The sequence below is a fragment of the Thermosporothrix hazakensis genome (assembly GCF_003253565.1).
Taxonomy (GTDB): domain Bacteria; phylum Chloroflexota; class Ktedonobacteria; order Ktedonobacterales; family Ktedonobacteraceae; genus Thermosporothrix; species Thermosporothrix hazakensis.
In genome coordinates this window covers 1-90,760 of the sequence record NZ_QKUF01000024.1, presented here as the reverse complement: position 1 = coordinate 90,760, position 90,760 = coordinate 1, and the positions used below count along the sequence as shown (strand labels likewise).

The following is a 90,760-nucleotide window of genomic DNA, read 5'->3' as shown; positions in this document are numbered from 1 at the left end:
ATTAAAGACTTCATTGCTACCCCCAAACTCAACGGCTATCAATCCCTCCATACAACCGTCTTTTGTTTGCACGATCGCCTGGCTGAAATTCAGATCCGCACCCATGATATGCAGCGAACCGCCAACTATGGAATTGCCAGTTACTGGTATCTGAAAGATCGCATGGGCAAAGAAGGCTCGCCCAATAGCTGGAAGCTCTCCTATAAGGAGATGGTGGCCTGGATTGAGCAGCTTCGCCAATGGCAGCAGGAGCTTCCTGAGAGCGCTGACGAGTTTGTCGAGGCGTTTAAAGGGGATGTCTTCCAGGATCAGATCTTCGTCTTTACGCCAAAGGGTGAGGTCAAGGATCTGCCTCGGGGCTCCACACCGCTCGATATGGCCTATCGCATCCATACCGATCTGGGTGATCACTGTGCCGGTGCTCGCATTATCACCAACATGGATGAGAGCGGACGCCTGGTCACGCGCCTGGTTCCGCTGGATTATGAGCTCAAGGGCGGCGAGATTGTTGATATTATGACCAATGTGGCTGTACATCCCACCCGCGATTGGCTTCACTTTGCCCGCACGAATGCGGCCCGCAACAAAATTCGACGGTACCTCAAAACCTATGAACGCGAGATCAACCTCCAACTAGGACGTGAACGCCTGGATCTGGCCCTCAAGACAATGGGTGCGACCGGGATCAATGAGCATATCGAACAGCTCTTGCAGCGTGTACGGGCAGAGGGGAGCGGAAACGCGCTTGCCCGCTATGCCACACTCGATGATCTCTATGTTGCAATGGGACGCGAGGATCTCAGCGTTGAGGAGGTCAAGAAGCTGCTACTTCCGCTGTTGCAGCGCGAAGGCGAGATACGCGAGCCAGTGTGTACCGAGACTCCGGCTGTGGAATCTGGCTATCAGGAGAATGAGGCGGCTGACCTTGTCAAATTGGCTGAGTGTTGTTGTCCCATTCCAGGTGATACAATAATAGGTGTCCTGAGTCCGAATCAGGGAATGTATGTTCACCGTACGGATTGTTTACGTTTGAACGCTGTACGCGAGAAGAATCCGGGTTCGCTGGTAGAGGTTCACTGGCGGCAGCTTGCACCGGAGGCATACCTTGCACCTATTACGATTGTGGCGCATGATCGCTCTGGATTGTTGCGTGACGTTGCCGCGGTTGTGGCAGACGCCAGTATCAACATGACGACAGTCACTTCGACGACCAATGCTTCTTCACAAAAAGCGGTGATTACCGCCACGCTGGAAATAAGCGCTGAAGGGGTTCTGGATCAGTTGGAGCGTATTCTGCGGCGCCTGCGTCAGGTAAAGAACGTTGTGAGTGTTGACCGCTGCTTGACAAGCCATTAAAACCGATTTTCCTCGATAGCCCTCCTTCTTGTTTGGTAGAAGTAATGTGTTAGGGCTAGTCAAAATGTACCATGCTGTTTGCGTAAAGAAATGTTTTTCTGAGGGCAGCGTGTTAGTACTAAGAGAGGACCATCAAGTGTTTACTCGATGTACCTGGTAGTACTGTCAGTTGCCACGAAGTATGAGCAAAGCCCTTGCTGCTGGTATGGTGTTGAGGCTGGCTCACTCAAAACTGCGCTTAACCACTGTCTGCTGTCGTGTACAAAACAGGATGCTTGTTGCTGTCCCGAAACCAGCCCGCTGGTTGTAGTGAAACATTGTTTGTGACGAAAGCTGTAGGTACGGATTTTACTGAGTATTCTGGAGAGCTTACCTAGCATATGTATGGTCATGGTTAATATGTCTCTAGATCAACAAGTTGTGGCACGCGATCACTCAGAAGAAGAGAGAAGACTGCTTGCCCTGGTACGCCAATATGTGGCACCCCCAGACGACATTACAAAAATTGAACAGGCGCTCACGCTGGCAGTGCACAGCTATCAAGATCTTGTCGATGAACGTGGAATCCTTCTGATCGAGCATGCTCTTGAGGTTGCCCTGATTCTGGCGCAGATGCATATAGATGCGATCGGCGTCATGGCTGGATTGCTCTTTGAGGCTGTAGATGCGGATCTTCTCCCTCTTGAACAGGTAGAAGAGATAGTTGGTAGCGCGACTGCCCATGTCATCTATAGCATGGAGCGATTTAACATCCTTGAACGGCGGAAACAGAGCGCGCTCAGCGCCCAGAAGAGCAGTGAAGAGGATGCCAGTAGTCCAGGTGTTGCCAGTAGCACAGAGAATAAAGAGAGCAAGAAGCCGCGTGTTCGTGAGGCGATGCGTCGGCAGCAGGCCGAAACGGTGCGCAAGATGTTTGTCGCGATGGCTGAGGACCCCCGCGTTGTCGCTCTCAAGCTGGCATACCGGCTACATACAATGCGCTATATGTGTAAACCTGACTATCAGGGGGATCAGCAGGAATTGCTGAACCTCGCCCAGGAGACGCGTGAGATTTATGCGCCTCTGGCCGGGCGTCTGGGTATGTCGCGCATTGAGAGTGAGCTAGAAGACCTCGCCTTTAAGATCCTTGAGCCAGAAAAGTATGAATGGGTTCGTGGTATTGTTGAAGCCGAGAGCAAACAGTGGCGCTCGTATGTGGACCGCATCTGCGATGTCTTACGCAAAGAAATGAAGGCTATTGGCGTGAAGGCTGAGGTGTCCGGGCGTGTCAAGCATCTCTGGAGCTTTTATAAGAAGCTGGAACGGAATGCCGGGGATGTCGGAGGGGATCTGGAGGCTCTGAAGGCCGCAGCCGATGTGAGCCAGATTCATGACCTGATAGCGTTTCGGATACTGGTTGATTCTACTACAGATTGTTATGTCGCCCTCGGCCATGTTCATAGCCTCTGGAAGCCGAAGGAAGGACGCATCAAGGACTTTATCGCAAATCCCAAGCCGAACGGCTATCGCGCGCTGCATACCACAGTCTTCTGTCTGGATGATCAGCTTGTCGAGATCCAGATCCGCACACATGAGATGCACGAGATGGCCGAATATGGTGTCGCGATGCACTGGCATTATAAGGATGTCGGTGACACGGCCTCATCTTCTGCGAAGGAGCTCCTCACCTGGATTCATCAGCTTGCCGAGTGGCAGCAGGAGCTACGCGCCTCTGGCAATACCGATAGCGAGTTTGTGCAGGCGGTGAAGGATGACTTCTTCGAGGAGCAGATCTTTGTCTTTACGCCAAAGGGCGAGGTAAAAGATCTGCCGGTTGGCTCGACGCCGCTGGATTTTGCCTATCGTATTCATACCAAGATTGGCGATAAGTGCGCGGGAGCGCGCATCATTACCCATGTGGAAGGGGCGGACGGTGATCGCCTGGTATCGCGGATGGTCCCGCTGAATTATGAGCTGCAAAGTGGCGAGATCGTCGATATTGTGACCAATCGAAGCGCCCATCCTACCCGGGACTGGTTGAACTTTGCACGAACGGCTGCTGCTCGCAATAAGATCCGTCGCTATCTGAAGACGCACGAGCGTGACATCAACATTCAGATCGGGCGTGAGCGCATTGAGCATACCCTCAAAACGATGAACCTGCGGGGCGTTGATCTCATCAATGAAGAGATTGAGAATATGCTGTGCAGTGAACTGAAGATGCAGTCGTTTGATGATATTCTGGCTGCTGTCGGCGCTGATGATCTTCGGGCACATACTGTGTGTGCGAAGGTGCAGGAACATCTCCAGGCCCGCGAACCGAAGGAGAGCAAAGAGCCAGAAGGAAAGGTGACGCCACCGTCTTCCACACGTCAGGCGCCTGCGAATTTACAGGTAGCGGGCGTTGAAGGCCTGCTGACGAGGCTGGCCAACTGCTGCTATCCTCTGCCCGGTGATGAAATTGTTGGCTTTATTAGCCGGGGCAAAGGTGTCATTGTGCACCGTGCTGACTGTCAGAATATTGCTCGTTTAAAGGGAGGGGAGAAAGATCGCCTGATTGCCGTGAACTGGACGGGCATGAGCCAGACGCGCTATCACGCCCCGATCATTATCCTGGCGCGTGATCGCCCTGATCTGATCCGGGATATCGCGACCGTCATTTCTGAGTACGGGATTAACCTGAACGCCTTCCATACGCGTCAGGGGCTGAGTCGCGAGCAGATCATTGTGAGCGCGACGCTGGAAATCAATAACCTTGAGATTCTGCCTCGCATCTTTCAGCGGCTTGAGAAGATCAAGGATGTGCTCTCGGTTGAGCGCGATACGGGGAAGAAGATCAAGAAAGAGGAGTAGCAAGGCAAGAAGGGGATGCCCTGGTCCGCTTACTCGTTGTGGATAACACGATGAAGTTGGTAGAAAGAGTGTATGAAGGGCTACCACCCAGGGCATGCTTTATTATAAGCGGTACGTGTAAATCTGTGAATTGCAAGATATGTTACCGCAAAAAATGCCCTGACGCTATGCCCAGAAGAGTTACCATGTTCTCAGAAATGAGTAAAGTCCCCACGGGAGGATGGATCGAAAAAGATACCGCCCTCCTGTGGGGACTCACCCAGCAGGTGTTTCTTTTTTTGAGAGGATATATTTTTTAGCCGCGCAGGCGTTCCAGCACGGGAGGCTGGCGAAGCTTTGCCAGTGCGCCCGCCTCAATCTGGCGTACACGCTCACGGGTGATACCCAGTTCGCGGCCTACTTGCTCCAACGGATGCGCCTGACCATTGCCCAGACCGAAGCGAAGCTGCAAGACCAGTTGCTCACGTGGTGTCAGCACGGATTCCAGGACGCGTTGGACCTCATCCTTAAGGGTCTGGGTCGTAGCCAGTTCCTCCGGCGAGGCCGACTCGGTATCTGGCAGGACGTCTCCGAGTTCCTGGTCATCGTCTTCACCAACAGGTAGTTCAAGCGAGACCGGTGCGCCTGGTGCTGCCTGGAGCTCCATCATGCGGACAGGGTCCAGTCCAGTAGCCTCGGCTAGTTCCTGCTCGGAAGGCTCGCGACCGAGCTCCTGAAGAAGGCGTTGACGCTCGCGGCGAATTCGGTTAAGCGCAGTATTGACATAGACTGGAAGGCGAATGGTACGGCCTTTATCTGCAACAGCTCGACTGATGGCCTGTCGAATCCACCAGGTCGCGTGTGTGGAGAAACGGTGACCGCGGCGCCAATCGTAGCGCTGAACGGCGCGAATAAGCCCGATATTTCCTTCCTGGATCAGATCAAGCAGAGTCAAACCACGACCGACATAGCGCTTGGCAATACTGACGACAAGACGCAGGTTTGCCAGAATAAACTGTTTCATTGCGTCGCGATCGCCCGCCTCAATGCGCTTGGCTAACTCAATCTCGCGCTCGTGGGTAATCATCGGCACACGGCCAATCTCGCGTAGATAAGTCATCACTGCATCGGATTCACCGGCGTCGGCGGCATTGACCATATTTTCGTCATGATCTTCTGAACGACGACGTCGGGTACCGGAGCGGCGCATATTACTGGCCTCTCCTGTCTCAATAGATGGAATGGCAAGGATGGGCTCATCTAAATCGTGGGAATCAGCGGAGGTGACATCATCGTGCTCATCTTCTATGACAAGCGAGGCAGAATCATCAGCAAGGTCAAGAGAACCAGCCTCCAGATCGTTTAAAGCTTCATCCTCATCCAACTCAAGGTCATCATCTTTAAAGTTCTCTGGAAGATCATCCGCCGCTGTATAGTCAAGATCCTGTGCAAGCAGATCTTCGACAGGGTCAAACCGCTTGTTCGGATCTGAGGTTTTCTGAGATTTATGGAAATTAAGCGTAGATCCTGTCGCACGCTTTATGTCTATCATTGTGCGCCCTCCATGAAAAATTGTATATCCTAAGCAGCAAGATATAGGTCTGTCGGTCTGGTCCTACACTCAACTCAGGAAAGCGAGCCTTCTCCGGACCATTCTGTCCGAGCGCCGAGTGGGAGGAATGCAAAGACGTGCAAATTAACTCCGTTGGTTGTTTGTCTGCTTAATATTGGTTTATTGCTACACTTAACAGCCCAGAAAGAGCTGCTGCTACATTAAGAAAACACAGTCAGGCCGGAATTTATTCCTACTCCAATTATAACGCATGCTTCCCTCTCATTCTAGTCCTTCTGACTCATTTTTGAGCTATACTCTGGTGAAAATGTACAAAACCGTATAAAATTTATCCTTTTTAGTGTATACGTTAGACATCATTCCAGAGTGGCATTTAGGCTCCCCTGGACGAGCAAACGCTTCAATGAGAAGTTCATGGCGGAGAAAGAGGATGCATGTTTCATACTCCATTGTATCGGCATAAGAAAATGTTTCTATACTTCCCTCTATTATCCAGAGCGTGTCAATATGCTTTGCCTCTGATAATGGATGTCTGTTGTTGTGACATACAAAAGGATGTACAGGTGAGCGTGAAATGTTTTGTATTGAATGAGGAGCTTTAAGGGTAAAGTGATTGCTCTGTCGAAGAGAGAACGATTATAAAGTGAGAAATAGACTCATGATAGATGAAATATAGATGTATCAAATGCTAAATGAGAGAATAGATCGACCTTTGGCATGCTTGAAGCCTCTGTACAGAAATGATAGAGTGGCATCTTTCTGATCAGGTTGGGACGCGTCTGATACCGCTTTCCTGTGCCAGAGCCCTCATACTTGACGCCTCTGTATCTATTCTCTAGAATAGCAATATGAGTGATATTGAGAATGGCTTTCAAGTAGCTATTAAGCGAGTTGATCCAACTCTGCCCTTGCCAACCTATGCGACCGCCGGTTCAGTCGGCTTTGATCTGTTCTGTCGTGAAACGATGACTGTTGGTCCTCGGGAACTGGCGTTGATTCCTGCCAATGTGATTGTGCAGACGCCGCCGGGCTATATGCTGATGCTGACTATGCGCAGTAGCACGGCGAAACGAAAAGGCCTGCTAATGCCCAATGGTGTGGGGGTGATCGACCAGGATTATTGTGGAGAGGGGGATGAGCTGCGTATTTCCGTGTATAACTTCCGGGATGAAGCAGTGATTGTTGAACGAGGTGAACGAATCGCGCAAGGCATCTTTGTTTCGGTAGCGCAAGCACAGTGGCGTGAGATCGACGAAGTTGGCACAGGGCGAGGTGGTTTCGGTAGTACAGGTGTGTGATGGCGCTCAAAGACTTCTATGCTATTCTGGGTGTACCACGAACTGCCACGCAGGAGGAAATCAGGCTGCGATATCGCACCCTTGTGCGGCAGTATCACCCGGATCTAAACAAAGAGGCGTCGGATAACCGTATCAAAGAGCTCAATGAGGCCTATGATACGCTTGGAAATGAGGCGAAGCGCGCTCGCTATGATATCGAGTTTCTCGAAGAGATGCGCTATCGCTTGCTCCGCGAGGAGATCCGACGCCGGAAAGAAGCTGCACGGAACAAGCAGAAGATGACCTGGAAACAGGGGTTCTCCGGCTTTTTCCGTGAGCTGAAAAAAGAAATGCGGTAGATCTCTCAGGCTATCAGGCGCGTTGCGCCATCAGTGCTTCGATCTCCTCAATGGTCTTCGGTGCATCGAGGGTGATGTTTTCACAGCCATCTTCGGTGACGATCACGTTGTCTTCGATGCGAATGCCAATGTTGTAGTAGGCCGGATCGACGCCCTCTGTTCCTTCTGCGAAGTAGAGGCCCGGTTCGATGGTGAAGACCATGCCCGGTTCAAGCCTGACGTCCTCATCCCACAGACCGGAGCGTTTGTAGGGTCCTTTGTCATGCACGTCAATACCGAGCCAGTGGCAGGTAGCGTACATGTAGAAGGGGGCATAGGCTTTATCCGCGATCAGTTGCTGGACCTCTCCCTTCAGAACTCCCAGTTCAATCAGGCCCTCAACCAGAATCTCAACCGTGCGGTTATGAATATCGGTCAGAGTGATGCCGGGTTTGACCATCGCGATGGCGCTTTCCAGCGCGTTCAACACAATTGAGTAGACCTTCCGCTGTGTCTCGGAGAAGCGCCCATTGACGGGATAGGTACGGGTGATATCAGCACTATAGTATTGATATTCACAACCGGAGTCAATCAGCACAAGGTCACCATCCTGCATCTGGCGGCGGTTCGTATCATAATGCAGAATAGTGCTATTGGCTCCTGAGCCAACGATAGGCGCATAACCGTGCCGGGGTGACCCGTGTTTCTGATAGACATACGAGAGAATGGCTTGCACCTCGTATTCATGCATTCCCGGTTTCAAGGCCTTTAAGACCTCGCGATAGGCTTCCGCGCTGATTTTGGCCGCCTGACGAAGGATATCCAGTTCCTCGGGTGACTTGCGGACGCGCATTTCGCTGAGAATGAACTGCGGATCGATGATCGCCCGGGGGGCCAGTCCCTTGCGTCGGAAGCGCTGAAGCAGTTCAAGCAGGCTGGTATCGTAGTTGGAGGCTGTTCCGCTGCTATAATAGAGATTTTTGCATCCTTTGATATATTCGGGGAGCTTCTCATCAAGCTGATCAAGCGAATAAGCCACATCCGCGCCATAGTCTTTGACGGCACCTTCGGGGCCTGCACGGCGTCCCGTCCAGGTCTCCATTTTGGGATCACGAGGAGGAACAAAAAGGATAAAGTGGTGCTCCGGGTGTTCGGGGGCCAGCACACAAATAGACTCCGGTTCCTCAAAGCCGGTTAAATAATAGAAGTTGCTGTCCTGACGATAGGCAAACTCCAGGCTATCGCCGCTCCGTTGATAGGGGGGACAGCTTCGGAAGATGGCAACGCCACCATCCATCCGCTGCATAAAGGTGTTTCGACGAGCTGCAAATGACATTTGGGTTTTATCCTCCACATTTCAAGAATGAATAGGGATGCATGCGCTCAGGAGATGGCCCATCCTTTCCCATCAGGGCCTGCTGTAAGCACTTGTGGGCCTTTCCTGGTAATAGCAACAGTATGCTCGAAATGGGCGCTGGGAGAGCCATCGGCGGTCGCCAGCGTCCAGTGGTCGGGAAGTGTCTGGAAGGATCGGCTACTATAGCTGACCATTGGCTCAATCGCGATCACGAGACCAGGCTGTAGCGGGAAATCCCCATTGATCTGATACTGACGAGTATAATAGTTTGGCACCTGGGGCGGCTCCCACATCTCTGAGCCGATACCGTGACCAACCAGCCCTTCGAGGACCTCAAAGCCCGCCTTGTGGACAAAATCTTCGATTCGCTGGGCTACCTGGCTCCACATCCGACAGCGAGGAATGGCTTCAATCGCGATTTTCAGGGCCTTTTCCGTGACCTCAAGGAGTTTCTGTTTCTTCTCATCGACCTGTCCGACGACGTAGGTAGTTGCGGCGTCCCCACACCAGCCATTGAGTTTTGCGCCAATATCGATACTGACAATGTCGCCTTCTTGCAGGCGACGGGACCCGGGAATCCCGTGTACGATTTGCTCGTTCACTGAAATACAGGTTGCGGCGGGGAAGGGAACTTTTCCGGGAACACCTTTGAAGAGTGGAGTCGCGTTCTGTTCACGAATGCTGCGTTCGACGGCTTCATTAATCTCAGCAGTGGTAATGCCCGGCTGGATCAAGGCGGCGGCGGCCTGATGCGCATGCCAGACGACCAGGCCTGCCTTGCGCATTGCGGCTATTTCCTGGTCACTTTTCAGATACAACATAGACTGGCTCCTGAGACTCTAGCGTTGAATCATGAAACGGTTCTGCAATGAATACAATAGACTCTAGAAGCGGCCTCATCTGCTTTCATGGAATTTGCTGCCCTGTGAAGCTATCCATGAAGCTGAAGCCTGCCCTTCTCTCTCATCTCCCGTCGAGGAGGAGATGTGCAGCAGTTCTTTGAGAGACTGCCGGGGATTGAAACTACGTTCATGATGAAGGGAAACAGATAGATAAAAACGAAATACTGAGGTGTATCATATCTCAGTATGGGTGAACTTGCAAATAGATAGATATAGCTGTAGCGGGCAGCAAGGTGGGAAAACGAAAGGGCAATCAAGAGCAAAATAGCCGTGGAGGAAATTCTATGATTGCCCTTTTTCGTTCGTTCTCAGGGTTGTAGTAGATTGTGCAAGGTTCGTTCAAAGATTGCATAGGCTCGCTGATCGAACAGAACAAACTGCACATGTTCCAGGCTGGTTGGTTGCTGTAATTGTTCAATCGTTGTGCGCAGCGCGATCAACGCCGCTTCTGGCAGCGGATAGCGGTATGCTCCCGTGCTCAGTGACGGGAAGGCAATACTTTTCACGTGATATTGCTTCGCCAGAGCAAAACAGGCCTGATAGGCGCTTTTCAGCAAGGCCTCAGGGTTGGGGTGATGGCCGTAGACAGGGCCGACGGCATGAAAAATATAGCGAGCCCTCATGTACCCTGCCGAGGTAGCAACCGCACTTCCAGTCGGGCAGCCTCCGATTCTCTGGCATTCCTGTTTGAGCGCTGGACCTGCTGCACGGTGGATTGCTCCATCGACACCGCCACCACCGGTGAGCCCCGAATTGGCCGCGTTGACAATCGCTTCGGCTTCTACCTCAACAATATTGCCTTGAAGGAGAGTAAGCGCTGTTTTGTTGATCGTTTTTGTGAGCATACGCAATCGCTTTTCTCGCCACTGATGGAGTCGCTCTATCAGCGGGCTGACGTTTCAAAAAGGAACCATGCAATTATGAAGAAGATTTGACCCCCTGGCAAGTGGAAAAGTGAGCACTCTTCCGCTTGCCTCCGAGTATCTTGCCAGGGGTTTTTGCTGCTGGCAGTGAGCATGGTTGATTGTTTGTTTGTTCTTTTGCTTGTTTGTTTGTTCCAACCCTCAGCAATGCTAAACACTGCTGCAAGGCTCACCCTGAGAGGTGAGGGAGGAATGCAGGCTTTCACTCTCGTTCATGGAATCAAAGGCCTCAAGAGATTCCTCGCCACAAGGCGAGGAGTCCCTGACGGAGGTTTGTTTGTGACCCGGTCTGTGTCTTCCATGAAAGCGAGTAAAGTCGCCTACAAAACCTCCTTATTTCTTTCCTGAAACCGTTTTGTCCTCTGGGAAAGTATGCGTTATTTTTTGAGAACAGCTTCTGACAGTTCTTTTCCGGGAGAGAAGCGCACACGCTCTTTTGCCGGAACGATGATCTCTTTTCCGTCGCGTGGATTGACCCCTTTGCGCTCCGCGCTGGTGCGTACCTTGAAGGAGCCAAAGCCGACCAGACGAACCTCGTCGCCGTTTTCAAGCGCTTCGCGGATTGCGTCTAAGGTCGCTTCCAGCACTTCTGCGGCTTGCTTCTGTGAGAGTTTTGCCTGTTTGGCGATACGCCGTGAAAGTTCTTGACGACCAATAGTCTGAGATGTTGTGGTTTTTCCTTCGGCCATAGGTACTTAATCCTCCTTGCAACTATCATTTCTGTCGCTCTTTTTGTAGTTTCAGTGGAATAAGGCTGAGCTTTCCTTATCCCCGATATTACCGGGCTTCTAGAGCGACACTACAACCTCACTGCCGATAGGCAGTATAACACGCGAATTTGAGAAATACAAGCGTGTCACTATGGATAGAGATTTGAATATATATAGTAAATCCGCTCCAGAAGCGGGATCATATATGTTGGAGCGGACGAAAAATGGCTTGAAAAGCGGGTTGTTTCCTGCTCATTTTTTGAGCGATTTTTGCTCGATTATATTGCTGTGTATTGCAGAAAATCCTCGCTCGATTGCTGTAGATGTACCTGTTGCTGTGCACGTAAATATTCCAGATGGGCGACTACCTCTGCTACTGCCATGCGCCGCGTCTCATCGTCTTTCAGGCGGTCGCCGAAAATTCGATCTGTAATAGTAGCTGCCTGCGCAGGACCATCTGTAAGCAGATGTAGAATTTGGTTGCAGCGCTTCTCGTGATGACGGATAAGGTCGGCTATTCGTGCCTCAGGATGGGCGAACGGTTCTCCATGTCCGGGGTAGACGGTGTGGATGGGGAAGGTTGCAACCTTTTGCAGAGAGTTGAGATAGTCACCCAGTGGGTTTGGTCGATCCTCTTCTGTGTAAAGGCCGATATTTGGCGAAATTCGGGGCAGAATATGGTCAGCCGCAAGAAACACCCCATCTGTCTCTCGAAACAGGCAAATTTGCCCATCTGAGTGCCCTGGCGTCCAGATCACACGATAGGAGGTGCCCGCCAGACTGATCTGCTGTCCATCTTCAACCGGGGTGATCTGTTCAACGCGCGGGACACGAATCAACTGACGCATGATACGCGGCTCAACCTTTGTGTACCAGAGCTCGGTTCGCGGGAGCCCGTGACGTGCGAGGAAGTGGGAGGTCTTTGCAAACCGTTCCGCCATATGCTCCATCTGAAAATAGTGAAGTGCAGATCTATCGATGGAGTGCATATAGACGGTGGCCCCGCTTGCCTCCTGAAGCTCCGCCGAGAGGCCGACATGATCCGGGTGATGATGAGTCAGCACTATGGCGTGCAGGTTGCTCAGGGAGAGTCCCGCCCGCTTTAGGCCCTCTGCCAGCGCTTCACGGGCCGGCGGGGTGCCCATGCCGGTATCAATCATAGCCCATCCATGCTCACCAACGATCGCATAGATATTAACTGTGCCGAGTGGGAATGGGATCGGGATCTCAAACCTGATGATAGTATCGTTATTTCTGCTTGTCATGCCTTTTAGTATAGCATATCATCTTCTCAATTAACTGTTTGCCAGGGAACAACTTTTCTCCTGCCCTTAGAAACAGGAAGAGCAAGCATGAAACAATGGATCCCGGGCAGCGGAGCAATGGTAGTGCTTGCTTCTGTTTTTTGCTGAGATGTGCCTGAGAATCCAGTATTTAGAGGAGGGAAATACAGGAATACTGCATCCAAATCTTCCGTTGATTCTGCTATAGGTGTAATCTCAAAAAGGGGTATAGCAGGAAGATTCTAGTGCAGACATAGTTTACGCTGAAAGATTTGGGCGGCCCGCTGTCAGAGAAGCATGAGCACTTTATGTTCACATGTGGAACAAGCAAGAGCAGGAAAAAGAGCGCAACCTGAGCTTCCTGTCAGGTGAACCGAGGCGGTTTGCCAGAGATACACACAATATTCTATATGATATCTAATTGTATATATGCATTCGCCTAAAATAGGTATTTCTCTATCGTGTTGTTACTACTGAACAGAGAGTTTTCCACAAGTTATCTATGACTGAGCCGAAAATTCATTGTTAAGACTCTTTTCTGAAGTGCTCTCTGGTGTTACAATAAACTGGAGGAAAGAGGGAATTTTTCTGGTGAGCCTGGCCCGGCTATGCTTGATGGGTGGCGCGAGACGCCTGTTTCTGCTAGAGTGTCAGAAACATGGCGGAGGCTTCTGCTATTTGTAAAGGCATGAGGACATGTCTATCTATCTACGCGTCAGGAAGCCCGATGGGTACTGCCCGACAAGTAAGCGTGCGCTCCGGGCACTACCAGCAGCAAGTACAGGAAAAACGATACAGGGGAAAGGGTATTTCCCTTTGCAATACACTAGAGAACAACAGATGATTATGAAACAAACGCAGCATGTGCCGGTGATGATGGATGAGGTGCTGACCTATTTGCAGCCTACAGCGGGAGGAATCTATATAGATGGGACACTGGGTGGTGGCGGACATACCAGAGCCATTCTTGAGCGCAGTTCCCCTGATGGACGCGTGCTCGGCATTGATACTGATTGTCAGGCTATCGCCCGGGTGCGTGAGCAACTCGCTGATTATGTTGAACAGGGTCGCCTGCTTCTTGCGCATGGCAACTTTGCCGATATGCACCGGTTTGCCGAGGAGGCACAGCTTCCCTTTGTGCAGGGAATCCTGCTCGACTTGGGCTTCTCTTCCCATCAGATGGATAGCCCAGAAAGAGGCTTCTCGTTCAACGCCGAGGGCCCGCTTGATATGCGTCTGAACCGTGAGCAAAGTATTACTGCTGCCGATCTGGTGAATACGGCCAGCGAGGAAGAACTGGCAGATATCTTCTGGCGCTATGGTGAAGAGCGACGCTCGCGTCAGGTTGCGCGGCGTATTGTACGCGAAAGGGCGAAGCAGGCTCTCACGACCACGGCCCAACTGGCGCGACTGGTTGCGGCTGAGGTGCATGCAAAACCGGGAGCAATTCATCCGGCGACCCGCGTGTTTCAGGCGCTGCGGATCGCGGTTAACCAGGAACTGGAACGCCTGACAGAGGCGCTGCCGCATATGCTTGACCTCCTCAGTGCGGGGAAGGCCGAGGGGCCCGCGCCCCGGATGGTGATTATCTCGTTCCATTCGCTAGAGGATCGCATTGTCAAAGATTTTATGCGGCGCGAGGCTACAGACTGTATCTGTCCGCCTCGAATGCCGGTCTGCGTGTGCGGACATAAAGCTCGTTTGCGTATTGTGACGTCGCGGCCTGTTGTGCCCGGAGAACAGGAGGTAAGCGCCAACCCGCGTGCACGGAGCGCGAAATTGCGTGCAGCAGAAGTGATCATCCAGTCGTAGTCTGTTTCTTTGATCCTTGTAGAAGAGATGTCTCCGAACCGGCAGCTCGAAGGAACAAAAGGCGTTATGAGTAAAGAGCATAGAGAATCGACAAAGCGAGCTCCTACAACACCTGTTCTGGCGACGAGGCGGCGTCGCCAGCTCCATCCATTCTTCTTTCGGATCGGGCCTGTTACTCTCTGTATTATCAGCCTTCTTCTCATTGGCCTGATGGCTGTCCTCTATTTGAGCCAGCAGGGACGTGCTGTGGCTGCCAATCAACAGATACAGAATCTGCGTCTGGCACAGAAGGAGCTGGAAAGAAAGAACCAGGACCTTCAGGAGCAGCTCGCGAAGGAGCGTTCGCCCTCTCATATTGTTGAGCAAGCGCAAAAAATGGGCATGAAACAGGCGGACCCCAACTCGGTTGAGGTGATTGTTGTCCCTCATCTACGTCCGATACCGGAGCCGGGGAAGTAGCCATAACTCGGTGGTCTGTCGGAAGGAGTGAGAGCGGATGAGTGCAAAATTACAGCGCGCGCGTAGCCGGCAAATGGTCCTTTTTCTGCTGGTTTGCCTCATCATGCTTTCATTGCTTGGTCGTCTCTATTACTGGCAGATTATCCGTCATGATGATCTGGCGCGTCTGGCGGAGGAGGAGCATCGTCAGAACCTTGTGGTCAATGCGCCCCGGGGCCTGATTTTTGATCGCAATGGGCATCTCCTCGCCTCGAATGTCATTCGTGACGATGTGTATATCGAGCCGTATCAGCTTGCGCTTGATATACCAGATGCAGAGAAGGCGCAGCACAAGCAGGCCGAACTGATCCGCATGTTACGCAAGGTCTTGCCGGATATTCCCGAAGAGAAGCTATCACGTTCCTTTGCTTCTGGTCTCAGCACAGTGCGGATCGCCACGCTGATCGAGCCGGAGCAGAGCGAGCAACTGCGTCAGCTCCATCTGCAATATGTCTTTCTGGAACCGCGCCCGGTGCGGGTGTACCCCAATGGTGACCTTGCGGCACAACTGCTCGGATATGTGCAGCCGGACAAGGGCGGATTGTATGGCATTGAGGGAGCATATAATACGATGCTGGCAGGAAAGCCGGGCAGCTTAACGGCTGAAACCGATCTGAACGGCAATCCGTTGATTGTGGGGGCCAGCTCTCAGCAACCGGCAGTCAAGGGGGCAAACATTACCCTCACGATTGATAGCACGATGCAGTATATTGTTCAGACGGCGCTGGCGCAGCGTGTGAAAGAGGTAGATGCGCAGGGCGGAAGTGCCATTGTGGTCGATGTCAAGACAGGTGCCATTGTGGCTATGGCAAGTGTGCCGTCCTTTGATCCAAATCACTATAGCGATTATTATAACAAACTGGGGTGTTTACATTCCGTCAGTGTGTATTTTAATCCGGCAATGTATTGTACCTATGAGCCAGGCTCGACAATGAAGGCCGTGACGCTGGCTATGGCACTGGATCAGGGCCTGATTACACCCGGGCAAACATTTGTTGATCCCGGTATAGTCTATTTTAAGGATGCCGCACCTGTACGCAACTGGCAGGGGAAAGCATACGGAAAAAGTACCATGACCGATATTCTGACGAACTCGTCGAATGTGGGGGCGGCAAAGATCGCGCATGACCTGCTGACGGCTCGGCTCTTCTACCCGTATCTGGAAAAATTCGGGTTCGGGCAGGTGACCGGGATTGGTGGGGCTGAACAGGCGGGGACCTATCGCACTGAGAAGAGTGTGGGATGGACGCCGACCGATCTCACACGCCAGTCATTCGGGCAGGCGATTACCGCGACGCCATTGCAGGTTGTCATGGCCTATGCGACGATCGCCAATCAGGGCCGGATGATGCAGCCGTATCTGGTGGCTTCCACTGAAATGGATGGGAAGATACAGCAAACACAGCCGCATGTCCTGCGCACGGTGTTGCAGGAGAAGGCGGCAAAACAACTTCAGGAGATGTTGGTCAGCGCTGCTGATCACAACAGGCAGGGAACAATTCCGGGATATAGTGTCGCGGTGAAGAGTGGCACGGCAACCACGCAGGGCATTTCTGATGATCAGACGGTTGCCTCAATGGCTGGCTTTTTACCGGCCTCGAATCCTCAGTTCGCGCTTCTGGTGAAGCTGGATCATCCCCAGAAGACGATTTACGGAGGAACCGCGGCTGCCCCGTTGTGGGGCGAGATCGGGCGACAATTGATGTGGTATTACCATATAGAGCCGGATCGGTCTGTATCGTAGGGATTGTTCCGGGTTGAGATAGCTTGAGGGATAGGCTATGCAGCAAGAGAATCAAGAACCGAAGTACGATGAACCTGAATTGAGCGCTACCTGGAAAGAATTGCTAGGGCAATCGGTCGGGCCGAACTCGCAGCAAGCGGAGCAAATTCCGGAACTGAAGAGTGATCCCTGGACCTCGCTTGCCCATGCAAAAGGGGTTGAGGAGGTTGACCTGCAGGAAGTGTGTCTTCAGATGAGCGCTCAGGAGGTAGAGCGCATGCTTGAGATAATGCCAGAGGAAGAACAAGACCAGGAGAAGAAAGAAGGCAAAAAGCAGAAGCAAGGGGAATAGGCCGGGTTGGGCCCGTCCACTCGGTTCATTGCTACACAGGAAAACTCCTCAGGATGACTGTAATTGAATATCTGTTCCAGTAAAGCGAGAGCATGTCACAAAAGAAGGCAAAGTCTGTGAAAGGGCGTCAGAGCGAGCGTGCAGCAGCGGGAAGGCCACGCAAGGAACGAGCCTTCCCTATCGGGCGTTCTCCGGCTCTGGAAGCTGCGCGACAGAGGGTGGGCCAGCAGTCTGAGAAGGCTCGAGGCCAGACAACAAGGCGGCAGCAGCGGATGAGCAATGCTGCTGAGGCGTCGGCCTTTCGATATGCTCCTGCGGCGAAGAAGCGCTTGCCTCCAATGCAAGACCGTTTGAATGCTCCGGGTGTTTTCTCTCAACTGACAGAGATGAGTGAGGGGCTGTTTTCCAGCCGGAAGGGTGGGTCTGCGGTTCAAGATATAGAGAGCGTAGATGAAGATGAGCTTGAAAAGCTACGTGAGCTTGATCTTGAACTGCGTTTACCTCGGGTTCCTGGGAAGTTTGACTCTGTCTTGCTGGTCGTGGTGCTGCTGCTTTTGATGATTGGCCTGATTATGGTCTATAGCGCCAGCTCGTTTATTTCGGCGCGAGCCTATGGAAGCCCATCCTACTTTTTCCAGCGACAGTTAATCTCGGCGCTGCTTGGTGTCATTGCCATGCTGGTGACGATGCGGATCGATTATCGAATCTGGCGCCGCTTTTCATTGGTGGGGATGGCGATTGTGCTCCCCTTGCTGGTACTGGTGCTGGTGTTCGGAACGAATGCCTATGGCGCGTCCCGCTGGTTTACTCTGGGTCCCCTCTCATTTCAGCCAAGCGAGTTGACCAAGCTGGCGCTTTCCCTGTATATTGCTGACTGGTTAGCCCGAAAAGGGAATCAGGTCAGGAGTTTTCTGTATGGCCTGACGCCGTTTGTGCTCCTGGTCGGCTTGATTCTCGGGCTGGTATTACTTGAAAACGATATGGGAACGGCGATTGTGATTGCCGGGCTGGCGACGGCGATGTTTTTCACTGCCGGGGCAAATATTGCGCAATTCCTGCTGGCGGTTGGTTGTGGGCTGCTGGTCTTTGTGCCGCTTGCTTTTCGCGGCTACCGCTTCTATCGCATTCTTGGCTTTCTCAATCCGTTGAAACCTGAATTTATTACTAATATTAACTTACAACTGTATCAGTCTCTGCTTGCTCTGGGCTCGGGTGGCTTTTTCGGCCTATCTTTGGGAGCAAGTAGACAAAAAACGGGGTATCTTCCGTTTCCACATATAGACTCAATTTTTGCGATTTTGGGCGAGGAGTTAGGTTTTGTGGGTGGTGCGATCGTTATTGTGCTTTTTCTGGCTCTGGCCTTTCGAGGGTTTCGTCTGGCACGGCGGACACAGGACGTCTACGGGGCTCTGCTGGCAACAGGATTGACTACCTGGCTGGTCTTGCAGGCGGCGGTCAATATCGGCGCTTCGACGGCCTCTGTCCCCTATACAGGGGTGCCTTTGCCATTTATTAGCTATGGCGGCACCTCGCTGATTGTGTCCCTGGCGGCAGTTGGAGTGCTGCTGAATATTTCGCGCTATATCCAGGAACCGGAAATTCCGTTACTCTCGCGGCGCACCATCACCGAAACCTTCCGTCTGAAGCGTAGAAAAAGCGATCTGTAGCTTTTTGAAAATGAACGTCTGCTATCTTTAAAGAGCGTGTATGAAGGAATGCTTGTATGAAAGTATTGATCTCTGGAGGTGGCACCGGAGGCCATATTTATCCGGCGCTTGCGGTTGCCATGCAATTGAAAGAAAAATATGATGCGGATATCCTATTTCTGGGGAGTGATGATGGCCTGGAGACGCAACTTGTCCCGGCGGCAGGCTTGCGGTTGGTAACGGTGAAAGCCGGGAAATTGCAGCGCTATGTCTCCTGGGGAACGATCAAGAAAGCGGCGCGTGTTCCGGTCGGGATGATGCAGGCGATCGGGATTGTGCGGCGCTTTCATCCTGATGTAGCGTTTACCAGTGGTGGCTATGTGGCCGTTCCGGCTGGCCTGGGAGCGCGGTTGAGTGGCGTTCCCCTGTTAATGCATCAGCAAGATGTTCCCCCCAATCTATCGAATAAGCTCCTGATGCGGTTGGCATCGCATATCTCGGTTGCCTTTGCCGACTCCCTGCGCTTTTTCCCTTCGCAGAAGACCTCACTGGTTGGTAACCCTATACGCCAGGAAATTCTCGATGTGCGCTCAAAGACACCACAGGAGGCACGAACGGCTCTGGGCTTTGATCCCGCTGTCCCGCTCTTGCTGGTGACTGGAGGGAGTCAGGGGGCGCGGCATCTCAATCAGGTGGTCTGTAAGGCGTTGCCTGAACTGCTCAACCATTGTCAGGTCTTGCAGATCAGCGGGAAGAAACTATTTGAAGAAACGCGCTCTCTGTCCGATGAAATACTGAAGGGGAGCAGCGAAGAGGTACGAAAACGCTATCATCTGGTACCCTATATGTCAGAAGAAATGCCGCTGGCATTGCAGGCCGCAGAACTGGTTGTCTGTCGGGCGGGAGCATCAACCCTGAGCGAGCTGGCGGTACTGGGCAAACCAAGTATTCTTGTGCCATTGCCTCCCGGAATTGGTGCATCACCGCAAGAAGCGAACGCCGCAATGTTTGGGCGTCAGGGCGCGGCGGAGGTGGTTATCAATGATCAATTCACGGTTGAGGCACTGCTTGAGCGGACAAACCGTCTCTTTACTGAGCAGAGCGCGCTACAGATGATGGCGGAGGCCGTCAGCAAACTATCTCTCCCGGATGCCACCGCAACGATTGCCGACAAGATCGCGCAGATGGCACATGTATCGGGTGTAACAACAGCAAAGAATGAGGTACTGAGCATTTGAAACAGTCGCATTTTCATTTTATGGGTATAGGCGGGCATGGCATCTCGTCAGTGGCGCAGATGGCCTTTCAGCAGGGTGCAAAGGTCACTGGTTGCGATCGAAGCGAGTCCGCCAACACTCGCGCCCTGCGTGAGGCCGGAATCTCTGTCTCGATTGGCCATAGCGCGGAGCATCTGGAGGGCATAGACGCCCTGATTATCAGTCCGGCGGTGACTGCACTCGACCCGGAGAACCCGGAGCTGTTGGAGGCGCAGCAGCGGGGAATTCGCGTCATGACCTGGCAGGAGCTCTTAGGCCAGTTGATGCAGGGGAAATGTGTGCTCTCGGTCTGTGGCGTGCATGGCAAGAGTACCACGACAACCATGCTTTCGCTGATGCTGGTTGATGCCGGACTCGATCCAACCTGTGAGATTGGCGCGGTGGTGCCGCGTTTTGGTGCGAATTACCGCCTGGGACAGAGCCAGTATTTTGTGAACGAAGCCGATGAGTTCAACCATAACTTCTGGCATTATCATCCGCGTCTTGCAGTGATCAACGCAATCGAGTACGAGCATCCAGAGTTTTTCCCGGATTATGAGGCGTTCCTGACCGCATTTGAGCGCTTTGTTCGGGGCATGGACCTGACGGGCGATTGGCCACTAGAGCCGACGATTGTCGTGAATGCGGACAGCCAGGGATGCCGCGATCTTTGTGAACGGCTCGTCGATTGGCCGGGCAGAACCGTGTTTTACAGTATAGCGGGAGAGAAAAATCTGGCTGATTGGGAACTACCGCGAAAGAGCCTGCTTTTTGAGGCATATGATATAGAGCTGGAAGGACAAACCAGTTTCCGTGTGCGAGTGCGCAATGCGGAGGCGCATGGTGTGGCCGCGTTCCCGGAAGAGCGCATCACCTTGCAGTTACCGGGGCTGCACTATGTGCAGAATGCCCTGGCAGCGCTTTCGGCTGCCTATCTGCTCGGTATTGATGCCGCCTCGCTGGCGCGGACGCTGGCGGGCTTTACCGGAACGCGCCGCCGCTTCGAGATTCGCCATCAGGGCGCGTTGCAGGTGCAGGGTAAGCAACTGGCTGATATCACGCTGGTGGATGATTACGCCCATCATCCGACGGCGATTGCACTGACGATTGAGGCGACCCGGAAACGCTATCCCGGAAGCCGGGTACTTGCCGTCTATCAGCCGCATATGTATAGCCGGACAAAGACCTTCTTTGAGCAGTTCCTATCAGCATTCGATGCTGCGGATGTCGCGATTATCTCCGATATCTACCCGGCGCGTGAGGTTGATACGGGATTGATTCACTCGCGGGATCTGGTGAACGAGATTGCACAACGGCCTCGTTTCGCGGGGCAGGAGGCCCGGATTCTCTATGGCGGCACGGTGCGGGAGACCGTGCAGTTGCTTCGCGAGATGTTACAACCCGGCGATTTTGTCGTTATTATGGGAGCCGGTGATATCTATATGGTGACAGAGCTGCTTTTGCAGGACAGAGCATATCAGGTATAGAGGGAAGAACATGACATTCGATATTGACACAGCTTTGCCAATTTTGCAGGAACGTTTCGGCGAGCGCATCCGCCGCAATGAGTTGCTTTCTCGACACTGCACTTTTGGCGTCGGGGGACCGGCTGATATCTGGATGAAGGTTGAAAAGCGGCAGGACCTGATAGATCTGGTAACGCTCTGTTCCAAGCATCGCTGGCCTATCCTGTTTACGGGCAACGGAACCAATGTATTGTATGCTGATGCAGGCGTGCGTGGTATTGTGGCCCAGATCGCTCTAACGAGCTATACCATTGAAGAGCAGACAGATGGAACTGCCTTATTGCAGGCTGGAGCGGGTGTGAGCTGGCCCAGCCTGTTGAACGACCTTGCTGCAAAAGGATGGGGCGGGCTGGAATTTGGCCCCGGTATTCCCGGAACGCTTGGCGGTGCGGTCATTAGCAATGCGGGAGCGCATAAGGGCGAACTGGGACAGGTCCTTGAATGGGTGGATGTCCTGGACGCGCGGCTGTGTGAAGAGACACCAATTGAGCCGGAAGTGGTGCGCTATCCGCATGCTGACCTCGCTTTGAGCTATCGCCATAGCCGCTTTCGTGCCCATCGTCGCGTTCAATTTGATGAGGATGGGTATCCGGTTGCGGCTCCACGCAGGTTAATTGAGCCGGCAGAAGTGATTATGGAGGTTGGCGTGCGGCTCCATCGCGATGATCCGCAGACGCTGAAGGCAAAAATCAGCGAGTACAAGCATCATCGTAAGGTCACGCAGCCGCCCCAGAAGAGCGCCGGTTCGGTCTTTAAGAATCCACCTGGAGATTTCTCGGCTCGCCTGATTGAGATGGCGGGGATCAAAGGCCTACAGATAGGAAAGGCGCAGATTTCGGAGCGGCATGCCAACTTTATTGTCAATCTTGGTGGTGCTCAAGCTGCCGATGTCGCGGCCTTAATTCGTGAGGCCCATAATCGCGTGCTCGAACAGTTCGGGGTCAATTTGGAACTGGAAGTCGAGCTTCGCGGCGAATGGAAGGTTGCTCCATTGTCATGACCGACAGAAGGCGACTACCGGAGCACAAAGCGACGAAGGGCAGTCGTGGGAAAGGAACCGAGCTCCGTCGAGTGCAGGCGCGGGAACAGCAGAATGTGGCTGCTCCCATTGTCCGGCGTCCCCGCAAGCAAGCGGATGAACCGTATGCAGGGGGGGCAGTGGGACGAAGCACAGTTCTGGACGGGCTGGCCGGGAGTCGTGTGGTACGTCGCCTTCCTGCTGGACAAAGCGCAGATACCCCGGCACGAGCTGGACGCCGTGGGGGCATTACCTGGAAACCGTTTCTCTTTTTGGTCGGTATCATTGTACTTCTTCTGGCGCTCTTTTTTGCGTTTACCAGTAATGCCTTTCAGATCAAACGCCTGGCTGTTGTAGGGACGCGGAATCCTGCCTTGATCCGTTCAATCGAGAATAGTGGCGTGAGGGGTCGAAATATATTTCTCGTCAATATTCCCGGAGTGAAGGAGCAAATAGAGGCGCTCCCAGCAGTCGCGTCAGCGGACATAAGCAAACAATGGCCCGATCAACTGGTTATTCATGTGGTTGAGCGCAGGCCGGTCCTGCTCTGGCAGACGCCGGAGGGGGCATGGAGCATTGATCGTGAAGGGGTGGTTGTGGCGCCGCTTGCTGATACAGAGGGCGCTGAGAAGCTGCCGGTTGTTCTGGCGGCCTCGGGTGTACTGCAAGCGGGCAAGAACGCCACTATCCGCCCGGGAATGCGGCTGAATCGTGCTGAAATCCAATTCGCGCGCGATGTTTTTGCGTCTCTACAGAAAATGACCGGTATTGGACGGTTTCAATTACGCTATGATGGTACAATGTATGCTAATACCACGAGTGGGCCGGGAGCGCAACGTAGATGGGGCTCGTTTAGAGTAGAAAGCGCTGAGGGGTGGATTGCCTATCTGGGCAGCGCGGACGATCTGAACCCGGTGGAGAACAAGCTTCAGGCGCTGGAACGTATACTCGCTCTGGCTCAGAGAAAGCATCTCTCGCTGGCAACTATTGATCTCCGCTACGGGTATCGTCCGATTTATACTGTAAAACAAGAGGAAAAACGGTAAAGGAAAGATGGGTGTGGTGACGCAGTGGTACGCCGAGTCCCGGCGGAGGTGGCTACCTCCTGTCGTCTTCGTAGCGCGTCTCTCATTTGTACCGCCCAATAGGAGCGTCTATCGTGCAAGAGCGGGTGATTGTCGGTATCGACGTTGGAACAACAAAAGTGTGTGTCCTGGTTGGTGAGCTTGATCGTGATGGCAAGTTGAGCATTGTGGGTGTCGGCACCTGTCCTTCACAAGGGTTACGCCGTGGAGTGGTGGTAAACATTGACGAGACTGTTTCATCCATTACTGCGGCATTGGATCGAGCTGAGCGGCTCTCTGGTAAGAAGATCGCTTCAGCATATGTCGGCATCGCGGGCAGCCACATTGAATCGGAGAATAGCAAGGGATTTGTCGCTATCTCGCCTAAACATCGCGAGATTGTGCCGAATGATATCAACCGGGCGATCGAGATTGCGCAGGCAATTTCTTTGCCGGCGAACAGGGAAGTGATTCATGTCATCCCTCGGGGATATGTAGTCGATGGGCAAGAGGGGATTAAGAATCCCATTGGCATGTCTGGATTTCGTCTGGAAGTAGAGACGCATATTATTACCGGGGCCTCTTCTTCTATCCACAACCTGATGAAGTGTGTGGATCGGGCACATGTTGAGATAGAAGATCTGGTGCTGGAGCCTCTGGCTTCGAGTGAGGCCGTGCTGGCCGAAGGAGAAACGGACCTGGGAGTTGCGCTGGTCGATGTGGGGGGTGGCACAACCGATATTGCTATTTTTGCGGATGGGGCAATCTGGCAAACTGTTGTACTGGGAATCGGGGGCAACCATATTACCAACGATATTGCGATCGGTCTGCGCCTGCCGCCAGCGGTTGCCGAGGAACTCAAGGTGACATATGGGCACTGCGACCCGGAGGCGATCAAGCCAGATGATATGATAGATCTATCGCAGTTTATGCCCGATTGTAATGATCTGGTTCCGCGCAGGTTACTGGCAGAAATCATTCAAGCCCGCGTGGAAGAGATGTTTAGCATGGTTCACGAAGAGATCAAGAAGTCTGGTTACGATGGGCTACTGCCTGCGGGAATTGTGATTACCGGCGGGTGCGCTGAGTTGCCAGGAATTGTAGAGGTGGCGAATCGAACGCTTGACCTCCCCGCCCGGATTGGTATGCCACTGGGATTACATGGACTGGCTGACTCGATTAATCGGCCCGCCTATGCGACCGCAGTTGGTCTTCTGATGTGGGGCCTGCGCAATGGCTCTCTGGTCGAAGAAGAGGAATATGATCCTCCAGGAGCTCCCGGCGATTTCAAGTCTCGTTTTGGCCTCTTGGGCCGTTTAGTACGTGCGTTTTTTCCATAAGCGAGGTTTCTATTATGGTTGTTGAGAGAAATGTGATATTGTACGTTCTACATAATAGAAACTCGAAAGGGGGCCGCGATTAATGTTACCTTTGGATAATCAACAACTTGAAGGCTTCGCTCAGATTCGCGTAATTGGCGTCGGCGGGGGCGGGAGCAATGCCGTGAATCGCATGATTCAGGCGAATATGACAGGTATTGAGTTTATTGCCATCAATACGGATGCTCAGGCATTGTTGCTGACGGAGGCTCCTCAGCGTATCCATATCGGTGAGAAGCTGACTCGTGGCCTCGGTGCGGGCGGTAATCCCAGCGTTGGCTCGAAGGCTGCTGAAGAGAATGCTGAGGATATCTATGAGGCCTTGAAGGGCTCGGATATGGTCTTCATCACTGCTGGCATGGGGGGCGGAACTGGTACCGGTGCAAGTCCGGTCGTTGCCCAGATTGCTCGCGAGCTCGGTGCCTTGACGGTGGGTGTGGTGACCAAGCCGTTTACCTTTGAGGGGAAGAAGCGTCAGCTCGCTGCTGAAGAGGGCATCGCTAATCTGAAGCAGCATGTCGATACACTGATAACTGTTCCCAATGATCGCCTGTTGCATATTGCTGATAAACGGACGCCGCTTTCTGAGGCGTTTAAACTGGCAGATGATGTGCTGCGCCAGGGTATTCAAGGCATCAGTGATCTGATCACGGTGCCCGGGTTGATCAATCTGGACTTCGCTGATGTGAAGACGATCATGTCTTCGGCTGGCTCTGCTCTGATGGCAATCGGCGAGGCCAGTGGAGATACACGGGCGATTGATGCGGCGCAACTGGCAATTGCCAGCCCTCTACTGGATATCGATATTAGCGGGGCTCGTGGTGTACTTTTCAATATCACTGGTGGCATGGATATGACGCTCTTTGAGGTCAACGAGGCTGCCGATATTATCAGCCAGGCGGCGCATCCCGATGCCAATATTATCTTTGGTGCGGTTCAGGACCCTACCTATGATGGGAAAGTCAAGATCACGGTGATCGCGACCGGGTTTGACACCACCGGGGCGCGAACGAATCATACCAGCTCGTTTGTGATGCCGCAGTCTCCCTCTCGCACTGAAGGGAAGTCGTCCTATCAACAGCAGCTAGCCGGAAGCGCAAGCGGCAATTCAGGCGTGAACCATAATGCAGGCTCTTCGTCCAGCCCGAACCTGTATCGGACGCCGGGATACGCTGGCTCAACGCCGATGACGCCGCCTCCAATGAACGCGGCCAATCATCCAACCGGTCCGTTGCCCACGCCGAACTCGCTGCAAACGCCGGTGCCATCGTTCTCAGATACCGGACGACATCGCGCCATTTCGCCAATGGTGCCATCGCCCCATGATCCGGACGATTTTGTCAATGATGATTATGACCATGAGGATGAGATCCCCGGGCCGAACCCGACCGCTGAAGAGGTGCCTGCACCCAATCCGGTCGCGCGTCCCGTGCAGCAACGAGGCATGCAGCGCAAAATCCGTGGCCTCAATCCCGATCTCTCGCATACCAGCCGCAACACTCCTTCGGGAGATGTGATTGATATTCCGGCTTTTTTGCGCAAACGCTAACGCAAGCCAAAAAAAGAGACAGCCCCCGTTGTCTGGAAAAAGTGGGGGCGTCTCTTTTGAAAAAATGGAGATTGTGCGGCTAGGCGTTGCGGGTTTTCCCCAGATTACCAGGGATATCCTTGTTCAAACCGATGTGGTTCACCACCACCTTGACGCCTGTAATACCAACCATCTCGCGCTCAAGAGCATATTTCATATCGCGATTTGGTACATCGCCATAGAGATGCAAGATATAGTTTTCAACCAGAATGGAGATATTGGAAGCGCCGTCAAGTTTTCCTTTTGCGCGTAGCGCATCCAGTTTCGCGTATGCCTGCCGCAGAATGGCATCTTCAGCGATCATAAAGTTGTGGACTGCTTTGACGCCGGGCAGTTCTCGAATTGCTGCTTCGATCTCGCTACGCTGAGCCTCAAGTTCAACCTTGCCGTAGAGAGCCAGGGTCACACCATCTTCGCTCTCGCCCTCAAGTTCGACCTTTGCCAGGTGTGTGCTATAGGCGGTGCTGCTCACAGTGACCATGTGCTGTGCGATCTCACGGGCGTGTTTGAGAATCTCGCGTGCCTCTTTACTGGTAATCGGCGCTTGCTGGACAGCAGGCGCAGCGTGTGATCCTCCCATAGGATCTTCTAAAGCCCAGCCCAGGATACCAACAAGGATAAGCGGAGCGCCAATGTAGGTCAGCAAGGCACTATCCGGGAAACCAAGCATACCGCCTACAGTGACCATGATCGCTGCACTCAGAATCAGCGGCCACAGACTGGGTTTCGGAAGGTGGATATGTTTCTCGGCCTCTAATGTTTCCTGTTGTTCCTGCACTTCAAGGCTTTGTTGTCGCTCGTCCAGTGTGAGATTCGCACCTTGAAGGGAAGTATCCATAATTTTGTGTTCTCCTCTGAGAATGATACAAGCCGCGAGGACGCTCTATTTCTTATATTTGTCCTTAAACTAAGCATACCAAATATACTCATTTCGTGCAAGCAACCCGGGTTTGGCGCCCTCTGGTTATTCTTTCCACGGTTGATAAAGGAGCTGCTCTTCAATCTCTTTCCATGCCAGAAACTCTGCCTCTTGCCGCGAAAAGAGCTGCCCTTCCTGCTGCGCCTGGCGCATACGCCGGGTGACTCGCTGCTGAAAACTGACAAGCAGAGGATGCTGCTGGGTATAGGGAGGCATGATGCCCAGATCAAGATCTGTCAACTGGTAAAACTCATCTTCCGCAAAGGCCAGAGTCAGCAGTTCAATATATTTTTGGGCGATGTCGATTGTCATTTGTGTGAATGACTCGGGGCGCGAACTACAGATGCAGAGACAGCCTGCGACCCGATCAACGCGGAGAATCGGGCTGACGAGCATGCTCCCACCGGGGGCGCTACGAGCCGCGGACTCTCGCAGCAGCGCATCAGTGACGTTGCGTGGAACAGGTTCAAGTGGATTGGTATGAGTTTGAATGAGAATGTAGTGTCCTGTGATGGTGGCGTTTCCGGCTGGTGATTCTGCCCCATAGAAGCAGGTATGTGGCTCCTGCATGGGCTGGAACGGAGTACTTCTCTCGTACGTTTTGCGCAGACTCCGCACTTTTTGCTGTGGGAATGGCGGTACGCATTGGACCAGAAAGACGGTCATCCCCTGCTGCTCCGGGTCAAGGTGCAATAATAGCTGCTGTAGAATCAACTGGCTCAGGGTGGATGAACGACGAATGGCCGGACTGCTGCTATGGGTATGAAGAACCTGCGCATAGAAGGAGGAGGGAATTTCCAGGTCCGGGGCCTTCGGTGCAGATTTCTCTCGCTGCAATTGTGGATACTCTTTTATAATCCACTCCGCAAGTTTCTGATGTCGTGAGGGTAAGATGTCTAGTAGCTGACGTAGGCTCTCTAGCCGAGGGGTCGTTTTATTCGTGACCCATCGGGTGAGTGTAATGGGGTGAAGCTGTAGGGCGTCTGCTATCTGTTGTCTTTCCTGGGGATTACTGATGATCTTGCCTAGCAGCTTGCGCCATGACTGTTGCTCTTTCTCCATAGTTTTTGAGAATTCTTTACTCAGTGTTTTCAGCACAAGGACACTTTGACAATGAGGCCTGATGTACAGCATAACCGATCAGATAAGCGGCGTCAACAGCAGATCGGTTGTGTTTTCTTGACTGAACGTTCTGTTGCGGGGAGAAAAAAGGAGGCTTGCCATACGGGAAGCCTCCCTGTCTGTGGTTATTCCTGTAGCAGTGTTTGAAGGTTGCTTACCAGATCCTGAGGGGTAAACTCGCTTCCCAGGAAGGTACGCATATGGCCTTTTTTATCGATAAGATACAACCCCATCGTATGTTGCGGGGCGACGGTCTGCTGCTCTGTTTCAGCATAGATATGATAGGCGTCCCAGACTGGTTTCAGTGTCTCGCGCGAGCCAATGAGAAAATGCCAGTTCGCTTTGAGCCTATGGTCATTGGTGAACTTCTTTGCGGCTGCAACTGTATCATTTTTGGGATCGGTGCTGACCGCCATCATCGAGACATTCTGTGCTTCACGACCAAGCATTTCCTGGGCGCTGCGCAGCTTCTCGGCGGCTGCGGGGCACTGATCCGGGCAGCTCGTGTACATAAAAGTCAGCACCACAGGCTTGCCCTTAAAAGAATCCAGCTTGACTTCTTTGCCATTCTGGTCGGTCAGAGTAAAGCCGGGCGCGGGCTTATTATCAAGCGAGGTGCCATGTAGATTGGAATCGTTTGTATTTCCTGTATCTCCCGGGCCCGCTGTCTGAGAGGCATTGCGTTGTACGATCACAATTACAATCACCACCAGCACGGTCAGGGTGATAACGGAAAGTCGGGATGCAAGACGCCAGTTCATAGTTGTATCGAATCCTTGTTTTGAACCTTACACTCCTACAGCGGAAGGACGCGGTCGATCACCATAATCGCGAAGATCAGGGCCAGGTAGCAGTTAGAATACCAGAAGATCGTACGCGCCCACTTCTTCGACTCATCTCGAAGCAGTCGAATGGACATGTAGATCAGGATGCCGCCGAGGATCAGTGACGAGATCAAATAGATGTACCCCATTGTGCCGAGCAAGAAGAGAATCAGCGTCACCGCCAGAAGCAGCAAGGAGTAGAGCAAGATCTGCTTGCGCGTCTCTTTTTCTCCCATTACATTTGGCAGCATCGGAACATTCGCTTTCGCGTAGTCTTTCTGAATCAGCAACGAGAGTGCCCAGAAGTGTGGGGGAGTCCAATAGAAGATAATCGCAAAGAGCCAGATGGCCGGGAGATCGACTGAGTTTGTTACTGCTGCCCAACCGACCAGCACAGGAACCGCGCCCGCAGCGCCGCCAATCACAATGTTCTGGGCGGTGGTGCGCTTGAGTCCCATCGTGTAGACGAAGACATAAAAGAGATTTGCTGCCAATGCCAGCACGGCGCTGAGCAGGTTCACAAAAAGAGCCAGAACAAGAAAGGAACCAATCCCCAGAACAATTCCAAATATCAGGGCGTTGCGTGGCTCAACCTTGCCAGAGGGAAGGGAGCGTCGCTGTGTGCGGCCCATGACCTGATCAATATCGCGATCAATATAGCAATTGATGCAGTTTGCGCTTCCTGCTGCCATAAAGCCACCAATCAGAGTTGCAATCACCAGCCCGATGGGGGGGAGCCCTCTGGCGGCAATTGCCATTGTGGCAACCGTTGTTCCTAGCAGGAGAACGGTGACATGTGGCTTGACAAGGTTAAGATAGCTTGAAAAGATCTGACGCCACTGCTCAGACTTTGTTGGAACAGCTTCCGCTTGCATACAATCTTCTTCCTCTGCTAGTTCGATTCAGAGTGGCTTGAGCACGTCGCTTGTGCCACCGGGAAGCCCCGGCTATCGCCGGGTATGAAATTCTATGACCGGTAATCGTTTTGTGTCATACAAACGAATGAGAAGCGCTCCGCAGCGGAAAAGAATGGCTTGTCCAACCTGGAGCACTGTTGTCTGTCTGGTGCTGCATACAGGCAACCGCTAGGGAGCAACTCAGATATGCAAAGAGTGCCGGGAGTCGTCATTCACGAGCAGGCCCGGAAATGGAATGAAGCGGGCAAGTAAGCTCGATACTACGACATTCCTCATTGTCGTCGTTTTTCCTGATAGCTTCCTTGCAATGCGAAAAGTGGACCTTACAAATACCTGAACGTGAATGTAGAACGTTTCGACTGCACCCTTTCATTGCTCTTGCCCCGCCCTGCTACTCCTGTTATAGTATGATACGAAGGATGTACTGGAAAGGCCATTTTACGTGAATGCGAATTTAGGTTTAGATTACTGGCTCAGTCAATGGACGTTTGCGCCATCGGTCATTCTGGGATGTGCGCTTGTCATCGGCCTCTATCTGTACGGGGTCGGTCCTTTGCGCAAGAAGTATCACCTCGCTGACAGCGTGTCGCGAGGACAGGTCATTCTGTTTGTGTGTGGCGTGCTGGCGATCTTTTTCGCGGTCGTCTCGCCGATCGATGAGATCGGGCACGAGTATTTATTTAGCGCCCACATGGTTCAACACCTGTTAATAACAGTCGTAGGCCCTCCTTTAATGGTGGCTGGAATGCCAGGGTGGCTGATTGCTCCGATCTTGCAAGATCGCACGATCCTGAAGTTTGGGCGCTTTCTAACGCATCCTTTTGTGGCCTTTACTCTGTTCTTCGGTGATTTCTTCCTCTGGCACGCTCCGCCACTTTACAACGAAACACTGACGAACGAGAGTCTTCACGTTTTGGAGCATCTGACATTTATTGTCTTTGCCACTATTTACTGGTGGCCTCTCTTGAGCCCTGTGAAGGAAGGGCTGCCCCGGCTCTCAATAGGCGGGCAGATTCTTTACCTCTTCCTCAGTGGCATGCCAACCATGCTGCTAGGCGCGGGGCTGACCTTTATGCAGCCTCTCTATGCACCCTATATCAAGCAGCCAGTACGTGCCTGGGGCTTCTCGCCCGCTTTTGATCAGCAGCTTGGCGGACTGGTGATGTGGGTGCCGGGAAATATTTTGAACATTATCGTGATGAGTATTCTCTTCTTACGCTGGCTTCAGTTACAGGACCAGAAGCAAAAAGAAGAAGATAAGCGCTTCTATGGTGTCAGCGAGGGAGGGCCTGCGTCGCTAGCCGAAGCGGAGGAGGATGAGGAGATCATCACGGTTCTGACGAATACCGAGGGCGAGGTTGTGGATGAGGAAATCAAGGGAAGAGAGCGCTCCTTATAACGTTTTGCCTGTTGAAGGAAAAGGGAAGCCGGGTCTGTTTGAAACGTGAATATACTCACTCCCGGGGAAGCCTTGCTTCATCAGCTTGAACAAGGTGCTTTCTCGTGTCTCCAGATGCAGAATATTTTCAGGTTGTTGTAAGGTTTCCTTCAACGCCTGAAAGCTTCCTGTTAGGCTATCTGGATACACTCTGTCCATAAAATGGAGGAAAATCGCCTGTTCCTGGTCGTTTCACCAGGCGCTGGCCGCTTCTTTCGAGAGCGAAATGGAAAGAAGAAAGACCCTGCAAAAAGACATCATATGTCCTTAGTCTAAACACTGTTTGTAGGAGATTGAGACGTGAGGAAGCCTGTATTTCGTGGGACAAAGCCTCTGGCGTTGACCGGGGTTCTACTGGCCCTGTCCACGATTCTTTTAGCTGCGTGTGGGGGATCTCCCTCAACGCTGGACCCGGCGGGCCCGATCGCGGGAAGAGAGAGCAATGTCTTCTGGCTGTTGCTGATTATCGCGGCAATCATTTTTGTCGGTGTTGAAGGCATGCTGATCTACTCTATTTTCCGCTTCCGTGAGCGCCCCGACTCTCCTCCAGCTCCACAGTGGCATGGAAATCTGAAGGTGGAAATTATCTGGACGGTGCTTCCGGCAATTCTGCTGGGTGTGATCCTGTTCATCACCATTCAGGGCCTGTTTGATGTTGCGAAGGAGCCAGAAGGAAAAACGGTTGAGGTAACGGCTTACGGTCATCAGTGGTGGTGGGAATTCTATTATCCCGATAGCAAGATCACAACTGCTGATTCGTTGGTTGTTCCTCCCAACACATGGGTCAAAGTCAAGCTCTTTTCGAATAATGTTATCCATAGTTTCTGGGTTCCCCAGTTAACCGGGAAAACGGACGTTGTGCCGGGACACGATAACGTGCGTACATTCAAAGCGGATAAGCCGGGACGTTATACCGGTATCTGTGCTGAATACTGCGGTGTGCAGCACGCGAATATGCGCTTTGATGTCGTTGTCACCGACAACTTCGACAAGTTCCAGACCTGGCAGCGAGAGCAGCAGGCAGCCGCCGCAAATCCCTCGAGCGATCTGCAAGCCAAAGGAAAGCAGCTCTATCTGGATCAGTGTACGACCTGCCACGGCATTGTAGGCGTTCTGGAGAATTATACTGGTAAGGAAGATCCTACCGTTCAATGTGTAAATCCAGAGAAGCAGAACGGGTGTCTGATTGGCCCCGACCTGACGCACTTTGGAAGCCGTAAGCTGATCGCTGGTGGTGTGCTTGAAAACAACGTAGACCAGTGTCAGCCGGGTGGTGATCTCTCGAATTGTAACCTGGCGAAGTGGCTGCAAGACCCCCAGAAAGTCAAACCGGGTAACGATATGGTCATTGGACAGTTGTCAAAGGATGACATTGCGGCTCTCGTTGCATATCTGGAGAGTCTGAAATAGGGTAACAGCCCGTGTCTACCTCTTACCACGAGGGTGAGAGGCTGGATTCTTGGAGGAATTTGTTCATGGCAGTTCGCACTGTTGGTGATGGAACTACCACTGTAGTTCGGGAAAAGCCTTTTAGCGAAACCTTTATAGGTGAGTGGCTAACAACAACCGATCATAAGAAGATCGGTCTGATGTATATGGTCACGGCCTTCTTCTTCTTCCTGGTGGGCGGCATGGAGGCTCTCCTGATCCGGGCACAGCTTGCGTTGCCGAATGGTCAGGTCCTCGACCCGGAAACCTTTAACCAGATGTTCACGATGCACGGCACAACGATGATCTTCCTGTTCGTGATGCCGATGATGTCGGGATTTGGTAACTACGTTGTGCCACTGATGATTGGCGCACGTGATATGGCGTTCCCACGCATGAACGCCTTTGGCTACTGGGTGCTGCTCTTTGGTGGCGTCTTTATTGAGCTTAGCTTCCTGTTCCACTCCGCTCCTAACGGTGGCTGGTTCATGTATGCTCCGCTTAGCCTGACCAAAGACGCCTGTGGTGTACATGCTTATAAATGTACGCCGGGCATGAATGCCGACTTCTGGATTCTCGGCACAACCATGCTTGGTATCTCTTCTATCACCGGTTCTTTGAACTTTGTGGTCACCATGCTGAAGATGCGCGCTCCGGGCATGAGCATTAACCGTATGCCGCTCTTCTGCTGGATGATTCTGGTGATGTCCTTCCTGCTGCTGTTCGCGCTGCCCAGCCTGACCGCTGCAAGCGCTCTGCTGCTGCTGGACCGCCATTTCGGCACTCATTTCTATGGCTTTGCGTATGGTGGTGATCCGGTCCTCTGGCAACACCTGTTCTGGTCCTTTGGTCACCCCGAAGTGTATATTCTGATCCTGCCTGCCTTCGGTATGGTCTCGGAGATTCTGCCGGTCTTCTCGCGCAAACCGATCTTCGGTTACACGTTTATCGCGTGGTCTGGTGTGGCGATTGGCTTCCTGAGCTTTACTGTGTGGGCGCACCATATGTTCGCGGTTGGTCTGCCGCCTATTGCACAGGCGTTCTTCGCTTCGAGCACATCGCTGATCGCGCTGCCAACTGCGGTGAAAATCTTTAACTGGCTGGCTACGATCTTTAAAGGAAATCTGCGCTTCAGGGCTCCGATGCTTTTCGCTCTGGGCTTTGTGGGCATGTTCCTGATCGGTGGTTTGAATGGTGCCGCTCTGGCGGTTGTGCCGTTCGACTATCAGGTGACTGACAGCTACTTCGTTGTTTCTCATATCCACTATGTGCTTTTCGGTGGTAGCGTTCTGGCGATCTTCGGTGGTATCTTCTACTGGTTCCCGAAGATGACCGGTCGCATGATGAACGAGAAGCTGGCTCAGCTTCAGTTCTGGGTGCTGATGATTGGTCTGAACCTGGCCTTCTTCCCCATGCACCTGCTTGGTCTGCTTGGTATGCCGCGCCGCGTGTATACCTATCCGGCAAACATGGGCTGGAATGAGCTGAACCTGCTCTCGACAATTGGCGCGTTCCTGGTCGGTGTGGGCGTGATGATCTTCCTCATCAACCTTGTTCACAGCTTGAAGAAGGGTGAGAAAGCGCCAAGCGATCCGTGGGATGCCTTTACTCTGGAATGGGATACGACTTCGCCACCGAAGAAGTATAACTTCCTGACTATTCCGATTGTGCGCAGCCGCCGCCCGTTCTATGATAAGAAGAACCCGGAGATTGCCGATTGGAAGTCCGTTATCCATTGATTGGATAGTAAGAGGTTTGAGGTTTTGCATACGATGACAAACCCTGGACAATCGGAGGATAAAGAAAAAGAGACCCGCCAGCAGCAGTCCTCTGAGGATGCTCGGGCGGAACAGAGCCCTGAGCAGACACCTGCTTCTTCCGCCTCACAGGAGGGGGGAGAGCAACAGGGCACTGGCAAGAAGCGCGTGAAGAAGGTCGTCCAGATTCGCGAGGAGGATATCAGCCCCCATTCGAGTCTCTGGCCCTTGTTGACAACGGCTGCTCTTTCCATTACGCTGGTGGGGTTTATCTTTAACCCGATTGTCTTTGGTATCGGTGTGGTTCTCCTGCTCGGGTGTATTCTTGGTTGGGTCAGGGAGGGCTCGAAGCAGCGAAAACAGCGCTGATGCTTTCGGGAGCGGGGAAGGGCTGGTCTCTTCCCTCTCCTGAGAAGACCACGAACGAAACTTTGTATAATCTGGTTAGGGAGTTCTAATCATGAGTGTTGTGCATGGTGGGCAGGTCGCGTCTATTGAGGAGCATCCTGAAGTAGGTCATGACGTTAACTGGTGGGGTATGATCTTCTTCATCGCCTCCGAGGCGCTGATCTTCGCCAACCTGATTGCCGCGTATCTCTACCTTGAGGTCCGTGGCTTGCAGCTCGGCGATCCTCAGTTCGTCTGGCTGGTCAATGGGGAACACTTGCCCTGGCAGAAACCGATTATCGCCACTGCTATTCTGCTTTTCAGTAGTTTCCCGGCAATTTGGGCTCGCAAGTCTATTCTTAAGGGGAATCGAAAGGGCCTGATTCTGGGCCTGATCGGAACCATTCTGTTGGGCGTTATCTTCCTGGGTTTCCAGGTCTTTGAATATTCAGAACTCTATAGTGAGGGCTTCACGATGCAGACGAAGGCGTTCGGTTCGGCCTTCTTTACGCTGACCGGCTTCCACGGTCTGCACGTGACGATCGGGGTGCTGTTCCTGCTGATCTGTCTGATCCGCTCTATTCGCGGTGACTTCACAGCGAAGAAGCACTTCGCGATCGAGGCGGCTGAAATGTACTGGCACTTTGTCGACATTGTCTGGGTTGTCGTCTTCAGTGTCGTCTATCTGCTGCCGCTCTTTATGATCCCTGCTGGTCATTAATCCCGGTTGAGTAGAAAACAGTGAGAAGAGAGCTCGGTTCCCTGCCGGGGGCCGGGTTCTCTTTTCCTCTTCAGTCAAGCTCTCTCTCTTTTTTTTGAATGAAGTAACGAAGAGGGAAGATATACCGTTTAAAATATGTTACAATGATGGAGTGTAGATTTTTATTGCTAGGGATGGATCTCTTCAATATTTTACGACGATGTAAAGGTATGTCGTTCCCTGGGAAGGACCTTTCTCGATGAAAGAGACAACACACAAGACCGGAACTTCAACGGCTATCTATAATACACGGGCATCAAAAACCAGGAAATGGAGGCCGATCCACTGTGCCGTCTGTGACCAGCGTATCTGGTTTGAGCCCATTCAAGTAACTGAGGCGGAAGAGGCTCCAGAGCCGCGCCAGTCATGGCTGTTGTGCAAACATTGCTATCGGGCTCTGCTTGAGGAAATGCGCCGCTCTCCGGTAAAGTCACCCCTGCGCTTGCGGGTGGCTATGGGGATTGTTGCCGCGGAACGATGGCCGAAAGCCTATCCCACCGAGCTACAGGCCTACCTCAGCGATAGGCGCTGGTTCTTTTTTATCGCGGCAAGTTTTTTCCTTTTTATGATTCTCCATCTGGTTATTATCGTTTTGCTCCCTCTTCTTGCACACTGATGTTCTTTCCTCTGTGTGAGTTGTGCCAATATCCTGTCAAGTTTGACTTTTTTTGCTAAAATAGGTACAACTCAGTGAGATGAAACTGTGATTCCACGAACCGGAGTATTACTGCATGTCCAGCGAAAGTTGGTGGACGAGAGATTTCTATGCTGCAACGGGGCAGCTTTCTGATTACTCTATGATCCCGGCTGCTTTTACACGCGAATATCATGTTCTGGCTGAGGTCTGCTCAAGCATGACCAGCGGCTTTATGCTGCTTAATCAACAGCGAGTTATCTATTCAAATCCAAGTGCCTTACGGTTGTTGCAGATCAGCAAGCGTGATCTGGTTACGCCTCAAGACTTCAGTGTCCGTGACCACCTGCTTGCGCTGGCTGCCGATCCACGCCAGGCGCATTCCGAACTGGAAAATCTCTGGCAGCACCCTGAACAGGAATATAGTACTGATCTGGCGCTGGCTGATGCAGCGGCTCGCTGGTTACGAATTCGGAGTTTTCCGGTTCATGATAATCGTGGGATGCTGCTTGGTCGCGGGCTGCTTTTTGATGATATCACGCTGGAACGCTCGGCTGCCGAGGCGCAGGGCGAGACCTTAGCGCGTGCCGCCCATGAGCTAAAAACACCGCTGGCAATTATCAAGGGCTGCGCGACGACCCTGCTTGGCAGTTCGGCCCGTTGGGACCCTGCGATGCAGCGTGAGATGTTGCAGATGATCGATACACAGTCAGATCGCCTGTATGAAGTGCTGAATACGCTGTTGGATGTCTGGCGGTTGGACTCGGGAGCGCAGCCGCTCCGGCTGACACAGGTCAATCTGGCCGAGTTGCTGGATCAGTTCATTCGCCGCTGGCAGAAGCACTCTCCGAACCATCGCTTTGTGCTCAGTATCATGCCTGATGTCCCCATGCTGATGTGTGATCCGCTCCGTGTGGAACAGATTCTGACTCACCTGTTAAACAACGCAGTTGCGTATTCTCCTGCCGGTTCAGTGATCTCTGTTCGTCTGGAAATTAACGAGGTGGAGGCACGTATTGGCATTCTGGATGAGGGCATTGGCATTGCTCAGGAGCATCTTGACCGTATCTTTGATCGCTTCTACCATGTTCCTCATGGGGATGAGCAGTCAAGCGGGAGCGGGCTTGGTTTAGCGGCGGCTCGCGCGGCTGTACAGGCTCATGGAGGGAGAATCTGGGCCGAATCGCCGGGACCGGGAGAGGGTGCAAGCTTCTATTTTACGTTGCCATTCGCGCCAAAGATTACCGTTTCCGCGCAACAGACGGCGCCATTGCCCGCGCTTCAGGACACCGCACCGTTAACGCTGGGAACATCGCGTACCGCTCCTCTGCGCCAGGACCGCCGCGTCCACGTGCTGCTTGCCGAGAGCGATCAGCGTTTGACACGCTATCTTCGTGCGAACCTGGAAGAGCAGCAATATCGTGTCCATACGGTCAATCATGGCATCCAGTTCTTGCGCCACCTTGATCTTGACGAGCCTGATATTATTCTGCTCTCCTCTCGGCTGGCCGATATGAGCGGCGTTGAATTGTTGCAGCGGCTGCGCGAGTTTTCGCAGATCCCGATCATCATGCTCTGCGACGATGATAGTGACGAAGATGAACGGGTCTATCTATTCGATCTGGGCTGTGACGATGTGGTGATGAAACCCTTTGGTATGAAGGAGCTGCTGGCCCGGGTGCGAGCCATTTTGCGGCGGCGCGCGGCGGGCGAGGAAAAGCCTGCTCGCTCGCCCATCTTCCGCACAGGAGAGCTGGAAATTGACCACGCACAGCATCAAGTGACAGTGGGTGGCAAGCCGGTTCAGTTGAGCCGCACTGAATATAATCTGCTGAACGTGCTGGCGCAGAATGCCGGGCGCGTTGTGACACATGAGCTCTTGCTTGAGAAGGTCTGGGGACCAGAATACAACCGCGATGTCGACTTCATCTGGGTCTATATCAGTCGGTTGCGGCGCAAGATTGAGGCTGATTCTCGTCGTCCCAGATATATCGTCACGGTTCCTGACGTCGGGTATAAGCTGATGAAGCTTTAAGCGTTCTGCTTGGCGATAGTTGAAATTGCTCTGTTTTTGGCCCTCAACTGGTGCTGCTGAAGAGTACCGGCTTGTGGTGCCAGACTGTTATATCAGGTAAACACCTGATATTGCAGGCGTTTTTATTCAGGTTCCTGTAAGGTGTTTACCCTATTTTGTTAAGTTGATGTCTATGTGGTTTGGCTATCCTCTATAGTGGTAGTACGCTTGGTCGTCTTGATTTTACTCGCTACCTGGAGGAGCTTCCATGAGTCAGACACAGGGGGAAAAACCCAACGTCCTCTTGATTGAACCTGATGTCGCGATGGGCAGACTGATCGCGCTTGGATTGCAGCATCAGGGCTATCATGTTATCACTGTCTCTTCTCCCGCTGCTGTTTCCCTGGCAGTTGCCCGGACCGTTGATCTGCTGATTCTTGATGTTGACGGTGGAATTCGGACCGATAGTTCGGCGCTGGAATCTATTTACAGTCATCCCCGCTTTGCAGATTTACCCCTTGTGGTCCTTTCCTGGGATGATTCGATTGTGCAACAGGCTCCTATCTCGGTGCCTGCGCTTCCCGCTGCCGGTGCGGCCGAGATACAGCCCATTTACCTCCCTAAGCCATTTGATGCGCGTGTCCTGCATGAGGCGATCGGGCAGTTGTTGCTGTCACAGGCCGCCCGCAGCCCGGAAACGGAAGAGCGTGCCGAAGAACTGCTCCTGGCTGCCTATCCAACACATTCTACACCGAGCATCTGGCCGGTGGTGACCGCTGCGGGCCTGTTTCTGGTCGTTGTAGGTATGCTGGCGCAGTATCTGGTCGCGTTGATCGGCGTGCTGATCGTGCTGGCGGCGCTCCTGCTCTGGCTCCTGGATGTAAAGCCCGCGCCCCGCATTGCAGAGGCGCTATGACGCTCGGGTAGCAAGAAAGCATCAAGACAGATCATCTCCTCTGGTTTGCTGGCTGCGAGAGGTCGGCAAGCCGCTGTTTCATTCTCCCGTTCGGGTTGCTGTAACCTTTATCTCCCTCCCTTCGTGTCATTTCGAGGATGAATAGTAAGAGCAAGATCATTCTCGAAACTCTTCCAGAGTGCCAGAAGGGAGGTTTCTTTTATGACTCACCATAAAATTGATGGTATGCGTGTTGCAGTGCTTGTAGCTGACGATTTTGAGCAGGCGGAGTTTACAGAGCCAATCAAAGCATTAAAGCAGGCCGGGGCCTCGGTGGTTGTGGTTTCGCCACAAGCCGGGCAGGTCACCGGAATGAATCATGATGAAAAGGCAGATCGTTTCCCGGTTGATCTCCTGCTGGACAATGCCAATCCAGACGATTTTGATGCGGTAATGCTCCCCGGTGGCGCTCTTAACGCCGACTCCTTGCGCGTAAATCCGAAAGCACAGGAATTTGTGAGGAAGATTGATCAGTCGGGACGCCCGATCGCAGCGATTTGTCATGCACCCTGGCTCCTGGTTTCGGCGGGCTGTGTCAAGGGACGCACACTTACCAGCTACTACACCATTCAGGATGATATCAGGAACGCTGGTGGCAACTGGGTTGATAAGGAGATGGTACGCGATAAGAACTGGGTGACAAGTCGCAGTCCGAAAGATTTACCGGCCTTCAATTCCGCAATGGTGACGCTGTTCTGTGAGTCGAGGGAACAGGCAACACAGAAAACCCAGAATGTGATCTCGATGTAAGTACAGCCCCAGGAGGTAGATATGTCTTCTGAATCCAGAACCACAACAGATCATGCAGAAATTAAGAAGTGGGTTGAGGCCCGCGGTGGCCAGCCCGCAACGGTAAAAGGGACGACCTCAGGCGGGCAGGCTGGCGTGCTGCGTATTGATTTTCCGGGATATGGTACAGGTGACGAGAAGCTTGAGCCAATTAGCTGGGATGAGTTCTTCCAGAAGTTTGATGAGAATCAACTTGCCTTCCTCTATCAGGATACCACTTCTGGCGGACAGGAAAGCCGCTTCTGCAAGTTTGTGAGCCGAGCAACTGCTGAAGCGAAGGCACATGGCAAGAAGCGCTAAGCGTTATAGGATGAATTGTAGAATATGCCCTGGAGACACAAGTACAGCGGCACACCAGCGCGGGTTGCGCAGCTCTCTGAGGCAACCTGTATCTCTCCGAGGAAGACTTCCTGACAGCCAACACGTGGCCGGGCAGGAGGTCTTTCTTTCCCTCTTAGGCTCTCTCCTCGTCTGACTGTTTTATTCAGGTTTTTGTAAGGTCAGCTTCCCCTGTTGCAAGTTGCCTATCAGGCAAAAGCACCATAATCACACTGAGTTCTTCTTTGAAGAAAAGGCTTTTCTTTGCCTTCTGGCTGACTGTGCATGTGCCGATTGAGAAAGAAGGAGCCTTTTTCGTTAGCATGAGGCAAAAGGAGAACCTGTTTTTCAGGCGCTATCGCGGCTGCCCGTTGATATAGCAAGAAAGCCGCAAGGGAGTTTCGGGCTTCTGATGTGAGGAGTCTAGAGGTATCGTCAAAAGCATGGAAATACGAGAAAAACACGTAACGACTCGGGACGAATTACAGCAAGAGAATACCGCGGAGCCTATCAATAAGCCTGCTGCATTGCAACAGCGTTCACGCAAGCGCAATATTCTGGTCTTCTCTATTGTGACTGCCGTGAATATCGGGTTGATCATTTTGCTGGCGACACAGCTTTTTACTCCAGCGACCAAATCGCCTGCTGCTGATGGACAGGGGACAATACCCAGCCCGCTGATCGGCAAAGCTGCCCCTGATTTTACCCTTCAATCTCTCGCTGACGGTAAGCAGCTACGCCTGTCCGATTTGAAGGGTAAAATGGTTATCTTGAATTTCTGGGGCTCCTGGTGTGCTCCCTGTCAGCAGGAAGCGCCTGCCCTGCAAAAAGCCTGGCAGGAACGGTTGCAGCAAAAAGGTGTGGTTTTGCTTGGCATTGATGTGTATGAAGATTCCAGTGCAGCGCATGCGTTTATCAAAAAATACGGTATTTCATATCAGAATGTGCAGGATACGCTCAATGGCAATGTCGGGCAGGATTACGGCATTCGGGGCTATCCCGAGACCTTCTTTATCTCTGCCGACGGCAAAGTGCTGGCACGATATGGCCCATTCACAGAAGAGACGCTTGATATTGCGCTGAAGAAATTCGGCCTGTGATGAGGGTTGAGGTGTTCTGTGCTGGCTCTTGAGCTTTGTATGCGTGTCGCACATGTACTCTCCGCTGCCCTCTGGGTCGGGGGCTGCGTGATGTATCAGTTCGTGATTATGCCTGCGTTGCGCAACGGTGGGCCCGCTCCAGGGGTGGCTGCACAGATCGCGTCCCTCTTTCACAAGATGACACAGATATGTGCGGGTGTCCTGCTGCTCAGTGGCGCGTATCTGATTTTTGATCGTCTGACGATGACAGCGCTTGGCTGGCCTTATTTCCTGGTTCTGGGTCTGAAGCTGGTTCTGGTTGCCGCGATGCTGCTTCTGGTGATCTATCTGGGTCAGAGCCAGGTTCGTCGACTGGCAAAACAAACAAGTCGCCTCTCGAAGAGGGCTCCGCAGTTGATGCTCGCTCTTGGAATAGGTGTATTTATACTGGGGGCGTTGTTGAATATTCTCTATATCGCAACGATTGCACCCCGCTGATGGAGGTTACAACGTGCCGTCTGCTATCGCGATTGAAGAAACAAAGTCGATCCCTCGGCGCTCCAGACGCTTTCCGGTTGGGCTCCTTATTGTGGGTCTTGCCATTCTTGGAGCGGTCATTTATCTTGTGTATGCCAATACTCAGGCGAGTGCTGCCTATTATTTAACCGTCAAGGAACTCCGACAGTGTACAAGCTGCAACACACGTTCCGTGCGTGTTTCCGGTAATGTACAGGCAGGATCGATTGTTAAAGATGAAAAGACGAACACGCTTCGATTTACTATCGTTGAGGGCGGACAGACGTTGCAGGTTGTGTATAGCGGTGTTGTCCCCGATATCTTTAAGGACGGAGTACAGGTCGTTGTTGAGGGACATTATACCGGAAGCGACCCTTTTCAGGCACAGACCTTGCTGGCAAAATGCCCATCAAAATTTCAAACTGGCACTCCAACGCCGTAGCCCTGTAGTGAAGTAGCACTTCTTCTTCGAGGATCGCTGTGTATTTTTCTGAACTTGGCTTTATATCGCTGATTCTGGCGGCACTCTTTGCCGTGCTGACACTGGTTCTGGCTGTGATTGGCGCATGGAAGAAACGGTCACAGTATACCAGTAGTGCGCGTCATGGTGCGCTGGTTGTAGCAGCGTTTCTGGTGCTGGCAACTGCGGCGCTGGTGATCTCTTTTATTACGCATGACTTTGGTGTTCGGTATGTGACAGAGCATTCCAGCCGAAGTATGCCCTGGTATTATGTCTGGGCAGCGCTCTACGGTGGGCAAGAGGGATCATTACTGTTCTGGTCTTTCTCGCTTGGTCTTTTTACCTCTCTCTTCGTTCTGACTTACAAGCGTGCGCCTGCCGTGCTGGTTCCCTATGTAATCGCAACACTGATGGGCATTCAACTTTTCCTGGTCCTGATGTTGTTGACGGTCTCTAACCCGTTTGTACGGCTGACTGCCATCCCGGCTGATGGTGTGGGGTTGAATCCGCTGTTGCTGGACCCTGGCATGTTGTTGCATCCTCCCTTGCTGTTGCTTGGATTCATGAGCTTCTCCCTGCCTTACGCCTTTGCTGTTGCCGCGATGATTTCCGGGCATCTCAATAGCGAGTGGTTGAGGGCTATTCGGCGCTGGACGCTGGCATCCTGGGCTATTCAGAGTGCGGGCTTGCTGGTCGGAGCCTGGTGGGCCTATCACGTGCTTGGTTGGGGAGGCTACTGGGGATGGGATCCGGTGGAGAACGCGGCCCTGTTACCCTGGCTGACCTCTTCGGCTTTTCTTCACTCCACGATGGTGCAGGAGCGTCGGGGAATGCTGAAGGTCTGGAACTTATTCCTTGTTATTGCCTCCTTTGCGCTGACCATCTTTGGTACATTTGAGGTTCGCAGCGGGCTGATTAGTTCGGTGCATTCGTTTGCGTATTCAGATATTGGTGGCTTTTTCCTGGTCTTTCTGGCTGTCGTGATTGTCTTTTCAACCGGACTCTTTCTTTTCCGTCTTCCCAGATTGCGCCCAGATCAGGAATTTGACTCGATCGTCTCGCGTGAAGGGGTGTTTCTGCTCAATAACTTTTTGCTGCTTGGCATTACCTTTGCCACGCTCTGGGGTATGCTGTTCCCGCTGCTCTCCTCTGCTCTAAACAAGCAGATGATGACTGTGGGACCTCCATTTTACAATGGAGTGAACGGGCCGCTGTTCGCTTTGCTGATCCTGGCGATGGGTGTGGGGCCACTGCTGGCCTGGCGTCGTACCTCAACATCGGTGATCTGGCGTAATATCGGTGTACCGCTTGTGCTGGCGGCGCTCTGCGCGATCATCCTGCCCCTGTGTGGTATTACCAACGTGCTGGCAAATATTGCCTTCTCGATCTGTGCATTTACCGGGGCTGCGATCCTCTATGAACTCTGGCGCGGTGCGCGTGTTCGTCACAAGCATGGAGAGTCTTACCCGGTCGCAGTGTTTATGCTCTTCAAGCGCTATCGGCAGCGTTACGGAGGATATATTGTTCATCTGGGGCTGGTCTTTCTGGCGATCGGGGTGATTGCCTCTCAGTTCTTCCAGATACAGCATGATGTGACGCTGAAGGTCGGTCAACAAACCGAGATCGCTGGCTATCAGCTTGTCTTTCTGGGCAATCTCCAGCAGGAAGAGACCGGGAAAACAGTGGTGACGGCTCAGTTCCAGATCTGGCGCGATGGGAAGCTACTGAAGTATATTTATCCCGGACGCGAGGTCTACCATAAGATGGACCAGCCGGTCAGCAAGATTGAGATCACGACATTTGGCTTGAATGATCTGTATGTGTTTTTGAATGACTGGGATGGCCCGACAAAAGTTGGTGTGCGGCTCTTTATGAATCCGTTGGTCCCTCTTATCTGGTATGGTGGTGGTTTGATGCTACTTGGTGGGCTGCTCTGCTGGTGGCCTGCGGCGCAACAGGGGTCGCGTGTACGCTCGCAGCGCCGGATGAGTGTTCCCGAGAAGGATGAGAAGCAAAGCGCGGAGGTGGCTGTATGAAGCAGGTGAGTCGGCGTCAGGGGCGTGGCTGGTTGCTATTGACCGCTGGGGGGCTGGTGTTGATCGCGGCGGTCTGGTCCTTTCTCTGGTTTCGAGCGGCCTCAAACCAAACGCTGGATGAGCGTGTACAGGCCGTGTCATCGCAGATTAAATGTCCTGTTTGTCAGGGAGAGTCGATCGCGCAATCAACCACTGATCTGGCGCGGCAGATGCGGGCAACCGTTCGCGAGCAACTGGCTGCCGGAAAATCCGAGCAGGAAGTCCTGACGTATTTTCAGGAGCACTATGGCAGTGACATTGTCTGGGCACCCCAGTGGCAGGGCTTCTCGCTGCTTGCATGGCTGGTTCCGCTGGCCTTGCTGCTTGGTGGACTCGCGCTGGTGTTTGCGACCCTGCGTGATTGGCGGGCGGTGGCACGAGAGACAACAGGGGGTAATGAACAGCCGGTCAGCGAGGAGCTGGAACCGTATCGCTCCTTGCTAGAAGAGGAACTGGCGGAAGAGGATATCCTGTTTCGCTCGCCTGCACAAAGCAAAAAACAGGGGAAAGCCTCTGGAATGGAGGCGAAGTAGTATGGCAATTGTAATAGCGCTTGTTCTGGGCATTCTGGCCCTGGTATTTGTGCTCTATCCGTTGTTTCAGCGGACGGCTGCGCCCCAGGTGGCTGTCTCTTCGGAGCCAGAGCCTGTTGTGGAGCAAGATGAGGCAGCCCGAGCTGCGCTGCGTGAGGTTGAGCTTGATTATCAACTGGGAAATATTGTCGAGCCAGATTATCGTACGCTGCGTGAACGCTATATGCGCCGCGCCCTGACTGCCTTTAAGACACGATACGAGCGTGAAAAAGAGCTGGATGCATTGATCGAGGAACAGTTAGAGCAGATGAAAAAAATAGAAGCAAAGAGCAAGAAAGAGGTGGCAGATGATGAATAAGTGCTTGCTGAAAGGAAGCAGTTTTCTGATTCTGCTGCTGCTTGTTGGCGTGCTGGCCGCTCTGGCTCCGCTCTCTTCGGCGTTCGCCCAAACCACAGGGCGTATTTATGGGCAGTTGCTTGACGGTTCAAACAAGAACGCGCCGCTTGCCGGGCAGACAGTGACATTGCAGAAGGCGCAGAATGGCTCTTCGCAGGATGTGACGACCGCAATTACTGACCCCAACGGACGCTTCTCGTTCTCCGGGCTCGATACTGACAAAGCGATCAGCTATGCCGTCTATATCCGCTACCAGAACGCTCACTATTATACTGAGCCGGTCTCACTTGGCACGAAGCCGGAGCAACAGGTCAACCTCACTGTCTATGAGGCCAGTTCGGACGCGTCAAAAGTGGCGATTGTCCAGACGACGCTGCTGGTGAAGTCGGTGGATGAAAAGACGGGGATGGTGCGTGTCTCCGAGATTGTGGCCTTCAAAAATCTGAACACAAAAGCTTTTGTGGGCTCGCTTGATGCCTCAAAGGGCCGCCCCAACGCGCTTTTCTTCTCGCTGCCGCAGGGCGCAACGAATATCTCGCTGGTGAAGGGATTCGCTGGCTATCGTTCTATTCAGTCCGATCAGGGCTTCGCAACCGATGCGGCTGTGCTGCCGGGTGACAATGAGTTCTCGCTGTCGTATGATGTACCCTATACAGGCGACACACTGGACCTGACATATCATGCGATCTACCCAACGGTGCAGGTCTCCTTTATGGTGCCAACGGATCTCCATACAACGGCGGGTTCGCAGGATGTCGCCTCTGATGGCGTGGTAACGGTTGAAGAACATCCCTACAACGTCTTTAAGGCACAGGCACTGACGAAAGAGAAGTCGGTCAAGGTGCGCCTGGAAGGGCTGCCCGTCGTGAATACGCAGGCTCCGAGCACTGCTTCACAGAACGCGCAGGGAACTCAGCTAGACTCGTCAACGATCTGGCTTATCGTGATTATCGCGTTGATGCTGGTGATTATCCTGCTGACCTGGATTGTGTATCGCTCGCGGCGTGAGGCTGCCAGAAAGGCAACGCGTAACGCAGATAAAAAGGCCGCATCTCAGAAGCGGCAGGAGAAGCAGCCAGAAGATGATGAACGCGAGCAGGAATTACTGACCGCCTTGCTGAAACTCGACAGGGAATTTGAGAAAGGCAAGCTCAAAAAGAAGCAGTATGAGGAGCAACGAGCCCGGCTCAAGGCGCAGTTGCGTTCCTTGCTCGACAAAAAGACAGAGGGGGCACGGCGCTGATGAGCGCTCTTGTTGAAATACGAAGGTTGCGCAAGAGTTTTGGTCTGAAGCCAGTGCTGCGAGGCGTTGACCTGATGCTTGGTCCCGGGGAACGGCTGGCACTTTTGGGCGCGAATGGGGCGGGCAAAACCACGCTGCTACGGATCCTTGCTTGCCTGACACGCCCGGGCGGTGGCACGGTAACGGTTGCCGGGCTGGATAGCGTGCGTGATGCCCAACAGATTCGGCGGCTGGTTGGTTTTGTCGGGCATCAAGCCTATCTCTATGAGGAACTGACCGCGTTAGAGAACCTGACGTTCTTTGGACGGCTTTATGATGTCGCGCAGGCAGATGCCCGCGGACGGGCCCTGTTAGAGCGGCTCGGACTGGCTCGGCGTATGCACGACCGGGTCGCGACCTTCTCGCGTGGGATGATCCAGCGGGTGGCCTGGGCACGGGCCCTCTTACATGCTCCCCGGCTGCTCTTGCTTGATGAACCTGATACCGGGCTGGATCAGGAGGGACAGCAGTTGATTGATGTGCTGGTACAGGAGCATATTGAGCAGGGAGGTGGCGCAATCTTTACCACGCATCAACTTGAACGAGCGCTTCAGTTAAGCGAACGGATTGTCCTGTTGAAAGGCGGTAAGGTCGCCTTGCAGGATGCTACAGAGGCTATCTCGCTGGCCGATGTGCAGGAACAGCTACGCGTCTGAGATGCGTGGAGTCAGGAAGCTATGAAGCAGTTTTTCTTACAGGTTTTTGCTATACTCTGGAAAGATATTCGCTGTGAACTCCGCAGTAAGCAAACGTGGTTCAGTATGGGCATGTTTGCGCTGCTGGTACTGGTCATTTTTAATTTTGTCTTTGATCTGCGCATTGATGATAAAGCAACGGTTGCTCCCGGGGTGCTCTGGGTCTCTTTTTTGTTCGCGAGCATACTTGGTTTAAGCCGCACGATGGCTATGGAGCAGGAACAAGGGTCGATGGATCGGCTGTTGCTGTGTCCGGTGGATCGGCGAGCGATTTTTCTGGCGAAGCTTCTCGGGAACCTGCTCTTTATCTTTGTGGTAGAGCTGGTGGCGTTACCCGTGTATATTGTCCTTTTCAACTTACATATTTTTGTGGGTGCACTGGTGCCGGTGGTTCTGCTTGGAACGGTTGGTATTGCGACCATTGGAACTATGTGTGCAGCGATGGCAGCCACAACCCGGGCGCGAGAGCTCCTGTTACCGCTGCTGGTATTTCCGCTGGTGGTGCCGGTCATGATCGGAGCTGTTCGGCTGACGGAAGCGCTAATTGCGCCGCTACCGAATGAGCCGCCCTGGCTTGGCCTGATAATTGCTTTTGATGTTATCTTCCTGGGCGTCTCGACGCTCGCGTTTCAGTTTATCATTGAGGACTAACTATGGCCTTAACGGATCATACACTCCCTGCCGAGCGCAAAGCCGCGCGGGTGGCAGGCCAGGAGAGGGATACAAAACTTCCCCTTGTTTCGCTGGTTCTTGCGGGACTCTCACTCATCGGGGGGCTGATCTCTGCCTGGATGATCTTTCTTTATGCGCCAACTGATGCGCTACAAAAAGATCCACAACGCATTTTCTATCTGCACCTTGCCTGCGCCTGGGTCGGGATGCTGGCCTTTGTGCTGTTGGCAGTGACCAGCATTGTTGCGTTAATTCGGCGCAATGAGCGTTGGGACTGGATTTCCCGGGCAAACGCTGAGGTAGGCGCTGTCTTCCTCACGATTGCTCTGGTGACTGGCTCGCTCTGGGGACGCCCGATCTGGGGCGCCTGGTGGGTCTGGGAGCCAAAGCTGACCGCCACCCTGATTATGTGGTTTATGTATATCGGCTATCTGATGCTGCGTAGCTATATGGGGCGAACGCTGGATAGCATGCGCGTCGGGGCGGTCATGGCGATTCTGGGCGCGATTGATGTGCCGATCATCTATCTGGCGGTGAACTGGTGGCGTGGGCAACATCCTACTCAGGTCAGTCAGCTTCCGCCGGAAATGCTGTTGACTATGCTGGTTGTACTGCTCACCTTTACGATCTTCTATGTGTTCCTGGTGATGCAGGTGTATCAGCTCCAGCGTCTGCAAACGCTGGCTCAGCGTCTACGCTTGCTGGTAATGCGCTAGTTGACGAGGTGAACCTGAAATGAACGGTTTTACATATATGATGCTGGCCTATGCATTGGGCTGGTTGATCCTGATGGCATATGTCGTTGTTATCGCTTTGCGGCTCCGCGGAGCGCGTACCGAGCTGGCGGCAGTTGAAGAACTGGTTCGTGAGCAGCAAGAACAGGAGGAATAAAGGCGAAATGGCAGTGAAAGAGAGCGGCGTACATAACGCGCCTGCGATTTCCTCAGGGAGAAAAGCCAGGGGTGGGCGCATTTTCGGGCTGGCGGTTGGTGACCTGCTGGTCTTCCTCATTATCGGGGCTATTGGCTTACAAATGCACCAGAAAGAGATCAACGCCGAGAATATGCTGCGTGTGACCTGGCCGCTGGCGGTGGCCTGGTTTGTGATCTCTCCATTCCTGGGCGTCTTTAGCCGCAAGACTGAGCGTCGCCCGGGCCAGATGGCGGCGCGTACCGGCATTGCCTGGCTACTGGCCTGTGCTGGGGCAATGGGACTGCGTCAGGTGTTTATCACGCCAGTTGAGGTCAGCTTCGCGATTGTGACGTTCCTGACCAATCTGGTTGGCCTTTATATCTGGCGCTTGCCTTTCTCCTGGGTTATTCGCTCTAAAGAAAAGAGCGCGGACTAAACAGAGAAGTGTTTTCAAGGGGCGCACCACGTGCCCCTTTTTTTTATATGTCCTGTATTGGCCATCGAACTAATTCGATTGCGCTCCGTATATCTAATGATTGTTTGATATAATAGGATGAATTAACGTTTTTGTATTTATGATTTTTGAAGTGGGGATAGCACGTTCTTCTTGAGAGGAGAGATATATGAGATCAAGGGGCGCTTTTTCCGGTCTTAGTGGGGCAGTCTTTATAATTGGCCTGATCCTTTGTGCGGTGTTTCATTTCTGGTGGCCGGGCATTCTCCTTGTGCTTGCCGCAACAAGTTTTTTGGGGTCGCTTGCAAGCGGAAACCCGAGGGCAGTATGGGGAGGACTTATCGGAGTTGTCTGGCTTGTGGGCCTGGCTGTCTGTGCCCTGTTCAATTTCTGGTGGCCGGGCATTCTGATTATCATCGTGCTATCAGGTATTCTCGGTTCACAGCAAAAGGCTGTCAGCCAGACGATTGGAGAACGCTTTTACGGTCAGCCAACCTACCAGCGGCCTCCTGAACAGCAGGAGCCATATTACCAGCCGTCGTCCTATGAGCAGGGCTATCAGGCACCCAGAACCCAGAACGAGACCTATACTGAGGGCGGGAAGATTTATGAATATCCATCCTCATCACAGTCTCAGAGTGATTATGCACGCTATGAGCAGCCACAGGCTCAGTATCCACAGGAGATGCCGCCTCAAGGTCACTAATAACCAGAAGTAGAGAAGGAGCAAACGAGTTGTGAGCAACCAGGAAGCAATGTTCTATCCACAGGAGACATCTCGCCGACAGGAAGGCATGGGTGAACAACGGCAGATTGATCCGCGTGAGGAAGCTGCCTATGCCGAAGGTTATGGAGTGCCCGGTGCAGAGAACATCGGGGAGAAAATTCATCCCGTTGAGGAGCAACGAAGGAGTCAGCAGCCACCACGCCAGCGCCGCAAACATGGCTGGTGGATCGTCTTGCTTCTGGTTGTTTTACTGTTCTCTGCCCTGGCCGGAGGAAAAGCGTTTTTCTCTCGGGTCAATGGGGTGGAGAATCGCGACTTTACGCTACAGGCAGGGCAGCAGGCGCCTCATCTGATTGTGAACAATGGCGCGGGAGATGTGCATGTGAAGGTGGGAAATACTGATAGCGTTCATATTCAAGCAACAAAGTATTCCTTCGGCCTGTTACCGACCGCGAATGCCACGGTGAACTATCAACAGAATGGCAACACCATTGAAGTCACCTCTAATATTGATGGGGTGTCTTTTCTGAATGGAGCTGACGTTGACCTTGAAATCACGGTTCCCGCAGTAGCAGATGTGAATATTGTGACGTACGGCGGTGACATTGATCTCAGTAACGTGAATGGCAAGCTTGATCTCAAAACGATGGGGGGCGATGTCAGCCTGTCGAACTCGAGGCTCTCAGGAGCCTCCCAGATCCACACCTCGGGCGGTGATATTACCCTGACGCAAACCAATGGTGTCTTACAGGTGGAGACCAATGGTGGAACGATCCGGGCAGAGAATGTGGCATTATCCGGCAATAGTAGCGTTCGATCGAGTGGCGGTGATATCTCCTTCAAAGACAGTCTCTTCCAGGGGACCGTTGAAGTCAATACCAGCGGCGGTGATATTGATTTTCAGGGAACACTGGCTGTGAATGGGGATTACACCTTCCATACCAGCGGTGGTAAAGTCACGCTCAACCTGCCTGAGAACTCGGCCTTTGCGGCCCAGTTGGAGACCACCGGTGGCGAGGTGAACAATGAGTTTGGTAGTAACGTTGTGGGTACTGGACCCAAAGCAACGATCAAAGCATCTTCGAGCGGCGGAGATATCAACGTCAGAAAAGGTCGCTAGCAGGCAAAGCCCGGTACAACATTTCTGTACCGGGCTCACTTTTTAGAGGTGGGAAGCAGGAGCGGGAAGCGGGTCGCAGGTATAAGTTGGCTTACCGGGCTCCATCAGCCGTTTCTTCAAGCGAGCGTTGATGTTGCTGACCTCGCTCTTGATAGTGCTGTGCACTTGCCGCGATCTGCTGCTTTTCTGTCTCCTGAAGCTCTCGCACTGCCTTCGCGGGAAGCCCAAGTGCCAGGACTCCGCCGGGGATCTGCTTGCGTTCGCCAATAAGTGCACCCGCACCGATGATAGTTTCCGTGCCGATTTCAGCATGTGAAAGCACTGTCGCATGCATGCCTACGAGAACCCGATTCTGAAGCGTCGCCCCGTGGACAATCGCGTTATGACCGATAGTACATTCATCACCAATGGTGAGCGGGGCATCAGGGTCAGTGTGCAGGGTACAATTATCCTGAATGTTTGTCCGTTTGCCAATCACAATAGGAGCGGTATCACCCCGAATCACCGCGTTATACCAGACACTTGAGCCTGCACCTATCGTCACGTCACCGATAATCATTGCTCCCGGAGCAATAAAGACATCATCCGCGATTCTGGGAGTGATCCCATTGAATGGTAAGATAGGCATACAAAGAGCCTCCCTTTTTCCAGACAAGCTTTAGTCGACAACGCGCTTGATTGCCCAGACGGTTTCATCAAGGCGCTGATGGTAGAGCTGGCTCCTGGGATCCAGGCTATTGATCATGACGCGCATATTGTTTCTTCCAGATGCGTGGATGAAATCCCTGTTATTGAGCGCCAGCGCAACATGTGTGATTGCTTTCGAGCCAAAGAAGATCAGATCGCCTTCCTGCATCTCCTCACGCGTGACAGTATGGGGAAGGGCGTCATGTTGCTGATCAGCGTCTCGGGGCAGGACGTACCCGGCCATGCGGTAACAAAGCTGTGTCAGGCCACTACAGTCGATTCCCTCAAAGCTGACGCCACCCCAGAGGTAGGGCACATCCAGAAAGCGGCGAGCTGTATCGGTGGCAGTTCTGACGGTCTCGCGCGGGTATTTCTCCTGTTCACGGCGGAGACTTACCGCTGTGCGCTCAACCCATGCGCTGTTCTCGCCGGGGAGTGCCACCTGAACGCGGCTGCTATGGGTGGTGTCGAGTAGTGGGAGGACTGTGGAGAGATAGAGTTTACATTGGATCTCGTCTCCGTCAGCCTCTGAATACGCAAAAGTATAGGGTTCGGTGACAACTGCGACCAGATCCAACGGTGTGCCGCAATGCTCACCGACTCTGGTAAATCCTTTAGAGATGGGCTCTGCCAGATGCTTGGTCTGAATCCACCCCTCATAGTCAGAGAGCGTGATATGGGTCCAATCTCCCTGACTCTCGCCAACCTCTGCTGGAACATTCATTAAAGCTTGCGTGACCTGCTCCGAACTTTTATCCGGGTCGCGTCGCACATCAGCGACACTGACAGCTACCACAAAAGTCGTCATGGTTTCTGCTCCTATCATTGGCCTGACGCTCAGAAGAAAGAATGAGGGACAGGCAATCACTCATCATTGCTTTGTCCCTCATTTTAATATATTTTTGTGCTTTTGTGCTTTTTAGCGCCGGATCGCATTGCTGAGAACAAACATCAAGTTTGCTGGTCGCTCTGCCATGCGCCGCATTAAGTAGGGATACCACTGTGAGCCATATGGCACATACACACGTACATTAAAGCCATCTCGCACCAGTTGCTCTTGTAGATCACGGCGGATGCCATAAAGCATCTGAAACTCGAATGACGAAGGACTGATGCCATAGTTACGGATAAAGCGCCGTGCCTCTTGCAAGATCGCCTCATCGTGGCTGGCGATGGCCGGGAAGTTCCCACGTGAAAGCAGCATTTTCATGATCTCGACATAGCTGGCATCGACATCTTGCTTGTTCTGATATGCAATGCTAGGTGGCTCTTTGTAGGCACCTTTCACAATCCGGGTGCGCACACCTTTCTCAATCAGGCGCTCGATGTCGGCCTTGCTTCGATAAAGGTATGACTGGATGACTGTTCCTACCTCTTCAAACTGTTCGCGCATCTTCAGTGTCAGTTCGATAGTGCGGTCGGTGTAGGCTGAGCCCTCCATATCAATCGCGACAAATAGATTGTACTCTCGGGCTTTTGTGAGGATTGCGGTGACGTTCTCTTCACAAAGGGAGGGGGAAATATCCAGGCCGAGGGCTGTCAGTTTGATTGAAATGTTTGCATTTATGCCGGTGCTTCGGATAATATCCAGGGCTGCGATATAGTTCCGGGTGGATTCTTTGGCTTCAGCTTCGGTGTAGACGTTCTCGCCAAGCAAATCAAGCGCGACCGAGCAGCCTTTTTGATTCAGGGCTCGTGTTGCTTGAACGGCGTCTTCGAGGGTCTCACCGGCCACGAAACGACGAGCCACGCCTTTTGCTACCGGGTTCTGAATAGCGAACTCTCGTAGCCTCTGATTCTGAGCAAGATACAACAATGTATCTTTGAGCATCTCTGTCCCCTTTCGACAGTAATAAAAAAATAAGGCAGATTCTATTTTTGAGCACACCAAAAAGAAATGCTGGGAGCTCTAGAACAATCAGGGAATCCCCGCAGGTTGGTTGGCACAAGACCGGGTGATTCGTAACCTAATCATAGCACATAGAAAGCAAGGAAGCACTGTGCCCGGTAGCTGCGCTCTGAGGGGGTATTATCTGCTCACACCATTGTGAGAGAGCATTTCCGAAAGACGCCTGTAAGGGCTGTATCTCTACCAGCGTAATACTTTTCGGACCAGCGAATCCCAGAGTGTATCCGGTAAGACGCGGCGCAGCGTCACAATTGCCAGTGCGCTTCGTGGGATAACATAGCGGGCCTTTGGTCTGGAGCTTTCCAGAATGCGAATCACGGTATCAGTAAAGACGCGAATGGGAAAGCCCTTTTTGCTGGAATCGAGGGCCATTTTTTCCATAAAGGTGAGTAGCGGCTTATAGGGCCCGTTTCTATGTTCATTGAGCCATTGAGAGCGTTGCATGCTGGTGTTCCAGATATTGGTAGGGCTGGATGCGGGCTCAATCAATGAGACGCGCACGCCAAAGGGAGCCAGCTCAAGGCGTAGACCGTCTCCTAGCGCCTCGATAGCATACTTGCTGACCGAGTAAGCGGAGGTAATCGGGCCGACAAAGAGCCCGGAAATACTGCTCACAAAAATAATCGTCCCTCGGGCGGCCTTGATCATTGGAAGCAGTGCCTGTGTGACTGCCAGATGGGCTGTAACATTCAGATCAAGTTGTGCATGAAAATCGTCGATAGGTAATAATTCGAGGGGGGCTGCATAGGCTGTGCCTGCATTATTCAATAAGGCATCGAGTGGCGGAATATCATCGGTGCCATGTGCTTGCTGAAGTGCTTCCTTCACCTGTTGTGCAAGTTGCTGTATTTGTTGCGCGTCGCTGATATCACAGAAAAGGGGTGTCAGGTTCTGCTGACAGCCATAACCCAGGGCTTCTTCAAGCAGGCTTTCTTTATCACTTTGTTTGCGGATAGTGGCGAAAACATGCCAACCCCGACGGGCCAGGGTGATAGCGGTTGCTCTGCCAAAACCACTAGAACACCCAGTTATCACTATTGTCTTCTTGCTCATATGCGTTTCCTATACGATGCCATAAACCGAGACGTTCAAGTTCGCAGCGGGCCTCAAAGCCAAAAAGGGCAGGATTCATGGTTCCACCATAGCGGAGTACGAGGCCGCGCAGCATTTCGATCTGCTCGGATTTTGCGGCCTTGTTGACCTCAAAAGGGATATGCTGTGCCAGACGCTCAACCGCCTGACGATGGTAATATGCTTCCTGGGACTCTTTCATTGGTAAGCTCTGATCCATTGATGCGGTTTTTCTACGTTTCCCGTGAAATGCTCTCTCAACAATGTATCATGTGGTCTGCACTCCCTGCAAGTGGATTGTCGTGTGCCGTAATGATACAGAATTATATGTAGAGAGCCGGAAAGAGGTGTAGCCATTTTGCCCTATGCTGGTCTCTATTACTTGATAAACGGCCCTTTCAATGTTAGTTTTGTTTATGGTTGTGAAGATTGTATTTTTTTTATGAGGTAGGCGAAGCTAATGTTCTGTCCAAACTGCAAAAACGTGCGCGATGCGAATGGCATGCCATGTCCCCATTGTGGGGCACCTTCGCCGTTATCGGGGGGAAATCAGGGCAATCAGTGGGGAATGGTCAGTCCGGTATCGGCCTCACCTGGAAACACGGCCTTTCCAGTCTCTCCTGTACAACAAAACGATGCATATCCCTGGGAACAAGTGCCGCAGCTCTCCTTTGGGGGATCGCCAGTAGGACCAGCCGCGGATCAGGATACAAGCGCCCAGTTTCCCCCACAGATGCAATTCCCGTCTCAAGATGCCTTTCCTCCGCCACAGATTCCCTTCTCTTCCCAGGAGAATTGGAGTGGCATACAGGAGCAACAAGACTGGAACGCCGTACCTCAAGGGCAGGATGGACAGGTGCCTGTGTCGTTGCTGCCAGTCCCTGCGCAAGATCAGATGCAGCCCGCCGGGAGTACATCCACGTTGATGATGCCAATGCAGCGGGTCGAGGAGATGCTTCCTGCGCTGCCTGAACAGGAAGGCTCGGTCTATATCCCGCCGATGTATACCAAGCCGCGCCCGTTAATCCCGCGCTATCGCATTATTAGCGGTGTGTTGAGTGTGTTGATTGTGGCGCTTTTGTTGTGCGGAGGGGTGAGCTATTACGCGAAGGCAAGTGGGAAACTGGATGCGTTTCAGCGCTTTATCGGCATTTCGGCCCCGCCTGCGCTTCAACTCTCACCGACAGCAACCATTGGCAATCCCAAGCCAAAAGAGGCGGGTCCCGCCAAAGATGCGGTGACACTGGCGTTGCTGGCGGCAAAGGTGGACGAAAACGGAGAACCATTTTTCCCGAATACGGTCTTCTTGCCCAATACTGAGTTTTATCTGGTTGCCAATGTCGTGCAGCAGAAGAACCCATCTACGATATCCGTTAAAATATTTACGAATGGACAACCGTATAAAGAGTACGAGGAAGACATTCAGGCAAAGTCAAGTAAAAGTGACCTGACCAAGCTGAAATTGCCGCTCAAGTTTTTGACTCCGCTCGCTGGGCATATCGAAATATATTGGGAAGGAAAATTAGCCTGGAGAATTTATTTTGCGGTCAAGTGATGGCATAAAAGAAGAAAACCCGCCTCTTTCACTCTACAAGGAAAGGGGCGGGTTTTTTGTCACCAGTTCGATACGCAAATAGGCTTATTTGCACTGTGTTTCTACCTGAACATCCCCGAAGACCTTCACCTGACAGGCAAGGCGCATATTGGGGTTCTTTTTGAGGTCTTTGCTCAGCCAGAACTTTTCCATGAAGGTGAGCTCGTTGGTGTTCTCTTTTGGCGATACTGCTACTCTGTCGGTACCACAGACGCCATTGCCGTGGCAGTTTGCCAGTTTGGTGATACCGCAATAAATGGGCACATCGTTTTCCAATGCAGGGTAGCGTACAGAATCGCCCGGCTCAACCTGTACCTGCACGTTCTCGCGCACATAGGTGATTGTTGGCACGAATCTCTCCTCCGTTTTGTTGGTTGCCAGTGGTTCAAAATAAAATGAGGAGGCGCATCAGCACCCGCCATTTCTGGTCAGAATATAGCACAGACACTCAGGAGCGTCAACCAAAGTGTGCAGGCCCGGAAGACGCCTGGGAAGCCACTTGTTTCTTTTTCGTTGCGAAACTGTGTGGCGCCCGATGAACAGCGAGCCCCTGCCTTTTGATGCAATGGGATCCGCTGGACGAGCAAGCCTATGAAGATGTCGAAGGCGTTGTTGTACTGGTTGGAAGTGGTTGAGGCTGCTTTGACGATTCTTCCAGGGTCTTGCTGCTCTGGGTTCCCTGAGCCGGTGTTGGTTCTGGGTTGACGATCATGGTTAGCGTGACTGTTTGCTTCATGGCAGGATCCTCAGTATTCTGAAGAACCAGGGTTGCCGTGTAGGTTCCAGGCTTTGCTGGTGACACATGAGAACTGACGGTGATCGTGACACTTTTCCCTGCGGGCAGGCTTCCTTCGGCGGTATCAATGCTGAATAGATACGCGCCCGTTCCCTCAAGTGTGCTCTGCCAGTGAAGTGGGCTTGCGCCACTGTTCGTCAGTGTGATGCTTTGTGCGTCCGCGTTGCTTCCTTCCTGTGTGATAAAGCGCAGGTTTCCAGGCTGGACGGTCAGCTCCGGTGTGGCCGGACGAGTGATATTGAGCGTCACAGTGAGCTGTTTTGTCTGTTCGGCACTTTGGAGCGTGATGACTCCCTGATAGGTTCCGGCTGCGAGCGAGCTAACGTTGGCATGCACCATAATGGTGGCTTGCTCATCAGCGCTCAGTGAGCCCTGGGCAGGTTCAAGCGAGAGCCAGTCCGCGCCGTCCTCGGTGCTTGCTGTTCCCTGCCATTGAATATGTTCGTCTCCGCTGTTCTGAAGGGTGAAGGATGCTCCTGTTGTCTGTTGTCCGGCTGTTGTGCTGAGGGTGAGCGATGGCGGTGAAACGACCAGGTTTCCGGCTGCAATGACGGAGAGATTGACGGCAACCGCAGTCCCGTTTGTGAATTGGATGGTACCCTGATAAGAGCCGATAGGAAGCTGTGTGGCCTGAACCTGTACCTCAAGCTGGATAGAACTGTTCGCGGTAACCTGTCCTTCAGGCGGTGAGATGTTGAGCCAGTCGTTCCCATCTCCTGTTTTTGCCTTTGCTGACCAGTGGATAGCATTTGTGCCGGCGTTTCGCAGTGTCAGGCGCTGTGTTGAGCTGGTGGCCGTTGTGGTCACGACGAAGGAGAGCACAGAGGGCGAGACGTTGAGCTCCTCTTTCTGGGCTTGTTCGACTTTCAGCGTCACTTTGACCACCTCCTCGGTGTCACCCTCTTTTTGGCGGAAGGTGAGCTGTCCCGAGTAGGTTCCCGGAGCAAGGCCGCCTCGGTTCACCGTCACTTGAACGGCGCTTCGCCCTGAGAAGCTCCCGCTATTTGGCGAGATACTGAGCCAGCTTTGATCGCTGTTTGCTTGCCAGTGTACCGAGCCTCCTCCGTTGTTGCTCAGAGTGAGAGTTTGGCTTTCGGTTGGTGTGGTTGGATGGGCTGTAAAATTCAGCGTTTCGGTGGTCAGTTGCAGATGTGGTTCTCCCTGAGCAGCGGCCAGAATGGTGATCTGGACGTTTGCTGCGGTTCGCAGGGTGTAGTCGGTGGCATGAATACTATGTGAGCCCACTTTCCAGTGCTCAGGCACCTGAATCTGTACGGTAAAGTTGCCCTGCTTGTCGGTTCTGGCACGCAGATCATGCCCGTTACTGGCAAGGATTTTCTGATTTGCGTCATAGGTAAAATCAATCCAGTGCTCTGGCCCAAATCCTCGACCTGTAAGGGTGAAAAGATCATGAATGCGCAACTGATCGGGTACGGCTGTAAGTGACTGCTGGCTTGCGGTAGTGGATGGGCGACCGATCGGAAGAAAAAGCAGTAACGTTGCAGTGATGATGAGAAGCAAGCAAAGGCCGGCTATCAGGAGAAACACGATGTTGCGACGCCTCCTCTGGTGAGGACGTGGAACAACGCGAACCGTGTCCTGAGGGCGGGCAGCATATTGTATACGCTGTGGGGCCGGAGGCAGATTGATTGTTTCTGGCTCTGCCTGAGGCGCCGATTTTTCTGGTATATAGGCTTTTATGAGTCCTGATTGATATGGATGATCTTCAGGATGGAGTCCCGAATAATGACCGGCTCTTCGTGTTGATGGCGGCGGTATTGAAGGGCGATTGACGGAATGGCTGTGTTTTCGCATACCTGTGTATCCATATTTGCTTATCTGACCTGTGGTGCGCAATGCCTGAAGGTGAAGCTTGCGCAACCCTTCCTGTGCTTCTCGGTTTCAGGCTTCCAGTGAAATAAACGCCGTTCGCCCCTTCCACTCAAATGGTCTGCACCGGCCTTTGTTTCTTTTTGTGTATTGCTGTATGAAAATGTGTTATTGCTTATTCTATCATAGAGCTTGAGAATAGAGAACCCATAAGTCCTATAGTATCCTGAATTCGAGAGTTTTGTATCTGCGCTGTCATTACTCGTATTGACATATAGGCATGAACAGATATTATTAAAAGTACAAGCTGTTCCTGGAACTCTCTCTTTTTTAAGAAAACAGCACATGAAGGAAAGGTTCGTATGCTCTATACTGATCCCACAGGTGAAGAAAAGGGACTGGCGACCGAGGCAAATGCAGGGCGTACTGATGAGGTGCAAGCCACTCCTCAGAAACTGGACCGCAATCCAATTCCTCAGCGTCCTGGACGTAATGAAGGAGTCGCAAAGCCTGCAAGGTCTGTCCCTCAACGTCCGCAGGTATCGCAGCAGTCGAAGCAAGTGCAGGTGAATGTCTCTCTAACGCCTCCGGTGCAACAATCGGCGCAAGAGAGCAAAGCAGCCACGCCACAGCACGAAATCAAGCAACCATCTCACGAGTCGAGCGAAAAGGGGAAGCAGCCCGAAGCGGAACAGAAGGCTGACAGGCAGAAACCCGCTCCTCCTGAGCGGAAGCCGATTCCCAGGGTAAGCGTGAGCACTCGCCAGCCGGTTGAGCCGCAATCGAAGTCGCCAGTCTCTCGCCCGCCGACACAGGAAGCGGAGAAGCGGTCGGTTGAGCCGCAATCGAAGCCGCCAGTCTCCCGCCCGCCGACACAGGAAGCGGAGAAGCGGTCGGTTGAGCCGCAATCGAAGTCGCCAGTCTCTCGCCCGCCGACACAGGAACCGGGAAAGCCTCCTATGCCGCCAGAGAGCCAGTCCAGACAGCCTGTCCATGAGGAACGCCAGCGACCTTCTTATCCACCAGAAGCGAGAGGGAACAGTCAGCCACAGATGCCCGCGTATGGCCCATCTCCGCAGCAGCCTGCATGGCAGGGATATGCGGCGACTTCGGTTCCTCGTCTACAGACGAAGGACAGGCGTTTTGCTCTCGGGTTGGTCTCGCTTGGCGTTATTCTGGTGGCATTTCTCGCTCTGATTCTCGCACTGGCTCTCGGAGTGCCTGCCACATGGTTCCTCGGATCTCTGTTTTTATTCGTATGTGCCTTTATTGTCATTGTGAATCTAACATATATCTATTCGTTTATTGGAAATAATCGCTAGGAAGCTGTAGAAGCAAAGAGAGTCGCCCTGTCCTGAGCGACTCTCTTTGCTGTCAGAGGAGGAAACAGGGTTTGTCTGCTTTAGCCAGAAGCCACGGCTTTCAAGCTGACCGATGATGTATCCCCGGAAACAGTGAGGTTCATGCTGACCGCATACCGTTTGTTATCCTGTGTGCCGTTTGCCGTCAGGGTATACGAGCCGTTAGCGACCCCGTTGAGAATGAAGTTCCCGTTGCTATCGGCGGTCGCATTGTAGTTCCCGCCATTACCGGAAAGGGTAACGGTCGCTCCTGCCAGTGGGCTGCTCTTGGTGCAATTGCCGTCCTGACAGGCTACAACAACTCCGCTGACGGTGCTCCCAACCACAGTTAACGTGACCGGAATACTCTGTCCACCCTGAACGGTCGCGCCTCCGTTCCCTGTAGCGCTAATCGTGATATTGCCCTTATAGCTCCCGGGGGCCAGACTGGTCGATTTGATGCCGATGGTGATACCACTGCCATTCCCGCTATCCTGCCCGCTATCGGTGACAGAGAGCCAGTCGCTATCGGATTTTGCGGTCCAGGTAATTGGATAGGCACAGGCTCCGGTTTCTCTGAGTGTGAGGATCTGTGCATCAACTGCCTGCCCTTGATGCTGCGTGAACGCGAACTCGGTCGCACTGAACTGTAGAGTACAGGGCTGAAGCACTGTAAGCGAGACCTGGAACGTTTGCGGGCTCCCCTTTGCCGTCTGTCGGTCCTGATCCTGTGCGGTGAGTGTCACCTGCGCAGTATAGTTGCCGGGCGTCAGGCCTGTGATGTCCGGTTGAACGTTGACACTCGCAGTGGTCCCCGTACCGTTCAGCGAGCTATCGGTGGAGGTGACCTTGAGCCAGGGTGCATCGCTGCTCACTGTGGCCTGCCACTGAAGGGGCCAGCTACAGTTTCCGGTCGCGGTGAAGGTAATCACGCGGCTGGCCGGGTTGGCAGAGCCCTGGATGGCGCTAAATGCAATAGTGCTCTGCGATGGCTGTGCCATAGAACAGGGCGGCGAGATTGTGAAATTAACTGTGATGGTTTGCGGATTCCCGCCTGCCTCTTTATCATGCGTATCTTTGCCGTGCAGCACGATCTGCCCGACATAGGTGCCGGGAGTGAGATCGCTCGGATCCACGCTCAGGAGAAGCTGCCCGGTCTGACCTGCCGGGATCGAGCCTTTGAGCGGTGAGGCACTGAGCCAGGATACCTGATTATCAACGCTGGCATCCCAGATTAAAGGACTCTTGCCCGTATTGGTAATCGTGACGGTCTGCCCCGGAGGCGCTGGCTGCCCCTGATTGACGGCGAAGTTCACATTGAGCGGTGATGCTCGCATAATGGGTGAATTGGGTGTCAGCACCGCTTGCACCCGCAAGCTGATTGCGATGGTCAGGGTGCTCTGTGGGGTGCGAATGATAATGCTGGAATAATAGGTTCCGGGTGAAAAGGTATTGGCTGTGATGCTGATTGCCGGGGTTGCCGGGTTAGCTGCATCTTTGATCTGTCCCTTTGCCGGTGCAATCGTGACCCAGTTGGTCGAGGCCGTCGCGTTCCAGTCAATCGCTTCCTGGCAGCTTCCTACAGGGCTCAACGTGATTGATTGGTTGCTTGGATTACCCTGTCCGGCGACTGTTACAAACGAGAGCTGACCGATCCCGGCTGTAATCCCACAACGTGGTTGGATGGTCAGAGCGATGCTAATGCTCTGCGGGCTGTTATAGGCGTTCTGGCCCTCATTAACGCTGAAGACAAGCGTGCTCAGGTATGTTCCCGGAACAAGATTCTTGCTATTAACGGTGACCGGAATATTTGCGCTCCCCTGTGGTGGAATCGTGCCGGAGGTTTGGTCCAGGCGAAGCCAATTATCATCCCGGTCGTGCAGTTCCTTGATAACATCGCTATGCAGGGTTTTAATAGAAATGATGCTGTTCAGTTTCCAGTACAACGGCTCTGTACCCGGGTTGCTGATTACCATCGTTTGGGGTTTGGGGTCGGCGTTACCATCGAACGCGTTATAGTCCATCACAACAGGTGTTGCCTGAAGGACCGCGCCTGGATTGGTGGGCAATGCCTGTACTTCCATGCTGACCGCAACCGTCTGCGGGAGGCCAACATTCGAGGTAAATTTCAGGGTACCCGTATACTTGCCCGGGGCAAGGTGAGCGCGTTGAACGCCGACCGCAATGACCTGAGAGCTGCTAAAACTTCCCTGGTTGGGCGTTGCCTGAAGCCAGGGTTGGTCACTACTGACCGTCCAGGTAATGTTACCATTGCCTCCGTTAGAGAGGGTCAGCATTTGAATGGTGTTCGCACCTTCATAGGCGAGGCCCATATCCAGCGTGCGCGTACTGAGCTGGAAAATGGCCGGTTGCGCCGAACCTTCGGCGATACGCAGGGCGGCGCTGGCTGTAAAGCGCGAGATAATATCTTCAGCCTGAATCGCATGGAGGCCGGGCTTCCAGCCTCGATCAATCGTGATTCTGGCTTCTGCTTTTCCGTCATCTCCTACTTTTACAACGGACTTTCCGGTATCGGTCTTGATGGGCTCATGCAGGTCGCGGCTTAAATACACGCGGGTCTGTGGCTTAAAGTTTTGTACCGAAATAGTAAGTTGTTGCCCGTATTCTGCCTTACTGGACGAAAGGGAGAGCACAGGAACGGAGGAGCCCGAGGCTGTCTCTTTCTTTGGCTGAAAATATGCGATGCCTACCAGAATGCCATCAATAAAGATAATCAGCATGGCAAGGAGCAGCAAACAGGTGAGTACAAGACGTACCCATTTTTTTTTCTTGCCCGTTTGGGGCTGTTGCGTCGCGGGTTTCCTGACGCCCGGAAGCTGGCGGGCCCGAAGTGGTCCTGTATATGCAATAAATTGAGATTTTTTCTGGCCGGGCGGTGGGTTTCCGGTCTGCTGTGGCGGCGCTTGCATCGCTGGATGGGAACCAGGAAACAGCGTTTTTTGCCCGAGGGATAGCGGTGGAAAGGCGTGCGGCGTTGGCTGCCCTCTACCGGGAGGAAGAGGGGTCGCGGCGTGTTCATCCAATGTTACCTCACCACCGGGCATCCGGGGCGGTTCCTCAACAACATCGCATGGTGTGGTCTGATACTCGGTTGTGAATGGCCCTGGTTGTGGAGGTAGGGGAACAGTAGGGACCGGGCGTGTCAGCCGTTCGGCAATATCTGTCCCCTCCTCTGCGGCATGCGTTGTCATATAGCAATCAAAACAGACGACGAAATGCTTGTAACAGGGATTGTTACAAAAGAGGCATTTTCCCATAACTTGTATTTCACCTACACTACGTGACCACTTCCCGCATAAATCTTAGTGAATGCAAGAAATACGGAGCAGATGTATTTCTTCATGCTGTCAATTCTATAATTTGTAACGGGTAATGGAGTCTTCCGTCACAAGGAAAGTAACTTGATAGTACTTGCAGAAGAAAAGGCTCAGGAGCGCTTGACAGTTCCCGAGCCTTTGCTATTGAAGATGTGCCTATTGGCGTAGCTGGGCCCCAAACTGGTCGTGAAGGGCCTGGATAATCTTGTCCTGAAGCTCGTTTGCTTCCGCATCTTTCAGCGTGCGGTCGCGTGACTGATACACCAGCGAGTAGGTCAGGTTCTTCTTGCCTGCGGGAATCGGATCGCCAGTATAGACATCGAAGAGTGAGACGCGCTGAAGTAGTTCGCCTCCGTTGCGCTCAATGACCCCCTGAAGCTCCTGCGCCAGTACCTGCTGATCCACGATAATCGCGAGGTCGCGAGTGAGCGCCTGCTGTCGCGAGAACGGCTGATAGACAATCCGCTCAGGCACTGCCTCGAAGAGCCGCTCTAGATCAATCTCACTGAGGTAGGCGCGGTGCGGCAGATCGTAGCGCTGCTGCACAACAGGGTGCACCTCGCCCAGGATGCCGGCAGGGCTAAAAATGGTTTCGCCATCGGGGCCTTTTCGGGGCAGCTCCAATAGTGCACAGCGACCGGGATGGAAGGTCGGATGCTGTGTCGGTGTGAACCGATACTCCGAGATGTGGAGCCCTTCGAGCAAGGTTTCGATCACGCCTTTCAGATCATAGAAGTCTGCCGGGCGCGACAGCTCATTGATCCAGGAGATGGCGGCGGGACCGCTCATAGCGATACTGACGCTTCGTCGTTCGTCTGGTTGCTCATTTGCTTGCTGAGCGGGCAGGTAGCGCCGTCCGATCTCGAAGAAGCGCAGACCTGCTTCGTTGCGCTTGCTATTCTCCTGCATGATCTCCATCAGGCTGCTCATCAGAGTGAGACGCAGACTATCAAGATCCTTGCTGAGCGGATTGACGATCACCACAGCGGGAAGGTCCTTCGGGTCAATGGCTACCAGAGCCTGTGTACTGGCGGCGTTCGAGGCCAGCTCACCGGCTGTGTTGCCAGTACCTGAGGGAGCCTGCAACAGGTAGCGGGCGGACTCCTTGTCGGCGGAAGCCAGCAGATTGAGCGTGCGGGCTCGGTTAGTCATCACATAGGTGATAGTCTCATTGAGGCCAGCACCGACTAGAAGCGAGCGTACCAGCTTTTCACGCTCGAACCACTGATCGGGGAGCGGCTCAGGAAGCCCACCTGTTGGCATCGAGGTTGGGATCTTATCATACCCGATATTGCGAATCACCTCCTCAACAAGATCGGCTTCCTCTTCAATATCCGGGCGATAGGTCGGGACTGTCACCGTCATGGTTTTGCCATCGTCGTGTGCTTCGACAGAGAATCCAAGCGCCTCAAGCGCATCGCAGGCCTCTTGCTGTGTTACCTGCATCGAGGTCAGCCACTCGATGTCGTGAATCGAGAACGGAAGTTTGCGCTGTTGAGGAGGCGCGGCATAGTGATCTACTGCGCCGGGGTGCACTGTGCCTCCTGCCAGTTGTGCCAGCAGGTAACAGGCGCGATTGGCGCCCAGGCGGGCCAGCTCCGGATCAAGGCCCTTTTCAAAGCGCCCTGACGACTCGGTGCGCAGCCCCAGGGTTGTCGACGTACGCCGCACGCTTCTTGCCTGGAAGTTCGCAGCTTCCAGCAGCACGGTTGAGGTATTGTCGTTGACTTCGCTCCGGGCCGCGCCCATCACGCCAGCAATGGCGGTCGGTCCAGTCGGGTCAGTAATCATCAGCATCTCGGGTGTGAGCTGGCGCTTCACATCGTCCAGGGTCGTCAGCGTCTCCCCCTCGTGAGCGGTCCGAACGATGATATGATGCTCCGGGACCAGATCGTAATCAAAGCCATGCAGAGGCTGACCAAGTTCCAGCATCACATAGTTCGTGATATCGACAACGTTGTTAATCGGGCGCATCCCAGCAGCCAGCAGGCGGCGGCCCATCCACGATGGAGATGGTCCGAGCTTCACATCACTGATCACGCGTGCTATATAGCGCTTGCAGAGCTCGTCATTCTCGACGGTCACTTTGACCATATCTGGAGTTGGCGTTCCCTGCTCCTGCACCTCCATTGGCGGCAGGCGAAGTGGCTGTCTGGTAAGTGCAGCAACCTCGCGGGCGATGCCGATAATTGAGGAGAGGTCGCCCCGGTGGGCCTTGATCGAGAACTCAAGCACGACCTCGCTCATCAGGTCGGCAAGTTTCACGCCGAGTGGCGTATCCGTGTCAAGAATGTAGATGCCGCTGTGGTCTGTGCCCAGGCCAAGTTCACGCGGAGAACAGAGCATGCCCTGTGAGACATAGCCCATCTTCTTCGTTTCCTGAATAACCAGGTCGCCTACGCGCGCTCCGGGCAGAGCCAGAGGCACCTTATCGCCGAGCTTGATATTTGGAGCGCCACAGATAACATTGAGCTCCTGTGTTCCGGTTGAGACCTTTGTATAGTTCAGGTGATCCGATTTTTCGACCTTCTCCAGATGGACAATCTGGGCAGTGATAACTTTATCGCCCCATTCTTTGCCGATGTATTCAATGGCTTCTACTTCGAGCCCGGCCATCGTCAGCTTTTGGGCCAGCTCTTCGGGAGTCATATCGAAGTCAACATACTCCCGGAGCCAACTAAGCGGTACTCTCATGCTGTCAAAAACTCCTTATATGGTTCACACCCTGTTGATGGGAATAATTCCTGTGTTGCGAGAAAAAGCAGTTTAGAATTGGCGCAAGAAGCGCAAATCATTGCTGGTGAAGAGGCGAATTTCGTTGATGCCATATTTTGCCAGGGCGATGCGCTCTACGCCCATGCCGAAGGCGAAGCCGCGATACTTCTTCGGGTCATAGCCAACTTCACGCAGCACTTTCGGGTGAACCATGCCACAACCGAGCAGCTCAACCCACCCGGTGTACTTGCAGACGCGGCAGCCCTTCCCGTTACATTCGCCACAGCTAATATCCATCTCGGCACTTGGCTCGGTGAACGGGAAGTAGCTTGCCCGAAAACGGACCTGACGCCCTTCTCCGTAGAGCTCACGGGCGAAGGTTTGAAGGCAGCCTTTGAGGGTTGCCATTGTGCATTGATCGTCGATCAGCAGGCCTTCAATCTGATGGAACTGGGCCTCATGGGTTGCATCAATGGCCTCGTTCCGGAAGACCTTGCCGGGCACAACGGCCCGAACCGGGGGCCGAGTCTGTTTCATCACACGGATCTGCATCGGTGAGGTCTGAGTGCGCAGCAGGAGTTCGCCGGGAACAATCCAGAAGGTGTCCTGCATATCGCGAGATGGGTGATCTGCCGGGATATTCAGCGCCTGGAAGTTGTAGTAGTCTGTCTCTACCTCGGGTCCTTGAACCACCTGGAAGCCCATCTTCATGAAGACGTCGGTCACTTCCTGGATCGTGCGTGTCAACGGGTGCATATGGCCAACAGGTAGATGTCGGCCTGGCATCGTGACATCAATGCGTTCTTTTTCCAGTGTCGCGAGCAGTTCTTTCTGGCGGATCTCTTCGCGTCTGGCTTTCAGATGGCTCTCCAGTTCGGACTTGACAGCATTCATCTTCTGCCCGACAGCGCGTCGCCCGTCTTTGGTCAATTTGGGCATGACGGCTGCAATATTTTTCAGTTCGCCACGGTTACGCCCCAGGTAGCGGATGTCCCATTCCTCCAGCTCTGCCATTGTCGTAACAGGCTCAAGCTCAGCAATGGCTTTTGTGCGTATTTGCTCAAGCTGGTCGAGCAACGCTTCGTTCTGGTCTATCATGCCTTCCTCCAAAAATCAAAAAACCGGACAACGTCTCAGGGACGAAGCCGGTAATGAAAACTCCGCGGTACCACCCATGTTGAAATTCGCGTATCCCGATACGGGAACGATCGCATACGAATTTCCGCTTGGAATGTCCGGTAACGGGGACTCCCGGAACTATCTACTTACTCCGCCCGCGGAGGTTCAATAGTCGGCTCAGGGGTGAACTTCAACGCTTTTTCCTGCGAAGAGGCTTTCAGTCGCTGACCTCTTCTCCCTGCGCAGATGTAGAATGCGTCTACTCTCCCCTTCTTCGCCTTTCACATGACATCTATGCTGTATCGGCTCATATGCGGTCCGATAGCTTTCTGACACATATATGGTAGCTTAACATGCTTAAATATAGTGTAGCAGATTTGCGTTAGAAAGTCTAGCTGAAAGCGAGTTTTAATATTGAAGCAAATCCTGTAGCTCCTTTTCGCTCTGCTTGCTAAGCGGAATCATGGTTTCCTGCGCGTCGTCGAGTAGCAGTGTATAACTGTTTCTGGTATACTGGATGACCGCTTTGATTCTTTGCAGATTGACCAGATAGGCACGGTGTGCCTTAAAGAAACCGCGTTTCTGGAGCCGTGCTTCCAGCTCTTGCAGAGTCAGGTTGGTGACTGCTTCATCACGCTCTGTTCGCAGTATGATTTTTCCATCGCGGCTGGTTGCGTAGAGAATTTCGGCTGGATCAAAAAGCATGATGCGATCCTCTTTTCTGCCCGGCACCTTATATGGAACCTCGCGCCGTGCTGGTTTCTCTTCGTCCGAGTGTGCCGCTTCTTTGGTCGAGGGCTGTTTCTCTCCGGTGTGGCGCACCTCAATAATCTTCCCGTCCTCGATTTCGGCAATATGAGTACAGAACCGACCGGACCATGAAAGATCTTCGCAGGTCAGGAGAATGGCTACTCCGTTTCGCGCTTGTTGTTCGAGTAAGCGTGCAAAAAGAGTTGTAGTATCCAGGTCAGCGCGTAAGATGGGGAGATCAAGCAGAATAACCTGTGGCTGTCCCATTAATGTACGGGCAAAGGCCAGCCGTCTCTGTGCTGAGGGTGAGAGTTTTGAGATAGGTGTATGGACCTGATCGCTCAGACCGACAAGTGAGAGTGCCTGATGTACACTGGTGGCTGGCAGGCCACGGATCTCGCGGTACAGATTGAGATTTGCCTGTGCCGAGAGGCGCTCATAGAGCAGGTCTTCCTCGAAAAGAACATTGATGTGTTTGCATATATTTGGCTTGAGATGAATATCTGTGCCGTTCAGGGTGATATGGCCACCGCTTGGCAGAAGGAGCCCCGCCAGAATTTTAATCAGCACAGTTTTCGCGCTTCCAGGAGGCCCAACCAGCGCCCATATCTCGCCCGCTTGAATGGTTAGCTCTTCTATAGAGAGAGCGCTGCGTCCCTCTATTTGTTTTTCGAGTCGGTGTATCTGTAGCATACAGTCCTCTGCACTCAAGAGATTTGCTTTATTGTAGCATAGAAAACAGAGCCGGAATAAGCCTTCTCTTTCTGGAAAGAAATACCTCTATTTTCTTCAGAAACCGGTATTGCTGGTTCGCTGTTGACCTCTTTCTCCGCTCCATTCAGCCATTTCTTTGTTTTTTTGAGCACTGAGAGGCTCCTGTTAGCCTGTTTTTTACTCCATTCAGCGGAAATATATAGCGCGGTCCTGTTAAGACCAGGTACAGTTGTCACAGGACGTTGGAGAGGGGAAAAAAGGAAAACGACAGACACTAGTGAAGGAGTGAAACGATGAGCGAATTGATGATAGAAGCTTTTGAATTGAGCAGAACTTTTGGGGCAAAGGAGGCGGTGAAAGGGATTAACTTTAGCGTGCGTCGTGGTGAGATTTTTGGCTTTCTGGGTCATAATGGTGCGGGCAAGACTACAACAATTCGGATGTTAACCGGACAGATTGATCCAACCGGAGGGCGGGCGCAAGTCGCTGGCTATGATGTGGTTCGGCAGAACAGGGAACTGAAGCAACATATCGGCGTTGTCTTTGAAGATCCTAATCTGTACGAGCGACTCTCTGCGCGCAGGAACCTTGAGTTCGCCTGTTGGCTGTATGATGTGCCGGTCAGCCGGGTTGATGAGGTTCTGGAACTGGTGAAGCTACGCGATCGGGCGAAAGAGCCTCTCCGTACCTTTTCAAACGGCATGCGGCAGCGCGTGATGATTGCTCGGGCCCTGCTCCATCGGCCAGAGGTGCTCTTTCTGGATGAGCCAAGCCGTGGCCTGGATCCGATTACGGCTCGTGATTTGCGGCGTACCATTGCCCGCTTGAGCCAGGAAGGGATGACGATTCTGTTGACGACACACATGATGGAGGAGGCTGACCAGCTCTGTCATCGAGTCGCCTTTATTGCGAATGGGCAACTGGTTGCCAATGATACGCCCCGTAATCTGAAGCTGCAACATGGTGAGCGTACAATGACGGTCACGCTGTCAGAAGCTGGCTCGCTGGTAGAGAAGCTCATTCATATGGATCAGCCTGCCGAGCAAGCCGTGCTGATGCAATGGATGGCGGAGGGGAAAGTGCTGGCGGTTCATTCAAATGAAGCGACGCTGGAAGATGTCTTTGTGAAGATCGCCGGAACTCGTCTGGCATAGTGCATATATTGATAGAAATCTGGATGTGGAGCAAAAAACATGAGAGCACGTGTTATTCTGGCTATTCTGCGAAAAGATCTGATTGATACTATTGCCAACAAAATGACATTGTTTGGTCTTCTTGCACCGATTTTTATGGTGATTCTGTTCGCTGTGTTTTCTGGCCTGTTAAGCAATGCTGATAAGCCAACACATATACTGGTGTACAATCCGTCGCAATCCGCTCTTGAACAGGTGATCAGCAAGACCTATGAGAAGACAAAAGTCACTAAGGTAGATACGGCTGAGGCGGTGCAGACGGCATTTGGACCAAATGGCAGCAAAAAAGAATCTGAATATGCTCTTGGCCTTATCATTCCAGAGGACTTTGATGCGCTATTACGGAAAGGCGCACATCCTGATCTCGGGCTCTACATCAATGGCAGCGAGATTCCGCAGGGAGCAGCCGCAAAGACCACATTGATGAGCGTGGTGAATAGCTACGCGTCCTCCCTGTCTAACCCGGTACCGGTGCGATTTTCCGTCGTCACGATCAATCCGCCAGATGCTCATCAGCTCTCACTGACTCAGCAGATGAATGGCTTTTATGGCGGAATCGCGCTGTTGATGTCGTTCTTAACGGGTATGACCATTGTGCCCAATCTACTGGTTGAGGAAAAGGAGAAAAAGACCCTGCGGATGCTGATGGTTTCTCCTGCGTCCTTTGCGGATATTCTTATTGCAAAGTTGTTGTTCGCGCTGATCTACCAGCTCATCATGACGGTTGTTGTTCTGATCGCAATGAAGGGCCTTTCCGGCAATATCCCGATGCTTGGCGTCTTCGTCGTGCTTGGGGCCTGTTTCTCGCTATCGATGGGTTTGCTGGCTGGCTGTATCTTTCAGACGGCAACCTCTCTAGGTGGCTTTACCGGAGTGATGACGATGCTGTTTCTCTTCCCTGCGATGCTGGCTTCAGATTTCATGTCCGTTCTTTTGCAGGGAAGCCCACTGACCTATGTTGCGCGGGCAGTTCCTACCTACTACCTGGCGGATGGCTTCTCACGAGCGGTACAGAATGCAGGCTGGAATGGTACTGTGCTTCTGGATATGGCTGTGATTGCTGCATGTGCGGTCGTGCTGCTGGTACTTGCCACTTTGATACTCAAGAGGCAAGCAAAAAGTGCGGCACAGTTCTAACTGCTTTAACAGGGAGTGTCTATCAAGTGCGCTCCCTGTTTGCTTTACGTGACAAGTGATTCTATGGTACAGTTTTAGCTGATCAGAGCATTCAGGAGAGGTTGATCTGGTGAATATTCGAGCTGTACTTGCGATTGCCCGCAAAGATCTTCTGGATAGTGTTGTCAATAAGTCTAGCGCCTTAACGCTTGTCTTGCCGTTGGTAATAGCGGCTTTTTTTGTGCTGGCTGCGAATCTAATAGGGACACGAAATGTTGCTGTTTTGCTCTATCAGAAGCATAGTGATGCGCGTATAGAGCAACTCTTTGGGGAGATATTCCCCGGTGTCAAAGTGACACAAGCGCTTTCTGCTACTGAGGTTTCGCAGCGTGTTGAGGACGAGAGCGAGCCATATACCGTCGGGATTGTGATTCCGGATGATCTTGAACAGCAGCTTCAAAAGGGCAAGGAGCCGCATGTACAGTTGTATCTCAGGGGAATCGAGTCAGAGAAGAGCACTCAGGCCGAGATTCAAGCCGTTTTGAGAAGGTATATTGCGGAGTTGCGGCATGATCAGCCTATCCATATAGAACTGATGGTGAAGCCCTCCTCAACCTTTCTTTCTGAAAGACCGTGGGATATATTGAAAAAGACCTTTGCGGTTGCTGGTTGTCTGGTCGCGAATCAATATTCGCTGTCGATAGCGGCTACTATATTTGTTGAGGAGAAAGAGAAAAAGATCCTGCGTCTGTTGTTGCTTGCACCTTCATCCTTTGCCACTGTGATTCAGGCGCGGGCTCTGGTTGCGTTTCTCTATCAGATGGCCGCCTCATTGATAGTGCTTGCCCTGTTGACGGGCTTCTCGGGCCTGGTTCCGATGCAGTTGCTCTTCATCGTGCTGTTCACGCTCTTTTCGCTTAGCCTCGGTTTTATCTGTGTCTGTGTGTGTCATACCGGGAGCGCCCTTGGTGGCGTTGCTGGTATCCTCTGGCTCCTAACCTTTTTCCCGGCATTTCTGGGCATTTTCCTGGGGATTGGCTGGTTCCCGGAGGGCTTTCTGATGAACCTGCTCAAGCTCTTCCCGACGTATTATTTTGCGGATGGACTGTATCTTGCTTTTATCAATGTGCATATGGTGAGCGCGATATGGGCAGATCTGCTGGTGTTCGGCATCTGGACAGTGGCCTCAATGGTGGTGGCATATTGGCTGCTGAGGCGTCAGGAGCGAGCTGCAATGGCAATCTAGCCTTCTTCATCTCTTTTCTTTTTGTTGGTTTTTTCTGAAAAGGGGGGTTGACGAGCTCAAAACATATCTGTTATAATAAAGCCGTCCGAAAGAATCGGGGTGTGGCGCAGCCCGGTAGCGCACTTCAATGGGGTTGAAGTGGTCGGAGGTTCAAATCCTCTCACCCCGACTAATCAAAAGGCGTAAGGCGTTTTCCTGAATCCGCTTTACGCCTTCTTTCATTGTAGCAGCTAAAACCCTGACTCAGCAGAAAACCTCAGATGAGAGCAAAACTGAGAGCAAAACTGCTTTATCCTTGCTTCTCGCTATCATTATCAGTATTGCCGAATACATCTTCCCATGTATCAACCACTGCCTGCTGCATTGACGGGAGTAGGTGACCGTATACGCCCAGGGTAACAGAAATGTCGCTATGCCCTAACAACTCCTGGATCACCTTCACATTCACTCCCATACATAACAAAATTGTTGCTGCACTATGCCTAAGGTCATGGAAGTGAATAGCAGGTAATCCGGCCTCTTTCAGAAGTTTTCTAAACTGCTCACCCATATGGTTAGGATGAAGATAACCGCCATGACGATTAGGAAATACCAGATCATTATCTTTCCATTCTTTTGTCAGACGTTTCATCTCTAACTGTTGAAACTGGTGCTGCTTTAACATCTTGAAAAGAAACGCGGGCAAGCTAACCCACCGTTTGCCTGCTGCTGTTTTTGGTTTGCCAACCACATAACCATATCCTGCGATATAATCAACTGAGTGCGATACTAACAACCGGCAACGCTCAAAATCAATATCTGACCAACGTAGCGCTAACAGCTCACCTCGACGCATACCAGTAACTACAGCCATAGCTAGCAAGACTTCCAGGCGATGACCACGCACATGTTTTACTAATATACGTGCCTGCTCCACTGAAAGAGGTACTGCTTCACGACTTACAATTGTGGGTGGATCAACTACCTCACATACGTTCCGTGACACCAATCCCCAACGTAAGGCATTCTTCAATGCCAGACGCAGAACTCCATGTATCTCATGAACGGTTTTTGATGAAAGACCATTGGCAAGCTGCTTTTGTAAAAAGTCTTGTACCTGCTCGGGGGTAAGTTTTTGTAACCAAACATTGCCGAGACCATCAACTATATACTTGATCTTCTTCTTGTAATTCACATAGGTACCAACGCGGACTTTACTCTTATGCACATTTTCTAGCCAGTCTACCAGATATTCCCCGAGCTTTCGTTGTGTTCCAGTGGCTAAGGTACCCTGCTCTAACTCTCTTAAAGCTTCATTCTTTTTCTTAACCGCATCTTGTTTCTTCTCAAAGTAAAACTTTTTCCGCTTACCAGGACTAATTGAGATAGCCGCAACCCAACGGTTACGGCTTGCATCAAAGTAAACTGAGCCTTCATTATGCCCACGACGCTTTTTTTCTGCCATGAAAACCCCCTAAACAAGCACTTGCTCATGTCCATTTAACCAAGCATTAAGGGCTTCAAACTTCACTCTTCTTACCCCTCTTACCTTGATCGAAGGCATACCTGCGCGATAAATGTAGTTGTAAACTGTTTGACGGCAAACACCAAGGTAGTTGGCTACTTCAGCAATAGACATTAAGCGCTGTTGAGCAGCTAAAACCTTCTCTTGCTTTTTCATGCGTACATCCCCTTATGCAGTAAAAGCTATATTACTATTTGAGCCTGTTCCACTGACATCAAAATTTGACTGGAAACACCCAAATCGCCGAAATTTGAGACTTCATCCGGATAAGAGTAGCATGTTTTTTATAATTAAAAAAGCTCTACACGCCTGTATCTACCGCGTAGAGCTTTAAACTTACACTAACTCTAATAAACTACTCTCGATATTCTTTTTCTTTCAAAAGTCTCTCTGCAACCTTAGATTGACGTAATTGATGTTCTGCTCTCTCCAAGTTTTCAAATGCTAAACGCATTGCGTTATTATCCATCATCTTCCAACACATTTCTGGATCATCCTCTAAAAGACAAAAATCATTTTCATGATCACAATCATCATGAACAGTGTAGTCCAACTCAAGTGGTATATATGGCAAAACCTCAAAACTATTATCTTTTGGATTGTGTCTCAGCTCACATGCAATCTTTTTCTCTCCATCAAGAATAGCGAGAAAGTAGGATGTTGGTCCTCCAACTCGTCTTTCAACATTCCAGATGGATGCAGTTGGATCAGAATAATTCTTCATTGTTTTCTCCTTTCAAGCTTCATGATAAAGCAACTGCTTCTTCGCGCGAACTTCCTGGAAGTCCACACCGTCATTTTCCCACTTCTGCATAACCTGTTGATACAGCTTATGAAAGATCACTGAAGCATCATCATCATCTGTTACACTGTCATCCCAAGCTGCATACGTGGTTATATAACCTGCAATTGCAGCTTCAGCTCGCTTCAAATTTGCCTCCCGTTTACGTTTTCGCTGTATCGCTGCAATATCATCACTCTTACGCCAATGTCGAGTAAAGGCTTCCTGAACAGCTATTTTCCACGGATCAGCAGTTTTCCATCGCCATTTATTGCGATCATTAACATTGGGTGCAACCATACGTAACCAACCTTCCGTACTACCTGGACTTCCGACGCAATAAGCCCAGATGGAAGGAACCTTGTTAAGCGCATCATAAATATCTCCTATGCGCGCTTCCTGGACTAACATTTCACGAAGAGCTTCACGTTCTACTCGACACTCAACACGCCACACTTTCTCTTCACCGTCCCAACCTCCATTTTTCCACAGATCATAAAACCAACGTTTCCCAGGAGAATGCAGCTCAATCTCTGCACACTTATCATAAATTGTTGCACTAATCGCGTTACCGTGCCTGCTAAAGCGAATAGTCTCAAGTTGATGTCCGTTGTACATTGCCTCATTCAACCGATTGATCTCACTTGTTTTTCTTGCCCGTGAAACAAACACTTTTCGATAGTTCTGAGACGACAACGGAAGCCCTACAACATCAGCAGCTAGGTGCAATTCTGAAGGCTGAAGATACAACATTTCTTGAAACATGAGAGTCAAAAACACTTCCGTTTCAGCAACCGCAATATCTGGACCAGCACGCCACAGATATTCACTAGAAAACCTCACTCTCGCTAATGAACCTGTATTCAAACGCGATCCAATCAACAAGTCAATATCGCCATTCTTCAACAAGTACATCCATGTCGCAGAACCTCTAGGGTACATTAAAAGCGTTTTTCCTTCATGCGTCCAGGCAGTTGGAACAGGCTCATTCTTGTTTAAAGCCTGCTGTTGCCATACTTGCAAAGCTTCAATAATCTCTCCCTTTATTTCTTGTGACTGTATCGGTTTACGATTTTCGTCCGCCTGTTTGACATTCACAATCACTGTATCCAGGCCAGCTAACAGTGAGGCCGCTCTACAAGCCATTTCTACACCTCTTCTTTGTAGGTCAAGGGGCGCGTGTTACTAGGACGCGCCCCTTCAATGGTTTTAACGCTTTCACGAAAACACAACACGAAGAGCCAAAGGCAATAACAGAAAAAAGGCAACAAAAGCAATTGATTGGAACCAGTCAGACATAATCTTCTCCTTGCTCTTCAAATAAATCTGAAATCTTCCTTCCATGTTGGCGAATATCACCTAACATGTTAGTATAGTGAGGTTTTCCTGTAAAACAATACAAATCCGTTGCAAGGACTTTCGAGGGAAGGGCAACTATATCAAGAGCTATCCAAGACTCCTCTTCCCATAAAGTAGGTTCTTTGACATTGTCAGGATCAATCACGGTGATTCTTCGTGAAGGAGGCGACTCAATAATGTGAGCAACACGCCATGAGGGAATCTGCCCGTCAACATAATCGCGTATATAAACACATGCTGGAACTAGATCTCCTACTTTTAACTTTGAAAGTACATCATAAATGGCAGTGGCTTCCGATAGGGGCTTTACTACTCTCATAGTTTTCTCCTGCAAAACAAAAAGAGCCTTCGCACGAGAAAGGCTCTTTCAGCTCCACACGTGAATATTTCTGTACTTCTTCGTGTTAAAACGGAAACTCCTCACTATTCCCATACAAAATGGTTTCCAACACTGCTCGAATCTCTTCAATAAGTTTTATCTCTCCTTTTGAAAGAGTACTTACATGTTGCAACCAACTAAGAACATCAAGCAATTTGGTTACGCAAAAGCCATTCTTTTGTTCAAAATTCTCGAAAGTAGTTTTCTCCGCATCTTGCTTGATTCTATCTAACACATCTCTTAGGCATTCAATCGAAAAATCGCGTTTCATTTTCTCTGTTCTTTTTACCTTCATACTTCCTCTCCTTTTGCTTTACTTTCAGTGAACCGCTTTACATAATTGTCGAATACTTCCAAAGCTTCCTGTTAACCAATTTTTTCGTGTTCGCTTTTTCTGGGTTCCCATTTCTTCGCCTCCAAAAGAAAACCCTTCTAGCTCACGCTGAGAAGGGCATACACGGATCGAACATCACTTGCGTTTGGTATCACTTAACCAATAACAGGTTAAACAAATCACTAATGCTTCCAGGAACACAACCACAACAGAGAGCACGATAGAATGTTCTGCAAGCCGAATAGCCAATGATCCTGTCGCGATCACATCTATCAGAACAGCGCAACTTCGGAAGGCCCGTAGATGTTCTCCTGATTTTGCTTGCTTGTGTTTTACACGCCAACACTCATAGCCTGTATATTTCAATTCCAGCTCTTTCTGAAAAAGGTACTCCTTAACTTGATCTAACACCGCTTCACTATGGCGAACATATCGTGCCAAGCAGGCTACAAGTAAGGGCAAAACTCCAACAATGTAAGCAATTGAACCCGACTGGACACTTGCCAAACCAAAGGCTCCAACAAGAGCAATAAGCAAAGACCATACCTGTAAGCGACCGTTTAGCTTGTCTCGCTTCTCGGACTGTGCTGCTTCATAGTCCATTTCTGCAAGCCGTTCCAATTTCATCATTTTCCCCTGCTATTGTTGGGATCGCTTCAACTTTACGCTGATACAAAACAATAGAAGAAACGCGAAGGCTCCAATTGCATATACAATGCCAAGTACATCTGTTGTAAAACTAAAGCTATACCAAGACATACCAGCGAAACCACAAGAGATAAGAAAGAGGACCAGATTCCTCATCATTTCCATTTCCTTTCTTCCTAAAGAACCACTTCAATGAACTTCTTTATGTTCCTGATGCTGACACGCCCAACCTCCAAAATCAGGCCGTCCTCCATGTTCCCAACAATACTCGTCATTCTCTTGAAAATCTGCCGTCATGTTGATCTGCTCTATACTCGAAGCAACTCCTTGCCAAAGCAAGACTAGATTGTTCGCTGCCTCAAGAGTCAAAACTTGATCATTCTCGGCATTTTCTTCACGCTTATTCTGCTCTTCACTATGATTAGTTGCGTTCATGATTGTATCCTTCCTGTATGCGTTTCCACATCTCTCTCGCACTTAGGCCATACCAGTGGCATAGAAAGTCAAACACGTTGCCTCCTTGCTGCCAAGTATAGCAATACCAACAGGAACCGCCTTCTTTTTTCGGCTTATAAACTTTAAACGACGGCTTCCTATCTGCATGCTTATGGTGCTCATGAAATGGACATCTCCCGATACCTTGATCATTTAGGCGGACGTAACGTCCAATAACTTCAAAGGGATTTTGAGCATTGCACCATGAGCGAATATCTGTATACGGACCAAGAGTTGTTGCAGTGGAAGAGGCTAACGATTTTGTTTGGTTTCTGGTACTGCACAGCCTCTTGTCAAACTGCAATGCAACCAGAGAACAGCGCCTGGACTCAGGTACCGCAACCCGTTGAAATTGAAAGAGCAGGTGAAGTTGTTGCAGCACATCATAGACAGAAGGCGAGATTATTTCAGCTTGATCATCCTGGAAGGCATAACTCATACCTGATAACTGATGCACGCCTAGAGGCATACGAATTAGACTGCCATAGCCGCAACCTTCATTTTGCTTTGGGTAGAACTCAACTCCATCAGGACAGTAAGGAAGCAATACATCACGTGCCTGAGACGCGTAAATGGGTTCTTTCCAGAAAACCCACAAATGCGCACCCCGACGCGATTGCTCCATGTAAGCAGGAATTCCATCTCTCTTAAGCTGATTGCGTAGACGTTGCATTTCAGCAAAGCCATTTTGTCGATCATCATCAAACACGGAAAAGCGAACTTTTCCCTGCTCATCCTGGACGTACATACCCAGAGTGTGAAACCGTTGCAAATGACGATTTATATCAAGCAACTGCAATGGGCGCCCAGCACGCCGATAACTTCCATCAGCCTGCTGGAGCGCAAAGTCAGAGGTTCGAGAAACAAAAAGCTTGCAGTATACTTGAAGAAGGTGAAGAGGAATGTGAAGCTTACTACTGTTTTTCACCATGCCCTTTTCTCCTAAGTGCCTCTTATGTAGCGATAAGAGGCACCATCTTTCTTCTAGAAGGGGTAGTCACTCGGTTCTTTCAGAGATGAGGAAAACGGGTGAGGCTCAGCCTCATAGTTTGCCGAAGTCGTGTTTGTCTTCGGTTTTTCCAAAAGCTGTGCGGTAGTTGCAATCACGTCCGTAGAAACACGATTTATCCCATTCTTATCGGTATAGCTTCTTTGTACCAACCTACCTTGCACGAATACTGGAGCCCCTTTATAAAGAGTCTGTGACAATCGCTCCGCCAACGCTTCCCAAACTGTTACATTCAACCACATCGCGGGTTGATCCTTGCCTTGATCTACAGCTATAGAGAACCGTAAGACGGCCTTTCCGTTAGGTGTATATGACATTTCAGGATCGCGCCCAAGTCGACCAGCGAATTGACATTGATTCCACAACATAAAGCATTTCTCCTTTCATCTAACGAAGAGTAACTAACTGTTTTTTGACGTGCGAAGCATGATATAAAGCCTCGAAAATTCGTGAATCTGTCGCTGTTGAAGCGAACTGTTTCCAGGAGACGTAACCTTCCTGAACACACGGTAAAGCAGGAAATCCCAGTGTATCCCCAAGGTTGATTAACTTCGCGCGTTCCAAGCAGTGTCCACACCAGTGATTCCCTCGAACATCATTATTTCCTTGTAAGAACGCCACTTGCTCAGTTCTCATGATCTCCAACGCAAGTATCGCTCCATGATGTCGATGTAAACTCGACATGCGTTCTTCGTACATCGAGCGATACCGCCTACCTGGCAGGATGCTATCTGCAAAGACGCGTCTATCGTAGGGATTCAACCAAGGTGGAAGAAACATATCTCGGCATTGAGTTCCCGTACAGGGAACAAGTGTTATCCCCAATTTGTTGGCTAGAATAATGTCAGCACCCCGAAGGATGCTGACGTCAGGGAATAAGTACTGAGCCTCCAACCTCTTTTGCAATTCATCTGGAAGAGACATTTATTCCTCCAATCCAGGCAGGAAGAGGAAGCTGACGCGTTCGAGTTAATGAACTACAACAAGAGCAAAGTGTTGATGAGGCTTGCTCAGGAAAAGGAGTTTCTGGGTTTCGTTGATACCAACACCCTACACATACAACCTGGATCACTGGCATTTGAGCCTGCTGAGCATGTTTCAGGTATTCGTTCCATTGATCCTCAGTCATCTCACGTCCCCCTTCTGCCACAGTGCAATATCACTCAACACATCCTGCGCGTACTGCTGAGGATCACACCCATCGCTAACCGGACAATACACGGGTAAGATTGCCGATAACGTACGGGCACCTTTTGCTATATACTCTTTTTCTATGAGCTTATACCAATCAATGACACCATCCGCCCAAGTCGGATAGCTTCTAAACTCTCCAAAACAGGTATAGCCGGGAGTGCATTTTATATTCCCTATGCTATGAGTTTGAGTGGCTACACCTGCCTTTCCATATCCACTTTCTTTATGGAAAAAGCCAAGTGCATAAGCTGGATCAATACCGCGTTTCACTCCTTCTCTGTACATAGTTTCACCAACGCCAATAGCAGGTGATCCAGCAGCCGCAAGAACTCTATCAATCTGTTCCGCAGAAATTGTTGGAGGCCTTACCAAGTTATCGGACAGAGAAGGACCAGAAGGTGCTTTTGTGGAAGGAACAATAGATCCTATCGTTTTCGCAAACACAGTCGGTCCAAGTACCAACCAAACAACAACAACTCCTACAATAAGCGCAACAACAATCCAAAGGCTAAGCACCACTCCTTTAGATCTCTCAGAATGGTCATAACCTCTTTCGCTTAACCAACAAACAAAAACAATTCCTCCAAGTATTGCACCAACAGCCAACATAAACGGGCTAGGAGTAAAACCTAACATGTGAGAGTCCTTTCATAAGAACGCCCCACATGCTATAATGAGCATGTAGGGCAACTAAACGGTTGACCACAGCAAGTGGGGTCTCTGGAATGGCTTCTAAACGTTTCTCAGAGAATCCCGCTTTACTTTTTGCGTTCCAGCCAATGCCAGAATGCTAAAAAACCAAAACTCAAAATGACTAACACAACAGTTACTATCAGTTCCATCAGTTCCGTACTAATCACTGCAATACTCATGCGTTTCCCCCTTTTTCTTGAGACTGATCATATCCAATACCCGCACATAGCACTTGCTCAAGCGTTGACCTTTTGACGCGATAAGAAGTCCTTTCATTCACATGAGGTAAAGTCACAGCTTCTAGAGCTCCAATCTTAATCCAGCGTCGAACAGTGGTATCATCTACACGAAAAATCTTCGCAACCTCTTGGACCGTCAATAAATCACTCATTAAACTTCCTTCCTTTCTTGACTAGCAGTCACCTGTAACTCGAAACATCGACAAATTGCCCAGATCAGCCCGATTGAAGCAGTAGCTGACAACACACTTCCAATAGCAACCAGCAGAATATAAACAATGATCAGCATTTTACTCCCCTTTCGAGCAAGTGTGGCGAGAAAAAACCCATATGCCAAAGTTAAAAGCATACGGGTTTTGTTCTCGCTGTTGTTCTTTTGTGTTTCTTGACCTTTTAAATTGCTCAGAGTTTCAATGGCCGTCCAGGACGTCGATGCCGTAGGCGTTTCACTTCTGCTTCCAAGCCGAAACGCGTTCGTTCTGGAAGCCTCATCAAACGGTCAATAGCCTCTTTTCGACCAACAATTAAAGCCCCAACAAAAACACAATGACCATAATGTCCACGCCTTAAGCGATCAAACTTATCTGGATTATCAGGAAGCCGAAAATCTTTTGCAGGTGGAAGCGACTGTTCAAAACGTGTTTTATAGGGCTCATACCATTCCAGGCTATCCATAGCCAGAACAGGTACAGAAATGCAACTATCATGCGTACCGACAATTGCCGCTTCCATTCCATGCTGATAGGTGTTCAGATTGTATCTGTACCAATCAGAAGATCGCGCTAAAATGACGCACCACAGCTCACGCCGATGTTTCTCTGAATACACACGAATACTTCTTCCAGTGCTTGAGGCAGTTCCCGGGAGAATACGCACACCGACTTGCCGCTGTTGATGCTGTATAGCGCGTTGAGTATCTTCAAAACTGTACTTGCAGTAACGGCGTTTCATCGATCTGCTATCTCCCTTTTCCTACTTACTCAAAACTGGCTTCATAAGGATTGTCTGGTTCACTTCCCTGAGAAGAAACGTTACGCTTTACCTGCGCCATTCCTGCATTGAACACTACGTCAAACACCTCACGCTGTTGTGTCCGTAAGGCTTCAAGTTCTTTTCTTTGACTTTCTACAATTTGCTGGTACTGTCGAGCATTGTCAATAATCGAGCGCGCATTCTGGTTCGCCTGCAAAAGCGCTGAAACGTTATTCGCTCTTGCCGTAATCGCAGCAGCCTTCTGCTCTACTGTTTTCTTCTTCCGATGTAAAAAACCACTACAAGCCCAATCAGCAATAGCACATAAGGCAACACGTAGAATAATGGCAAGGTATACCAACCAAGGCATTGAGGCTAAAATCTCTTTCGCGCCTTGAGCAACAGCATTCTCACCACTTATTGCCTGATCACCACCTAACGACTGAATCACTAAAGCGGAAGCCAATTGTGCAACCCCACACCCTAGACTCATCAGCAACCACACCCAGAATTGGGCTCTATAGGCTTTTTCCCTTCCAGCAGCTTTGCTGAAGTTCATAGAATAGACCATTGCAACACGCAAAGCTTCCAACCCATAGCCAATAAAGTACATGATCGCTATAAACGGTTCCCAACTGAAGTAGTGGAAGCCCGTCATAAACAATCCGTCTTCATAGCCTAAGACAACAAAAAAGATGAGAGGTAAAAGAACACGCACAAAAGCGATCCAGGTGTATTCTGCGTGTTCTTCAAAAGTGTACTTTTCACTATCCAACTCATCAACTTCCTGCAACATTCGATCAAAACTCTGATTCAAGCGATCATCAAGAGACAAGGGAATCTCTGCCCTTGGAGGCTCTTCCTTTGGAGCAGGAAAACGACGTGCTTGGTTGCGCTTACTCCACTGGCTCAAACCATTTTCGACACGTCGCCATTGAGAACCGATAAAATCTCGGAACCCGTCGATCCTTCTCCCCATTTCCTTTGACTCCTTTCACTGAAAAACGGAACGAAAATCGTGAGGAAAATCGAGCGGAAAAATTTAAATGTTTATTAGCGTACACATTCCGTACAAAAATTTTGCGGCTTTTTAAGCACAATTTAGGGGGTTACTGCGACGCAACAGCAATGCCACTGCGACGAAAACCCCCAAAGAAAACGAGTGCGAACTTATGCAGATTTTTGAGAGGGATTCTGCGTTGCACCTGAAGAAACAGTCTTTTTCTTCCGCAGTGAATTGCGTTGTGCAGTCACAATCCCTTTGCTTTCTGCCTTCAAAGAGCTGCTATCAACTCGAACGCGAATTTTAGGAAGGCGCGTATTGAGCACCCGTAGAACCTGATTATAGGTAGTCAGCAAGTATTCGTCGGAAACGCCCTTCTGGACAAGTTCGAGTACATTCTTACGCAACTGTTCAATGTTCCCCAACTGCTCTGGTGTAATCATTAGAAACCTTCTCCTTTTCAATAAGTAACTCAACAGTCAGCCTGAACCGCTCAGGCTCATGCCTACTGACCATGACATGCATGATCAGTAGAGCATCAACCTAGCAACTCTTAACTAAACCTGCGCTACTTGCTTGAAGAACTAGCAGATGATCGAGGTTTGAGACGCATCTTACGGCACTTCTTACAAATCTGCCTATTGCCTTTATCTTCCCACTCGTGTTGACAGAACATATTGCCATTCTCCTTCCTTGTCGCTAAATCTACATACTACTTCCGGAAAAATCTGAGTATGGACGCTCTTTTTTTGCTCCAGTTCCTCTAACTTTTTCATATGCCCTTGCATTCTCCGAAGAGCCGCCCATCTCTCGCATTCCTCACAAAGACCATTTTCACACATATGCCTTTCACAGAAATGTTTACCGCATGACTTACACTTTCTACTGGCTACAGTTCCTTCTTCGCACATAAACGTATTGCTCAAACTACACATTTGCATTCTGTAACTCCTTTCATCTGGCTGAAAACAACATCCTAGAACCGCTCAGGTTCATGTCTACTCACCCCGTTGCTAGAACGAGATGAGCAGCACATCAACCTAGCGATCCCTGTAAATCTCCTTTCTGTACACCTCCATATCTTCTACAGTCTCCACCTAGAAGCGATCCATCGACCTAATCACCTTTTTCGCCTATAAGCGCTTACTTCGCCTTCACACCTATAGGCGCTAGATGAAACCCGTCTGCCTGATGGAACGGACATGACTTCCATCAGGGTATGTGCATCCCGGCTCCCCTTCCATATAGCTTTATCCCTACTTATGAGCCGTAACACGCGCACGGTTTCCCGTTTCGATCCTCTTCACACGCCTTTCCTTCCAAGGATCACACGCTATTCAGTTGTTAAGGTGCATATGGTTGATAACTTTGATAACTTTAAGAACTTTACAAGAGAAATATACACGGAAAGATCGCGCATTGTCAAGAGGTTACCAATTATTGCTAACTTTTGAAAGTTGAAATATAATGGAGCCAGCGATAGAAAGCCTTTCAACCACACATGGGAGAGTTTTTATGCCACCAAAGAGATCACCGCTTTACAGTGATTTTTACACCGCTGCTCAGGTTAAAAAAATATTGGGGATCACCGATGGAATGCTTTATAATTACGTCAACAACGGCACTCTTGAGCGAGTTATTCCACCTGGACGCAAGCAGGGTGTCTACCGAAAGAAAGATGTTGACATGTTAGCCGCAGAACTTCAGGCATTCATCATTCAGAGAAAGAATAAGTCCACAAAGTTCGCTCGCGTTACTACTGAAGAGGAAATGAGGGAATGTCAGGAGATAAGTCAAGAACTCTTCGGAGTTGGAAGAGACACTGTCAAAGAACGAATGAAAATACTTTCCAAGAACCCTGATACTTATCATATGCTAATTGATGAAGACTTGCAGCAAATCGTAGGATACGTCGCCATGATACCTCTAAAAACAGGGAAACTTGCCGAAGTACTTTCCCAACAAATACCCGTTAGGATTAATCCTGATGATATCCTGGACACAACACAATCAGATCAAGCTCCACAAAAAATAGACCTTTACTTGCACGCAATGGGAGTCAAGCCGGGTTTTAACCTGACAGATAAAAGATTATATGGATCAAGATTGATAAGTGGACTTGTAAACATTATTATCGAAATGGGCAAAAAAGGTATAGAGATAGAAACAATTGCTGCACGTAGTAACATGCCTGACGGGGTACGGCTTATGAAACACGCAGGCTTCACTGAGATCGAGCCTTTAACACCAGAGAGAAGAACTTTCATCATAGATGTAAAAACATCAGGTATACCTTTCATACTCCAATATAAGCGAGCGCTTGCTGAGGGTAAGAGCTAAGTTCTCATAACCAAAGCATAAAAAGCCAGTGAATAGCTTGTTAAGCTATGATTATGATCCGCTCAACAAAGCAAAATAAGGCAATTTCTCAATAAACCTAGCCCTTGCAAGGATATTTGTTGGTATCCTTATAAGGGCTTTTTCATTGGCTCTGACACCTTCTCTAATGGAAGCAAATGAGAGCAAAACTGAGAGCAAAACCATTGGACACAAAATGAAATTATTAGACAAAATTAGACAGAATAGTCCTACCCCTACGCTCTAAATCTGCTGGAACAGAAACTAAGACCGTCACCAAAAGCTCTGTAGGTAGTTCAAATCCTCTCACCCCGACTTTTAAGAAGCGGTGATCAGTCACCGCTTCTTTTTTTTGTCTCGTTTCGCTTGCGTGCTGTCACGAAGCAAGTTCCTGGTGTCAGCATTTCATGTTTGCGAATCTGCTCCATTCCCGCTCTTTCCAGCCAGTATCGGACATCTGAAAATGGATGACAGGTGCCACCGATGATGGTCACAGAGAGCTGCATCAGTTGGGTGGTTAGGGCAGAGAGGCGTGAGCGTTGCCGCTGGTCTGGGAGCTGATCGACCAGGATCAGGAGCCCGCCCGGGCGGAGAGTATGAGCCACCTTGTGAAGTACCGCCTGGTTGTCCTCGGGTTGAAGCAGATGGGCGATGTTAAAGTAGAGCGCCACATCAAAGGGTTCTGAAAAGTGCTCAGGAAAATCATCGCTCACAATATCACAGCACATAAACTGAATTCGCTGTTCCAGCCCCAGACGCTGTACCGTGTGTGTGCCTGCCTCAACCCCGGCTTCAAGGTCGATCACGGTTGCATGCAGCCCGGCATAGGCGCGGCAAAAAAGCGCGCTGTACGCTGCATGAGAGCCGCCAACATCAAGCAGACGGGTGGCAGGTTGTGGCAGAGGGACCCGCCGGAGAATCTCCGGGCCGATCATTGAGGCAAGCGCGGCCAGCCCGGCATAGTGGCGCTCAAGAAGCTGTCGGCTCTCAGCAGTTGTGCTACTCTCTTCATACGGCGTTTTCATCGCTGCCTGGTTGGTGTGGATAATCTCATCGAGATGGGCCCAGATATTCGCCAGATCGGGTCCATGAAGAATATATGGTATGAGATTCTGTCGGGAGCTTGAGACAAGCCAGCGCTGGCTTATGCGTGTGTTGTAATATCTCCCCTTGTGCTGGCGCAAATAGCCGGAAGAGACAAGCAGTTGAAGTAGATAGAGCAGTCCTTGAGGATGACACTGAAGCCTATCGGCGAGCTCCGACACCGTCTGTCCTCGGGTTCGCAAGCTATCGAAAAGCTCAAGCTTGCAGGCTGTATAGAGCGCTGTTGAGATTCCGGCAGAGAGTGGAACGTCAAAAAGCGGTGTGGGCAGCAAGTTCAAACGGGCGAGCAGATATTCCAGGGCTGTAAAGCGTAGCGGCATAAGCAACCTCCTTTCAGAAAAGGACTCCAGCTAACCAACCCCCTCCTAGAAGCAGCGTAATACAGACCACAAAGAGGAAGTAGGGACGGCGGGTTGTTTTGCGATTCAGCAAGCGCTGTGGCCTGAAAAGAAGCGCGAGCAGGCCAATGCCGAACAGACCCGGGAGAAAGGTCGCCAGGAGAATGAGCAAATTTGCAGGCACCAGATGTGTGAAAGTGAGAAGGGCGATTATAACCACTCCGCCAAGAAGCAGAAGAGGGATAGCGATCGCGCATCCGCGAACGCCTAGTACAACCGCCAGGGTTCGTGCATTCCCGGCTCGATCCTCCTCGATGTCCGGGAGCGAATTCGCGAGATTGAGAGCGATGCCAAAGAGCGCCCCGAGTGGGATCAGCCAGCCAATAAAAGGCGGGAAGCGATCCATGCCGACAAAAGCATAGACCGGGATTAGAGGCATTGCCAGTGCAAAGACGATACCGCTGAGGGGTGTTGATTTCAGCCCGAGGTTGTAGCCCTGGCCCAGACAGAGGTAGATCAAGGAGAGAAGCCCAGCAAGGCGATTGAGCGGCCACAAGAGGAATGCCATGACGACAATTAAAAAGAGCCCCACGATCAGCGCCTCCCGGGGACGAACCAGCCCTTGAACCAGGGGCTTCTTTTTGTCACTTCGGGCGTCAAGCTCACGGTCACAGTAGTCATTGAGAATAGCGATAGAAAGCTGCATTGCCAGATGGGCGGCTACGACCAGCACAAAACGCGGCCAGGAGACTTGAGGCCAGGCGGCGAGCAAGGCAAAGAGCGCAATTGCGATGGTATGAAACAGGACAGGGACAGGATGGCAGAGCTGGTAGAAGCCGGCCACTACCTCGTGAAGATGGCGTTGATTAGCTGTCCGCATGATGAAACCCTCAGAGGTGGCTGTCCTCCGGTCAAAAGCGGATTACCAGACCGGGAGACGATCCAGTACAGCTTTAAACCAGATGGTACGTACTTCACTACCTGCTAATAGAAGGGTAATCCAGATGCCGATAAGGGTGCCGAAAACCCAGAAGGAAAGCATTAAAATGTTACTATTCATGCCCATCAGCATGCTCCAGATAGTCATCAGAAGCTGTGAGAGAATGTCATGTCCGTTCCCAATAGGGAGCATAGAGCGTAGCGAGGGCTCGCTTGCCATTACGCCAATGGTGGCAACGGAGGCTAGAATGATTGCAACCAGCAGCTCTGGAAACGATGGGCGGAACAGTTTCTCTGCTTCCTGTTGCAAGGTCTGCCGGCGGCGAGCTTCCTCTGCTTGCCGGGTCCTGAGTGCGATGCGCTGCATAATATTGTGGGTCAGGTCCGCCGGCTCTTGAACCAGATCGAAGCTCTGAATGGCCCGACTGATGCATTCAAGCTGCCGTAATTCCTGCTGACAACGAGAACAAGAAGAGAGATGTTTTTCCAGCTCTCGCATCTTGTTGAGAGGTAAATGTTGATCAATATAGAGTTGGATGTATCGAGAAGCTCTAGAGCAATGCATTCTTTAACCTCGTGATTTCCATTCCTGCTCAAATGCCTGTAGGCGCTCTTTCAACAGATTCCGTGCTCTGAACAGATGCGTCTTGATTGTGCCAATGGGCATAGTCAATATTTCGGCCATCTCTTCATAGGTCATTTCTTGAAGGTGACGGAGAATCAACACAATGCGGTATTTCGCGGGAAGATTAGAAAGCTGCTCGTGAACAAGATGTTGATAAGCCGAGGCCTCTATTGCTGCATTAGAGGGCTCATCGCCCTGAGCTTTTTCCAGAATTTGTTCTTCCTGTATTGCAGCCTGTAGCGCTTTTTCTCGTTTACGTAGTTCTAGTTGTTTCAGACAACAGTTATAAGCAATGCGATAGAGCCAGGTTGAGAACTGGGCGTCTCCTCGAAAGGAAGATAGGCCCTGCCAGGCAGCAAGAAATGTTTCTTGCGTGACCTCGTTCGCTTCTTCATATTGTTGAAGCATGCGAAAGACAAGGTTGAATACTCGCCGTTGATGTCGCTGCACCAGTTGGGCAAATGCATCCTGGTCGCCTGCCTGGCTTGCGGCAACCAGCTTCGCATCGTCCAGTTGTTCTGTAGTCGCAGCGCCAACATGGGGGAGCGATATTCCTAAACTGTGTGATGGCTGCAATGAGAATTCCTTCATAGCACTGTAATTAGAGGCCAGTAACGAGAAAAAAGTTTCACCAAATTCGCGAAACTTCTTTCTTCTATAAGCTATCTTACCATACGTCAAGGCTTTGCAACAAAGAGGAGTGCCTGATGTCGCTGAATGTACTTGTTGTTTTATTGGGGTGGTTATTCGCGCTGGCGATCTTCCTGGGATTTATTATTCTCCTGCGCTATCTGCATCACCGGGAACGAATGGAACTGATTCGGCATGGTTTCAGTCCGGATATTATGCGGCGCCTGCGCAGGAGCCGGGGAATTTTGCGTGCCGGTTTGATTACCTGTATGGTGGGGATAGCCTTGATGGCAGGTCTGTATCCGATTGGCTTCTTTTTACCAGATACCTTCCCTCAGGCTCCCCTCCATCTGGGGCCCTGGCTGCTACCCGGTTTGATCCCCTTTGCTGTGGGATTGGCTCTGATTGGCAGTTACTATTTAGAACATAGTCATGCGTTTGATGATGAACAGAAAGCATCGAAAGATGTTTCTGCGTCAAACCGAAACGGTGAAGGAAACGTGGTACCGTTTGATCACCGCGATGGAACACGCAAAGAATCCCTTTGAGCACCATGCATGAGACGTATTGAAAGAGGAGATGCGCGTTCTGCGGCCCTTCTTCACCCGGCTGAAGGGAAATTTTCCCAATTTTGTAAACAGGGCCAAAAAAGTATTGACAAGACTATGGAGTAGTGATATTATTCCACTTGCGCCGGACGGGAAAGCCGAAAGGCGCGGGGATGCGAAAGCTTCAAGCGATCATTAACAACTGAAGAGTGGTAAGGAACCAATTGCACAACAAGTTTCCGTCTTGCAAGGATAAGCTTGCCAACAGAACTTGACTGTAAAATCTCTGAGTGAGATTTTCATAATAAAGCTTTGAATGGCGAGTTTGATCCTGGCTCAGGACGAACGCTGGCGGCGTGCCTAACACATGCAAGTCGAACGCCCTTCCCTCGTGGAAGGGAGTGGCGGACGGGTGAGTAACACGTGGGTACCTACCCCGAAGTGAGGAATACCGGCGAGAAATCGCCGACAATACCGCATACGCTCCTGCGGGAGCAAAGCTCGTAAGGGCGCTTTGGGATGGGCCTGCGGCCGATTAGCTAGCTGGTGAGGTAACGGCTTACCAGGGCGACGATCGGTAGCTGGTCTGAGAGGACGATCAGCCACACTGGGAT

86 protein-coding genes, 1 tRNA gene, 1 rRNA gene, 1 pseudogene and 1 other annotated feature are annotated in these 90,760 nt (G+C 51.5%); of the genes and pseudogenes, 48 read left to right on the top strand and 41 right to left on the bottom strand.

All coding sequences use genetic code 11. The annotated features are described in order from the left end of the window. Positions 1-1,356, top strand: a 1,356-nt coding sequence (locus EI42_RS24060; protein ID WP_146505415.1) for a TGS domain-containing protein, incomplete at its 5' end; no start/stop codon positions are given. Positions 1,357-1,833: 477 nt separating this feature from the next. Next, positions 1,834-4,188, top strand: a complete 2,355-nt coding sequence (locus EI42_RS24055) for a RelA/SpoT family protein (protein WP_211326328.1) — start codon at positions 1,834-1,836, stop codon at positions 4,186-4,188. A 295-nt stretch (positions 4,189-4,483) separates the two neighbouring features. On the opposite strand, the gene EI42_RS24050 is transcribed toward EI42_RS24055, so the two are convergent. Then, on the bottom strand, positions 4,484-5,719 hold the full coding sequence (locus EI42_RS24050) for a sigma-70 family RNA polymerase sigma factor (protein WP_111325195.1): 1,236 nt from the start codon (positions 5,717-5,719) through the stop codon (positions 4,484-4,486). 869 nt (positions 5,720-6,588) lie between these two features. Between EI42_RS24050 and dut the strand changes: the two genes are divergently transcribed. Both dut and EI42_RS34480 read left to right on the top strand, forming a co-directional pair. Next, positions 6,589-7,038, top strand: coding sequence for a dUTP diphosphatase (dut, locus tag EI42_RS24045; protein ID WP_111325194.1), 450 nt, complete (start codon positions 6,589-6,591; stop codon positions 7,036-7,038). Continuing rightward, positions 7,038-7,376 carry a J domain-containing protein gene (locus tag EI42_RS34480; protein WP_170142871.1) on the top strand — a complete coding sequence of 113 codons (339 nt, stop codon included), beginning with the start codon at positions 7,038-7,040 and terminating at the stop codon, positions 7,374-7,376. The genes dut and EI42_RS34480 overlap by 1 nt, the downstream gene beginning before the upstream one ends. 13 nt (positions 7,377-7,389) lie before the next feature. Here EI42_RS34480 and EI42_RS24035 read toward each other — a convergent pair whose 3' ends face one another. The 5 genes from EI42_RS24035 to EI42_RS24015 form a co-directional block, all read right to left on the bottom strand. Next, positions 7,390-8,691, bottom strand: a complete 1,302-nt coding sequence (locus EI42_RS24035; RefSeq protein ID WP_111325192.1) for an aminopeptidase P N-terminal domain-containing protein — start codon at positions 8,689-8,691, stop codon at positions 7,390-7,392. A gap of 47 nt (positions 8,692-8,738) precedes the next feature. After that, positions 8,739-9,533 (bottom strand): type I methionyl aminopeptidase, encoded by a 795-nt coding sequence (map, locus tag EI42_RS24030; protein WP_111325191.1) that lies wholly within the window; start codon positions 9,531-9,533, stop codon positions 8,739-8,741. 389 nt (positions 9,534-9,922) lie between these two features. Next, entirely contained in the window at positions 9,923-10,459 is a 537-nt protein-coding gene (locus tag EI42_RS24025) for a macro domain-containing protein (RefSeq protein WP_111325190.1), read from the bottom strand. A 455-nt stretch (positions 10,460-10,914) separates the two neighbouring features. Next, positions 10,915-11,226 carry an HU family DNA-binding protein gene (locus tag EI42_RS24020; RefSeq protein WP_111325189.1) on the bottom strand — a complete coding sequence of 104 codons (312 nt, stop codon included), beginning with the start codon at positions 11,224-11,226 and terminating at the stop codon, positions 10,915-10,917. A 299-nt stretch (positions 11,227-11,525) separates the two neighbouring features. Next, the gene (locus EI42_RS24015; protein WP_111325188.1) at positions 11,526-12,512 is read right to left on the bottom strand and encodes an MBL fold metallo-hydrolase; all 987 of its coding nucleotides are present in this window, start codon (positions 12,510-12,512) and stop codon (positions 11,526-11,528) included. A gap of 858 nt (positions 12,513-13,370) precedes the next feature. Here EI42_RS24015 and rsmH point away from each other — a divergent pair. The 11 genes and pseudogenes from rsmH to ftsZ all read left to right on the top strand — a co-directional run. Further along, a complete protein-coding gene (gene rsmH / locus EI42_RS24010) occupies positions 13,371-14,342 on the top strand; it encodes a 16S rRNA (cytosine(1402)-N(4))-methyltransferase RsmH (protein WP_111325187.1) in 972 nt (323 codons plus the stop codon). A gap of 66 nt (positions 14,343-14,408) precedes the next feature. Then, on the top strand, positions 14,409-14,801 hold the full coding sequence (locus tag EI42_RS24005) for an FtsL-like putative cell division protein (protein ID WP_170142870.1): 393 nt from the start codon (positions 14,409-14,411) through the stop codon (positions 14,799-14,801). Between the two features lie 37 nt (positions 14,802-14,838). Beyond that, positions 14,839-16,584 (top strand): peptidoglycan D,D-transpeptidase FtsI family protein, encoded by a 1,746-nt coding sequence (locus EI42_RS24000; protein WP_111325185.1) that lies wholly within the window; start codon positions 14,839-14,841, stop codon positions 16,582-16,584. A 37-nt stretch (positions 16,585-16,621) separates the two neighbouring features. After that, a complete protein-coding gene (locus EI42_RS23995) occupies positions 16,622-16,915 on the top strand; it encodes a hypothetical protein (protein ID WP_111325184.1) in 294 nt (97 codons plus the stop codon). A gap of 92 nt (positions 16,916-17,007) precedes the next feature. Next, on the top strand, positions 17,008-18,582 hold the full coding sequence (gene ftsW / locus EI42_RS23990) for a putative lipid II flippase FtsW (RefSeq protein WP_111325183.1): 1,575 nt from the start codon (positions 17,008-17,010) through the stop codon (positions 18,580-18,582). 56 nt (positions 18,583-18,638) lie between these two features. Then, positions 18,639-19,799 carry an undecaprenyldiphospho-muramoylpentapeptide beta-N-acetylglucosaminyltransferase gene (gene murG, locus EI42_RS23985; protein WP_111325182.1) on the top strand — a complete coding sequence of 387 codons (1,161 nt, stop codon included), beginning with the start codon at positions 18,639-18,641 and terminating at the stop codon, positions 19,797-19,799. After that, positions 19,796-21,304, top strand: a complete 1,509-nt coding sequence (gene murC / locus EI42_RS23980) for a UDP-N-acetylmuramate--L-alanine ligase (protein ID WP_111325181.1) — start codon at positions 19,796-19,798, stop codon at positions 21,302-21,304. Before murG ends, murC begins: the two co-directional genes overlap by 4 nt. Positions 21,305-21,314: 10 nt before the next feature. Continuing rightward, positions 21,315-22,343, top strand: a complete 1,029-nt coding sequence (gene murB, locus EI42_RS23975; RefSeq protein ID WP_111325180.1) for a UDP-N-acetylmuramate dehydrogenase — start codon at positions 21,315-21,317, stop codon at positions 22,341-22,343. Beyond that, positions 22,340-23,407 (top strand): cell division protein FtsQ/DivIB, encoded by a 1,068-nt coding sequence (locus EI42_RS23970; protein WP_170142868.1) that lies wholly within the window; start codon positions 22,340-22,342, stop codon positions 23,405-23,407. Before murB ends, EI42_RS23970 begins: the two co-directional genes overlap by 4 nt. 113 nt (positions 23,408-23,520) lie before the next feature. After that, positions 23,521-24,765 carry a cell division protein FtsA gene (gene ftsA, locus EI42_RS23965; protein WP_111325178.1) on the top strand — a complete coding sequence of 415 codons (1,245 nt, stop codon included), beginning with the start codon at positions 23,521-23,523 and terminating at the stop codon, positions 24,763-24,765. Between the two features lie 82 nt (positions 24,766-24,847). Beyond that, positions 24,848-25,813 (top strand): annotated as a pseudogene (ftsZ, locus tag EI42_RS34735) (cell division protein FtsZ); the annotation flags it as partial. A 619-nt stretch (positions 25,814-26,432) separates the two neighbouring features. Here ftsZ and EI42_RS23955 read toward each other — a convergent pair. The 4 genes from EI42_RS23955 to EI42_RS23940 form a co-directional block, all read right to left on the bottom strand. After that, positions 26,433-27,230, bottom strand: coding sequence for a BON domain-containing protein (locus tag EI42_RS23955; protein ID WP_111325176.1), 798 nt, complete (start codon positions 27,228-27,230; stop codon positions 26,433-26,435). A gap of 126 nt (positions 27,231-27,356) precedes the next feature. Beyond that, positions 27,357-28,373, bottom strand: a complete 1,017-nt coding sequence (locus EI42_RS23950) for a hypothetical protein (RefSeq protein ID WP_111325175.1) — start codon at positions 28,371-28,373, stop codon at positions 27,357-27,359. A gap of 185 nt (positions 28,374-28,558) precedes the next feature. Continuing rightward, positions 28,559-29,194, bottom strand: a complete 636-nt coding sequence (locus tag EI42_RS23945; RefSeq protein WP_111325174.1) for an SCO family protein — start codon at positions 29,192-29,194, stop codon at positions 28,559-28,561. Between the two features lie 35 nt (positions 29,195-29,229). Beyond that, on the bottom strand, positions 29,230-30,132 hold the full coding sequence (locus EI42_RS23940) for a heme o synthase (RefSeq protein WP_111325173.1): 903 nt from the start codon (positions 30,130-30,132) through the stop codon (positions 29,230-29,232). A 484-nt stretch (positions 30,133-30,616) separates the two neighbouring features. Between EI42_RS23940 and EI42_RS23935 the strand changes: the two genes are divergently transcribed. From EI42_RS23935 to EI42_RS23820, 24 genes are all read left to right on the top strand, one after another. Further along, positions 30,617-31,573, top strand: a complete 957-nt coding sequence (locus tag EI42_RS23935; protein WP_170142867.1) for a cytochrome c oxidase assembly protein — start codon at positions 30,617-30,619, stop codon at positions 31,571-31,573. A 339-nt stretch (positions 31,574-31,912) separates the two neighbouring features. Next, positions 31,913-33,022 carry a cytochrome c oxidase subunit II gene (gene coxB / locus EI42_RS23925; protein WP_111325170.1) on the top strand — a complete coding sequence of 370 codons (1,110 nt, stop codon included), beginning with the start codon at positions 31,913-31,915 and terminating at the stop codon, positions 33,020-33,022. 65 nt (positions 33,023-33,087) lie between these two features. After that, positions 33,088-34,779 carry a cytochrome c oxidase subunit I gene (gene ctaD, locus EI42_RS23920; RefSeq protein ID WP_111325169.1) on the top strand — a complete coding sequence of 564 codons (1,692 nt, stop codon included), beginning with the start codon at positions 33,088-33,090 and terminating at the stop codon, positions 34,777-34,779. A gap of 33 nt (positions 34,780-34,812) precedes the next feature. Continuing rightward, positions 34,813-35,166, top strand: coding sequence for a cytochrome c oxidase subunit 4 (locus EI42_RS23915; RefSeq protein WP_111325168.1), 354 nt, complete (start codon positions 34,813-34,815; stop codon positions 35,164-35,166). A 91-nt stretch (positions 35,167-35,257) separates the two neighbouring features. Continuing rightward, complete coding sequence (locus tag EI42_RS23910) at positions 35,258-35,905, top strand: cytochrome c oxidase subunit 3 (protein WP_111325167.1); 648 nt, start codon at positions 35,258-35,260, stop codon at positions 35,903-35,905. Between the two features lie 238 nt (positions 35,906-36,143). Further along, a complete protein-coding gene (locus EI42_RS23905; protein ID WP_111325166.1) occupies positions 36,144-36,560 on the top strand; it encodes a hypothetical protein in 417 nt (138 codons plus the stop codon). Between the two features lie 115 nt (positions 36,561-36,675). Continuing rightward, a complete protein-coding gene (locus tag EI42_RS23900) occupies positions 36,676-38,613 on the top strand; it encodes a winged helix-turn-helix domain-containing protein (protein WP_111325165.1) in 1,938 nt (645 codons plus the stop codon). Between the two features lie 247 nt (positions 38,614-38,860). Continuing rightward, positions 38,861-39,508, top strand: coding sequence for a response regulator (locus EI42_RS23895; protein ID WP_111325164.1), 648 nt, complete (start codon positions 38,861-38,863; stop codon positions 39,506-39,508). 201 nt (positions 39,509-39,709) lie between these two features. Then, positions 39,710-40,297, top strand: coding sequence for a type 1 glutamine amidotransferase domain-containing protein (locus EI42_RS23890; protein ID WP_111325163.1), 588 nt, complete (start codon positions 39,710-39,712; stop codon positions 40,295-40,297). 21 nt (positions 40,298-40,318) lie between these two features. Beyond that, positions 40,319-40,636 carry a hypothetical protein gene (locus EI42_RS23885; RefSeq protein ID WP_111325162.1) on the top strand — a complete coding sequence of 106 codons (318 nt, stop codon included), beginning with the start codon at positions 40,319-40,321 and terminating at the stop codon, positions 40,634-40,636. A gap of 461 nt (positions 40,637-41,097) precedes the next feature. Then, positions 41,098-41,754 (top strand): TlpA family protein disulfide reductase, encoded by a 657-nt coding sequence (locus EI42_RS23880; protein WP_111325161.1) that lies wholly within the window; start codon positions 41,098-41,100, stop codon positions 41,752-41,754. Between the two features lie 18 nt (positions 41,755-41,772). Continuing rightward, positions 41,773-42,231 carry a CopD family protein gene (locus EI42_RS23875; RefSeq protein ID WP_111325160.1) on the top strand — a complete coding sequence of 153 codons (459 nt, stop codon included), beginning with the start codon at positions 41,773-41,775 and terminating at the stop codon, positions 42,229-42,231. Between the two features lie 13 nt (positions 42,232-42,244). Further along, the gene (locus tag EI42_RS23870) at positions 42,245-42,691 is read left to right on the top strand and encodes a cytochrome c maturation protein CcmE (protein WP_111325159.1); all 447 of its coding nucleotides are present in this window, start codon (positions 42,245-42,247) and stop codon (positions 42,689-42,691) included. Positions 42,692-42,729: 38 nt separating this feature from the next. Then, positions 42,730-44,745, top strand: a complete 2,016-nt coding sequence (locus tag EI42_RS23865; protein ID WP_111325158.1) for a heme lyase CcmF/NrfE family subunit — start codon at positions 42,730-42,732, stop codon at positions 44,743-44,745. Then, positions 44,742-45,317 carry a cytochrome c-type biogenesis protein gene (locus EI42_RS23860; protein WP_111325157.1) on the top strand — a complete coding sequence of 192 codons (576 nt, stop codon included), beginning with the start codon at positions 44,742-44,744 and terminating at the stop codon, positions 45,315-45,317. The genes EI42_RS23865 and EI42_RS23860 overlap by 4 nt, the downstream gene beginning before the upstream one ends. Before the next feature lies 1 nt (position 45,318). Then, the gene (locus EI42_RS23855) at positions 45,319-45,675 is read left to right on the top strand and encodes a hypothetical protein (RefSeq protein ID WP_111325156.1); all 357 of its coding nucleotides are present in this window, start codon (positions 45,319-45,321) and stop codon (positions 45,673-45,675) included. Continuing rightward, the gene (locus EI42_RS23850; RefSeq protein ID WP_111325155.1) at positions 45,665-46,957 is read left to right on the top strand and encodes a carboxypeptidase-like regulatory domain-containing protein; all 1,293 of its coding nucleotides are present in this window, start codon (positions 45,665-45,667) and stop codon (positions 46,955-46,957) included. The genes EI42_RS23855 and EI42_RS23850 overlap by 11 nt, the downstream gene beginning before the upstream one ends. Further along, the gene (ccmA, locus tag EI42_RS23845) at positions 46,957-47,652 is read left to right on the top strand and encodes a heme ABC exporter ATP-binding protein CcmA (protein ID WP_111325154.1); all 696 of its coding nucleotides are present in this window, start codon (positions 46,957-46,959) and stop codon (positions 47,650-47,652) included. The genes EI42_RS23850 and ccmA overlap by 1 nt, the downstream gene beginning before the upstream one ends. Positions 47,653-47,673: 21 nt before the next feature. After that, positions 47,674-48,342: a heme exporter protein CcmB gene (locus EI42_RS23840; protein WP_111325153.1), complete on the top strand. Its 669-nt coding sequence runs from the start codon at positions 47,674-47,676 to the stop codon at positions 48,340-48,342. Between the two features lie 2 nt (positions 48,343-48,344). Then, positions 48,345-49,079, top strand: coding sequence for a cytochrome c biogenesis protein (locus EI42_RS23835; protein WP_111325152.1), 735 nt, complete (start codon positions 48,345-48,347; stop codon positions 49,077-49,079). A 19-nt stretch (positions 49,080-49,098) separates the two neighbouring features. Beyond that, entirely contained in the window at positions 49,099-49,254 is a 156-nt protein-coding gene (locus EI42_RS32780) for a hypothetical protein (RefSeq protein ID WP_170142866.1), read from the top strand. A 7-nt stretch (positions 49,255-49,261) separates the two neighbouring features. After that, on the top strand, positions 49,262-49,711 hold the full coding sequence (locus tag EI42_RS23830) for a DUF3054 domain-containing protein (protein ID WP_170142865.1): 450 nt from the start codon (positions 49,262-49,264) through the stop codon (positions 49,709-49,711). 187 nt (positions 49,712-49,898) lie between these two features. Further along, positions 49,899-50,435 carry a YrzE family protein gene (locus EI42_RS23825; RefSeq protein WP_111325150.1) on the top strand — a complete coding sequence of 179 codons (537 nt, stop codon included), beginning with the start codon at positions 49,899-49,901 and terminating at the stop codon, positions 50,433-50,435. A 31-nt stretch (positions 50,436-50,466) separates the two neighbouring features. Continuing rightward, positions 50,467-51,576 (top strand): DUF4097 family beta strand repeat-containing protein, encoded by a 1,110-nt coding sequence (locus tag EI42_RS23820; protein WP_111325149.1) that lies wholly within the window; start codon positions 50,467-50,469, stop codon positions 51,574-51,576. Between the two features lie 91 nt (positions 51,577-51,667). Here the strand turns inward: EI42_RS23820 and EI42_RS23815 are convergent, their stop codons facing one another. The 5 genes from EI42_RS23815 to EI42_RS23795 all read right to left on the bottom strand — a co-directional run bounded on the left by EI42_RS23815 (position 51,668) and on the right by EI42_RS23795 (position 55,463). After that, positions 51,668-52,204: a gamma carbonic anhydrase family protein gene (locus EI42_RS23815; RefSeq protein WP_111325148.1), complete on the bottom strand. Its 537-nt coding sequence runs from the start codon at positions 52,202-52,204 to the stop codon at positions 51,668-51,670. Positions 52,205-52,234: 30 nt separating this feature from the next. Continuing rightward, a complete protein-coding gene (locus EI42_RS23810; protein WP_170142864.1) occupies positions 52,235-53,071 on the bottom strand; it encodes a C40 family peptidase in 837 nt (278 codons plus the stop codon). 111 nt (positions 53,072-53,182) lie between these two features. Beyond that, entirely contained in the window at positions 53,183-54,094 is a 912-nt protein-coding gene (locus tag EI42_RS23805; RefSeq protein ID WP_111325146.1) for a proline dehydrogenase family protein, read from the bottom strand. Positions 54,095-54,352: 258 nt separating this feature from the next. Continuing rightward, positions 54,353-55,225 carry an SDR family oxidoreductase gene (locus EI42_RS23800; RefSeq protein ID WP_111325145.1) on the bottom strand — a complete coding sequence of 291 codons (873 nt, stop codon included), beginning with the start codon at positions 55,223-55,225 and terminating at the stop codon, positions 54,353-54,355. Continuing rightward, positions 55,188-55,463: a hypothetical protein gene (locus EI42_RS23795; RefSeq protein ID WP_111325144.1), complete on the bottom strand. Its 276-nt coding sequence runs from the start codon at positions 55,461-55,463 to the stop codon at positions 55,188-55,190. The genes EI42_RS23800 and EI42_RS23795 overlap by 38 nt, the downstream gene beginning before the upstream one ends. Before the next feature lie 282 nt (positions 55,464-55,745). Here EI42_RS23795 and EI42_RS23790 point away from each other — a divergent pair, with 282 nt between their 5' ends. Continuing rightward, on the top strand, positions 55,746-56,798 hold the full coding sequence (locus EI42_RS23790) for a hypothetical protein (protein ID WP_211326327.1): 1,053 nt from the start codon (positions 55,746-55,748) through the stop codon (positions 56,796-56,798). A gap of 84 nt (positions 56,799-56,882) precedes the next feature. On the opposite strand, the gene EI42_RS23785 is transcribed toward EI42_RS23790, so the two are convergent. Together EI42_RS23785 and EI42_RS23780 are read right to left on the bottom strand one after the other, a co-directional pair. Beyond that, positions 56,883-57,188, bottom strand: a complete 306-nt coding sequence (locus EI42_RS23785) for a 2Fe-2S iron-sulfur cluster-binding protein (RefSeq protein ID WP_170142863.1) — start codon at positions 57,186-57,188, stop codon at positions 56,883-56,885. Between the two features lie 238 nt (positions 57,189-57,426). Further along, positions 57,427-59,448 carry a BACON domain-containing protein gene (locus EI42_RS23780; protein WP_137686174.1) on the bottom strand — a complete coding sequence of 674 codons (2,022 nt, stop codon included), beginning with the start codon at positions 59,446-59,448 and terminating at the stop codon, positions 57,427-57,429. A gap of 377 nt (positions 59,449-59,825) precedes the next feature. Here EI42_RS23780 and EI42_RS23775 point away from each other — a divergent pair, with 377 nt between their 5' ends. Beyond that, a complete protein-coding gene (locus EI42_RS23775; protein WP_111325140.1) occupies positions 59,826-60,785 on the top strand; it encodes a hypothetical protein in 960 nt (319 codons plus the stop codon). A gap of 80 nt (positions 60,786-60,865) precedes the next feature. Here the strand turns inward: EI42_RS23775 and EI42_RS23770 are convergent, their stop codons facing one another. The 5 genes from EI42_RS23770 to EI42_RS32775 form a co-directional block, all read right to left on the bottom strand. Then, positions 60,866-64,015, bottom strand: coding sequence for a BACON domain-containing protein (locus EI42_RS23770; protein ID WP_211326326.1), 3,150 nt, complete (start codon positions 64,013-64,015; stop codon positions 60,866-60,868). A 282-nt stretch (positions 64,016-64,297) separates the two neighbouring features. Continuing rightward, entirely contained in the window at positions 64,298-66,835 is a 2,538-nt protein-coding gene (gene pheT / locus EI42_RS23765) for a phenylalanine--tRNA ligase subunit beta (RefSeq protein WP_111325138.1), read from the bottom strand. A 72-nt stretch (positions 66,836-66,907) separates the two neighbouring features. Next, on the bottom strand, positions 66,908-67,954 hold the full coding sequence (gene pheS, locus EI42_RS23760; protein ID WP_111325137.1) for a phenylalanine--tRNA ligase subunit alpha: 1,047 nt from the start codon (positions 67,952-67,954) through the stop codon (positions 66,908-66,910). A 34-nt stretch (positions 67,955-67,988) separates the two neighbouring features. After that, positions 67,989-68,259 (bottom strand) — a binding site (T-box leader). Between the two features lie 124 nt (positions 68,260-68,383). Beyond that, positions 68,384-69,418 carry an ATP-binding cassette domain-containing protein gene (locus EI42_RS23755; protein ID WP_111325136.1) on the bottom strand — a complete coding sequence of 345 codons (1,035 nt, stop codon included), beginning with the start codon at positions 69,416-69,418 and terminating at the stop codon, positions 68,384-68,386. Between the two features lie 14 nt (positions 69,419-69,432). Continuing rightward, positions 69,433-69,591 (bottom strand): hypothetical protein, encoded by a 159-nt coding sequence (locus EI42_RS32775; RefSeq protein ID WP_170142862.1) that lies wholly within the window; start codon positions 69,589-69,591, stop codon positions 69,433-69,435. Positions 69,592-69,732: 141 nt separating this feature from the next. Here EI42_RS32775 and EI42_RS23750 point away from each other — a divergent pair, with 141 nt between their 5' ends. The 4 genes from EI42_RS23750 to EI42_RS23735 all read left to right on the top strand — a co-directional run bounded on the left by EI42_RS23750 (position 69,733) and on the right by EI42_RS23735 (position 73,163). Then, a complete protein-coding gene (locus EI42_RS23750) occupies positions 69,733-70,593 on the top strand; it encodes an ABC transporter ATP-binding protein (protein WP_111325135.1) in 861 nt (286 codons plus the stop codon). Positions 70,594-70,632: 39 nt separating this feature from the next. Then, positions 70,633-71,769, top strand: coding sequence for an ABC transporter permease (locus EI42_RS23745; protein ID WP_111325134.1), 1,137 nt, complete (start codon positions 70,633-70,635; stop codon positions 71,767-71,769). A gap of 109 nt (positions 71,770-71,878) precedes the next feature. Beyond that, positions 71,879-72,994, top strand: a complete 1,116-nt coding sequence (locus tag EI42_RS23740) for an ABC transporter permease (protein WP_170142861.1) — start codon at positions 71,879-71,881, stop codon at positions 72,992-72,994. Between the two features lie 95 nt (positions 72,995-73,089). Continuing rightward, positions 73,090-73,163 (top strand) — tRNA-Pro (locus EI42_RS23735). Positions 73,164-73,283: 120 nt separating this feature from the next. On the opposite strand, the gene EI42_RS23730 is transcribed toward EI42_RS23735, so the two are convergent. The 15 genes from EI42_RS23730 to EI42_RS23650 form a co-directional block, all read right to left on the bottom strand. After that, the gene (locus EI42_RS23730; protein ID WP_111325132.1) at positions 73,284-74,438 is read right to left on the bottom strand and encodes a site-specific integrase; all 1,155 of its coding nucleotides are present in this window, start codon (positions 74,436-74,438) and stop codon (positions 73,284-73,286) included. A 9-nt stretch (positions 74,439-74,447) separates the two neighbouring features. Continuing rightward, positions 74,448-74,654 (bottom strand): helix-turn-helix domain-containing protein, encoded by a 207-nt coding sequence (locus tag EI42_RS23725; protein WP_111325131.1) that lies wholly within the window; start codon positions 74,652-74,654, stop codon positions 74,448-74,450. A gap of 199 nt (positions 74,655-74,853) precedes the next feature. Continuing rightward, positions 74,854-75,222: a hypothetical protein gene (locus EI42_RS23720; protein WP_111325130.1), complete on the bottom strand. Its 369-nt coding sequence runs from the start codon at positions 75,220-75,222 to the stop codon at positions 74,854-74,856. A gap of 12 nt (positions 75,223-75,234) precedes the next feature. Continuing rightward, entirely contained in the window at positions 75,235-76,425 is a 1,191-nt protein-coding gene (locus EI42_RS23715; RefSeq protein WP_111325129.1) for a hypothetical protein, read from the bottom strand. A 145-nt stretch (positions 76,426-76,570) separates the two neighbouring features. Next, positions 76,571-76,957 carry a hypothetical protein gene (locus EI42_RS23710; protein WP_111325128.1) on the bottom strand — a complete coding sequence of 129 codons (387 nt, stop codon included), beginning with the start codon at positions 76,955-76,957 and terminating at the stop codon, positions 76,571-76,573. A gap of 85 nt (positions 76,958-77,042) precedes the next feature. Continuing rightward, positions 77,043-77,312 (bottom strand): hypothetical protein, encoded by a 270-nt coding sequence (locus tag EI42_RS23705; RefSeq protein WP_111325127.1) that lies wholly within the window; start codon positions 77,310-77,312, stop codon positions 77,043-77,045. Positions 77,313-77,486: 174 nt separating this feature from the next. Beyond that, the gene (locus EI42_RS23700) at positions 77,487-77,981 is read right to left on the bottom strand and encodes a hypothetical protein (protein ID WP_137686175.1); all 495 of its coding nucleotides are present in this window, start codon (positions 77,979-77,981) and stop codon (positions 77,487-77,489) included. A gap of 207 nt (positions 77,982-78,188) precedes the next feature. Further along, complete coding sequence (locus EI42_RS23695; RefSeq protein ID WP_111325125.1) at positions 78,189-78,434, bottom strand: hypothetical protein; 246 nt, start codon at positions 78,432-78,434, stop codon at positions 78,189-78,191. Beyond that, on the bottom strand, positions 78,421-79,425 hold the full coding sequence (locus tag EI42_RS23690; protein WP_111325124.1) for a TOTE conflict system archaeo-eukaryotic primase domain-containing protein: 1,005 nt from the start codon (positions 79,423-79,425) through the stop codon (positions 78,421-78,423). Before EI42_RS23690 ends, EI42_RS23695 begins: the two co-directional genes overlap by 14 nt. A gap of 53 nt (positions 79,426-79,478) precedes the next feature. After that, positions 79,479-79,871 carry a single-stranded DNA-binding protein gene (locus tag EI42_RS23685; RefSeq protein WP_111325123.1) on the bottom strand — a complete coding sequence of 131 codons (393 nt, stop codon included), beginning with the start codon at positions 79,869-79,871 and terminating at the stop codon, positions 79,479-79,481. A gap of 757 nt (positions 79,872-80,628) precedes the next feature. Beyond that, complete coding sequence (locus tag EI42_RS23675) at positions 80,629-81,333, bottom strand: glucosaminidase domain-containing protein (RefSeq protein WP_111325121.1); 705 nt, start codon at positions 81,331-81,333, stop codon at positions 80,629-80,631. A gap of 232 nt (positions 81,334-81,565) precedes the next feature. Continuing rightward, complete coding sequence (locus tag EI42_RS23670; RefSeq protein ID WP_111325120.1) at positions 81,566-81,781, bottom strand: helix-turn-helix domain-containing protein; 216 nt, start codon at positions 81,779-81,781, stop codon at positions 81,566-81,568. A 250-nt stretch (positions 81,782-82,031) separates the two neighbouring features. Continuing rightward, entirely contained in the window at positions 82,032-82,580 is a 549-nt protein-coding gene (locus EI42_RS23660; RefSeq protein ID WP_111325118.1) for a hypothetical protein, read from the bottom strand. Between the two features lie 25 nt (positions 82,581-82,605). Beyond that, positions 82,606-83,580, bottom strand: a complete 975-nt coding sequence (locus tag EI42_RS23655) for an ABC transporter permease (RefSeq protein WP_111325117.1) — start codon at positions 83,578-83,580, stop codon at positions 82,606-82,608. A 191-nt stretch (positions 83,581-83,771) separates the two neighbouring features. After that, positions 83,772-84,047, bottom strand: coding sequence for a hypothetical protein (locus EI42_RS23650; RefSeq protein WP_111325116.1), 276 nt, complete (start codon positions 84,045-84,047; stop codon positions 83,772-83,774). Between the two features lie 1,024 nt (positions 84,048-85,071). Between EI42_RS23650 and EI42_RS23640 the strand changes: the two genes are divergently transcribed. Continuing rightward, the gene (locus EI42_RS23640) at positions 85,072-85,944 is read left to right on the top strand and encodes a helix-turn-helix domain-containing protein (protein WP_246046345.1); all 873 of its coding nucleotides are present in this window, start codon (positions 85,072-85,074) and stop codon (positions 85,942-85,944) included. Between the two features lie 350 nt (positions 85,945-86,294). On the opposite strand, the gene EI42_RS23635 is transcribed toward EI42_RS23640, so the two are convergent. Genes EI42_RS23635 through EI42_RS23620 form a run of 4 tightly spaced genes read right to left on the bottom strand, consistent with a single transcriptional unit; the run spans position 86,295 to position 89,544 of the window. Further along, a complete protein-coding gene (locus EI42_RS23635) occupies positions 86,295-87,386 on the bottom strand; it encodes a class I SAM-dependent methyltransferase (RefSeq protein ID WP_111325113.1) in 1,092 nt (363 codons plus the stop codon). A gap of 13 nt (positions 87,387-87,399) precedes the next feature. Next, positions 87,400-88,284, bottom strand: a complete 885-nt coding sequence (locus EI42_RS23630) for a UbiA family prenyltransferase (protein ID WP_111325112.1) — start codon at positions 88,282-88,284, stop codon at positions 87,400-87,402. A 42-nt stretch (positions 88,285-88,326) separates the two neighbouring features. After that, complete coding sequence (locus tag EI42_RS23625) at positions 88,327-88,908, bottom strand: anti-sigma factor family protein (protein WP_111325111.1); 582 nt, start codon at positions 88,906-88,908, stop codon at positions 88,327-88,329. A gap of 3 nt (positions 88,909-88,911) precedes the next feature. After that, positions 88,912-89,544 (bottom strand): RNA polymerase sigma factor, encoded by a 633-nt coding sequence (locus tag EI42_RS23620; protein WP_170142860.1) that lies wholly within the window; start codon positions 89,542-89,544, stop codon positions 88,912-88,914. A 131-nt stretch (positions 89,545-89,675) separates the two neighbouring features. Between EI42_RS23620 and EI42_RS23615 the strand changes: the two genes are divergently transcribed. Together EI42_RS23615 and EI42_RS23610 are read left to right on the top strand one after the other, a co-directional pair. Next, entirely contained in the window at positions 89,676-90,146 is a 471-nt protein-coding gene (locus EI42_RS23615) for a DUF6249 domain-containing protein (RefSeq protein WP_111325109.1), read from the top strand. A 313-nt stretch (positions 90,147-90,459) separates the two neighbouring features. Beyond that, positions 90,460-90,760, top strand: a 16S ribosomal RNA gene (locus EI42_RS23610); the annotation flags it as partial.

What these genes read in the sequence shown, in the direction of transcription:
- EI42_RS23690 (WP_111325124.1), bottom strand. Translation starts at nt 79,425, where the DNA reads ATGGTGAAAAACAGTAGTAAGCTTCACATTCCTCTTCACCTTCTTCAA.
- EI42_RS23950 (WP_111325175.1), bottom strand. Translation starts at nt 28,373, where the DNA reads ATGGAGAAAGAGCAACAGTCATGGCGCAAGCTGCTAGGCAAGATCATC.
- EI42_RS23855 (WP_111325156.1), top strand. Translation starts at nt 45,319, where the DNA reads ATGGCAATTGTAATAGCGCTTGTTCTGGGCATTCTGGCCCTGGTATTT.
- EI42_RS23790 (WP_211326327.1), top strand. Translation starts at nt 55,746, where the DNA reads ATGCCATGTCCCCATTGTGGGGCACCTTCGCCGTTATCGGGGGGAAAT.
- EI42_RS23850 (WP_111325155.1), top strand. Translation starts at nt 45,665, where the DNA reads ATGATGAATAAGTGCTTGCTGAAAGGAAGCAGTTTTCTGATTCTGCTG.
- EI42_RS23910 (WP_111325167.1), top strand. Translation starts at nt 35,258, where the DNA reads ATGAGTGTTGTGCATGGTGGGCAGGTCGCGTCTATTGAGGAGCATCCT.
- EI42_RS23890 (WP_111325163.1), top strand. Translation starts at nt 39,710, where the DNA reads ATGACTCACCATAAAATTGATGGTATGCGTGTTGCAGTGCTTGTAGCT.
- EI42_RS23625 (WP_111325111.1), bottom strand. Translation starts at nt 88,908, where the DNA reads ATGCATTGCTCTAGAGCTTCTCGATACATCCAACTCTATATTGATCAA.
- EI42_RS23745 (WP_111325134.1), top strand. Translation starts at nt 70,633, where the DNA reads ATGAGAGCACGTGTTATTCTGGCTATTCTGCGAAAAGATCTGATTGAT.
- pheT (WP_111325138.1), bottom strand. Translation starts at nt 66,835, where the DNA reads ATGAGAGTACCGCTTAGTTGGCTCCGGGAGTATGTTGACTTCGATATG.
- EI42_RS23840 (WP_111325153.1), top strand. Translation starts at nt 47,674, where the DNA reads ATGAAGCAGTTTTTCTTACAGGTTTTTGCTATACTCTGGAAAGATATT.
- murG (WP_111325182.1), top strand. Translation starts at nt 18,639, where the DNA reads ATGAAAGTATTGATCTCTGGAGGTGGCACCGGAGGCCATATTTATCCG.
- EI42_RS24020 (WP_111325189.1), bottom strand. Translation starts at nt 11,226, where the DNA reads ATGGCCGAAGGAAAAACCACAACATCTCAGACTATTGGTCGTCAAGAA.
- EI42_RS32780 (WP_170142866.1), top strand. Translation starts at nt 49,099, where the DNA reads ATGAACGGTTTTACATATATGATGCTGGCCTATGCATTGGGCTGGTTG.
- EI42_RS23995 (WP_111325184.1), top strand. Translation starts at nt 16,622, where the DNA reads ATGCAGCAAGAGAATCAAGAACCGAAGTACGATGAACCTGAATTGAGC.
- EI42_RS24035 (WP_111325192.1), bottom strand. Translation starts at nt 8,691, where the DNA reads ATGTCATTTGCAGCTCGTCGAAACACCTTTATGCAGCGGATGGATGGT.
- EI42_RS23685 (WP_111325123.1), bottom strand. Translation starts at nt 79,871, where the DNA reads ATGTTGTGGAATCAATGTCAATTCGCTGGTCGACTTGGGCGCGATCCT.
- EI42_RS24025 (WP_111325190.1), bottom strand. Translation starts at nt 10,459, where the DNA reads ATGCTCACAAAAACGATCAACAAAACAGCGCTTACTCTCCTTCAAGGC.
- EI42_RS23655 (WP_111325117.1), bottom strand. Translation starts at nt 83,580, where the DNA reads ATGGGGAGAAGGATCGACGGGTTCCGAGATTTTATCGGTTCTCAATGG.
- EI42_RS23795 (WP_111325144.1), bottom strand. Translation starts at nt 55,463, where the DNA reads ATGGATCAGAGCTTACCAATGAAAGAGTCCCAGGAAGCATATTACCAT.
- EI42_RS23660 (WP_111325118.1), bottom strand. Translation starts at nt 82,580, where the DNA reads ATGAAACGCCGTTACTGCAAGTACAGTTTTGAAGATACTCAACGCGCT.
- EI42_RS23675 (WP_111325121.1), bottom strand. Translation starts at nt 81,333, where the DNA reads ATGTTAGGTTTTACTCCTAGCCCGTTTATGTTGGCTGTTGGTGCAATA.
- EI42_RS23830 (WP_170142865.1), top strand. Translation starts at nt 49,262, where the DNA reads ATGGCAGTGAAAGAGAGCGGCGTACATAACGCGCCTGCGATTTCCTCA.
- EI42_RS23630 (WP_111325112.1), bottom strand. Translation starts at nt 88,284, where the DNA reads ATGCGGACAGCTAATCAACGCCATCTTCACGAGGTAGTGGCCGGCTTC.
- EI42_RS23635 (WP_111325113.1), bottom strand. Translation starts at nt 87,386, where the DNA reads ATGCCGCTACGCTTTACAGCCCTGGAATATCTGCTCGCCCGTTTGAAC.
- EI42_RS23900 (WP_111325165.1), top strand. Translation starts at nt 36,676, where the DNA reads ATGTCCAGCGAAAGTTGGTGGACGAGAGATTTCTATGCTGCAACGGGG.
- EI42_RS23710 (WP_111325128.1), bottom strand. Translation starts at nt 76,957, where the DNA reads ATGAGAGTAGTAAAGCCCCTATCGGAAGCCACTGCCATTTATGATGTA.
- EI42_RS23860 (WP_111325157.1), top strand. Translation starts at nt 44,742, where the DNA reads ATGAAGCAGGTGAGTCGGCGTCAGGGGCGTGGCTGGTTGCTATTGACC.
- EI42_RS23815 (WP_111325148.1), bottom strand. Translation starts at nt 52,204, where the DNA reads ATGCCTATCTTACCATTCAATGGGATCACTCCCAGAATCGCGGATGAT.
- ccmA (WP_111325154.1), top strand. Translation starts at nt 46,957, where the DNA reads ATGAGCGCTCTTGTTGAAATACGAAGGTTGCGCAAGAGTTTTGGTCTG.
- EI42_RS23895 (WP_111325164.1), top strand. Translation starts at nt 38,861, where the DNA reads ATGAGTCAGACACAGGGGGAAAAACCCAACGTCCTCTTGATTGAACCT.
- EI42_RS23905 (WP_111325166.1), top strand. Translation starts at nt 36,144, where the DNA reads ATGAAAGAGACAACACACAAGACCGGAACTTCAACGGCTATCTATAAT.
- EI42_RS23750 (WP_111325135.1), top strand. Translation starts at nt 69,733, where the DNA reads ATGAGCGAATTGATGATAGAAGCTTTTGAATTGAGCAGAACTTTTGGG.
- murB (WP_111325180.1), top strand. Translation starts at nt 21,315, where the DNA reads ATGACATTCGATATTGACACAGCTTTGCCAATTTTGCAGGAACGTTTC.
- EI42_RS23825 (WP_111325150.1), top strand. Translation starts at nt 49,899, where the DNA reads ATGAGATCAAGGGGCGCTTTTTCCGGTCTTAGTGGGGCAGTCTTTATA.
- EI42_RS23640 (WP_246046345.1), top strand. Translation starts at nt 85,072, where the DNA reads ATGGAGCCAGCGATAGAAAGCCTTTCAACCACACATGGGAGAGTTTTT.
- EI42_RS24050 (WP_111325195.1), bottom strand. Translation starts at nt 5,719, where the DNA reads ATGATAGACATAAAGCGTGCGACAGGATCTACGCTTAATTTCCATAAA.
- dut (WP_111325194.1), top strand. Translation starts at nt 6,589, where the DNA reads ATGAGTGATATTGAGAATGGCTTTCAAGTAGCTATTAAGCGAGTTGAT.
- EI42_RS23970 (WP_170142868.1), top strand. Translation starts at nt 22,340, where the DNA reads ATGACCGACAGAAGGCGACTACCGGAGCACAAAGCGACGAAGGGCAGT.
- ftsW (WP_111325183.1), top strand. Translation starts at nt 17,008, where the DNA reads ATGTCACAAAAGAAGGCAAAGTCTGTGAAAGGGCGTCAGAGCGAGCGT.
- EI42_RS24000 (WP_111325185.1), top strand. Translation starts at nt 14,839, where the DNA reads ATGAGTGCAAAATTACAGCGCGCGCGTAGCCGGCAAATGGTCCTTTTT.
- EI42_RS34480 (WP_170142871.1), top strand. Translation starts at nt 7,038, where the DNA reads ATGGCGCTCAAAGACTTCTATGCTATTCTGGGTGTACCACGAACTGCC.
- EI42_RS23880 (WP_111325161.1), top strand. Translation starts at nt 41,098, where the DNA reads ATGGAAATACGAGAAAAACACGTAACGACTCGGGACGAATTACAGCAA.
- EI42_RS24015 (WP_111325188.1), bottom strand. Translation starts at nt 12,512, where the DNA reads ATGACAAGCAGAAATAACGATACTATCATCAGGTTTGAGATCCCGATC.
- EI42_RS23715 (WP_111325129.1), bottom strand. Translation starts at nt 76,425, where the DNA reads ATGGCTTGTAGAGCGGCCTCACTGTTAGCTGGCCTGGATACAGTGATT.
- EI42_RS23805 (WP_111325146.1), bottom strand. Translation starts at nt 54,094, where the DNA reads ATGCTCAAAGATACATTGTTGTATCTTGCTCAGAATCAGAGGCTACGA.
- map (WP_111325191.1), bottom strand. Translation starts at nt 9,533, where the DNA reads ATGTTGTATCTGAAAAGTGACCAGGAAATAGCCGCAATGCGCAAGGCA.
- EI42_RS23945 (WP_111325174.1), bottom strand. Translation starts at nt 29,194, where the DNA reads ATGAACTGGCGTCTTGCATCCCGACTTTCCGTTATCACCCTGACCGTG.
- EI42_RS23695 (WP_111325125.1), bottom strand. Translation starts at nt 78,434, where the DNA reads ATGAACGCAACTAATCATAGTGAAGAGCAGAATAAGCGTGAAGAAAAT.
- EI42_RS23720 (WP_111325130.1), bottom strand. Translation starts at nt 75,222, where the DNA reads ATGAAGAATTATTCTGATCCAACTGCATCCATCTGGAATGTTGAAAGA.
- ctaD (WP_111325169.1), top strand. Translation starts at nt 33,088, where the DNA reads ATGGCAGTTCGCACTGTTGGTGATGGAACTACCACTGTAGTTCGGGAA.
- pheS (WP_111325137.1), bottom strand. Translation starts at nt 67,954, where the DNA reads ATGATAGACCAGAACGAAGCGTTGCTCGACCAGCTTGAGCAAATACGC.
- EI42_RS23775 (WP_111325140.1), top strand. Translation starts at nt 59,826, where the DNA reads ATGCTCTATACTGATCCCACAGGTGAAGAAAAGGGACTGGCGACCGAG.
- EI42_RS23725 (WP_111325131.1), bottom strand. Translation starts at nt 74,654, where the DNA reads ATGAAAAAGCAAGAGAAGGTTTTAGCTGCTCAACAGCGCTTAATGTCT.
- EI42_RS23955 (WP_111325176.1), bottom strand. Translation starts at nt 27,230, where the DNA reads ATGGATACTTCCCTTCAAGGTGCGAATCTCACACTGGACGAGCGACAA.
- EI42_RS23615 (WP_111325109.1), top strand. Translation starts at nt 89,676, where the DNA reads ATGTCGCTGAATGTACTTGTTGTTTTATTGGGGTGGTTATTCGCGCTG.
- EI42_RS23700 (WP_137686175.1), bottom strand. Translation starts at nt 77,981, where the DNA reads ATGATGAAATTGGAACGGCTTGCAGAAATGGACTATGAAGCAGCACAG.
- EI42_RS23835 (WP_111325152.1), top strand. Translation starts at nt 48,345, where the DNA reads ATGGCCTTAACGGATCATACACTCCCTGCCGAGCGCAAAGCCGCGCGG.
- EI42_RS23705 (WP_111325127.1), bottom strand. Translation starts at nt 77,312, where the DNA reads ATGAAGGTAAAAAGAACAGAGAAAATGAAACGCGATTTTTCGATTGAA.
- EI42_RS23885 (WP_111325162.1), top strand. Translation starts at nt 40,319, where the DNA reads ATGTCTTCTGAATCCAGAACCACAACAGATCATGCAGAAATTAAGAAG.
- rsmH (WP_111325187.1), top strand. Translation starts at nt 13,371, where the DNA reads ATGATTATGAAACAAACGCAGCATGTGCCGGTGATGATGGATGAGGTG.
- EI42_RS23670 (WP_111325120.1), bottom strand. Translation starts at nt 81,781, where the DNA reads ATGAGTGATTTATTGACGGTCCAAGAGGTTGCGAAGATTTTTCGTGTA.
- EI42_RS23755 (WP_111325136.1), bottom strand. Translation starts at nt 69,418, where the DNA reads ATGCTACAGATACACCGACTCGAAAAACAAATAGAGGGACGCAGCGCT.
- EI42_RS23650 (WP_111325116.1), bottom strand. Translation starts at nt 84,047, where the DNA reads ATGATTACACCAGAGCAGTTGGGGAACATTGAACAGTTGCGTAAGAAT.
- EI42_RS23915 (WP_111325168.1), top strand. Translation starts at nt 34,813, where the DNA reads ATGACAAACCCTGGACAATCGGAGGATAAAGAAAAAGAGACCCGCCAG.
- EI42_RS23730 (WP_111325132.1), bottom strand. Translation starts at nt 74,438, where the DNA reads ATGGCAGAAAAAAAGCGTCGTGGGCATAATGAAGGCTCAGTTTACTTT.
- EI42_RS23800 (WP_111325145.1), bottom strand. Translation starts at nt 55,225, where the DNA reads ATGAGCAAGAAGACAATAGTGATAACTGGGTGTTCTAGTGGTTTTGGC.
- EI42_RS23810 (WP_170142864.1), bottom strand. Translation starts at nt 53,071, where the DNA reads ATGACGACTTTTGTGGTAGCTGTCAGTGTCGCTGATGTGCGACGCGAC.
- EI42_RS23780 (WP_137686174.1), bottom strand. Translation starts at nt 59,448, where the DNA reads ATGCGAAAACACAGCCATTCCGTCAATCGCCCTTCAATACCGCCGCCA.
- EI42_RS23940 (WP_111325173.1), bottom strand. Translation starts at nt 30,132, where the DNA reads ATGCAAGCGGAAGCTGTTCCAACAAAGTCTGAGCAGTGGCGTCAGATC.
- EI42_RS23770 (WP_211326326.1), bottom strand. Translation starts at nt 64,015, where the DNA reads ATGACAACGCATGCCGCAGAGGAGGGGACAGATATTGCCGAACGGCTG.
- EI42_RS24005 (WP_170142870.1), top strand. Translation starts at nt 14,409, where the DNA reads ATGAGTAAAGAGCATAGAGAATCGACAAAGCGAGCTCCTACAACACCT.